Source organism: Cellulomonas cellasea, assembly GCF_030372105.1.
Classification (GTDB): domain Bacteria; phylum Actinomycetota; class Actinomycetes; order Actinomycetales; family Cellulomonadaceae; genus Cellulomonas_A; species Cellulomonas_A cellasea_A.
The window spans coordinates 114,456-228,499 of sequence record NZ_JAUDBQ010000002.1 but is presented as its reverse complement, the minus strand read 5'-3'; the positions used below and the strand labels follow the sequence as shown (position 1 = coordinate 228,499).

General features: G+C 74.3%; 96 protein-coding genes and 5 tRNA genes (2 of these 101 cut by a window edge). 66 read left to right on the top strand and 35 right to left on the bottom strand.

Going from position 1 to position 114,044, the window contains the following annotated elements:
* A protein-coding gene (locus QUV83_RS02960) for a dipeptide ABC transporter ATP-binding protein (RefSeq protein ID WP_289562495.1) crosses the window boundary here: on the top strand, positions 1-981 show its 3' portion. It extends 780 nt beyond the left edge of the window; the window shows 981 of its 1,761 coding nt (coding positions 781-1,761); its start codon lies off the left edge, out of view; its stop codon occupies positions 979-981.
* 12 nt (positions 982-993) lie between these two features.
* Here the strand turns inward: QUV83_RS02960 and QUV83_RS02955 are convergent, their stop codons facing one another.
* Complete coding sequence (locus QUV83_RS02955; RefSeq protein ID WP_289562493.1) at positions 994-1,755, bottom strand: metal-dependent hydrolase; 762 nt, start codon at positions 1,753-1,755, stop codon at positions 994-996.
* Positions 1,756-1,938: 183 nt separating this feature from the next.
* Between QUV83_RS02955 and QUV83_RS02950 the strand changes: the two genes are divergently transcribed.
* The 3 genes from QUV83_RS02950 (at position 1,939) to QUV83_RS02940 (ending at position 5,129) form a co-directional block, all read left to right on the top strand.
* Positions 1,939-3,498 (top strand): leucine-rich repeat domain-containing protein, encoded by a 1,560-nt coding sequence (locus tag QUV83_RS02950; RefSeq protein ID WP_289562490.1) that lies wholly within the window; start codon positions 1,939-1,941, stop codon positions 3,496-3,498.
* A gap of 96 nt (positions 3,499-3,594) precedes the next feature.
* Complete coding sequence (locus QUV83_RS02945; RefSeq protein ID WP_289562488.1) at positions 3,595-4,239, top strand: dihydrofolate reductase family protein; 645 nt, start codon at positions 3,595-3,597, stop codon at positions 4,237-4,239.
* A gap of 44 nt (positions 4,240-4,283) precedes the next feature.
* Positions 4,284-5,129, top strand: coding sequence for a PhzF family phenazine biosynthesis protein (locus tag QUV83_RS02940; protein WP_289562486.1), 846 nt, complete (start codon positions 4,284-4,286; stop codon positions 5,127-5,129).
* 13 nt (positions 5,130-5,142) lie between these two features.
* On the opposite strand, the gene QUV83_RS02935 is transcribed toward QUV83_RS02940, so the two are convergent.
* The 3 genes from QUV83_RS02935 to QUV83_RS02925 form a co-directional block, all read right to left on the bottom strand.
* On the bottom strand, positions 5,143-5,850 hold the full coding sequence (locus tag QUV83_RS02935) for a 5'-methylthioadenosine/adenosylhomocysteine nucleosidase (protein WP_289562484.1): 708 nt from the start codon (positions 5,848-5,850) through the stop codon (positions 5,143-5,145).
* Positions 5,847-6,299 carry an S-ribosylhomocysteine lyase gene (locus QUV83_RS02930; protein ID WP_289562767.1) on the bottom strand — a complete coding sequence of 151 codons (453 nt, stop codon included), beginning with the start codon at positions 6,297-6,299 and terminating at the stop codon, positions 5,847-5,849. The genes QUV83_RS02935 and QUV83_RS02930 overlap by 4 nt, the downstream gene beginning before the upstream one ends.
* A gap of 103 nt (positions 6,300-6,402) precedes the next feature.
* The gene (locus tag QUV83_RS02925; protein WP_289562483.1) at positions 6,403-6,783 is read right to left on the bottom strand and encodes an RNA-binding S4 domain-containing protein; all 381 of its coding nucleotides are present in this window, start codon (positions 6,781-6,783) and stop codon (positions 6,403-6,405) included.
* A 136-nt stretch (positions 6,784-6,919) separates the two neighbouring features.
* Between QUV83_RS02925 and QUV83_RS02920 the strand changes: the two genes are divergently transcribed.
* On the top strand, positions 6,920-7,432 hold the full coding sequence (locus QUV83_RS02920; RefSeq protein WP_289562481.1) for a hypothetical protein: 513 nt from the start codon (positions 6,920-6,922) through the stop codon (positions 7,430-7,432).
* A gap of 71 nt (positions 7,433-7,503) precedes the next feature.
* Here QUV83_RS02920 and QUV83_RS02915 read toward each other — a convergent pair whose 3' ends face one another.
* On the bottom strand, positions 7,504-7,707 hold the full coding sequence (locus QUV83_RS02915; protein WP_066582527.1) for a cold-shock protein: 204 nt from the start codon (positions 7,705-7,707) through the stop codon (positions 7,504-7,506).
* A 184-nt stretch (positions 7,708-7,891) separates the two neighbouring features.
* Complete coding sequence (locus tag QUV83_RS02910; RefSeq protein ID WP_289562478.1) at positions 7,892-8,326, bottom strand: DUF5994 family protein; 435 nt, start codon at positions 8,324-8,326, stop codon at positions 7,892-7,894.
* A 245-nt stretch (positions 8,327-8,571) separates the two neighbouring features.
* Here QUV83_RS02910 and QUV83_RS02905 point away from each other — a divergent pair, with 245 nt between their 5' ends.
* Together QUV83_RS02905 and QUV83_RS02900 are read left to right on the top strand one after the other, a co-directional pair.
* Positions 8,572-9,813, top strand: coding sequence for an amidohydrolase (locus QUV83_RS02905; protein WP_289562476.1), 1,242 nt, complete (start codon positions 8,572-8,574; stop codon positions 9,811-9,813).
* Positions 9,814-10,017: 204 nt separating this feature from the next.
* Complete coding sequence (locus QUV83_RS02900; protein ID WP_289562472.1) at positions 10,018-11,175, top strand: S1C family serine protease; 1,158 nt, start codon at positions 10,018-10,020, stop codon at positions 11,173-11,175.
* 34 nt (positions 11,176-11,209) lie between these two features.
* Here QUV83_RS02900 and pgi read toward each other — a convergent pair whose 3' ends face one another.
* Positions 11,210-12,892 (bottom strand): glucose-6-phosphate isomerase, encoded by a 1,683-nt coding sequence (pgi, locus tag QUV83_RS02895; RefSeq protein WP_289562470.1) that lies wholly within the window; start codon positions 12,890-12,892, stop codon positions 11,210-11,212.
* Between the two features lie 127 nt (positions 12,893-13,019).
* Between pgi and QUV83_RS02890 the strand changes: the two genes are divergently transcribed.
* The 3 genes from QUV83_RS02890 to QUV83_RS02880 all read left to right on the top strand — a co-directional run bounded on the left by QUV83_RS02890 (position 13,020) and on the right by QUV83_RS02880 (position 14,287).
* The gene (locus QUV83_RS02890; protein ID WP_289562468.1) at positions 13,020-13,421 is read left to right on the top strand and encodes a hypothetical protein; all 402 of its coding nucleotides are present in this window, start codon (positions 13,020-13,022) and stop codon (positions 13,419-13,421) included.
* Positions 13,418-13,636 carry a hypothetical protein gene (locus tag QUV83_RS02885; protein WP_234346472.1) on the top strand — a complete coding sequence of 73 codons (219 nt, stop codon included), beginning with the start codon at positions 13,418-13,420 and terminating at the stop codon, positions 13,634-13,636. Before QUV83_RS02890 ends, QUV83_RS02885 begins: the two co-directional genes overlap by 4 nt.
* Before the next feature lie 81 nt (positions 13,637-13,717).
* Positions 13,718-14,287 carry a hypothetical protein gene (locus QUV83_RS02880; RefSeq protein WP_289562465.1) on the top strand — a complete coding sequence of 190 codons (570 nt, stop codon included), beginning with the start codon at positions 13,718-13,720 and terminating at the stop codon, positions 14,285-14,287.
* 54 nt (positions 14,288-14,341) lie between these two features.
* Here QUV83_RS02880 and QUV83_RS02875 read toward each other — a convergent pair whose 3' ends face one another.
* A complete protein-coding gene (locus QUV83_RS02875) occupies positions 14,342-14,704 on the bottom strand; it encodes a GntR family transcriptional regulator (RefSeq protein WP_289562463.1) in 363 nt (120 codons plus the stop codon).
* 125 nt (positions 14,705-14,829) lie between these two features.
* On the opposite strand from QUV83_RS02875, the gene QUV83_RS02870 reads away from it, so the two are divergent.
* The 10 genes from QUV83_RS02870 to QUV83_RS02825 all read left to right on the top strand — a co-directional run bounded on the left by QUV83_RS02870 (position 14,830) and on the right by QUV83_RS02825 (position 24,919).
* Positions 14,830-15,801 (top strand): PfkB family carbohydrate kinase, encoded by a 972-nt coding sequence (locus QUV83_RS02870; RefSeq protein WP_289562461.1) that lies wholly within the window; start codon positions 14,830-14,832, stop codon positions 15,799-15,801.
* A gap of 101 nt (positions 15,802-15,902) precedes the next feature.
* On the top strand, positions 15,903-17,087 hold the full coding sequence (locus tag QUV83_RS02865; RefSeq protein ID WP_436231876.1) for an ROK family transcriptional regulator: 1,185 nt from the start codon (positions 15,903-15,905) through the stop codon (positions 17,085-17,087).
* A gap of 88 nt (positions 17,088-17,175) precedes the next feature.
* Positions 17,176-18,531: an extracellular solute-binding protein gene (locus QUV83_RS02860; RefSeq protein ID WP_289562457.1), complete on the top strand. Its 1,356-nt coding sequence runs from the start codon at positions 17,176-17,178 to the stop codon at positions 18,529-18,531.
* Positions 18,532-18,603: 72 nt separating this feature from the next.
* Entirely contained in the window at positions 18,604-19,542 is a 939-nt protein-coding gene (locus QUV83_RS02855) for a carbohydrate ABC transporter permease (RefSeq protein ID WP_436231869.1), read from the top strand.
* Complete coding sequence (locus tag QUV83_RS02850; protein ID WP_436231868.1) at positions 19,539-20,468, top strand: carbohydrate ABC transporter permease; 930 nt, start codon at positions 19,539-19,541, stop codon at positions 20,466-20,468. The genes QUV83_RS02855 and QUV83_RS02850 overlap by 4 nt, the downstream gene beginning before the upstream one ends.
* Position 20,469: 1 nt before the next feature.
* On the top strand, positions 20,470-21,459 hold the full coding sequence (locus QUV83_RS02845; protein WP_289562453.1) for an ROK family protein: 990 nt from the start codon (positions 20,470-20,472) through the stop codon (positions 21,457-21,459).
* Positions 21,447-22,241, top strand: coding sequence for a glucosamine-6-phosphate deaminase (gene nagB / locus QUV83_RS02840; RefSeq protein ID WP_289562451.1), 795 nt, complete (start codon positions 21,447-21,449; stop codon positions 22,239-22,241). The genes QUV83_RS02845 and nagB overlap by 13 nt, the downstream gene beginning before the upstream one ends.
* A 69-nt stretch (positions 22,242-22,310) precedes the next feature.
* The gene (locus QUV83_RS02835; protein WP_289562449.1) at positions 22,311-22,703 is read left to right on the top strand and encodes a DUF3039 domain-containing protein; all 393 of its coding nucleotides are present in this window, start codon (positions 22,311-22,313) and stop codon (positions 22,701-22,703) included.
* A 62-nt stretch (positions 22,704-22,765) separates the two neighbouring features.
* Positions 22,766-24,529: a DEAD/DEAH box helicase gene (locus QUV83_RS02830; RefSeq protein ID WP_436231875.1), complete on the top strand. Its 1,764-nt coding sequence runs from the start codon at positions 22,766-22,768 to the stop codon at positions 24,527-24,529.
* Positions 24,530-24,760: 231 nt separating this feature from the next.
* The gene (locus QUV83_RS02825; protein ID WP_187138353.1) at positions 24,761-24,919 is read left to right on the top strand and encodes a hypothetical protein; all 159 of its coding nucleotides are present in this window, start codon (positions 24,761-24,763) and stop codon (positions 24,917-24,919) included.
* A 44-nt stretch (positions 24,920-24,963) separates the two neighbouring features.
* Here the strand turns inward: QUV83_RS02825 and QUV83_RS02820 are convergent, their stop codons facing one another.
* On the bottom strand, positions 24,964-26,250 hold the full coding sequence (locus QUV83_RS02820) for a nicotinate phosphoribosyltransferase (RefSeq protein ID WP_436231874.1): 1,287 nt from the start codon (positions 26,248-26,250) through the stop codon (positions 24,964-24,966).
* Positions 26,251-26,398: 148 nt separating this feature from the next.
* On the opposite strand from QUV83_RS02820, the gene clpS reads away from it, so the two are divergent.
* The 23 genes from clpS (at position 26,399) to QUV83_RS02705 (ending at position 65,780) form a co-directional block, all read left to right on the top strand.
* Positions 26,399-26,692, top strand: a complete 294-nt coding sequence (clpS, locus tag QUV83_RS02815; RefSeq protein WP_436231867.1) for an ATP-dependent Clp protease adapter ClpS — start codon at positions 26,399-26,401, stop codon at positions 26,690-26,692.
* Positions 26,692-27,357: a DUF2017 domain-containing protein gene (locus QUV83_RS02810; RefSeq protein WP_289562442.1), complete on the top strand. Its 666-nt coding sequence runs from the start codon at positions 26,692-26,694 to the stop codon at positions 27,355-27,357. Before clpS ends, QUV83_RS02810 begins: the two co-directional genes overlap by 1 nt.
* 14 nt (positions 27,358-27,371) lie before the next feature.
* Positions 27,372-28,187: a glutamate racemase gene (gene murI / locus QUV83_RS02805; protein ID WP_289562438.1), complete on the top strand. Its 816-nt coding sequence runs from the start codon at positions 27,372-27,374 to the stop codon at positions 28,185-28,187.
* Positions 28,184-28,972, top strand: coding sequence for an MBL fold metallo-hydrolase (locus QUV83_RS02800; protein ID WP_289562436.1), 789 nt, complete (start codon positions 28,184-28,186; stop codon positions 28,970-28,972). Before murI ends, QUV83_RS02800 begins: the two co-directional genes overlap by 4 nt.
* A gap of 42 nt (positions 28,973-29,014) precedes the next feature.
* Entirely contained in the window at positions 29,015-29,827 is an 813-nt protein-coding gene (gene rph, locus QUV83_RS02795; protein ID WP_289562434.1) for a ribonuclease PH, read from the top strand.
* Positions 29,824-30,444 (top strand): RdgB/HAM1 family non-canonical purine NTP pyrophosphatase, encoded by a 621-nt coding sequence (gene rdgB / locus QUV83_RS02790; RefSeq protein WP_289562432.1) that lies wholly within the window; start codon positions 29,824-29,826, stop codon positions 30,442-30,444. The genes rph and rdgB overlap by 4 nt, the downstream gene beginning before the upstream one ends.
* Entirely contained in the window at positions 30,441-32,132 is a 1,692-nt protein-coding gene (locus QUV83_RS02785) for an ABC-F family ATP-binding cassette domain-containing protein (RefSeq protein ID WP_289562430.1), read from the top strand. The genes rdgB and QUV83_RS02785 overlap by 4 nt, the downstream gene beginning before the upstream one ends.
* Positions 32,133-32,319: 187 nt before the next feature.
* Positions 32,320-33,435, top strand: coding sequence for a FecCD family ABC transporter permease (locus QUV83_RS02780; protein ID WP_289562429.1), 1,116 nt, complete (start codon positions 32,320-32,322; stop codon positions 33,433-33,435).
* Complete coding sequence (locus QUV83_RS02775) at positions 33,432-34,505, top strand: FecCD family ABC transporter permease (protein WP_289562422.1); 1,074 nt, start codon at positions 33,432-33,434, stop codon at positions 34,503-34,505. Before QUV83_RS02780 ends, QUV83_RS02775 begins: the two co-directional genes overlap by 4 nt.
* The gene (locus QUV83_RS02770; RefSeq protein ID WP_289562420.1) at positions 34,502-35,344 is read left to right on the top strand and encodes an ABC transporter ATP-binding protein; all 843 of its coding nucleotides are present in this window, start codon (positions 34,502-34,504) and stop codon (positions 35,342-35,344) included. Before QUV83_RS02775 ends, QUV83_RS02770 begins: the two co-directional genes overlap by 4 nt.
* 54 nt (positions 35,345-35,398) lie before the next feature.
* The gene (locus tag QUV83_RS02765) at positions 35,399-36,403 is read left to right on the top strand and encodes an ABC transporter substrate-binding protein (RefSeq protein WP_289562419.1); all 1,005 of its coding nucleotides are present in this window, start codon (positions 35,399-35,401) and stop codon (positions 36,401-36,403) included.
* Position 36,404: 1 nt separating this feature from the next.
* Positions 36,405-37,076 carry an isochorismatase family protein gene (locus tag QUV83_RS02760; RefSeq protein ID WP_289562418.1) on the top strand — a complete coding sequence of 224 codons (672 nt, stop codon included), beginning with the start codon at positions 36,405-36,407 and terminating at the stop codon, positions 37,074-37,076.
* Positions 37,073-37,792 carry an SDR family oxidoreductase gene (locus tag QUV83_RS02755; protein ID WP_289562417.1) on the top strand — a complete coding sequence of 240 codons (720 nt, stop codon included), beginning with the start codon at positions 37,073-37,075 and terminating at the stop codon, positions 37,790-37,792. The genes QUV83_RS02760 and QUV83_RS02755 overlap by 4 nt, the downstream gene beginning before the upstream one ends.
* A gap of 69 nt (positions 37,793-37,861) precedes the next feature.
* Positions 37,862-38,995, top strand: coding sequence for an isochorismate synthase (locus QUV83_RS02750; protein WP_289562415.1), 1,134 nt, complete (start codon positions 37,862-37,864; stop codon positions 38,993-38,995).
* The gene (locus QUV83_RS02745) at positions 38,992-40,713 is read left to right on the top strand and encodes a (2,3-dihydroxybenzoyl)adenylate synthase (RefSeq protein ID WP_289562413.1); all 1,722 of its coding nucleotides are present in this window, start codon (positions 38,992-38,994) and stop codon (positions 40,711-40,713) included. Before QUV83_RS02750 ends, QUV83_RS02745 begins: the two co-directional genes overlap by 4 nt.
* Positions 40,710-42,071, top strand: a complete 1,362-nt coding sequence (locus tag QUV83_RS02740) for a lysine N(6)-hydroxylase/L-ornithine N(5)-oxygenase family protein (RefSeq protein ID WP_289562411.1) — start codon at positions 40,710-40,712, stop codon at positions 42,069-42,071. The genes QUV83_RS02745 and QUV83_RS02740 overlap by 4 nt, the downstream gene beginning before the upstream one ends.
* Positions 42,058-42,321, top strand: a complete 264-nt coding sequence (locus QUV83_RS02735; RefSeq protein WP_289562409.1) for a phosphopantetheine-binding protein — start codon at positions 42,058-42,060, stop codon at positions 42,319-42,321. The genes QUV83_RS02740 and QUV83_RS02735 overlap by 14 nt, the downstream gene beginning before the upstream one ends.
* On the top strand, positions 42,318-43,367 hold the full coding sequence (locus QUV83_RS02730) for an SIP domain-containing protein (RefSeq protein WP_289562407.1): 1,050 nt from the start codon (positions 42,318-42,320) through the stop codon (positions 43,365-43,367). Before QUV83_RS02735 ends, QUV83_RS02730 begins: the two co-directional genes overlap by 4 nt.
* A 54-nt stretch (positions 43,368-43,421) precedes the next feature.
* A complete protein-coding gene (locus QUV83_RS02725; protein WP_289562405.1) occupies positions 43,422-54,383 on the top strand; it encodes a non-ribosomal peptide synthetase in 10,962 nt (3,653 codons plus the stop codon).
* A complete protein-coding gene (locus tag QUV83_RS02720; RefSeq protein WP_289562403.1) occupies positions 54,380-61,579 on the top strand; it encodes an amino acid adenylation domain-containing protein in 7,200 nt (2,399 codons plus the stop codon). The genes QUV83_RS02725 and QUV83_RS02720 overlap by 4 nt, the downstream gene beginning before the upstream one ends.
* Complete coding sequence (locus QUV83_RS02715) at positions 61,576-63,246, top strand: ATP-binding cassette domain-containing protein (RefSeq protein WP_289562400.1); 1,671 nt, start codon at positions 61,576-61,578, stop codon at positions 63,244-63,246. Before QUV83_RS02720 ends, QUV83_RS02715 begins: the two co-directional genes overlap by 4 nt.
* Entirely contained in the window at positions 63,243-65,018 is a 1,776-nt protein-coding gene (locus QUV83_RS02710) for an ABC transporter ATP-binding protein (RefSeq protein ID WP_289562398.1), read from the top strand. The genes QUV83_RS02715 and QUV83_RS02710 overlap by 4 nt, the downstream gene beginning before the upstream one ends.
* Before the next feature lie 129 nt (positions 65,019-65,147).
* Positions 65,148-65,780 (top strand): 4'-phosphopantetheinyl transferase family protein, encoded by a 633-nt coding sequence (locus QUV83_RS02705; protein ID WP_289562396.1) that lies wholly within the window; start codon positions 65,148-65,150, stop codon positions 65,778-65,780.
* 24 nt (positions 65,781-65,804) lie between these two features.
* On the opposite strand, the gene QUV83_RS02700 is transcribed toward QUV83_RS02705, so the two are convergent.
* Positions 65,805-66,365 carry an NUDIX hydrolase family protein gene (locus tag QUV83_RS02700; protein WP_289562394.1) on the bottom strand — a complete coding sequence of 187 codons (561 nt, stop codon included), beginning with the start codon at positions 66,363-66,365 and terminating at the stop codon, positions 65,805-65,807.
* Positions 66,366-66,482: 117 nt separating this feature from the next.
* Between QUV83_RS02700 and trxA the strand changes: the two genes are divergently transcribed.
* Both trxA and QUV83_RS02690 read left to right on the top strand, forming a co-directional pair.
* Positions 66,483-66,857 (top strand): thioredoxin, encoded by a 375-nt coding sequence (gene trxA / locus QUV83_RS02695; protein WP_066582496.1) that lies wholly within the window; start codon positions 66,483-66,485, stop codon positions 66,855-66,857.
* Positions 66,858-67,116: 259 nt separating this feature from the next.
* The gene (locus QUV83_RS02690) at positions 67,117-70,848 is read left to right on the top strand and encodes a glycosyl hydrolase (RefSeq protein ID WP_289562391.1); all 3,732 of its coding nucleotides are present in this window, start codon (positions 67,117-67,119) and stop codon (positions 70,846-70,848) included.
* 28 nt (positions 70,849-70,876) lie between these two features.
* Here QUV83_RS02690 and QUV83_RS02685 read toward each other — a convergent pair.
* Positions 70,877-70,962, bottom strand: a tRNA-Leu gene (locus QUV83_RS02685).
* A gap of 58 nt (positions 70,963-71,020) precedes the next feature.
* Entirely contained in the window at positions 71,021-71,488 is a 468-nt protein-coding gene (gene bcp, locus QUV83_RS02680; protein ID WP_289562389.1) for a thioredoxin-dependent thiol peroxidase, read from the bottom strand.
* A 160-nt stretch (positions 71,489-71,648) separates the two neighbouring features.
* On the opposite strand from bcp, the gene QUV83_RS02675 reads away from it, so the two are divergent.
* From QUV83_RS02675 to QUV83_RS02655, 5 genes are all read left to right on the top strand, one after another.
* Complete coding sequence (locus QUV83_RS02675) at positions 71,649-71,945, top strand: GroES family chaperonin (protein WP_289562763.1); 297 nt, start codon at positions 71,649-71,651, stop codon at positions 71,943-71,945.
* Between the two features lie 124 nt (positions 71,946-72,069).
* Positions 72,070-72,333 (top strand): hypothetical protein, encoded by a 264-nt coding sequence (locus QUV83_RS02670; protein ID WP_289562387.1) that lies wholly within the window; start codon positions 72,070-72,072, stop codon positions 72,331-72,333.
* 61 nt (positions 72,334-72,394) lie between these two features.
* Positions 72,395-72,470: transfer RNA gene (locus QUV83_RS02665), tRNA-Lys, on the top strand.
* A gap of 155 nt (positions 72,471-72,625) precedes the next feature.
* Positions 72,626-72,701: transfer RNA gene (locus tag QUV83_RS02660), tRNA-Lys, on the top strand.
* A gap of 151 nt (positions 72,702-72,852) precedes the next feature.
* Positions 72,853-74,346, top strand: coding sequence for a dihydrolipoyl dehydrogenase family protein (locus tag QUV83_RS02655; protein WP_289562385.1), 1,494 nt, complete (start codon positions 72,853-72,855; stop codon positions 74,344-74,346).
* 28 nt (positions 74,347-74,374) lie between these two features.
* Here QUV83_RS02655 and QUV83_RS02650 read toward each other — a convergent pair whose 3' ends face one another.
* The 3 genes from QUV83_RS02650 to QUV83_RS02640 form a co-directional block, all read right to left on the bottom strand.
* A complete protein-coding gene (locus tag QUV83_RS02650; RefSeq protein ID WP_289562383.1) occupies positions 74,375-75,370 on the bottom strand; it encodes a glycine betaine ABC transporter substrate-binding protein in 996 nt (331 codons plus the stop codon).
* Positions 75,371-75,469: 99 nt separating this feature from the next.
* A complete protein-coding gene (locus tag QUV83_RS02645; protein WP_289562381.1) occupies positions 75,470-76,174 on the bottom strand; it encodes an ABC transporter permease in 705 nt (234 codons plus the stop codon).
* A 10-nt stretch (positions 76,175-76,184) separates the two neighbouring features.
* Complete coding sequence (locus tag QUV83_RS02640) at positions 76,185-76,868, bottom strand: ABC transporter permease (protein ID WP_289562379.1); 684 nt, start codon at positions 76,866-76,868, stop codon at positions 76,185-76,187.
* 68 nt (positions 76,869-76,936) lie between these two features.
* Here QUV83_RS02640 and QUV83_RS02635 point away from each other — a divergent pair, with 68 nt between their 5' ends.
* Together QUV83_RS02635 and QUV83_RS02630 are read left to right on the top strand one after the other, a co-directional pair.
* Complete coding sequence (locus tag QUV83_RS02635) at positions 76,937-77,914, top strand: ABC transporter ATP-binding protein (protein ID WP_289562377.1); 978 nt, start codon at positions 76,937-76,939, stop codon at positions 77,912-77,914.
* A 24-nt stretch (positions 77,915-77,938) separates the two neighbouring features.
* Positions 77,939-78,856 carry an ATP-grasp domain-containing protein gene (locus QUV83_RS02630; protein WP_289562375.1) on the top strand — a complete coding sequence of 306 codons (918 nt, stop codon included), beginning with the start codon at positions 77,939-77,941 and terminating at the stop codon, positions 78,854-78,856.
* A 28-nt stretch (positions 78,857-78,884) separates the two neighbouring features.
* On the opposite strand, the gene QUV83_RS02625 is transcribed toward QUV83_RS02630, so the two are convergent.
* The 5 genes from QUV83_RS02625 to QUV83_RS02605 form a co-directional block, all read right to left on the bottom strand.
* Positions 78,885-79,472 carry a CueP family metal-binding protein gene (locus QUV83_RS02625; protein ID WP_289562373.1) on the bottom strand — a complete coding sequence of 196 codons (588 nt, stop codon included), beginning with the start codon at positions 79,470-79,472 and terminating at the stop codon, positions 78,885-78,887.
* Positions 79,473-79,585: 113 nt separating this feature from the next.
* Positions 79,586-79,661: transfer RNA gene (locus QUV83_RS02620), tRNA-His, on the bottom strand.
* 92 nt (positions 79,662-79,753) lie between these two features.
* Positions 79,754-80,404 (bottom strand): oligoribonuclease, encoded by a 651-nt coding sequence (gene orn, locus QUV83_RS02615; protein WP_289562371.1) that lies wholly within the window; start codon positions 80,402-80,404, stop codon positions 79,754-79,756.
* Positions 80,405-80,429: 25 nt separating this feature from the next.
* A complete protein-coding gene (locus QUV83_RS02610) occupies positions 80,430-80,729 on the bottom strand; it encodes a hypothetical protein (protein ID WP_289562369.1) in 300 nt (99 codons plus the stop codon).
* A 99-nt stretch (positions 80,730-80,828) separates the two neighbouring features.
* Complete coding sequence (locus QUV83_RS02605) at positions 80,829-81,029, bottom strand: hypothetical protein (protein WP_289562367.1); 201 nt, start codon at positions 81,027-81,029, stop codon at positions 80,829-80,831.
* A gap of 195 nt (positions 81,030-81,224) precedes the next feature.
* Between QUV83_RS02605 and QUV83_RS02600 the strand changes: the two genes are divergently transcribed.
* The gene (locus QUV83_RS02600) at positions 81,225-81,986 is read left to right on the top strand and encodes a phosphatase PAP2 family protein (protein WP_289562365.1); all 762 of its coding nucleotides are present in this window, start codon (positions 81,225-81,227) and stop codon (positions 81,984-81,986) included.
* A 13-nt stretch (positions 81,987-81,999) separates the two neighbouring features.
* On the opposite strand, the gene QUV83_RS02595 is transcribed toward QUV83_RS02600, so the two are convergent.
* The gene (locus QUV83_RS02595; RefSeq protein ID WP_289562363.1) at positions 82,000-82,428 is read right to left on the bottom strand and encodes a methyltransferase domain-containing protein; all 429 of its coding nucleotides are present in this window, start codon (positions 82,426-82,428) and stop codon (positions 82,000-82,002) included.
* 47 nt (positions 82,429-82,475) lie between these two features.
* A tRNA-Arg gene (locus tag QUV83_RS02590) sits at positions 82,476-82,548 on the bottom strand.
* A gap of 114 nt (positions 82,549-82,662) precedes the next feature.
* On the opposite strand from QUV83_RS02590, the gene QUV83_RS02585 reads away from it, so the two are divergent.
* From QUV83_RS02585 to QUV83_RS02565, 5 genes are all read left to right on the top strand, one after another.
* On the top strand, positions 82,663-84,351 hold the full coding sequence (locus QUV83_RS02585) for a GTPase (protein ID WP_289562362.1): 1,689 nt from the start codon (positions 82,663-82,665) through the stop codon (positions 84,349-84,351).
* Complete coding sequence (locus QUV83_RS02580; protein WP_289562360.1) at positions 84,348-85,880, top strand: GTPase; 1,533 nt, start codon at positions 84,348-84,350, stop codon at positions 85,878-85,880. The genes QUV83_RS02585 and QUV83_RS02580 overlap by 4 nt, the downstream gene beginning before the upstream one ends.
* A 133-nt stretch (positions 85,881-86,013) precedes the next feature.
* On the top strand, positions 86,014-86,592 hold the full coding sequence (locus tag QUV83_RS02575; protein ID WP_289562357.1) for a single-stranded DNA-binding protein: 579 nt from the start codon (positions 86,014-86,016) through the stop codon (positions 86,590-86,592).
* 112 nt (positions 86,593-86,704) lie between these two features.
* On the top strand, positions 86,705-88,387 hold the full coding sequence (gene ettA, locus QUV83_RS02570) for an energy-dependent translational throttle protein EttA (protein WP_289562355.1): 1,683 nt from the start codon (positions 86,705-86,707) through the stop codon (positions 88,385-88,387).
* Positions 88,388-88,394: 7 nt separating this feature from the next.
* Positions 88,395-88,883 (top strand): acyl-CoA thioesterase, encoded by a 489-nt coding sequence (locus tag QUV83_RS02565; RefSeq protein ID WP_289562354.1) that lies wholly within the window; start codon positions 88,395-88,397, stop codon positions 88,881-88,883.
* Positions 88,884-88,905: 22 nt separating this feature from the next.
* Here QUV83_RS02565 and QUV83_RS02560 read toward each other — a convergent pair whose 3' ends face one another.
* The 4 genes from QUV83_RS02560 to ptsP form a co-directional block, all read right to left on the bottom strand.
* On the bottom strand, positions 88,906-90,522 hold the full coding sequence (locus QUV83_RS02560) for an SDR family oxidoreductase (protein WP_289562352.1): 1,617 nt from the start codon (positions 90,520-90,522) through the stop codon (positions 88,906-88,908).
* 58 nt (positions 90,523-90,580) lie between these two features.
* Positions 90,581-91,480, bottom strand: a complete 900-nt coding sequence (locus tag QUV83_RS02555; protein ID WP_289562350.1) for an acyl-CoA thioesterase — start codon at positions 91,478-91,480, stop codon at positions 90,581-90,583.
* A gap of 64 nt (positions 91,481-91,544) precedes the next feature.
* Positions 91,545-91,958, bottom strand: a complete 414-nt coding sequence (locus QUV83_RS02550; protein ID WP_289562348.1) for a globin — start codon at positions 91,956-91,958, stop codon at positions 91,545-91,547.
* 74 nt (positions 91,959-92,032) lie between these two features.
* Positions 92,033-93,724 (bottom strand): phosphoenolpyruvate--protein phosphotransferase, encoded by a 1,692-nt coding sequence (gene ptsP / locus QUV83_RS02545; protein ID WP_289562346.1) that lies wholly within the window; start codon positions 93,722-93,724, stop codon positions 92,033-92,035.
* A gap of 125 nt (positions 93,725-93,849) precedes the next feature.
* On the opposite strand from ptsP, the gene QUV83_RS02540 reads away from it, so the two are divergent.
* The gene (locus tag QUV83_RS02540) at positions 93,850-94,080 is read left to right on the top strand and encodes a glucose PTS transporter subunit EIIB (RefSeq protein ID WP_066581794.1); all 231 of its coding nucleotides are present in this window, start codon (positions 93,850-93,852) and stop codon (positions 94,078-94,080) included.
* Positions 94,081-94,135: 55 nt separating this feature from the next.
* Here QUV83_RS02540 and QUV83_RS02535 read toward each other — a convergent pair whose 3' ends face one another.
* The gene (locus QUV83_RS02535; RefSeq protein WP_289562343.1) at positions 94,136-95,194 is read right to left on the bottom strand and encodes a mechanosensitive ion channel family protein; all 1,059 of its coding nucleotides are present in this window, start codon (positions 95,192-95,194) and stop codon (positions 94,136-94,138) included.
* Positions 95,191-97,449: a prolyl oligopeptidase family serine peptidase gene (locus QUV83_RS02530; RefSeq protein WP_289562341.1), complete on the bottom strand. Its 2,259-nt coding sequence runs from the start codon at positions 97,447-97,449 to the stop codon at positions 95,191-95,193. The genes QUV83_RS02535 and QUV83_RS02530 overlap by 4 nt, the downstream gene beginning before the upstream one ends.
* 157 nt (positions 97,450-97,606) lie before the next feature.
* Here QUV83_RS02530 and malQ point away from each other — a divergent pair, with 157 nt between their 5' ends.
* Entirely contained in the window at positions 97,607-99,766 is a 2,160-nt protein-coding gene (gene malQ / locus QUV83_RS02525; RefSeq protein WP_289562338.1) for a 4-alpha-glucanotransferase, read from the top strand.
* An 85-nt stretch (positions 99,767-99,851) separates the two neighbouring features.
* Here malQ and pepN read toward each other — a convergent pair whose 3' ends face one another.
* Positions 99,852-102,473 (bottom strand): aminopeptidase N, encoded by a 2,622-nt coding sequence (gene pepN, locus QUV83_RS02520; RefSeq protein WP_289562337.1) that lies wholly within the window; start codon positions 102,471-102,473, stop codon positions 99,852-99,854.
* A gap of 225 nt (positions 102,474-102,698) precedes the next feature.
* Here pepN and QUV83_RS02515 point away from each other — a divergent pair, with 225 nt between their 5' ends.
* The 3 genes from QUV83_RS02515 to QUV83_RS02505 all read left to right on the top strand — a co-directional run bounded on the left by QUV83_RS02515 (position 102,699) and on the right by QUV83_RS02505 (position 104,964).
* Positions 102,699-103,568, top strand: coding sequence for an AraC family transcriptional regulator (locus tag QUV83_RS02515; protein ID WP_289562335.1), 870 nt, complete (start codon positions 102,699-102,701; stop codon positions 103,566-103,568).
* A 167-nt stretch (positions 103,569-103,735) separates the two neighbouring features.
* Positions 103,736-104,320, top strand: coding sequence for a mycothiol-dependent nitroreductase Rv2466c family protein (locus QUV83_RS02510; RefSeq protein WP_289562762.1), 585 nt, complete (start codon positions 103,736-103,738; stop codon positions 104,318-104,320).
* Between the two features lie 113 nt (positions 104,321-104,433).
* Positions 104,434-104,964, top strand: a complete 531-nt coding sequence (locus tag QUV83_RS02505; RefSeq protein WP_289562333.1) for a hypothetical protein — start codon at positions 104,434-104,436, stop codon at positions 104,962-104,964.
* 72 nt (positions 104,965-105,036) lie between these two features.
* On the opposite strand, the gene QUV83_RS02500 is transcribed toward QUV83_RS02505, so the two are convergent.
* On the bottom strand, positions 105,037-107,028 hold the full coding sequence (locus QUV83_RS02500; protein ID WP_289562332.1) for a M13 family metallopeptidase: 1,992 nt from the start codon (positions 107,026-107,028) through the stop codon (positions 105,037-105,039).
* A 42-nt stretch (positions 107,029-107,070) separates the two neighbouring features.
* Here QUV83_RS02500 and QUV83_RS02495 point away from each other — a divergent pair, with 42 nt between their 5' ends.
* Entirely contained in the window at positions 107,071-107,529 is a 459-nt protein-coding gene (locus tag QUV83_RS02495; protein ID WP_289562330.1) for a ribose-5-phosphate isomerase, read from the top strand.
* Positions 107,530-107,635: 106 nt separating this feature from the next.
* On the opposite strand, the gene QUV83_RS02490 is transcribed toward QUV83_RS02495, so the two are convergent.
* On the bottom strand, positions 107,636-108,910 hold the full coding sequence (locus QUV83_RS02490) for a GNAT family N-acetyltransferase (protein ID WP_289562328.1): 1,275 nt from the start codon (positions 108,908-108,910) through the stop codon (positions 107,636-107,638).
* 91 nt (positions 108,911-109,001) lie between these two features.
* Here QUV83_RS02490 and QUV83_RS02485 point away from each other — a divergent pair, with 91 nt between their 5' ends.
* Positions 109,002-110,099: a PP2C family protein-serine/threonine phosphatase gene (locus tag QUV83_RS02485; protein WP_289562326.1), complete on the top strand. Its 1,098-nt coding sequence runs from the start codon at positions 109,002-109,004 to the stop codon at positions 110,097-110,099.
* A 46-nt stretch (positions 110,100-110,145) separates the two neighbouring features.
* A complete protein-coding gene (locus QUV83_RS02480) occupies positions 110,146-110,481 on the top strand; it encodes an MGMT family protein (protein ID WP_289562324.1) in 336 nt (111 codons plus the stop codon).
* 12 nt (positions 110,482-110,493) lie between these two features.
* On the opposite strand, the gene QUV83_RS02475 is transcribed toward QUV83_RS02480, so the two are convergent.
* The 4 genes from QUV83_RS02475 to acs form a co-directional block, all read right to left on the bottom strand.
* Positions 110,494-110,982: a CoA-binding protein gene (locus tag QUV83_RS02475; RefSeq protein ID WP_289562322.1), complete on the bottom strand. Its 489-nt coding sequence runs from the start codon at positions 110,980-110,982 to the stop codon at positions 110,494-110,496.
* A complete protein-coding gene (locus tag QUV83_RS02470; protein ID WP_289562321.1) occupies positions 110,979-112,349 on the bottom strand; it encodes an O-acetylhomoserine aminocarboxypropyltransferase/cysteine synthase family protein in 1,371 nt (456 codons plus the stop codon). The genes QUV83_RS02475 and QUV83_RS02470 overlap by 4 nt, the downstream gene beginning before the upstream one ends.
* A complete protein-coding gene (sfnG, locus tag QUV83_RS02465; RefSeq protein WP_289562319.1) occupies positions 112,346-113,482 on the bottom strand; it encodes a dimethylsulfone monooxygenase SfnG in 1,137 nt (378 codons plus the stop codon). The genes QUV83_RS02470 and sfnG overlap by 4 nt, the downstream gene beginning before the upstream one ends.
* 66 nt (positions 113,483-113,548) lie before the next feature.
* On the bottom strand, positions 113,549-114,044 hold the end of the coding sequence (gene acs, locus QUV83_RS02460; RefSeq protein ID WP_436231866.1) for an acetate--CoA ligase. Its footprint extends 1,589 nt past the window's final position; 496 of the gene's 2,085 nt are visible here — the last part of the coding sequence; the start codon falls outside the window, past its right edge — the gene reads right to left on this strand; its stop codon occupies positions 113,549-113,551.

Genomic DNA, 114,044 nt, shown 5'->3' with positions numbered 1-114,044 from the left:
GACCCCAGCCACCCGTACACCCGACGGCTCGTCGCCTCGGCGCCGTCGCTCGCCTCGCGCCGCATCCAGAGCGCGAAGGAGCGGGGCGTCCGCTCGTCCGAGCTGCTCGCGCAGGCCGGCGCCGCCGACGGCCCGAGCCGCCGCGACGACATCGTCAGCGTGGAGAACCTCACCCGGGTGTTCCGGCTGCCCGGCGGCCGTCCCGGGGCCACCCGCGAGCTCACCGCCGTCGACGACGTCACCTTCGCCATTCCGCGGGGCACCACCACCGCGCTGGTGGGGGAGTCGGGCTCGGGGAAGTCCACGGTGGCGAAGATCGTGCTCAACCTGCTTGAGCCCACCAGCGGCCGGGTGCTCGTCGACGGCACGGACGTGAGCACCCTCGACCGCCGGCAGCTGTTCGACTTCCGGCGGCGCGTGCAGCCGATCTTCCAGAACCCGTACGGCTCGCTGGACCCCATGTACTCCATCTACCGCACCATCGAGGAGCCGCTGCGCATCCACGGCGTGGGCGACAAGCGCACGCGTGAGGCGCGGGTGCGCGAGCTGCTGGACCTGGTGGCGCTGCCGGCCTCGACGATGCGCCGGTTCCCCAACGAGCTGTCCGGCGGGCAGCGGCAGCGCATCGCCATCGCGCGAGCCCTGGCCCTGGAGCCCGAGATGATCGTGTGCGACGAGGCCGTCTCCGCCCTCGACGTGCTGGTGCAGGCCCAGGTGCTGACGCTGCTCAACGACCTGCAGACCGAGCTGGGGCTGACCTACCTGTTCATCACCCACGACCTGGCAGTGGTGCGGCAGATCGCCGACGAGGTGTGCGTCATGCAGGACGGCCGGATCGTCGAGTCGGCCACCACCGACGAGGTGTTCGACCACCCGCGCGAGGAGTACACCCGCGAGCTGCTGGACGCGATCCCCGGCGCGCGGCTGGCCGTGACACCCGACCGGGGGGACCCGGAGCCGACAGACGCGGCGGTGCTCTGAGGGAGGCTCCGGCTACTCCAGCATGCCCATCACCGCGGCCACGGCGCCGTAGCTGGCGTACAGCGACACCGGGATGGCGAACGTCCACTCGCGGGCCGAGCCCGTGCGCCCGAGGATCGGCAGGCCGAGGTTCCCGCCGCGCTGCCAGACCCGGTTGAGCCCCGGAGTCCGCGTCCACCAACGGGGTGGGCGCGGCTCCCACGGCCACAGCAGCGCGACGCCGCCCTTGGTGAGCATGTCGCCGACGATGTGCACGCTCACGCCCAGCCCCACGCACACCGGCAGCCACTCCCAGCGGCTCGACGAGAACAGCGTGACGGCCACGGAGATCGACACGGCGAGCACCCAGGACCGCAGCCAGGAGCCCTCCTTGGTCAGCCGGAACGCCTTGAGGGCATAGGCGACCAGCAGCACCGACAGCAGGCCCGCGCCGATCGCGATCCGGCCGAACGTCTCGCTGTGCACGCCGATCAGCCCCAGCAGCATCGCGCCCCCGGTGGCGACTGGCACCGCCAGCAGCGAGTGGGTGCCGTTGCGGTGGCCCCCCGAGACCGCCGAGACGCCGCGCGTCACCCACCGGGACAACGGCGGCAGGGACTGGCTGATCGTCCCGGAGTGGTGGTCGGCGTCGGGCAGCAACGCGGCCCCCGCGCACACCACCGAGCCGACGAGGAGCCCGGAGTCGGACACCGGGTACCAGCCCAGCGTGTACGGGATAGTGCCGGCGACGGCCACCCAGGCCGCCGCGCCGGTGGCGGCATGGTGTGCGCCCATCATGGAGCTGTCAGCCTCGCTCGTCACAGAAGCCGTGCGAACGCGCAGGGCTGAACCGGAAAATGCCTCGAACGGGGATCGATCGCCCGATCACCCGGAGGAAGGGTAGCCCGATCGGCGGAATGTGCGGCCCACTCGTTCGAGTGGGCGCCGATCGCCCGCCGGCGCCCCGATACTCGACGGATGCGTCGACGGCAGTGGGTCTGGTTCGCGATCGCGGCGATCGTGGGGGCGGCGGCCCTGCCGGTCTCGGCCCCCCTGCTGGGCTCCAGCGCGAGCCGCCCACTGGGGGTGCTCGTCCTGGTGCTCGGCCTGGCGCCCGTGCTGCTGCTCACAGCCTCCGAGGCCGACCGCCGTCGCCGTGGCGTCGCACTGGCCCTGGCGGGCTCCGCGCTCGCCGTCGCGGGCTTGGTGCTCGCGGCCGAGCTGCGGTTCCTCTCGCTGCGCCTGGCGACCATCCACTGGCGGATCTTCGTGGTGTCCGGCTACGGGCTGGCGCCGTGGGGCTGGGTGCTGGCCGGTGCGGGACTGGCACTGGCGGGGGTGGCGATGGCCCGCGCCCGCAGTGGGCGCCGCCGGGGCCTCGTCGTGGCCTCGGTGGTGCTGCTGGTCGTCACCTGCGCCTTCTTCGCGATGTCGTCGCTGCTCAACGCATGGCGCACCCTGCGGCTCGTGCCGTCGATGTCGCCGCTCGCCAGCACTGACCTGCTGCGCGGGATCGCCCTGCTCGCGGCTGGAGCCCTGCTTGCCGCCGTGGCGTTCCACCGCACGTGGCTGCAGTGGCCCACCGTGTCCGAGCCGGGCGCCGCGCCGGTCCGCCCCCGCCCGCGGTGGGTGGCGCGCACGGCGGCGGCCCTCCTCGGTGTGGCGCTGGCCGCGGGCGGCGCCGGCGGCTGGTACCAGTGGGGCCCGCGGATCGTCCTGGCCGAGGTCTTCCCGGACCCCCGGCTCGCCGCATGCGTGGCGCAGTCCACCGGCGCCGCTGGCGTGACGGCCAAGGTCTCGCGGGCCGCGCTGTCACAGGTGCGCAGCCTCGCCTGCGACGTGGACACGGCTGATTCACAGGAGCCCGGTGCGACGAGCCCCCGCGTGACAAGCCTCATAGGGATCGAGTCGCTGCGGAACCTCGCGACGCTGGACCTGTCCGAGCACGACGTGTCAGACCTCACGCCACTCAGCGACCTGAACTCGCTGAGCGTGCTCAAGCTCACCCACAACCAGGTGACCGACCTCGAGCCGTTGCGCGGGCTTCCCCTGCAAGACGTGGGCCTGTCCGACAACCAGATCCGGGACCTGGGGCCGCTCGCCTCCGCGCCGGGCATCCGGCACCTCGGGCTCGCCCGCAACGAGGTGGTCGACCTCGCGCCTCTGGCGGCGCTGACCAGGCTCGTCACGCTCGACGTGAGCGGGAACGCCATCGTGGACGTGTCGCCGCTCGCGGGGTTGAGCGAGCTCAACCGCCTGACCGTGTCGGCGAACCGCGTGGCCGACCCGGCGCCGCTGGGCGGGCTGCCCGCCCTGGTCATGCTCGACATCGCCGACAACCGCATCGACGACGCGGCGCGCTTCACCGGCTTCAGCGCCCTCGACGAGTTGTGGCTCGGCGGGAACCCGGTGCCCGACCTCACCCCACTCACCGAGCTGCCAGCCCTGTTGGGCGTGGACCTGGAGGGCGCCCACCCCTCGCCGGCTGGCGTCGAGCTGCTGCGGGCGCAGGGCGTCCACGTCGGAGGACTGGCCTGAGGGTTGTGGGCCGTGGGCTCGGCCCGCACGCTGGCCACGCGCCGTGTGAGGGCGCAAGATCAGTGCAGGGACGGGAACCCGACGGTGGGAGCGACGATGCCGAGACTGCGCGTGCACAACTTCTCGATGTCGCTCGACGGCTACGGCGCGGGACCTGGCCAGGACGAGTTGCATCCGCTGGGCGTGGGCGGCGAGCTGCTGCACGAGTGGGTGTTCGCCACCCGCCCTGGCCGCGCGATGCTCGACCGGGAGGGCGGCAGCGTCGGCGTCGACGCCGACTTCATCGTCCAGGGAGTCGAGGGGATCGGCGCGACGATCATCGGGCGCAACATGTTCGGCCCGGTGCGCGGCCCGTGGCCCGACGACAAGTGGACCGGCTGGTGGGGTGAGGACCCGCCGTACCACCACCCCGTCTTCGTGCTCACCCACTATCCGCGCGAGCCAGTCGTCATGGAGGGCGGCACGACCTTCTACTTCGTCGTGGACGGGATCGAGTCCGCGCTCGCGCAGGCGTTCGAGGCTGCTGACGGGCTGGACGTGCGGCTCGGCGGGGGAGCGAACACCATCCAGCAGTACCTGCGGGCCGGGCTCCTGGACGAGATCCACGTCGCGGTGGTGCCGTTGCTGCTGGGCTCCGGCGAGCGGCTGTTCGACGGGATCGACCCGGTGGCCCGTGACTACACCTGCACCGAGCTCGTCGCGTCCTCGGTCGCCCATATGCGGCTGACCCGTGCCGTCTAGGCGCGACTCACGCTGCCGCGCGAGCCTGTGGCACGGTACGTCCCATGGCCCTCGCCGCTGACCGCCCCTTCGCCCAAGTCGACGTCTTCACCGACGTCCCGTTCCACGGCAACCCGGTGGCCGTCGTCCTCGACGCCCGGGGAATCTCCGAGGACGACATGGCGGCCTTCGCCCGCTGGACCAACCTCTCGGAGACGACGTTCGTGCTGCCGCCGACGGATCCCGGCGCCGACTACCGGCTGCGGATCTTCACCCCGGGCGGAGAGCTGCCGTTCGCGGGGCACCCGACCCTCGGCTCCTGCCACGCGTGGCTCGCGGCGGGCGGCTGCTCGCAGCAGGACGGCGTCGTGGTGCAGGAGTGCGGGGCCGGCCTGGTGCGCATCCGCCGGACGGGCGCGCGCCTGGCCTTCGCCGCCCCGCCGCTGCTGCGCACCGGACCGCTCGACGAGGAGACGCTGCGGCGCGCCGTCACGGCCCTCGGTTTGGACGCCGGGCAGGTGCGCGGCCACCAGTGGGTGGACAACGGCCCCGGCTGGGCCGGCCTGCTGCTCGACTCCGCGGAGACGGTGCTCGCACTGGCCCCCGACCTGGCCGCGATGGGGGACACCCCGCTCGGGGTGATCGGGCCCCATCGCGGCGGGGCCGCTGCCGACTTCGAGGTGCGGGCGTTCATCCCCGACATGGGCGTCGTCGAGGACCCGGTCACGGGCAGCCTCAACGCCGCGTTCGGCCAGTGGCTGATCGGCGCGGGCCTCGCCCCGTCGTCCTATGTGGTGCGGCAGGGCACGGCGCTGCAGCGCGACGGACGCGTGCACGTGAGCAGTGACGGGCACGACGTGTGGGTCGGCGGCGAGTGCGTCGGCTGTGTCGAGGGTGTCGTCCGGATCTGACCGGCGCGTCGAGTCAGTACCGCGAGGTGATCTCCGACAACGAGCTGATGACCACGCGCGCCGAGCGCTCGGCGGCGTCGTCGACATGCTGCAGGAAGTCGGAGTCCGCAGCAGGCCCGCACAGGTCGGAGATGCCGCGCACGGACAGGAACGGCACCCCGTACAGGTGGGCGGTCTGCGCGAGGGCGGCCGACTCCATGTCGGTGGAAAGCGCGTCGGGGAAGGACGCCCGGATCGCGTCGACCATCGTCGCGTCGATGAACGTGTCGCCGGAGAGCATCGCCCCGGTCAGCACCCGTAGGTCGGGGACGTCGGCGTTGGCCGCGGTCTTGAGCAGCGCGTCGTCACCCTCGTACACGGCGGGCATGCCGGGCACCTGGCCCAGCGAGTAGCCGAAGGCCCGCGCGTCGGCGCCGGAGTACACGTACTCGGACCCGACCACCACGTCGCCCACCCGCACGGACGCCCCAATGCCGCCGGCGCTGCCCGCGCTGATCAGCACGTGCGCCTTCGTCCCGTTGAGCGCGACGGCGGCAGCGGTCGCGGCGTTCACCAGGCCGATGCCGCACTGCACGAGCAGCACGCCGCGACCGTCGAAAGACAGCGCGCGGTGCACGGCGTGCCCCACCTGCGTCGGCTGCCCCACGAAGTCGGCGCGCTCGACGAACGGCGCCGACTCGTCCGGCATCGCTGTGACGATGAGGGCGTCGATCGCGATCATGCGCTCACCTGCGCCCACTCGTCCCGCTTGGCCAGGAAGCCGCGAGCGACCTCCTGCGCGCCCGTGAGCGTGTGGCTCGCGGCCCAGCCGCACTGCACCTCGTTGGCAGCCGGCACCTCGGTGGCCGCGAGGACGTCCTCGAGCGTGGCCTGCAGCAGGTCCAGCACCGCGTCGTACTCCCACTCGCCCTGCAGGATCACGTAGAAGCCCGTCTGGCAGCCCATCGGGGAGATGTCGATGACCCGGTCGCTGTGGTTGCGCGAGTGCTCCGCCATGAGGTGCTCGAGCGAGTGCAGCGACGGCATCTCCAGGTGGTCGACGTTCGGCTGGCAGAACCGCACGTCGTACTTGGTGATGACGTCCCCGCCGGGGAGGACCTTCGTGTCGGCGAGCCGCACGTAGGGGGCGGCGACGGTGCGGTGGTCGAGGTTGAAGGACTCGACGTTCATGCGGGGCTGGTTCACAGTGGGCCTTCTGCTCGTCGGGCAAGGGACGGTGCTCGTGTCGTGATTCTCCGTCACGCCAATGATCTCGTGCCGGGCTGTCCGCGGGTCAACGCCCCCGGAGCTGCTCCAGCAGGCGGCGCTCGCGCTTGGTCGGGCGCCCGGCGCCGCGATCGCGCACCGGGACCCCCGGGGTCTCCTCAGGGGTCGGCGGCGGCGGGGTGTGGCCCACGTAGCATTCGGCGGCCACCCCGGCCCCGACCCGCTTGACCACGATCTGCGTGACGACGACGATCCGCTCCCGGCCCTCGCCTCGCACACGGATCTCATCGGAGACGCGCACTGTCGACGCGGCCTTGGCATGCGCGCCGTTGATGCGCACATGGCCTGACCGGCAGGCGGCCGCCGCGAGCGCGCGTGTGCGGAACAGGCGCGCGCACCACAGCCAGCGGTCGAGGCGGGTCGACTCCGCGCTCGGGGCGTTGCTCATGCCCCGACTGTAGGCGGCGTGGCCGGGGGTCGCGCCCACGGTGTCCAGCGGGTGTCGACCGGTTGCCGGTCGTCGCGCGGCGGTGTTCGGTGGAGCAGGGGCGGCTGTCCGCCGACGGGCGAGGGACGGGGGCGCGGTGGACCACGATGAGTCGGAGCCGGCGGAGACGATGGTGCCGGGGTGTGTCGCGCGCGTGCAGCTCGCGGGGCAGATCGAGGGGATGTCCTACGTGGTGGGCCCCGTCTGGGTGTGGAACGCCCAGGTGGAGTACCTGGTGATCGTGCTGGAGCCGCCAGGGTCGCTGATCCGCGCGGCGGACGTCCAGATGCTCACGGGGGAGCCCGGGGAGGTCGCGTCGGAGCACAGCGTGATTGTGCTGGCCCGGCAGCCGGGGCTGGCGCTGGCGACTCCGGTGCATGAGCCGCGCTCGGTGCGCGGGGTGTCGAGGACGTCGGCGCGCTCGTCGTGGTTGATGCGGCTCGCGCCGGCCTCGCCGGACCACGACCTGGTGGTCAGCATCCGTGGCGCCGGCGAGATCATCGAGGTGACGATCGACTCCGCGGACCTGCTGGAGGGGCAGCGTCGTCAGATCAAGCTGTGGGAGCAGCCCTCGCAGATGGCGTCGTCGCCCACCGGCTTGACCGGCTGAGGCCGTCAGCAGACGCAAGAACGCCCCGGCCGTTCCCGGCCGGGGCGTTCTTGTGAGTCAGGCGCGCTCGATCAGAGCGGCGTGATGTTCTCGGCCTGCGGGCCCTTGGGGCCCTGCGTGACGTCGAACTGCACCTTCTGGTTCTCGTCGAGCGAGCGGTAGCCGCTGCTCGCGATGGCCGAGTAGTGCGCGAAGACGTCGGCGCCGCCGTCGTCGGGGGCAATGAAGCCGAAGCCCTTTTCGGCGTTGAACCACTTCACGGTGCCAGTAGCCATGTTGTTCTCCTCAGGAGGTAAGACGGGACGACCCCGCAGAATTAACGGGACCAGGTGATTACGGTGTTCGTCGTCCGCCCCTTGTGGGAACGCGTGCCGTGTGACCGGCACGAATAATGACATCCAAGCACTGCAAATCCTTTGTCACAGTACACGACTCCAGCCGGAGGCGCCAGAGCCCTGGTCAGCGGGGCAGGATCTGCCCCGGCGTCAGCTGGTTGTGGGGGTCCGCGGCCTGGTGCATGGCCCGCAGCGCCGTGCGCCTGCCGGTGTCCGGCGGGACGACCAAGAGCACCAGCCTGCGGCCGTCGTACAGGCGCAGCGACACCTGATGCGGGTCCGTCAGGTCGAACCAACCGCACTTGACGTACCTGTCGCCCAGGGGCAGGCGGTGGGGGACCGACCCCCACGTCCGCCGGTCGTAGACCACATGCACCACGCTCGACCCGCAGGCGGCGCCCACAGCCGCCAGCAGCTCCGGCGCCTGGGCGGCGAGGTCGCGGCTCCACGGCCACCACGCTCCGCCCACAGGGCTCTCGGAGGGGCCGGTGGCCAGCTCCAGCCGCACGGAGGCCTCCGGCGCGAGGGGCGCCGAGCCGAACCACGAATCGGGATGCACACGCAGGGGCGACGCAGGAGCTCGGTGGGGCTGACGGACGCGGGCAGGCGAGCTGATGCTCATGAGTCACCAGACTCCGGGCGAACCCGGCTGTCGTTGGAGAGCGGAGCCTCGCGGCGACTGACCGCCGCGTTCCGAAGGGATCCGTGCCTGAAGAGTACGCCCGCGGCAGGCCATGCCCGCGCCCGCCGACGGTGTGACGTAGGCCTCGACGGCGGGCCTGGGGCGCGTCGTACGGTGGGCGGATGACGTCTGCACCGAACCCCTCGCACCCCGTCGTCGCCGTGACCGGCGGATACGTCGTCCCCGTCACCGCCCCGCCCATCGAGGGCGGCGTGGTGCTGATCGAGGGTGGGCGGATCACCGCCGTCGGCAAGGACGTGCCCATCCCGCCCGGCGCCGAGATCGTGGACGCGCGCGGCCGCTGGGTGCTCCCCGGCTTCGTCGAGGGGCACGGCCACGTGGGCATCTCCGAGGAGGGGGTCGGGGTCGAGGGCAACGACATCAACGAGCTCACCGGGCCCAACCAGGCGGCGGTGCGGGCCATCGACGCGATCGACATCGACGACGAGGGGTTCCGCGACGCGCTGACCGGCGGCGTGACGTCCATCGTCGTCAAGCCGGGATCGGGCAACCCCATCGGCGGGCAGAGCGTGGCGATCAAGTCATGGGGCGGGCGCACCATCGACGAGCAGGTGATCAGCGACGCGGTCAGCGTGAAGTCGGCGCTGGGCGAGAACCCCAAGCGGGTCTACGGGGACAAGAAGCAGCTCCCCTCGACGCGGCTCGGCGTCGCCCTGGTCATCCGGGAGGCGTTCACCCGGGCGCAGGACTATCGGGCCGCCCGGGCGGCCGCCGCCGTCAAGGACGAGCCGTTCTCCGTCGACCTCGGTCTCGAGGTGCTCACCCGGGTGCTCGACGGCGAGCTCGTCTGGGACCAGCACACCCACCGCCACGACGACATCGCCACCGCGCTGCGCCTCGCCGACGAGTTCGGCTACCGGCTCGTGGTCAACCACGGCACCGAGGCCCACAAGATCGCCGACGTGCTCGCCGAGCGGGACGTGCCGGTCATCTTCGGGCCGATGCTCACCAGCCGGTCCAAGGTCGAGCTGCGCGACCGCGCCATCTCGAACCTCGCCGCCATCGCCGCCGCGGGCGTGCGGGTGGCGATCACCACGGACCACCCCGTGGTGCCGATCAACTTCCTGGTCCACCAAGCCGCGTTGGCCGTCAGGGACGGGCTGCCCCGCCAGACGGCCCTCGAGGCGCTGACGGTGAACCCCGCGTCGTTCTTCGGCCTCGACGGCCGGATCGGGTCGCTGGCCCCCGGGCTGGACGGCGACGTGGTGGTCTGGTCCGGCGACCCGCTCGACCTGGCCTCCCGCGCCGAGCACGTGCTCATCTCCGGCGCCACCGTCTACCGCTGGGACGAGGCCTCCCGCACCGGTCACGTCGTGGAGCGCGCCGAGCGGTTCCGCGCCTGACACCGGCCCGCGCCGCCCAACCGCGTCACCCGCCCGCGTCACCCGCCCGCGTCACCCCGCCCGCGTCACGCAGCCGTCACACCGGCGCCGCCCCGACCTGCGCCAGCGTGATCCGGCGCCCGCAGCGCAGGCCGCATCCGCCCGCGTGAGTTCTCCTGGAGACAGGGGGAACCGCGTCCGGGGCGCGGGCGCGGGGGGTGTGCGATGGATGACGAGGTTGAGGCAGCCCGCATGCCGCGCGGGCGTCGGCCCGGACGCCGTCTGGCAGCGGGAGGCGTCGGCGCGGCACTGGCGGTCGCGGTCCTCGCCGGCGGCTCGGCGCTCGCGTCAGGGCCCGAGCCGTCCGGCGCCATGGCGCCCGCTCCCGCGCAGACGATCACCGTCGACCCGCGCGCCGCGACCCTCGACGAGCGGGCAGGGCTGGCGATCCTCGACACCGAGCTCGGCTACCAGCGGGCCGAGGCGGCCGGCACCGGCATCGTGCTCACCTCCGACGGCGTGGTGCTCACCAACACCCACGTGATCGCAGGCTCCACCGAGGTGACCGTCACCGTGGGCGTGCCGCCGGTCGCCTACTCCGCGACCGTCGTCGGCTCCGACGCCGAGAACGACGTGGCGGTGCTGCAACTCGACGACGCCGCCAACCTGGCCGTCGCCGCCATCGACCACGACGAGGACCTCGCGATCGGCGACGCCGTCACCGTGGTGGGCAACGCGCAAGGCGCCAGCGAGCTCATCGCGACCCCCGGCCTGGTCACGTCGATGGACCGGACCATCACCACGCGCACCGAGGGGAGCACCACCGGACGCGAGCTCGGCGGGCTCATCGAGGTCGACGCCGACGTCGTCTCCGGAGACTCCGGCGGCGCCGTGCTCGACGAGGACGGGGAAGTCGTCGCCATGACCACCGCCGCGTCCACCGGCAGGGAGGACATCCGCGGCTACGCCATCCCGGTGGGGGCCGTGCTCGACATCGCCGCGCAGATCCTCAGCGGCGAGGAGACCGAGACCGTCTCCATCGGCTACCCGGCGTTCCTCGGGGTGCAGCTCGTCATGTCCGACCAGCCCACCCGGCCCGGCGGCCTAGGAGTCGACGAGCCCACCGACCACCTGCTGCGGCGCCAGCGGGACGACACGGGCGCGCCCGTCGCTGGAGTCCTCTCCGGGACGCCCGCCGACGCAGCGGGGATCATCGCCGGCGACATCGTCACCATGCTCGACGGCGCGCCTGTCACCTCGGCGGCCGACCTGTCGGAGCGGCTCGCGGAGCATGAGCCCGGGGACACCGTGACGCTCGAGTGGACCCGCGGCGGGGCGTCGCACAGCGCAGACGTGACGCTCGTCGAGGGCCCGGCCGGCTGATCCGGCGGGCCCTCGACGAGCGCTCAGGCGGTGGTCAGCCGCGGTGGGTGCGGTAGTACTCGATGAGGCTGCGCGTGGACTGGTCCTGCGCGGCCAGGGCCTCGGCGTCGCCGGAGACGGCCGGGGCGATCTCCAGGGCGAGCTTCTTGCCGAGCTCGACGCCCCACTGGTCGAAGCTGTTGATGCCCCACACCACGCCCTGCACGAAGGTGATGTGCTCGTACAGCGCGATCAGCTGGCCGAGCACCGACGGCGTCAGGGCGGGCGCGAGGATCGACGTGGTGGGCCGGCTGCCGGTGAAGACGCGCGCGGGGACGATCTCCTCGGCGGTGCCCTCGGCGCGGACCTCGTCGGCGGTCTTGCCGAACGCGAGCGCCTTGGTCTGCGCGAAGAAGTTCGCGAGCAGCAGCTCGTGGACGTCGGTGTCGCCGTCCTTGAGCGGGTGCGCCGGGTTCGCCACGGCGATGAAGTCGGCCGGGACGAGGCGCGTGCCCTGGTGGATGAGCTGGTAGAAGGCGTGCTGCCCGTTGGTGCCGGGCTCGCCCCAGAACACCTCGCCGGTCTGCGTGGTGACGGGCGTGCCGTCCCAGCGGACCGACTTGCCGTTCGACTCCATCGTGAGCTGCTGCAGGTACGCCGGGAACCGGTGCAGGTGCTGCGCGTAGGGCAGCACGGCGTGCGTCGCGGCGTCGAGGAAGTTCACGTACCAGACGTTGAGCAGGCCCATCAGCACCGGCACGTTCTGCGCGAACGGGGTGGTGCGGAAGTGCTCGTCGACGGCGTGGAACCCGGACAGGAAGTCACGGAAGCCGTCCGGGCCGATCGCGATGGCCAGCGACGTGCCGATCGCGGAGTCCACCGAGTAGCGGCCGCCGACCCAGTCCCAGAACCCGAACGCGTTGGCCGGGTCGATGCCGAACGCGGCGACCTTGTCCAGCGCCGTCGACACGGCGACGAAGTGGCGGGCCACGGCCTGCGCGCGAGCCTCGTCGGTGTCCTCGATGGCGCCGGCCGCGGCGAGCTGCTCCCACAGCCACTCACGGGCCAGGCGCGCGTTGGTGAGCGTCTCGATGGTGCCGAACGTCTTCGAGGCGACGATGAACAGCGTGGTCGTCGGGTCCAGGCCCTGGACCGTCTCCGCGAGGTCCGTCGGGTCGATGTTGGAGACGAACCGCAGCTCGAGGCCGTCCTGCACGTACGGGGCGAGCGCCTCGTAGGCCATCACGGGGCCCAGGTCCGAGCCGCCGATGCCGATGTTCACCACAGTCGCCACCCGGGCGCCGGTGACGCCGGTCCAGGCGCCCGACCGGACCTTGTCCGCGAAGGCGAAGACCTTCTCGAGCTCGGCCTGGACGTCCGTGTCGACCTGCTGGCCGTCCACGACCAGTGCGGGGCTGGCCGACGCGGGCCGGCGCAGGGCGGTGTGCAGCACCGCGCGGTCCTCGGTGGAGTTGATGTGCTCGCCGGCGAACATCGCCGAGATGCGCTCGCCCAGGCGGACCTCGTCGGCCAGGCGCACCAACGTCTCCAGCGTCTGGTCGGTCACCAGGTTCTTCGACAGGTCGACGTGCAAGTCGCCGACCGTGCGTGTGAGCCGCTCGGTGCGCTCGGGGTCGGCGGCGAACCAGGCGCGCAGGTCGGGGCGGAGCGCGTCACGCTGCGCGGTGAGGTCGGTCCAGGCCGTCGTCGCGGTCGCGTCGATGGGTTCGGTCGTCACGGGGCTCCCTCTCGTCAGGTCAGTGGCACCACGGTATGTCCACCTGGGGGCGTCGCACGCGGGACTCCGCGCTGGTGGACGGCTGGCGGGCGGCTGCCAGACGCGGGCGGGCGCCTAGAGTGGTCCCGTGCCACGCCCTCCTCTCGCCACGCTCCCCACGGCGGTCGTCGCAGCCCTGACGCTCGTGGTCGGCTTCGCCGTCGGGCAGCTCACCGGGGTGCGGCCCCTCGCCGCAGTGGTGCTCATCGCAGGCGGCGCCTGGTGCGCGTGGCGTTCCGTGCCGGCCGCCGGATGGCTGCGGACGGCAGCGGTCGTCCTCGTGGCCGTGCTCGCGTTCGTCGGGTCGCACCTGGCCGCCCCGACGATCGGCGCGTGGCCCGCCGTGATCGCCGCCGCGCTGCTGCTCGGCGCCGCCGCGTGGATGCTGGTCGACCGGGCGGCGGGCCGTGCTGGCGCCGACCGCTCAGCGGACGGGCCGACAATGGGAGCAGAGGGCGCTGCTGTGGCGCCGGCAAGGAGAAGGCCATGACGGGCAAGGCCCCCCGAACCCCGCTGGGCATGCGCGTGACGGAGAAGCTCTTGACGATCTTCGGGCCGCCGCAGCTCGGCGACTCGACAGCCCCGCACCGCCCGGTCAGCGCCGAGGAGCGCGAGCGGGACCAGGACCTGCGCACCCAGCTCGAACGGGTTGTGGGGCCGGACGGCCACTCCTACCTGGTCGAGCGCCAGGTCCCGGCCGAATAGTTCCGATGCGCTGACACCCGGGCTGGTGAACTGGATCGTTCCTGTTCCTTGGTCGGGCCGCGGCCTCGGTACAGTCCGGCGATGACCAGCCGCCCGACTCGCCTGACAGGCGACGAGTTGTTCAGCGTGGGGACGACGGTTCGCGACTTCTGGGCCTACGCGCTCTCGGACTTCCAGCAGAACACGGCTCGCGGCGCCCTCGCCGAGTATCTCGTCGCCCGCGCTGTTGGCGCGGCAGGAGATCGGGTCGAGTGGGATGCCTACGACGTCCTCGCCCCGGATGGGACGACTATCGAGGTCAAGACGTCGGGACACTCCCAGGCGTGGGCTCGCTCAGGCCCGGCCGTCATCGCGTTCTCCGGTCTGCCTGGGCGCGCGGGGAAGACCTCGTGGGATGCGACGACCAACACGTACGGTCCCGCACACGTTGCGGACGTCTACGTCTTTGCCGTGCACACCACCAGCCAGGACGAGCCGTATGACGGCCTCGATATCGGCCGGTGGCTCTTCCATGTCGTTCCTGGCGCCGTGGTCGCCGCCACGGGCCAGGGTTCGATGCGGCTCACGACTGTCATCCGGTTGGGGGGAGTTCCGATCCTCTGGGAGCGACTTGCTGATGCGATCACAGCCGCAGCCGCGAGTTCACGGTAGCGATCACCCATCATCAGCAGGCGGGAAGGGGCCCGATCAGGCGGCTTCCGGACGTCAGGCGGGTTCGGCGAGTGCGGCGCGGACCCAGCCGAGCGCGGTCTCGTCGTCGAGGCCCAGCTCACGGGCGCGTCGGGCGAAGGCGAGCGCGGCCGCCATGGCCTCGCTGGCCCGCACCGCGTCGGCGGCGCGGACGAAGGTGCCGTTGCGGCCGCGCGTCTCGACGACTCCGCCGTGCTCGAGCTCGCGGTAGGCGCGGGCGACGGTGTTGGCGGCGAGTCCCAAGTCCTCGGCGAGGCGGCGCACGGTGGGCAGCCGGGTTCCGGGCGGCACGGCGCCTGAGCGGACCTGCTCGGTGATCTGCGTGCGCAGTTGCTCGTAGGGCGGCGAAGCCGAGTCGGCATCGATGAACAGGCGCATGGCGGGCCCTTCGGGACGTCGGCGTGGCGGGGTGCGCACAAACTATCGGTCGGCGGTTGGCCTGGGGGGCGCTCGGTACAGTCGGCGGGCCGCGTCGGGCGGCGCCGTCCCCGGAGGTGTGTGCGATGGAACCGCGTCGTCCCTGGCTGGTGTGCTGCGGCCTGGTCACCCTCGACGTGCTCCAGGTGGTCGATCACGTGCCCGCCGCGAATGAGAAGGTCGTCGCGCACGGCTTGCAGGTGACGTTCGGGGGCCCGGCGGCGAATGCCGCCGCGACGGCGGTGGCGCTCGGCGTGCCGACCCGGCTGGTGACGGCGATCGGCTCGGGGCCGGTGGCCGACTTGGTGCGGGCGGGCCTCGCGGAGGCCGGCGTCGAGGTGGTGGACCTGGTCGCGGGCGAGGCCGCGGCGCCGGCGGTGTCGACGGTGCTGGTGACACGGTCGACGGGGGAGCGCGCGGTGGCGTCGGTCAACGGCACGGGAGTGGGGGATCTGGGGGAGCGGGCGCGCGGCGTGCTGCCGGGGGTGCTCGACGACGCGCGGGCTGTGCTGCTCGACGGCCATCACCTCGCGGGGGCGTTGGCGCTGGCGTCCGCGGCGCGGGAGCGGGGGATCGTGGTGGCTCTCGACGGGGGGAGCTGGAAGGACGGGCTGGCGGAGTTGCTGGCCGTCGTGGACCACGCGGTGCTCTCGGCGGACTTCCGGCTGCCGGCGGCCGTTGCGGGCGCGGCCGAGCCGGGCAGCCTGGAGGATCTGGCGGCGGTGGCGGCCCTGGGCCCGGGCGTCGTCGCGCGCTCGGCTGGCGGCGGCCCGTTGCGCTGGATCGATGCGGCGGCGTTGTCGGCGGCGTCGGGGGAGGGGGCGGTCGTGCGCGTCGTCCAGCCGCCCGCGGTGCCTCCGGGCGCGGTGGTGGACACGCTGGGCGCCGGCGACGTGCTGCATGGGGCGTTCGCGGCCCGCCTCGCGTTGGGCGACGACGTGGGGGCGGCGCTCGCGGCGGGCGTCGAGGCCGCGACGCGATCGGTGCGGCACGCGGGGGCGCGGGGCTGGATCGCGGCGCGTGACGATGGGCGACAGGGCGCCGACGGGCCGCGCTGACCTGCGAACCCGGGCAGACCGCCACATCACAAAGTGATCACAGTCACAGAAGAGCCTTGACGCCGATTAGTAAGGCAGGTTCACTAACAAATGTGACAGCGATCACCGCGAACGGAGCCAACGGCGGCGCCGGCAGGGCACTGGGGGGCATCCTCCGACCCACTGCCAAGCTGCTCCCCGAGCACGCCCGAGCCCACCACCGTTCGATGGTGCTCCAGCACCTGTTCCACTCCGGCGCCACCTCGCGCGCCGACCTGGCCCGCAGCACAGGCCTCACCCGGGTCACCGTCTCCGACCTCGTCGCGTCGCTGCTGGCCGAAGGGATCGTGGAGGAGCTCGGCGTCCGCCAGGAGGGCAAGGTCGGCAAGCCCGCGATCCTCGTCGGGATGCGCACCGCCGAGTTCCAGGTGGTGGCCATCGACCTCGCCGACGACGAGAGCCTGCACGGCGCCGTCATGACGCTCGTCGGGGACGTGGTCGCCCGGCGCACCGCCCGGCTCGAGGGCCGCACCGGGACGCCCGCCGTCGACGTGTTGCGCGGCCTGTGCCGCGACCTCCTCGCCGCCGCCAGCCGGCCCGTGATCGGGGTGGGCATCAGCTCGCCCGGCGTCATCGCCGCCGACGGCGCCGTGGTCGAGGCCCCGAACCGGGGCTGGTACGACGTGCCGCTCGCCGCCGACCTCGCCCGTGAGCTCGGCGTCCCCGTGCACGTCGCGAACGACGCCAACACCCGCGCGCTGGGCGAGCTGACCTTCGGCGGCGCCACCGGCGACGGGCTCATGGTCGTGACCGTCGGCCAAGGCCTCGGCGCCGGCCTCGTCGTCGATGGCGCCCTCGTGCGCGGCCGACGCGACGCGGCCGGGGAGATCGGGCACGTCACAGTCGTCGACGAGCGCGAAGAGGCATTCGGGGGAGACCGCGCGCTGCCCTGCGCGTGCGGGCGCCGTGGATGCCTCGAGACCGTGCTGTCGGTCCCCGCCCTGCGGCGTCGCGTCGCCGGGCTCTCACCCCAGGACGCCGATGCGGCACTCGCATCGGCAGGGCGGCTGTTGGGCACCGCGCTGGCGCCCGTCATCAGCGCCCTGAACCTCGCCGAGGTCCTGCTCTCCGGTCCGCCGGAGCTGCTCGACGGACCCCTGCGGGAGGCGGCGCTGGACGCCGTCAGGCAGCGCACCATGCCCGTGATCGGGCATGACCTGCGGCTACGCACCACCTCACTAGGAGAGGACGCCGCGCTCTTCGGGGCCGCCGTCCTCGTCCTGTCCGGTCAGCTCGGGGTCTCGTGAGGACCCCGAGCCGACCACTTGCAGGTCGGACGCACCACCCTCGGCGACGCCAGACGGCGATCGCCTCGCACCTGGGAGGAACACCAACGTGAAGATCCTACGGACGGCGGCCGTCGGAGTGGCGGCAGCACTCGCACTCGCGGCCTGCGGAAGCGGCGACGGGCCCACCGGCGAGCCCGCCGGCGAGAGCACGAGCGATAACTCGATCACCCTGTGGCTGGCGGGCGGCGACACGCCCGACGAGCTGCGCGAGTACCTCACGACGACGTTCGAGGCCGAGAACCCCGGATCGAAGCTCGTCATCGAGCAGCAGGACTGGGGCGACCTGATCACCAAGCTCACCACGGCCCTGCCCGACGCGGCGAACACCCCCGACGTCGTCGAGCTCGGCAACTCGCAGTCCTCCACGTTCACCAACGTGGGCGCGTTCCTGGACATCAGCGACATGTACGAGGAGCTCGGCGGCGACAAGCTCCTGCCCGGCTTCGTGGAGGCGGGGGTCGTCGACGGCGCCAACTTCACGCTCCCGTACTACTTCGGCTCGCGGTACGTCTTCTACCGCAAGGACCTCTGGGCCGCGGCGGGCGTCGAGGTTCCCAAGACCCTCGCCGAGTTCAACGAGACGGTCGCCACCATCGCGTCCGCGCAGCCCAACGGCATCCCGAACCTCTCGGGCTTCTGGATCGGCGGCCAGGACTGGCGCAACGGCATCTCCTGGATCTTCGCCAACGGCGGCGAGCTCGCGGTCCAGAAGGACGGCCAGTGGACGTCCACGATGTCCGACCCGAAGTCGATCAAGGGCCTCGAGCAGCTCCAGGAGATCTGGACCAGCGCGTCGAAGGCGCCGCGTGACGCGAAGGACGACAACACCTACAACCACCTCAACGACTCCGACGCCGTCGAGGCCGCGGACGGCACCACGACGTCCTACTCGCTCGACGCGGCGACGGTCATGGCGCCGGGCTGGGCGCACTGGTCCGTCGGCGACCTGGTCACCAAGGACGGCAAGGAGGTCCGGGAGTGGAACGACGAGCGGTTCGGCGTCTTCACGCTCCCCAACGTCGACGGGACCGGCCCGGCGCCGGTGTTCGCCGGCGGCTCCAACATCGGGATCTCCGCGAAGTCGCAGAACCCGGAGCTGGCGAAGAGCCTGATGCGGATCATCTTCTCGGACAAGTACCAGCAGATGCTCGGTGAGAACGGCCTGGGCCCGGGCAACTCGGACCACGTCGGCTCCCTCGGGGACGACCAGTTCGCCACCGCGCTGATCGAGTCCGCGCTCGGCGCGAAGCTCACCCCGGCGGCGCCCGGCTGGGCGGCGCTGGAGAACAGCAAGAAGCTCGAGGAGTTCTTCGGGCAGATCGCCAGCGGGGCTGACGTCACTGCCACCGCGAAGGCGTTCGACGCCGCCGCCACGCCCATCCTCAACGGCGCGGCCGGCTGACCGGCGTCGCTCCGGGCCGGACGGCGCCTGCAAGCGCCGTCCGGCCCGGGGCGGCCTGCGCGGACGAAGGAGATGACCATGTCCCGCACCCTCGACACCCCTCCACGGGCTGACGCCCTCCGCAAGCGCCGCAAGCCGCGCGCGCCCTTCATCCTGCTCGCCCCCGCGGTCCTCCTGCTGCTCGCCGCGCTGGCCTACCCCGTGGGCTGGCAGATCGTCACGTCGATGCAGCGCTTCGGCCTGGCGCAGCAGTTCGGCGCGAGCGCCGAGTTCGTGGGGCTGGGCAACTACGCCCGCCTGGTCACCGACCCCGAGCTGTGGGGCGTCGTGCTCCGCTCGCTGGCCTTCTGCCTGGTCAACGCGTTGCTGACGATGGCCATCGGGGTTCTTCTGGCCCTGCTGATGAAGGCCGTGCCGCGCCCCGTCGCCCTGGTGCTCCAGGTGTCGCTGCTGCTCGCCTGGGCGATGCCCGTGGTGGCGGCCATGACGGTGTGGCGCTGGCTGTTCGACTACCAGCGCGGCGTCATCAACCACCTGCTGACCCAGCTCGGCTTCGACTTCGTGGGGCACTCCTGGCTCGAGCAGCCGCTGTCGTTCTTGTTCGTCGCCACCGTCGTGATCGTGTGGATGTCGGTGCCCTTCGTGGCGTTCTCGGTGTACGCCGGGCTCACCCAGGTGCCGGACGAGGTGCTCGAGGCGGCGCAGATCGACGGGGCGAACTCGCGCCAGCGGTTCACCGGGATCATCCTGCCGATGGTCCGCCCCGTGCTGGCCCTCGTCCTGCTGCTGCAGCTCATCTGGGACCTGCGGGTCTTCGCGCAGATCAAGCTGCTGCAGGACGCCGGGGGAGTGCCCAGCGAGACCAACCTGCTCGGCACGTACATCTACCAGGTGGGCGTCGGCTCCGGGGACTTCGGCGCCGCGTCAGCGGTGTCCATGTTCGTGCTGGCGCTGACGGTCACGCTGAGCTGGCCGTACGTGCGGACCCTGCTGCGAGAGGAGCAGCCATGACCGCCCTCCCCGGAGCCGCCACTCAGACGGCCCCCCAGGCCCCGCCGGCCACAGCGCCGCGCCGCGTGGCCCCCCGGCGCGGCGGACCCGCGCCCCGGACCCTCATGCGGGTGCTGCTGAGCGTCATCGCGCTCGTCATCGCCGCCCTGTGGGCGTTCCCCGTCTACTGGATGCTCATCTCCTCGCTGCTGCCGAACGTGCGCCTGACGTCGGGCGCCCCGATGTTCTGGCCGACCCGGCCGTCGCTCGACAACTTCGCCGCGGTGCTCGACGGCGGCACGTTCCTGCCCGCGCTGCGGATGAGCCTGGCGATCACCACCCTCACCGTGGCCGTCGCGATCGTGCTGGCGTTCCTCGCGGCGCTCGCGGTGAGCCGCTACCGGTTCACCGGCCGTCGCAGTTTCGTCCTGACCGTCCTCGTCGTGCAGATGCTGCCCGCCGAGGGGCTGTTCATCGCGCAATACAAGCTGCTGGGCTCGGCGCAGCTGCTCAACTCGGTGATCGGCATCTCGGTGCTGTACGCCGCTGCGGTGGTCCCGTTCACGATCTGGATGCTGCGCGGCTTCGTCGCCGGGGTACCCGTCGAGCTCGAGGAGGCCGCGATGGTCGACGGCCTGAGCCGCTGGCAGGCGTTCATGCGGATCACGCTGCCGTTGCTCGCCCCCGGCCTGATCGCCTCGGGGGTGTACGCGTTCCTGCAGGCCTGGAACGAGTTCACCCTCGCGCTGGTGGTGCTGCCGGCGGAGTCCGCCAAGACCCTGCCGGTGTGGCTGCGCGGGTTCGTGCAGGCGAGCGTGAGCCGCGAGGTCGACTGGGGCCAGGTGATGGCCGCGTCCACGCTCCTCGCGCTGCCGGTGATCGTGTTCTTCATGCTGGTGCAGCGCCGGATGACCTCCGGGCTGGTGTCGGGGGCGGTGAAGGGCTGACGTGAGCGAGAACCCGCTTGACCTGGCGGTCGGCACGACGACGACGGCGGCCAGCGGTGGGCCGGGCTGGACCGTGGGCCTGGACATCGGCGGCACCAAGGTGATGGGCGTCCTGCTCGACGACGACGGCGCCGTGCGGCGCCGGGTGCGCCTGCCCACCACCGCTGGCGCCCGGGGGGTCGTCGCGGCGGCCCAGGCGGCAGTGCTGGACCTCACGGGGTGGGCGGGCGTCGACCCGCGCGCGCTGCGGGGTGTGGGCGCCGGGGTGCCGGGCCTGGTGGACCCGGTGGCCGGCGCCGTGGAGCACGCCGTCAACCTGGGCATCGCCGAACGCCTCCCACTCGCCGAGCTGCTCGGCGACGCGCTCGGCGGCGTGCCCGTGCTGTTGGAGAACGACCTGAACGCCGCGGTGCTCGGCGCCGCGCATCTGGCGCCCGAGCCGGTGCGGGACCTCGCGTTCCTGGCGCTCGGCACCGGGGTGGCCGCGGGGCTGCTGCTCGACGGGACGCTGCGGCGTGGCGCCGCGCGCTCGGCGGGGGAGATCGGGCATGTGACGCTCGTCCCCGGCGGGCGGCCCTGCGAGTGCGGGCAACGCGGCTGCCTGGAGCGCTACGCCTCGGGCAGCGCGATCGCCGCGGTGTGGCCGAGCAGCGACTGCCCGCCCGCCGCCGCGCTCTTCGAGGCGGCCGCCGAGGGGGACCTCCGGGCCGTCGCGCTGCGCGACGAGTTCGCGTGGGCGGTGGGGTCGGCGGTGCGCCTGCTGGTCCTCACCTGCGACGTCGAGCGCATCGTGATCGGCGGCGGCGTGAGCGAGCTGGGCGCGCCACTGCTCGACGCCGTGGCAGGCTCTCTCGCGCGAGAGGCAGAGGCGTCGCCATTCCTGGCGTCGATGAAGCTCGAGGACAGGGTGCTCTTGGCGCCGATAGGTGTGCCAGTCGGAGCCGTGGGTGCTGCACTGGTGGGACGAGGGGAGGCCTCATGGAGGTGGTGATCGGTGACGGCGCGGAGATCGCGCGACTCGCCGCAGACGTGATCGAGGAGCGGGTGCGCGCGCGGGCCGCGATCGGCTCGCGGGCGGTGCTCGGCCTGGCGACGGGGTCCAGCCCTCTCGCGGTGTACGACGAGCTGGTGCGGCGGCACCACGAGGAGGGGCTGTCCTTCGCGGGCGTCGAGGCGTTCATGCTCGACGAGTACATCGGCCTGGAGGAGGACGACCCCCGCAGCTACCGCAACGTCATCGAGCAGGAACTCGTCTCCCGCGTCGACTTCACCCCCGGCGACGTGCACGGCCTGGACAGCCACGCCGAGGACATCCCGGCGGCGTGCACCGCGTACGAGATGGCGATCGTGGCCGCGGGCGGGGTGGATGTGCAGCTCCTGGGGATCGGGGCCGACGGGCACGTGGCGTTCAACGAGCCGGGCTCGTCGCTGGCCTCGCGGACCCGGCTCAAGACCCTCACGGCGGGGACCCGCGCCGACAACGCGCGGTTCTTCGACGGCGACGTCGACGCGGTGCCGCGGCACTGCCTGACGCAGGGCCTGGGCACGATCATGCAGGCCCGCCACCTGGTGCTGGTCGCGCTCGGCCGGGCCAAGTCGGAGGCCGTGCACCAGCTCGTGGAGGGGCCGGTGAGCGTGCTGTGGCCGGCGACGGTGCTGCAGCACCACCCGCACGTCACGGTGCTGGTGGACGAGGGCGCCGCCAGCAGGCTCCAGCTCGCGCCCTACTACCGGGAGGCCTTCGCCGAGAAGCCGTCATGGCAGGGACTGTGACGGAACTCGGCGACGCCACGTCCGTGGACGCGGGCCACCTCGTGGGTGGGCCGCCGTAGACTCGGTGGCATGAGTGAGCCCCAGCCTTTCCCTGTCGAACCGGACGACCCGTTCAGCTCGGACCCGGGCGCGGGCACCTCCACCAGCGTCCTCGAGCGCACGGAGACGACCGAGCAGGTCGAGCCCGGCGACCACGAGCGTTTCGCGCACTATGTGCGCAAGGAGAAGATCCTCGACTCCGCGATCAGCGGCAGCCCTGTGATCGCGCTGTGCGGCAAGGTGTGGGTGCCGGGTCGCGACCCGAACAAGTTCCCCGTGTGCCCGCAGTGCAAGGAGATCTACGAGGGCCTGCGCGAGCCGCAGGACGGCGGCTCCGGGGACTCCGGCGGTTCCGGCGGGGGTAGGCGCTGGGGCGGGTTCGGGCGCGGCAAGGGGTCGGGCGACTCCTCCGGCGGGAAGTGAGCGCGCTCCGCCAGCCAGCGTCCTCCGCCAGCAGTCACGCGTCGTCGTCGGCAGCCTCGAATCTGCCGCCGGCCTTCCCTGCCCGTGCCCCGTGGGGCACGGCGGGGAAGTTGCGTGCCTGGCAGGCTGAGGCGCTCGAGCTGTACCGCGTCCGCAACCCGCGCGACTTCCTGGCGGTGGCCACCCCGGGCGCCGGCAAGACGACGTTCGCGCTGCGCATCGCCACCGAGCTGCTCGAGGCCGGCGTGGTGCGGCGGGTCACCGTCGTGGCGCCCACCGAGCACCTCAAGCGGCAGTGGGCTGACGCCGCGGCCCGCGTCGGCATCAAGATCGACCCGAACTTCACCAACGCGCAGGGCCGGCACGGCCACGGCTTCGACGGCGTCGCGGTGACGTACGCGCAGGTCGCGTCGAAGCCCGCGCTGCACGCGGCGCGCACGTCAGCGGCGCCGACGCTCGTCATCCTCGACGAGATACACCACGGCGGCGACGCGCTGTCCTGGGGTGACGCGGTGCGCGAGGCGTTCGAGGGCGCCACCCGGCGCCTGGGCCTGACGGGCACGCCGTTCCGCTCTGACACCGCGGCGATCCCGTTCGTCACCTACGAGCGCGGCAGGGACGGCATCCGCCGCAGCGTCTCCGACTACTCCTACGGGTACGGCGACGCGCTGCGCGACCACGTCGTGCGGCCCGTGATCTTCCTCTCCTACAGCGGCTCGATGCGCTGGCGCACCAAGGCGGGCGACGAGGTCAGCGCGCGACTGGGGGAGCCGCTCACCAAGGACCTCACCGCGCAGGCGTGGCGCACGGCCCTGGACCCGAACGGCGAGTGGATCCCGTCGGTGCTCGCCGCGGCCGACCGCCGCCTCAGCGAGGTGCGGCGCTCGGTGCCCGACGCCGGGGCGATGGTCATCGCCACCGACCAGAACGACGCGCGGGCCTATGCGGGCCACCTGGCCCGGATCACCGGCAAGTCGCCCACCGTGGTGCTCTCGGACGACGACGGCGCGAGCGACCGGATCGACGAGTTCTCCGCGTCGGACTCCCGCTGGCTCGTGGCGGTCCGGATGGTGTCCGAGGGGGTGGACGTGCCGCGGCTCGCCGTCGGCGTCTACGCCACCAGCACCTCGACGCCGCTGTTCTTCGCGCAGGCCGTCGGCCGGTTCGTGCGCGCCCGGCGACGGGGGGAGACGGCCTCGGTGTTCCTGCCGAGCGTCCCGCAGCTCCTGGCGCTGGCGAACACGCTCGAGGAGGAGCGGGACCACGCGCTGGACCGCCCGCTCACCGCGGAGGAGCAGGGCGACGTGTTCTCGCCCGAGGACGCGCTGCTCGCCGAGGCGAACTCCGAGCGCAACGGCCCGGACGCGGTGGGCCCGGACGGCAAGCAGGGATCCTTCGAGGCGCTCGAGGCCCAGGCGTCCTTCGACCGCGTGCTCTTCGACGGCGGCGAGTTCGGCACGGGGGCTGATGTCGGCTCGGAGGAGGAGCTGGACTTCCTGGGCCTGCCGGGGCTGCTCGACGCGGACCAGGTGACCACGCTGCTCAAGCAGCGCCAGGCCGAGCAGCAGAGCGGCCGGCGCAGGAGCAGGTCGGCGCAGGAGCAGGCCGATCAGCTCGCGGAGATGGACCACCGCCGCCAGGCCGAGCTGCGCAAGGAGCTGGCCCAGCTCGTGGGGGCGTGGGCCCGTCGCAGCGGGCAGCCGCATGGCACGGTGCACACCGAGCTGCGGCGCCGGTGCGGCGGCCCAGAGGTCGCGCTCGCGGACCCGGACCAGCTCACGGCGCGCATCGAGCTGCTGCGGGCCTGGTTCGTCGGCAAGCGCTGAGGTCGTCCGCCCCGTCGGGAGCCCCGAAGTGTCTCACATCGTGGACAGGGTGTTGACTTGCGTTTCCGCAGGTCAGCGCCCTGGACACGTGCCCACTTAGCAAAAGTCGCCCGATTCGCAACTCTTGTTCTCCGGATGCCGAGGGCCCGTCCCGATGCCAGTCTTCTGGACGTGCCACCGACCCCGGATCCCCCGGGGGTCGGAACCGAGAACAGCGAAAGGGTGTGCATTATGCCGTCCTGGCTCCTCCTCATCATCGTCGGCGCCGTCCTGGTCATCCTGGGCGTCGCCACGAACATCGGGCAGTTCCTCATCTGGATCGGCGTCATCGTCCTCGTCGTCAGCCTGATCCTCGGGCTCGTGGGGCGTGGTCGCGGCGCACGGATCTAGCGGGGCGCTGCCCCTGAGGCGCTGAGCGCAGCCCCCTGCTCGTCTCAGCCGCCCAGGTGCAGCGTCACCGTCGGAACCGCGGCCTCGTCCGCGGACAGGCGCCGGGCCCCCCGAGGCAACTCGTCACGGGAGGCCCGGTGCCTTTCTGTCGCCCGCAGCAGTCCCTCCTTGCCGGTCCACGCGGGGTCGACGACGCCGTCGACCACCAGCGGCGCCTGCAGGGCCCGCAACGAGTCCTCCTGCGACACCCACGCGCAGACCTCGGCATCCGTGCCGGTCACCAGCACCTCCTCCACGGCCCGGCCATCGGGGCCCAGCCGACGGGCAGCGGCCTTGCGGCCCCCCGTGCCGGCCTTGGCCCGCGACGTCTTCGCCACCGGCTCCATCTCCCCGCTGCGCCCCTCGCGGGCCACGAGCTTGTAGACCATCCCGCACGTCGGCGCCCCCGAGCCGGTCACCACTGACGTCCCCACGCCATAGGAGTCGACGGGCGCGGCGGCCAGCGCCGCGATCGCGTACTCGTCCAGGTCGGACGTCACCACGATGCGCGTGCCCCGGGCCCCCAGGTCGTCGAGCTGCGCGCGCACCTCCTGCGCCAGCACCCCCAAGTCGCCCGAGTCGAGCCGCACCGCGCCGAGCCCCGTGCCGGCGGCGGCCACCGCGCGCTCCACCCCGGCGCGGACGTCATAGGTGTCCACCAGCAGCGTCGTCCCAGGGCCCGCGGCGGCGACCTGCGCGGCGAACGCCGCCTCCTCGTCGTCGTGCAGCAGCGTGAACGCGTGCGCGGCGGTGCCGATGGTCGGGATGCCGTACCGGCGCCCAGCCTCCAGGTTCGACGTCCCCGCGAACCCGGCCACCGCGGCAGCCCGCGCCGCCGCCACAGCCGCCTGCTCGTGGGCGCGGCGCGAGCCCATCTCCAGGCAGGGCCGGTTGACGGCCGCGCTGGTCATCCGCGAGGCCGCGGACGCGACGGCGGAGTCGTGGTTGAGGATCGACAGCGCGAGGGTCTCCAGCAGCACCGCCTCCGCGAACGTGCCCTCGACCACCAGCACGGGGGACTGCGGGAAGAAGGCCTCGCCCTCCGCGTAGCCCGTGATGGAGCCCGTGAACCGGTAGCCGGCGAGGAAGTCCAGCGTCGTGTCGTCCACCACGCCCTCGGCGGCCAGCCAGTCGAGCTCCGCGGGGCCGAACCGGAAGTCCTCCAGCGACTCCAGCAGCCTGCCCGTGCCCGCGAGCACTCCGTACCGGCGCCCGGCGGGCAAGCGGCGGGTGAACACCTCGAACACGCAGCGCCGGTTGGCCGTGCCATTGCCGAGGGCGGCCTCGAGCATCGTCAGCTCGTACTTGTCGGTGAGCAGCGCAGTGCTCGGACGGGGGATTCTGGACAGGGCGGGGGCGGACCCAGGCGCCGTGGCCTCCGGAGTGCTCATGCGCTCAACGTAGGACGACTTCCTCCGCGGGCGCACCTACAGTGGGCGGGTGTCAGTCCAGATCGCACCCGAGGAGACCGCTGAGTCCCAGGCGGGCCAGCGGCTCGGGGACGCGTGGGTCACCATCGTGTGGAACGACCCCGTGAACCTCATGAGCTACGTCACCTATGTCTTCCAGAGCTACTTCGGCTACCCCCGGGAGAAGGCCGAGAAGCTCATGCGGCAGGTCCATGAGGAGGGCCGATCGGCGGTCTCCACGGGCAACCGCGAGCAGATGGAGGTCGATGTGCAGGCCATGCACTCCTTCGGGCTCTGGGCCACCCTCCAGCGGGGAGGCGAGTGATGCGCGCGTTCCGCCGCGAGCGGGGCGCACTGGTCGCCGAGCTCGACGCCACCGAGCGGGGCGTCTTCGCCGCCGTCATCGCGGACGTCGCCGACCTGCTGGGCGCCGGGCGCCTCGAGGAGCGCGACCCGGACGAGCCCGCGACGGACCCCGCCGCGGGGATGATCGGCATGTCGCTGCGGACCCAGGAGATCGAGCCGCCCGAGGACGACGCCGTGCGGCGGCTGCTGCCCGACGCGTCGGTGGACGACGAGGAGGTCGCCGCCGAGTTCCGCCGGCTCACCGAGGACGACCTGCGCCGCGTCAAGGTGGAACGCCTGACCTGGCTGTGGGACGCGCTCACCTCCGGCCCCGGCGACGGCTGGCCCGCAGACGCCGTGGTGGTGCCGCTCGAGCGCGGCGGCGCGGTCGCCGCGACGCTCACCGACCTGCGGCTGGTCCTGGCCGACCGGCTCGAACTGCACGAGGACGAGGACGCCGAGTCGCTGTACGTGGAGCTCGACGTCGACCCCGCGGAGGATGAGGACGACCCGCAGGCCGAGGTCCGCAGGTACCTGGGCGCCGTCTACATCTCCCTGAGCTGGTTGCAGGAGACGCTCATGGCGGCGCTGCTCGACGACCTGGGCCGCGCTGGACGGGACGGCCAGAGCAGGCAGCGAGGATGACTAGGCTCGCGCCCGTGAACGACGCACCTATCGGGATCTTCGACTCCGGCGTCGGCGGGCTGACCGTCGCGCGGGCCATCCTCGACCAGCTCCCGCACGAGTCGACCCTGTACATCGGCGACACCCTCAACACCCCCTACGGCACCAAGCCGCTCGCGGCGGTGCGCGCCCATGCGCTCGAGGTCATGGACGACCTCGTCGACGCCGGGGTGAAGATGCTGGTCATCGCCTGCAACACCGCCTCCTCGGCGATGCTGCGCGACGCCCGCGAGCGGTACACCCAGCGCCGCGGCCTGCCCGTCGTCGAGGTGATCCTGCCCGCCGCCCGGCGCGCCGTGGCCGCCACCCGCACCGGGCGCATCGGCGTCATCGCGACCAGCTCGACGGTGCAGTCGCGCGCCTACGACGACGCGTTCGCGGTGGCCCCCGGTGTGGAGCTCATCACCCAGGCGTGCCCCCGGTTCGTGGAGTTCGTCGAGGCGGGGATCACCTCGGGCCCCGAGCTGCTGGCCGTCGCCGACGAGTACCTGGCGCCGGTGAAGGCCGCGGGCGTGGACACCCTGGTGCTGGGCTGCACGCACTACCCGCTGCTGACGGGCGTCATCTCCTACGTGATGGGCGACGAGGTGACGCTCGTGTCCTCCGCCGAGGAGACCGCGAAGGACGTCTACCGCACGCTCGTCGCGCATGACCTCGAGCGCTCGCCCGGCGCCGGGCCGGCCGAGCACCGGTTCCTCGCCACCGGCGACCCCGAGTCCTTCCACACCCTCGCCCGCCGGTTCCTCGGCCCCGAGGTCCTCGCCGTGGAGCCGCGAGGGGCGCTCCGGTGAGGCTCGTCGTCGTCGGTTGCGCGGGATCGTTCCCCAGCGCGGACTCCGCCGCGTCGGCGTACCTGGTGCAGGCGGAGGACGCCGACGGCCGGACCTGGACGGTGCTGCTCGACCTGGGCAGCGGCGCCCTGGGGCCCCTGCAGGCGCACACCGACCCCACCGCGCTGGACTTGGTGGGGATCTCCCACCTGCACGCCGACCACGTGGCCGACCTTGTGGTGTTCAACGTGCTGCGGCGGTACCGGCCCGAGGGGGCATGCGCGCCGGTGCGGCTGCACGGCCCGCCGGGCACGCTCGAGCGGCTCGCGCAGATCGCCGGCAAGGACCCGGCGACGGAGGTCACCGGCCAGTTCGACTTCGAGCCGTGGCAGGAGGGCGTCCCGGTGACGGTCGGCCCGCTGACCATCGAGCCGGTGGCCGTGCTGCACCCGCTGCCGGCGTTCGGGATGCGCGTCAGCGGCCCGTCCGACGTCGACCCGGCGGGCACCGTCACCCTGGCGTACACCGGCGACACCGACGAGTGCGCCGGGCTCACCACCCTCGCCGAGGGCGTCGACCTGCTGCTGGCCGAGGCCGCGTACATCGAGGGGCGCGACGACGCGCTCCGCGGCGTGCACCTCACCGGGCGCCGCGCGGGCGCCGCGGCGGAGGCGGGCAAGGCGGGCCGGCTCGTGCTCACGCACCTGGTCGCGTGGAACGACCCGCAGACGACGCTCGCCGAGGCGCAGGGGGAGTACGACGGGCCGATCGACCTGGCCCGGCCCGGCGCGGTCTACACGCTCTGAGCCTCGTCGGCGTCCCCCGCTCGCGCGGTTAGGCTCGTCGCCATGACTTCTGCCACCTCGAGCCCCCACCCGACGACCCCCGCCGAGCCCGCGGTGCGGGTGGACGGCCGTCGCGCCGACCAGCTCCGGCCGGTCACGCTCACCCGCCGCTACCTCGACAGCGGCGAGGGCAGCGTGCTCGTCGAGTTCGGCGGCACCAAGGTGCTGTGCGTCGCCTCGTTCACCGAGGGCGTGCCGCGCTGGCGCAAGGGCTCGGGCCAGGGCTGGGTGACCGCCGAGTACGCGATGCTGCCGCGCGCCACCAGCACCCGCTCCGACCGCGAGTCGGTGCGCGGCAAGGTGGGCGGCCGCACCCATGAGATCTCCCGGCTGATCGGCCGGTCCCTGCGCGCGATCATCGACGTCTCAGCGCTGGGCGAGAACACGATCGTGCTGGACTGCGACGTGCTGCAGGCCGACGGCGGCACCCGCACGGCGTCCATCACCGGCGCCTACGTGGCGCTGGCCGACGCCGTCGCCTGGGGTGTGGAGCGCGGCGCCATCAGCCGCAAGAAGACGGTGCTGCGCGACTCGGTGTCCGCCGTGAGCGTGGGGATCGTGGACGGCGTGCCCGTGCTCGACCTGCCGTACGTCGAGGACGTCCGCGCCGAGACGGACATGAACGTGGTGGTGACCGGCTCCGGCAAGTTCGTCGAGGTGCAGGGCACCGCGGAGCAGGCGCCGTTCGACCGCGCCGAGCTCGACGCGCTGCTGGACCTGGCGCTCGCGGGGACCAGCGAGCTGAGCGCGCTGCAGGCCGCCGCGCTGGCCGCCGGCGCCCCGTCCGCCGCGCCCATCCTCGGCGCCCGCGCATGAGCGCCGCGCCCCGCCTCGTCCTGGCCACGCACAACGCGCACAAGATCGGCGAGCTGCGGGCCATCCTGGCCCCGGCGCTGCCCGGGCTCGACCCGGCGACAGTGGTGGGAGCCCGTGACGTCGGCGCTCCCGAGCCCGTCGAGGACGGCGTGACCTTCGCGGAGAACGCGCTGATCAAGGCCCGGGCGCTCGCGGCGTTCACCGGCCTGCCGGCCGTCGCCGACGACTCCGGGCTGTCCGTCGACGTGCTCGGCGGCGCCCCCGGCATCTTCTCGGCGCGGTGGGCCGGACGGCACGGCGACGACCGCGCGAACCTCGACCTGCTGCTCGCCCAGCTCTCCGACATCGCCGCCGAGCACCGCGGCGCCCGCTTCACCTGCGCCGCGGCGCTGGTGACGCCCGACGGGTTCGAGCACGTCGAGATGGGCCACCTGGTGGGGACGCTGGCCACGGCGCCGCGCGGCGACGGCGGGTTCGGCTACGACCCGATCCTGGTCCCCGAGGGCGGCACGCGCTCCTGTGCCGAGCTCACCCCGCAGGAGAAGAACGCCATCAGCCACCGCGGGCAGGCGTTCCGTGCCCTCGTCCCGGTGATCGTCAGCGCCCTCGGACGATGACCTCCGCGGCCAGCCCGGTGCACCTGGTCGCCGACGCGGTGAGCGTCGGCTACCCGGGACGCGCCGTGCTGGACAAGGTGGACGTGGTCGCCTCGGCGGGGCAGCGCATCGGCGTGGTGGGGGAGAACGGCGCCGGCAAGACGACGCTGCTGCGCGTGCTCGCAGGCGACCTGCCCCCCTCCAGTGGCGAGGTGCGGCGGGCCGGGTCCCTCTCGGTGGTGGATCAGGAGTTGGAGTTCCCGCCGGGCGCCACCGTGGGGACGCTCGTGGCCGAGGCGCTGGGCCGCTCGCGCGCGGCAGCGGAGCGCCTGCAGGCCGAGATCGAGGGCTTCGACCACGAGCACGGCGACTTGGCGGCCCTCGCGGACGCCATCGCCCGGGTGGAGCACCTGGCCGCCTGGGACGCCGATCGCCGGGTCGACGAGGCGCTCAGCCGCTTCGGCGCGCCCCGCGACGTGGACCGCCCGCTGGACCGGCTCAGCGTCGGTGAGCGGTACCGGGTGCGGCTCGCCTGCCGCATCGCCGAGCGGGCCGACATCCTGCTGCTCGACGAGCCGACCAACCACCTCGACGCCAGCGGCATCGACTACCTCACCGCGCAGCTCCAGCAGTGGCCGGGCGTCGTGGTCATCGTCACGCATGACCGGCGCCTGCTCGACGACGTGATGACCGCGATCCTCGACCTCGACCCGTCGATGGACGGGCGGCCGGTGCTGTACGGGGCGACGTCGTATGCGGCGTACCGGTTCGCCAAGGATCAGGCGCTGCGCCGCTGGCGCGCCCGCTACCGGGCCGAGCGCAAACGGGCCGAACAGCTCGCTGAGCGCCTCGACGCCTCGTATGAGGGGCTCTCGGACGAGTGGCGCCCGTTGAAGGGGTCGCAGAAGAACCGCCGCGCCACGCGGGCGCGGATCCACGTCAAGGCCGCCGACCGACTGGTGCAGCGCCTGGAGGCCCAGGCCGTCGAGGTGCCGACGCCGCCCGTGGAGCTCGCGTTCCCGGACCTGCCCTCGCTGCCGCGCGACTACGGCGGCGGGCCGCTGCTCGAGGTGCGGGCGCCCCGGGTCGCAGGGGACTTCGGGCGGGCGCGGCTCGACCTGCCGGGCGTGCGGGTGGACTTGCCGCCGTGCGGCCGGCTGCTGGTGACCGGGCCCAACGGCTCCGGGAAGTCGACGCTCCTGGCCGCGCTGGCCGGGACGATCACGCTGGACCGCGGCACGCGGTCGCTCGCACCAGGCGCCCGGTTGGGGGTGCTCGGGCAGGAGGGCCAGCCGGGCACGCTCGCGTGGGCCGGCGAAGTTCCCGGCGGGGTCGAGGGGCCGCATGGGCCGCGGGGGAGCGGGTTCGAGGCGTACGCCCGCCGTGCTCTCGACCTGCTCGCGGCCGGCGCGCTCGACCCGGAGCAGCTCGTGCCGGTGGCCGCGCTGGGCCTGCTCAGCGAGGAGGACCTGGAGCGTCCCCTCAGCGAGTTGTCGGTGGGCCAGCGGCGCCGCTTCGACCTGGCGTGCGCGCTGCTCGCGGCGCCCCATGTGCTCATCCTCGACGAGCCGACGAACCACCTGTCGATCGGGTTGGTGGATGAGCTGACCGAGGCCCTGCGCGGCACGTCGGCGGCCGTGGTCGTCGCGACGCATGACCGGCGCATGCGCGCCGACCTGGCGGACTGGCCGGAGCTCGCGCTCGGCTGAGCCCGGCCCGCGACCCCGACCCCGAACCCGGCCCGCGGCCCTGCCCCGCCTGGGCCAACTGCGCATTTCTGGACGAACCCTTGCCTGCGTCGCACATCGATGCCTAAGGTGAGCCTTGCCTAATTGAGGTAAGCCTAAGTCGAGACTGCAGGGGTGCGTCGCTCGATCCGCGCCGGGACGGAGCACTGTGCGCGGGGGTGGATTGTCCACGAATGTGCTGCCCTTGGGCGGATCGGCGGCGCCAGTCGCACTCGGCACGGACGATCCCCGAGCCGTCCTCGGCGCCGTCTCGACGACCATGCGCCGCCGAGTCGCGGGCCTCGTCGCCCTGGTCCTCCTCCTCGGATTCGTCGCCCTGCTCTCACTCGCCCTGGGCGCCCGCGTGATCCCGCCCAGCGCCGTGGCGCGCGCGGTGGCGGACACGTTGGCCGGCGTGGCGCCCGAGGGCTACGACGCGACAGTCATCGCGACCGAGCGCGTCCCGCGCACCGTCCTCGGCCTCCTCGTCGGGCTCTGCCTCGGCGGGTCCGGGGCGATCATGCAGGCCCTCACGCGCAACCCGCTCGTCGACGGCGGCATCCTCGGCGTCGAGCTCGGCGCCGCGTGCGCCGTCGTCGCGGGCATCGTCGCCTTCGGCCTGACCGGCGTGGTGGCGACCTTCTGGCTCGCGTTCGCCGGCGCCGTGGCGACAGCCGTCGTGGTCCACGGGATCTCCCGCCTCACTCGCGCCGCCTCGACGGCCGTGAGCCTCGTGATCGCCGGGGCCGCCAGCGCGGCGATGCTCGGCGCGGTCATCAACCTGCTGATCATCCGTGACGAGTCCGCGTTCTCCCGGTACCGCTTCTGGTCGATCGGCCAGCTCGCGGGGCGCGGCGACACCATCGGCGAGCTGTGGCCCTTCGCGATCGCCGGCCTCGTGCTCGCGCTGCTGTGCGGGCCGACGCTCAACGCGCTCACCCTCGGGGAGTCCGTCGCAGCCGGCCTCGGCGTGCGCGTGCGTCGCGCCCAGCTCGCGACGGCGCTCGTCGCCGTGCTGCTCTGCGCCGCGGCGGTCTCCGCGGCCGGGCCCATCGGCTTCATCGGGCTCGTCGGGGCACACCTGGCGAGGCTCGTCGTCGGCGGGGACCAGCGGCTGCTGCTGCCGTTCAGCATGGTGGCCGGCGCGACGGTGCTGCTTGCCGCCGACGTGATCGGGCGGCTCGCCCCCGGCAACGGGGAGATCGCCGTCGGCATCATGACGGCCGTCGTCGGCACGCCCTTCTTCGTGGCGCTCGCCCGCACCCGCAGGCTGGTGGAGGCATGAGGGCGGCGGTCCAGGCCAGCGCCGCCGGCCGCGACGCCGAGGACGCTGTCGCCCACCTGGTCGCCGGGCTGCGGGCCGAGCGGCGCAGCGTGCGACGGCGGAACGCCGTGCGGCTCGCCGGTGTGGCAGTGGTCGTCCTCCTCGGGTTCTGCGCCGAGGTCCTCGTCGGCGGGACGGCTGACATCAGGCTCGCCGAGGTTCCCGGCGCCCTCGTCGGCCAAGGCTCCGGGCTCGCCGACTTCGTCATCTTCGAGACGCGCCTGCCGCGGGCGCTCACCGCGCTGCTGGTGGGCGCGCTGTTCGGCCTCTCCGGCGTCGTGTACCAACGGCTCGTCTCCAACGTCCTGGCCACGCCGGACATCATCGGCGTCTCCGCGGGCGCGAGCGCCGGGGCCGTCGCCGTGCTGGTCGGCGCGGGGGTGAGCGGCCTCGCCGTGCAGGCCGGGGCCGTGCTCGGCGCGGTGGCGGCGGCAGGCGTCATCTTCGGGCTGAGCAGGCGGGGCGGGGCCTCGACGTACCGGCTGGTGCTGATCGGCATCGGGGTGGGGGCCTGCTGCTCCGCGATCACCAGCTACCTGCTGACCTTCGCCGACTCCACCACGTCCACGCGCGCGATGCGCTGGATGATCGGCTCGCTCGCGGGAGCGCAGTGGAACGAGGTCGTGGTGCTGGCGGTCGTGCTGGGCGCCGCGACGGCAGCCGTGCGGCTGATCGGCCCCGACCTCGAGGCGCTCCGGCTCGGCGACCCGCTCGCCGCGGCCCTCGGCGCCCACGTGCAGGCGGTGCGCGTCGGCGCCCTCCTGCTCGGCGCGACGCTCGCCGCCATCGCGACGAGCGTCGCCGGGCCCATCGCCTTCATCGCCCTCGTCTCCGGGCCCATCGCCGCCCGCCTGCTGACACGCTCCGGCCCCTTCCCGGCGGCGCTCATCGGCGCGGCAGTGCTCGTGCTGGCGGACGTCGCGGCCCAGACGGCGCCGTACGTGAGCCCCGTGCCCACCGGGGTGCTGACCGGGCTGATCGGCGCCCCCCTCCTCATGCTCCTGCTCATCCACCGGAAGGCCGACGCATGACCGCGCTCCTCCGGGCGGCGTCGCCCTCGGCGCCGGCCGCCCGACCGCCCGCCCCAGCCGCCGGGCTCGTCGCGCAGCGGCTCACCGCCGACTATGGCGACCACGTCGTCCTCGACGGCCTCGACCTCGCGGTCGCCGAGGGCAAGATCACCGCGCTGATCGGCCCGAACGGCTGTGGCAAGTCCACGCTGCTCAGCACGCTCGCACGGCTGCTCCCCGCCACCGGCGGATCGGTGCTGCTCGACGGCGCCGACATCCACTCCCTGCCCACCCGGGAGGTGGCCCGGCGGCTCGGGGTGCTCCCGCAGGCCCCCGTCGCGCCGGAGGGCATCACCGTCGCGGAGCTCGTGCGCCGTGGACGGCACCCCCACCGGCGCTTCGGCGCGCGCACCGCGGACGACGACCGCGTCGTGGCGGGCGCCCTGCTGCGCACCGGGGTCGCCGACCTCGCCGCGCGGGCCGTCGACACCCTCTCCGGCGGGCAACGGCAGCGGGCGTGGATCGCCCTGGCGCTCGCGCAGGAGACGCCGCTGCTGCTCCTGGACGAGCCGACCAGCTACCTCGACATCGCCCACCAGGTGGAGGTGCTGGACCTGCTGGTCGACCTGAACACGGCCGGGACCACCATCGTCGTGGTGATGCACGACCTGAACCAGGCCGTGCGCTACGCGGACACGATCGTGGCGATGAAGGACGGCCAGATCGTGGCCGCCGGGCCTCCCGCCGACGTCGTCACCGCCGAGCTCGTCGCCGACGTGTTCGGCGTCCGGGCGCGGGTGATCCACGACCCGGACACCGCCGCCCCGCTAGTGCTGGCCCGCGGCCGGCACGACATGTGAGCCCGGCGAGACGCATCACCCCTATCGCCATCCCTTCCACCTGAGGAGTCACCCATGTCCCGTGCCCGTCGCGTGCTCGTCGCCGCAGCGGTCGTGTCCCTGGCCGCGGCGGCCATCGCCGGCTGCGCGCCCGCCGAGCAGGAGTCCGCGGAGGCGGCCGGCTCCGACGGCGGCTACCCGCTGACGCTCACGAGCCCCTTCGGCGAGACGGTGCTCGAGGAGCGGCCCGAGCGGGTCGCCGTCGTCTCGTCGGTCGACCTGGACATCGCCCTGGCGCTCGGCGTGGTCCCCGTCATCAGCCCGCAGTACGGCGACTCCGAGGTGGAGCCGTGGGCCGCGGACGCGCTCGACGCGCTCGGCGGGGCGGAGCTCGCCACCTACGACTCCACCGACGGAGTCGACTACGAGGCCATCGCGGCGGCCGATCCGGACGTCATCCTCGCGACGAGCGGCTGGACGCTCGACGAGGACTACGCCCACCTGTCGAAGATCGCCCCGGTGGTCTCGTACCAGGGCGAGGACGGGCTCAGCTCGATGACCTGGGCCGACCGCACCGAGGAGGCGGGCGCGGCGCTGGGCGTGCCCGACACCGCGCAGTCGGTCATCGACGGCGTCGCGCAGCAGTTCGACGCGGCGGCGGCCGAGCACCCGGAGTTCGCCGGCACGTCGTTCACCTACGCCGTGATCCACCCCGAGCAGGTCACCTACATCTCCTACGAGGGCAGCGACGTCACCTTCTTCACCCGGCTCGGCCTCACCCTCCCCGAGACGGCGTCGCAGTTCAGCGAGTCGAATGCCGCCGTCAGCCGCGAGAACCTCGACCTGCTCGACGCCGACGTGCTCCTCGTCGGGTACCCGTTCGGCGACGAGGGGCTGCTGAGCCAGTCCGCGCTCGAGGGCGACGCGCTGTTCCAGCAGGTCCCCGCGGTGGCAGGCAGCCACTACGCCGTCATCGACGACCTCGTCGCCTCGCCGCTGGCCTACCCGACGCCGCTCAGCGAGGGCTGGGTCCTGGAGCGGCTCGTGCCGGTGCTCGCCGACGCGATCACCGGGAGCTGACATGGGCCTGCCCCGGATCGCCTCCTACCGGCTGCCCACCCCCGACGAGTACGCGGGCGGGCGCGTGGCCTGGCCGCTCGACCCGCGCCGGGCCGTGGTCCTCGTGCACGACATGCAGCGCCACTTCATCGACGCGTACGCGGAGCCCGACCAGACGATCGCCGAGGTGGTGTCCACCATCGCGCGCGTGCTGGGCCACGCGCGCGAGCAGGGCGTGCCGGTCGTGTACACGGCGCAGCCTCCCGGGCAGGCGCCCGCCGACCGGGGCCTGCTGACCGACTTCTGGGGCGCCGGCCTGCAGGACGAGGCGGGGGCCCGCATCGTCGCCGGGCTGAGCCCGCAGCCCGGCGACGTCATCCTCACCAAGTGGCGCTACAACGCGTTCATCCGCACGCCCCTGCGCGAGCTGCTCGCCGAGAGCGGCCGGGACCAGCTCGTGGTCACGGGGGTGTACGCGCACATCGGGTGCCTGCTGACGGCCGCTGACGCGTTCATGAACGACGTCCAGCCGTTCCTGGTGGCCGACGCCGTGGCCGACTTCTCCCGCGAGGACCACCTGGCGGCGCTGCGCTACGCCGCGAGCCGGTGCGCACGGGTGTTGGCCGCCGACGACGTGATCGCCGAGCTCTCGCACGCCGAGCTCTCGCACGTGGCGCGGGAGGCCGTCCGGTGAGCGGCGGGGTCGCCCTCGTGGTCGGGGCCGCTGGCGGCATCGGCGCGGCGGCGCTCGAGCGGCTCGGACGCGCGGGCTGGACGGCAGTCGGGGCCGACCTGGCCGGGGCCCGGCGGCGGGTGGACGTCACCGACGCCGAGTCCGTGGACGCGCTGGTGGAGGCCGTCGAGTCGACGGACGGACCCATCGGCGTCCTGGTCAACGCGGCGGGGGTGCTGCGCGCCGGAGACGTGCTCGACACGGGCCTCAGCGACCTCGAGGCGCTGTTGGCGGTCAACACCGTCGGCGTCGCGCGCATGTCGCGGGCCGTGGCCGCCCGCATGACGACCCGGGGGAGCGGCGCCATCGTCACCGTCTCCTCGAACGCCGCGGGCGTGCCCCGCGCGGGGATGGCCGCGTACGCCGCCTCGAAGGCCGCCGTCACCGCCTACATGAAGTCGTTCGGGCTCGAGCTGGCGGGCAGGGGCATCCGCTGCAACGTGGTCGCGCCGGGAACCACCCGCACCACGATGCTCACGCGGCTGGGCGACAGCGTGGACGAAGCCGCCGAGCGCGCGATCGCCGGGGACTCCGCCCTGTTCAAACCGGGCATCCCCCTGCTCCGGGTCGCCGAGCCCGAGGACGTCGCCGAGGCCGTGGCCTTCCTCGCCTCAGACGCCGCACGCCACATCACGATGCAGGAGCTCTACGTCGACGGCGGGGCCTCGCTCCGCTGAGGCGGCCGACCGGATCGAGCCGGCCGCATCGACAGGACAGGCGCCACTCCCACGCTCAGAAGGACGCACATGACGACACCCTCGCGCGACGACCACGTCTTCCTCGGCCGACGGCGCCTGCGCGGCTCCGGCCGCCGGGCCGTGCTCGCCCCCGACTTGGCCTGCGGGCCCGCCGCCGCCGCCGCGGCGCTGGCGCTGCTCCGCGAGCTCGAGCAGGCCGACGGCGCCCCGCGCCTGGTGATGGGGTCCATCCCCTTCGACCCCGGCACGCCCGCGCGGCTCGTCGTGCCCGAGCGGGTGTCGCGGGAGCCGTGGCCGGACGGGCCCACCGGGCGCCCGGCGCGGGGGGCTGCCCCCGCCCCCGCGGACGACCCCGCGTACCGGGCGGCCGTCGAGCAGGCGCTCGACGCGATCGAGGCCGGCACGATCCGCAAAGTCGTGCTCGCGCGGGCCTTCGACGTGCGGGCCGCCGCCCCGATCGACACCGAGGCGCTCCTCGCCGCGTTCGCGGCCCGCACTCCCACGGCGTACGGGTTCCACATCCCGCTCGCCGACGGCTCCGTGATCGTCGGCGCGTCACCCGAGCTGGTCGCCGACGTCGAGGGCCTGGCCGTGCGCTCGCACCCGCTCGCCGGGACCGCGGCGCGCCGGGCCGACCCCGCGGAGGACCGCGCGGCCCGCGAGGCACTGCTGACGTCCGGCAAGGACCACGAGGAGCACGCGATCCTCGTCGCGGGGCTCGCCAGCGACGTCGCGCCGCTGGTCACCGACCTCCACATCCCCGCCACGCCGGCCATCGTGGAGGCGGGCCGGCTGTGGCACCTCGGGACCCGGGTCTCCGGGCGGCTGCGGCCCGGCGTCACCGCGCTGGATGTGGCGTATGCGGTGCATCCCACGGCCGCGGTGTGCGGCGTCCCCGCCCACGAGGCGGCGTCGCTGGTGCGCGCCCTCGAACCCGAGGAGCGCGGCGCCTACGCCGGCCTGGTCGGCTGGATGGACTCCTCCGGCGACGGCGAGTGGGCTCTGGCGCTGCGCTGCGCGACAGTCACCGGCGCCAGCGCGCGGGTGCACGCGGGCGCGGGCATCCTCGCCGGCTCCGACCCGGCGGCCGAGCACGCCGAGACGGCGGCCAAGCTCCGCACCGCCCTCGACGCGCTCGCGGACGTCACCGAGCTCAGCCCGGCGTGGCTGGTGGGCGCGTGAGCGGCGACGGCGGCGCGGGGCGCCCGATCCCCACCGGTCTGGCCGACGCGGTCGCGCCGCTGCCGATCGACGGGGTCGTGCCCTATCCACCCGAGGTCGCGGCCCACTACCGGGCCGCGGGGCACTGGACGGGAGCCACCCTCGACGGCCTGCTGCGCGAGGCGGCCGCGCAGGAGCCGCAGCAGGTCGCGGTCATCGACGGCGAGCGCGCGCTCTCCTACCGCGAGCTCGACGAGCTGGCCGGGCGCGCCGCGACGCTGCTCGCAGGCCGCCACGGCGTGGCCCGGGGCGAGCGCGTCCTGGTGCAGCTGCCCAACGTCGCCGAGTTCGTGCTGGTCGTCTTCGCGCTGGCCCGGCTCGGGGCGGTTCCCGTCCTCACCCTCCCCGCGCACCGGCGCAGCGACCTGCGGCACATCGCCCAGACCGCCGACGCGGTGCTGATCGTCACGCGCAGCGTGATCGCGGGCTTCGACCACGGGGCCCTCGCCCGCGAGGTCCAGGGGTGCGTGCCGAGCGTGCACGGCGTCCTGTTGGTGGACGACGTGGACGCCGACCACGCCGCCTCCGCCGGCGGGCGACGTGGCGCCGGGATCGTGGAGGTCGTCCGCCCGCTCCCGGAGGCGCCGACCGTCCCCGTCTCCCCGGCCGACGTCGCGCTCCTGCAGCTCTCCGGCGGCACCACCGGCACTCCGAAGCTCATCGCGCGCACGCATGACGACTACCTGTACTCGGTGCGCGAGAGCGCCCGCATCTGCGGCCTGGGCCGCCACAGCCGCCTGCTCGCGGCGATGCCCATCGCGCACAACTTCACGATGTCCTCGCCGGGCGTCCTGGGCGTGGTGCACGCGCGCGGCACGCTCGTCCTGACGCAGGACCCGAGCCCGGCGGGAGCCCTCGGGCTGGTGGAGCGCCACCGCGTCACCATCGTGCCGACCGTGCCGCCCCTGGTCATCGCCTGGCTGAACTCGGCCCAGGCCGCCACCGCCGACCTCACCAGCCTCGAGGTCGTCCAGGTCGGCGGCGCCAAGCTCAGCCGCAGCGTCGCGGAGCGGATCGAGCCCGCCTTCGGCTGCCGCCTGCAGCAGGTGTTCGGCATGGCGGAGGGGCTGGTCAACTACACGCGGCTCGACGACGACCGGGAGACGGTCCTGTCGACCCAGGGCCTGCGGATCAGCCCGGACGACGACGTCCTCGTCGTGGACGAGCGGGACCGCCCGGTGCCGCGGGGGACCGCCGGCGCCCTGCTGACCCGGGGCCCGTACACGATCCGCGGCTACTTCCGGGCGCCCGAGCACAACGCCCGGGCGTTCACCCCCGACGGGTTCTACCGCACCGGCGACCTCGTCGTGGAGCGCGAGGACGGCTACCTCACCGTGGTGGGCCGCTCGAAGGACCAGATCAACCGCGGCGGCGAGAAGATCGCGCCGGAGGAGGTCGAGAACGCGCTGCTCGCGCACCCCGACGTGCATGACGTGTCCGTGACGGGCGCGCCCGACGAGGTGCTCGGCGAGCGCGTCCGCGCCCACGTCGTGCTCCGCGACGGGGCGGCCCCGCCGCGCGCGGTCGAGCTGCGGCGCTTCCTCGCGGCGCACGGGCTGGCCACCTACAAGACGCCTGACGTGTTCGCGTTCGTCGAGGCGCTCCCGGCGACGGGCGTCGGCAAGGTCGACAGGCGGCGCCTCGCCTCGGCGCCCTCCACATCGCGGGGGCGGGCATGACCGGGCGCCCGCTGCCCGCCCGGGCCGACGTCGTCGGCGTCGGCTTCGGCCCGGCCAACCTGGCCCTGGCGATCGCCCTGCGGGAGCAGACGGATGCGCCCGACGCGGTCTTCTTCGAGGCGCAGCCGGCGCCGAGCTGGCATCCGGGCATGCTGCTCGAGGACGCGAGCATGCAGATCTCGTTCCTCAAAGACCTCGTCACCTTCCGCAACCCGACCTCGCGCTTCTCGTTCACCTCCTTCCTGCATGAGCAGGGCCGGCTCGCGGACTTCACCAACCGGGGCTCGATGGAGCCGCTGCGCATCGAGTTCGCCGCCTACCTGCGCTGGGCCGCCGCGTCCTTCGACGACGTGGCGCGCTACGGCTCGCGCGTCGAGCGGATCAACCCGGTGCGGGGCGCCGACGGCCGGGTCGACGAGTTCGACGTCGTCGTGGCGTCATCCGACGGCGTCGGCTCCGTGCGGGCGGGGGCGGTGGTGGTCGCGGCCGGGCTGCAGCCGCGCCTGCCCGCCGGCGTCGAGCCGGGGCCCCGCTGCTGGCACAGCTCCGACCACTTGCATCGCGTCGGGGAGCTGCGCGCGCCGCGGCGGCTCGTCGTCGTCGGCACCGGCCAGAGCGCCATGGAGGTCGCGCTGGACCTCTCCGACAGGTTCCCGGGCGCCGCCGTGCACCTCGTGTCCTCGCAGTTCGGCGTCGGGCCGTCCTACCAGGGGCCGCTCGTGAACGGCATCTTCGACCCCGAGACGGTCGACCTGCTGTATGCCGCGGAAGAGGATGTGCGGGCGCGCCTGGACCGGCTGCACCGCAACGCGAACAACGGCGTCGCGAGCGCCGAGGTGATCCAGGAGTTCTTCGACCGGGTCTACCGGGACCGGTGGCTGGGCCGTGAGCGGCTCGTGCTGCACCGGGCCAGCCGGGTGGCAGCCCTGGTCGAGGGGCCGCATGGCATCCGCGTCGTGGCGCGCTCCGACCTGGACGGCCGGGAGGCCGTGCTCGACGCCGACGCGGTGGTGCTCGGCACGGGGTACGACGCGCTCGACATGTCCGTGCTGCTCGGGGACGACGCCGACCTCGTGCGGCGGGACGCCTCCGGCAGGCCGGTCATCCGGCGCGACCACCGGGCAGAGTTGACGGCCCCCGGCGCGGCGAGCCTCATCCTCGTCGGCCAGAGCGACCACCTGCACGGGATGACCTCCCCGCTGCTGTCCACAGTCGCCGTCCGCGCCGGCGAGATCGCCGACCTGCTCACCGGCGCAGGCCGAGCCGAGCGCCACCCAGCCCCACGCCCACCCCAGCGCCCAGCCCTGCACTCAGCCCTGCACTCACCCCTGGAGGAAGAACGCCATGCCGCCGTCTGACCCCGCCCTCGCCCGTGCCCGCGGGCTCGTGGCCCAGATCGTGCCCGAGGACGTCGCCGACGCCGGTCCCGAGGAGGACCTGCGCGACTACGGGCTCGACTCGGTGCGCGTGATGGACCTCATCGCCCGCGTCGCCGAGCAGGGCGGGCAGATCGGGTACGCCGACCTCGTCGGCGGTCCCACCCTCGCCCTCATCGCGTCCGCCCTCGACGGGGCGGCGCCGACACCACAGATGGAAGGACACCGATGAGCACCAACCCCTTCGACGACGAGGACGGGGCGTTCCTCGTCCTGGTCAACGACGAGGAGCAGTTCTCCCTGTGGCCGAGCTTCGCGGAGGTCCCCTCCGGCTGGTCGGTCGCCTTGGGGGAGTCGACGCGCGCGGACTCCCTCGACTTCGTCGAGCGGACCTGGACCGACCTGCGCCCCCGGTCGCTGCGCGAGGCGATGGACGGCGTGGCCGCCGCCCAGGAGGCCGTCACGCCCGGGAGCCGCACGCCGGAGCCCGTCGCGTACGTCGACTTCCCGGTGCGCATCCGCGAGGTCGAGGTGGTGCGGCGCACCCGCCTGACGGACACCATGATCCGGTTGACGCTCGGCGGGCCCGGCGCCGAGGGCTTCGAGAGCGGCGTCTTCGACGAGCACGTCAAGCTCCTCTTCCCCGACCCCGACACGGGTGAGCTGCGCCTGCCCCAGCCGGACGGCGACGACCTCGTGTGGCCGCGTCCCCTCCCCACGGGCCGCGAGTACACGGTGCGCGCCCACCGGCCCGACGCGCGGGAGATCGACATCGACTTCGTCGTGCACGCCCGCGGCCTCGCCTCCGACTGGGCGCGGGACGTCCAGCCGGGCGGCACGGTGCACGTGGCGGGGCCCCCCGGCGGCTACCGGGTCAGCGACGACTACGACTTCTACGTGCTCGCCGCCGACGAGACGGCGCTGCCCGCTGTGGCCCGGTGGCTCGAGGAGAGCCCGCGAGACCGCAGGGGGGCCGTGCTGATCGAGGCGCCCGGGCCGGCGTCCGAGCAGCCGCTCGACGCCCCGCCGGGTGTGTCCGTCACGTGGCTGCACAACGGCGGGGCCGCGACGACGCTCCTCGAGGACGCCACGCGCGCCGTGGCGATCCCCGCAGGCGCGAGCGTCTTCGCCTGGCTCGCGGGGGAGTCGGGCTCCATCAAGCCGCTGCGGCGCTGGGTGCGCCACGACCTGGGGCTGACCAAGGACCACTCGTCGATCACGGGCTACTGGAAGCGAGGGGCCGCGGACACGCATGAGCACCTCGACGAGGACGACTGACGCCGTCGCCTGCGCCCGCACCATCCACCGACTCCCGTGAAGGGGCCCGCACCCGTGTCACCCACGCGCACCGCATCCGAGGACCTGGCAGCCGTGGCGGCCGCCACACGCCTGCCGCTCAGCGCCGCCCAGCGCAGCATCATCGACGCGCAGGCGCTCGACCCGGACTCCGACGTCTTCGTCGTCGCCGACCGCGTGGAGCTCACCGGCCACGTGTCGACGGCGCTCCTCGCCCGCGCCATCGAGGAGACGGTCGGGGAGGTCGACGCCCTCGCGTTCCGCGTCGAGCGCGACCCCGCGACGGGGGAGCCGTCCCGGGCCGCGGTCCGCGCCGAGGCAGTGGTGCGGGTGCACGACGTGTCAGGCGAGACGGACCCGGAACGCGCGGCACGGGCGCTCATCGACGCCGAGCTGGCCCGCGGCGCGGGAGGGCTCGACGCCGCAGAGCCCATCGGGCAGCTGGTCGTCCGCACGGGGCCGGAGCGGGTGGTGTGGCTGCAGCGGTACCACCACGTCGCCGTCGACGGCTACGCGATCTCGCTCATCGCGCGGCGCGTGGCGGAGCGGTACCGGGCGCTGGCGGGGGGCGGCGGCGTGGGGGAGGGCTTCGGCTCGCTCGAAGCCCTGGTCGAGGCGGAGGCGGCGGCACGGGAGGCCTGCTCCGGCGCGGGGATCGCGGCGCTGCTCGATGCCGGGCCCTCGCCCCTCGCCGCCGACGGCACCGTCCCGACGGTGTCCGGGCAGCGGGCCCCCGCGGTGCGCCGCGCGATCGGGGTCGACCTCGCGCTCCCCGAGGAGTCCCACGAGGCGGTGCTGCGGCTCACCGCGCGGGACAGGCGGATCACCTGGGCGGATGTGCACACTGCCGCCTACGCGGTGTTCGTGGCCCGGGCGTCCGGCTCGGGCGCCGTCGTGCTCGGCATCCCGTTCGCCGCCCGCACGACGCGCGAGGCGGCGCGCACCCCGTCGATGTCCGTCACCGTGCTGCCGCTGCCCGTGCGGGTCGACCCGGCGCAGTCGCTGGCCGGGCTCGCCCATCGCGTGGCCGAGGGCCTCGCGGTGCTGCGCCGCTCCCAGGCGCTGCGCGGCGAGGAGATCGCCGCCGCGCGGGGGATCCCCTCGCTGCTGCGAGGGCCCGGGGTCAACCTCAAGCCCTACACGCCAGTGCTGGACTTCGGCGGCGCCCGCGGCGAGCTGCGCACCGAGGCGGCGGGGCCGGTGGACGACCTCGACCTGTCCGTCACCGCGGACGAGCGGGGCGTCACGTTGCGCGTCGACGCGAACCCGGACACCTACACCGTGGCCGAGGTGGAGCGGGTGGCCGCGCGGTACGCGGGACTCCTCGAGCGGCTCCTGGCCGACCCCGACCGCCCGGTGGGGCGCGTGCCGGCGCTGCCCCGGGGCGAGGCGGGCGCGGACGGCTCCGAGCCCGCGCCCGAGGGCGGCCTCGACATCGTGGACGTGTCCCAGGCGCTCGCGCGGGCGGCGGCCGCCGAGCCGCAGGCGATCGCCGTGCGCTCGGGCGTCGACGCCGTCACGTTCGGCGGCCTGCACGCGCGGGTCCGCGCCCTCGCGGAGCGGCTCGTTGCCCTCGGCGCCGGGCCGGAGCGGGTCGTGGCCGTGGCCCTGCCCCGGGGCGTCGACCTGGTGGTGGCCCTCCTCGCGGTGCCCGAGGCGGGCGCGGCGCTCACGCCGGTGGACCTGGGCTACCCGGCGGAGCGCATCGCGTTCCTGCTAGAGGACTCCGCGCCGGTGGTGGTGCTGACCGTCGCGGGCTCGGCGGCCGCCAGGCATCCGCGGGCGCTCATCCTCGACGACACGGGCAGCCTCCCTGACGCAGTGGCCGCCCCCGACGCCCCCGAGGTGGCGCACGACCCGGCGAGCCTCGCCTACGTCGTCTACACGTCCGGCTCGACGGGCCGCCCCAAGGGCGTCGGCGTCAGCCGCGGAGCCCTCGCGTACTTCCTCGCACACCACGCGGCGACGTTGTTCGGCCCCACCGCGGCACGGGCCGGGCGGCGGCTGCGGGCCGCGCACACGGCGTCCTTCTCCTTCGACTCGTCGTGGGAGCAGCTCCTGTGGCTGCTGCTCGGCCATGAGCTCGTCGTCTTCGACGAGGACGACCGGCGCGACGCCCGCGCCATCGTCGAGGCGATCGACGCCGTCGGGATCGACACCCTGGACGTGACCCCGTCCTTCGCCTCGGCCCTCGTCGACGCCGGGCTGCTCGAGACGGCGCACACCCCCGAGCTGTTCCTCATCGGCGGCGAGGCCGCGCCCGCGGACCTGTGGCGCAGGCTGTCGGCGTCCGGCATGGCCTGCCACAACTTCTACGGCCCCACCGAGGCCACCGTCGACGCCCTCGGGGCGCCCGTCGTGGGGGAGCACCCCCGGATCGGCCGCGCGCTCGCGGGCGCCGACGCGCTCGTCCTCGACGCCGCCCTCCAGCCCGTGCCCGTCGGCGTCGTCGGGGAGCTGTACCTCGGCGGGCCGCACCTCGCGCGCGGCTACCAGGGGCGGTCCGCCCTCACCGCCACGCGGTTCATCGCCGACCCGCGCGGCGGCGGCCGGCGCCTCTACCGCACGGGCGACCTCGTGCGCGTCGAGGCGGACGGCGCCCTGACCTCGCATGGGCGCGGCGACGACCAGGTGAAGATCCGCGGGCACCGCGTCGAGCTCGGCGAGGTGCATGACGCGGTGGCGCGGCTCGACGGCGTGGGGCACGCGGCCGCCTGCGTCCGCGGCGCGGGCGGCTCCACGCGGCTGCTGGCCTACGTGGTCCCGGCGCCCGGGGCCGACCTCCACCCGGCGCGGCTGCTGGCGCGGCTGCGCGAGACGACGCCCGACCACCTCGTCCCGCATGCCGTGGTGCTGGTGGACAGGCTCCCGCTCACCGCACACGGCAAGCTCGACGTCGCGGCGCTCCCGGAGCCGGGCCCCGTGGGCGCCGGCGGCTCGGCGCCCGAGACGGACGCCGAGCGGCTGGTGTGCGCGGCCGTCGGCGAGGTGCTGGGCCTGGTGGACGTTCCGGTGGACGTCGACATCGTGACGCTCGGCGGTGACAGCATCACGGCGATCGCCATCGTGTCGGCGCTGCGCAGAGCCGGCTGGGTCGCACGCCCGCGCGACCTGTTCGCGGCCCGCACCGCGCGCGGGCTGGCGGCGCTGCTCCGCCCGCTCGCCGAGACGCGGGCCCGGGCCCGTCAGGCCGCCTGGGGCCCCGTGCCCCCCACCCCTGTCGTGCGCGCCCTGGAGCGGCTCGCCCCCGGGCTCGACGCGGTGCGCGCGTACGCGCAGAGCGTCGTGCTCCACGCGCCGGGAGCGGACGCGCCGCGGCTGCGAGCGGCCGTGGAGGCCCTTGCCCAGCGGCATCCGGTGCTGGGCCTCGTCGCCCGGCCCGGCCCGGCCGGGACGGCGCCGGGGTGGGCCCTGGAGATCCCGGCGCCCACCGCGCGCCAGCCGATCCAGGTCGTGGCGGTGGGCGGCGCGGACAACGCTGACGCCTCGTCCGGGGTGGAGGCGCTGCGCAGCCGCCTGGTCGGCTCGCTCGACCCGTCGTCGGGCCGGGTCGTCGCCGTCGGGCTCGTCGCCCACGACGAGGCCGTCGTCGTGGCGGCCCACCATCTCGTGGTGGACGGCGTCTCCTGGCGCGTGATCATCCGCGAGCTCGGCGTGCTGCTCGGCGGCGGGTCGCTCCCCACGGGCGAGGACGCGGCCTGGCGTGAGCGGGCCCTGGCCCTTGACGCGCTGCGGCCCACGCCCGCGGAGGAGGCGCACTGGCGCGCGCTCGCGGAGAGGGGGTGCTCCGTGCTCCCCGACCCCGTGCCCGTCTACGCGGCGAGCTCCGCGTCGCGGGTGGTGCGCGCCGCGGGCCCCGACGTGGCCGAGGCCGTGCTCACCCGGCTGCCGAGCCTGCTGGACGCCCGCCCCGACACCGTCCTGGCGGGGGCGTTGGCCGCTGCGCTCCGCGAGTGGCGGGGTGTCGCGGCCGGGGGCCGACTGCTCGTCGACTGGGAGACGCACGGCCGCGACCCGCTGCACGACGGCGAGGACCCCTCCGAGGGCATCGGGTGGTTCACCACCGAGTTCCCGGTGGCGATCGAGCTCCCCGCCGGGGCGCCCCGCGCTGACGACCCGGATCTCTTGGCGGAGGCCGTCCGCGCTGCCCGGCAGGCCCGGGCGGAGGCGCCGGGGGACGGCTTCGGCGCGGGCGTGGCAGCCGGCCAGGCCCGGCCCGCGGTGCTGCTCAACTACCTCGGCCGCTTCGACGGCGAGGCCCCCGCGGGCGCCGGAGTGGCGCTGCTGGGCGATCGGCCCTTCGACGTGCACCTGCCGGACGGCCTCGGCATCGGGCATGCCCTCGAGGTCGCCGTCTTCGTGCTGCCCGGGGACGCGGGCCTCGAGGTCGAGTGGACGATCGCCCCGGGGCTCGCCGACGAGGCCGAGGCGCTCCTCGCGGCCTGGGACCGGGCGCTGGCCGGCCTGGTGGTGCTCGGGGGGCGCCCGGACGCCGACGCGCCCGCCACCCTCATCCCCGCCGACGCCGCCCTGCCGGGGCTCGCCGCCGCGCAGATCCGCGCGATCGAGCGCGAGCACGGGCCGCTGCGCGACATCGCCCCGCTGTCGCCGATGCAGGAGGGGCTGCTGTTCCATGCCCTGCGCGACGGCGAGGACGACGTGTACACGACCGTCACCACCGTCCACCTGGAGTCCACGCCGCACGGCGACGGCCGCGTCGACCCGATCGACGCGCACGGGCTCGCGGCGGCGGTGGAGGCGGTGGTCCGCGCGCACCCGCAGCTCGGCGCCGCCTTCGTCGTCGACGCCGCCCACCGGCCCGTCCAACTCGTGCCGCGCCGGGCCGCGGCGGAGGTCACCGTGCATGAGCTCGGCGCCGACGCCCAGCGGATCGTGGCGGCGGAGATCGCCCGGCGCACAGACGTCGGGCGCCCACCGCTGCTGCGCGCTCACGTGGCGCCGACGGGGCCCACGTCGGCGACGCTCGTGCTCGCCGCCCACCACCTGCTGCTCGATGGCTGGTCCACCCCGATCCTCGTCGACCGGGTGCTCGACGCCGCGGCGGGCGGGCGCCCCGCAGACGGCTGGCCCGCGCTGCGCCGCGCCGTCCTCGCCCAGGTGGGGCCCCAGGTCGAGTCCCAGGTCGAGCCCCAGGTCGAGCAGGGCGGCGACGCGTCGCGCGAGGCGTGGCGCGCGCACCTCGACGGGTTGGCGCAGGCGTCGATCGTCGCGCCGGGGGCGTCGGGGCCGGTGCGCACCCGGTCCGTCGCCGTGCCGCTCAACCCGGACGCGGCCAGCAGGCTGCTCCGGACGGCCCGCGTGGCCGGGCTCACGGTCAGCACCGTCCTCACAGGGGCGTGGGCGTACGTCGTGGCAGGGGCGCTCGGCAGCGCCGACGTGGTGGTCGGGGTGACGACAGCCGGGCGCGGCGCCGCCGTCGAGGGCGTGGACGGGGTTGTCGGGCTGCTGTCGGCCACGGTCCCGGCGCGGTTCCGGATGCGGCCGGGGCGCCCGTTCGGCGCACAGCTCCGCGCGTTGCAGCGTGAGCGCGCCGACCTGCAGGACCACGAGTCGCTGCCGCTGGCGGACATCGAGGCGGTCGCCGGGGTCGGGACGCTCTTCGACACCCTCGTCGTCGTCGAGAACTACCCGCCCGGGAAGCCGGGGACGCCCGGCGGGCTCCAGGTCGCGGGCATGGCCGCCGCCGGGTCGACGCACTACGCCGTCGGCATCACGGCCCTCCCCGGCGAGGGGCTGCGGGTCGAGCTCGACCACGACGAGGCGCGGGTGCCGGCCGAGCGCGCGCAGCGGCTCGCGACGGGGCTCGCCGACGTGCTCGAGCGGCTCGCTGACGGGCTCGACCTGACACCGCTCGCGCTGCCCGCCCCCGACGGCGCAGTCGTCCTCGTGGGCCCCGAGCCGGAGCGGACCCCGCAGGACGGGTCCGGGACGTGCGCCGTCCTGCGGAGCCTGCTGCGGGCCGCGGCAGCCCAGCCGGACGCCGTCTCGGTGCGGTTCCGCGAGCGCGCCGTCACCACCGCGGAGCTCACCGCGATGGCCGGCGGCATCCAGGCCGCGCTCGAGCAGGCCGGAGCGGGCCCCGAGCACGTCGTCGCGCTCACGCTGCCGCGCGGGGTGGAGATCGTCGCGGCGATCATCGCGTGCCTCAGCGCCGGGGCCGCCTACCTCCCGCTCGACCCGGCACTCCCGCCAGCCCGAATGCGGGCGCTGCTCGACGACGCCGGGGTGGGGCTGGTCGTCGCGGCACGGGGGAGCGAGGCGGCGCGCCTCGCGGCCGAGGCCGGGCTCACCGTCGTCGACCCCGCAGACGCCCGGCCCGCGCGGCTCGCCCCCCGCGCCGTCCCCGGGGCGGCCGCGGCCTACGTCATCCACACCTCGGGCTCCACCGGTCGGCCGAAGGGCGTCGTCCTGACCCGCGACGCCCTCGACACCCACTTCGACGGGCTCCGCACGGGGCGGCACGCCGAGCTGGTGGAGCGCCTGCGCGCCCGTGAGGGCCGCTCGTGCGTGGTCGCCGTGCACAGCGCCTCGTTCTCCTTCGACACCTCGCTGATCCAACTGCACTGGGCGTTCGCCGGGCATGAGCTGGTGGTGCTCGACGAGGACGAGCGCCGCGACCCGGCGCTCTTCACCGCGCGGGCGCGGGCAGCCGACGTCATCGACGTCGCCCCCGTCCTCGCCGAGCAGCTCGTCGCGGCGGGGATCGCCGACGGCGTCCGGCCGCTGCCCGAGATCCTGCTCGGCGGCGAGGCCGTCGCGCCCGAGTTGTGGACAGCCCTGCGGGAGCGCGCGGACCGCACGCGCAGCCTCAACTTGTACGGCCCCACCGAGGCGACGGTGGACGCCCTGGGCGCCGTCGTCGCGGACTCCGAGGCCCCGCTCATCGGCGCCCCGGTGGCGGGCGTCACCGCGACGATCCTCGACCCGTGGCTGCGACCGGCGCCGCGCGGCGTCGCGGGCGAGCTCTACCTCAGCGGGGGGCAGCTCGCGCGGGGCTACCTCGGGCGGCCCGGGCTCACCGCGGCGAGCTTCGTCGCCGGCCCCGACGGGACGCGGCGATACCGGACGGGCGATCTCGTCCGGGCGGGCGCCGATGACCAGGTCGAGCACCTCGGGCGGCTCGACGACCAGGTGAAGATCGCCGGGCACCGCATCGAGCCCGGCGAAGTCGAGGCGGCGCTGCGGGAGATCCCCGGAGTCGCGCAGGCCGCGGCCTACGCCGACGTGCCGGGGCCCGTGGCCTCCCGGCTGCTCGCCGCCGTGACGGGCGCCGGGATCACGGCCGACGAGGTTCGGAGGGCCGTCGCGCAGCTGCTCCCGCAGCATCTGACCCCCTCACAGGTGCTCGTGCTCGACGCGCTCCCCGTGACGACGAGCGGCAAGGTCGACAGGCCCGCCCTCCGCGACCTCGCGGCCCAGCTCGGCGCCGTCGACGCCGGGCGGACGGTCATCGCGCCGGCCACCCCGCAGGAGGAGGCGGTCGTCAGCGCGGTGCGGGCTGCCCTGGGCGGGGGCCCGGTGTCCGTCGACGACGACTTCTTCGCGCTGGGCGGCCATTCGCTGACGGCGCTGCGCGTGATCGGCGCGCTGCGGGCCGCGGGCCTCACCCTCGGGGTGAAGGACGTGTTCGAGGCGCGGGTGATCGGGCGCATCGCCCAGCGGGCTGCCCCGGCGGCCGTGGCGGCTCCGGCGTTGGCCGGTGGCATCGTGGAGCCCGGCCTGGCAGCCGGAGCGCTCGATCAGGCAGCCCGGGCCACACCGCCGCCCGCCGGGCGCGTCCCGGTGTCGTCGGCGCAGCGCAGGCTCCTGTTCCTCGCGGAGCTCGAGGGCGTCAGCGCCACGTACACGGTTCCGGTGACCTTCGACGTGGATGGCGCAGTGAACGCTGAGGCGCTCGCCGCGGCATGGGAGGGCGTCGTCCGGCGCCACCCGGTGCTCCGCACCGTGTACGTCCGCGACGACGGCGGCGGCTTCGGCGCCGAGGCGCTCGCGGAGCCGCCGACGTCGTTCGCCGTCGTCGACCTCGGCCCGAGGGCCGCCGCCGTGGACGTCGACCACGTCGTCGCCGCCGAGGAGGCTCGCGCCTTCGACGTGTTCGGCGCGCCGCCCGTGCGCTGCACCCTGGTGGCCTCGGGCCAGCGGGCGGCGCTCGTGATCGCCGCGCACCACGTGGCCGTGGACGAGGCGTCGTTCGCGGTGATCCTGGAGGACCTGTCCGCGCTGCTGCACGGGCAGGAGCCCGCCCCCGCCGTGCCGTTCGCCGTCTTCGCGGCCGAGGAGGAGCGCGGCGACGCCGCGGCGGCAGCGCGCTGGCGTGAGCGGCTGGCCGGGATCCCGGCCGAGGTGGAGCTCCCCACCGACCGGCCGCGACCCGAGCGCGCCAGCCATCGGGCGCACACCGTGTCCGCCCCCGTGCCGGCGCCGCTCGCCGAGCGCATCGCCGCGGTGGCCGCCGCCGAGGGCGCCACACCCCTCATGGTGGTGCAGACGGCTGTCGCGACGCTGTGGCAGGCGCTCGGGGCGGGTGACGACATCGTGCTCGGCTCGCCCGTCTCCACCCGGCTCGACGAGCGGTTCGCGCGCACGGTCGGCTACCTGGTGAACACGCTGCCCGTGCGGTTGGACGTCTCGGGCGGCGAGCACCTGGCCGGGTTGCTCGGCCGGACCCGCCGCAGCGTGCTCGACGCGTGGGCGGACGCCCAGACGCCCTTCGAGGAGGTCGTCGACGCGGTCGCCCCGCCGCGCTCGCTGTCCCGGCATCCGCTGTTCCAGACGATGGTCACGGTCGAGCAGCCGGTCGGGGAGCGGCTGCGGCTGCCCGGGGCCCGCGCCGTCGAGCGGACGGCGGGCGCCGACTCCGCGCGCTTCGACCTGGCGGTGCGGCTCCGCATGGGCGGTGCGGGGGAGCCGGGCTCGCTCACCCTCGTCGCCGCGGCCGACCTCTACGACCCGGCGAGCGCGCGACGGCTGCTCGAGCGCCTGTTGGGCTGGACGGCCGCGTTGCTCGCCGACCCCCGGCGCCCGGTGCGGGCCATCGACGCCCGGCTGGAGGACGAGCGCCGCCGCCCAGCCGTCGACTCCCAGGTCGTGGCCGGGGACGCGACGCTCCTCGGGTCCCTCGCGGACGCCGTCGCCGCCTGGCCCGACCGCCTCGCGTTGGCGGCGGTCGACGAGCGCCTCGACTACGGGGCGCTCGCCACCCGGGTCCTCGCGCTGCGGGACGCGCTGCGCCGCGCGGGCATCGGCCCGGAGGATCGCGTCGCGGTGGCCACCGGGCGGGGCTCCGAGCTCGTCGTCGCGCTGCTCGGCGTCCTCGCCACGGGCGCGGCGTACGTGCCGCTCGACGTCGACTACCCGCAGGCCCGGCTCCAGATGATGCTGGACGACGCCGACCCGGCGCTCGTCCTCGTCGACGCCGGGACGCGGGGCGCGGGGCGGGGCCGCCCAGAACTGGTGCTCGGCGAGGCCGAGGCTCCGCCGGCCACCCCCGCGAGCCCGGTGAGCCCGTCCCATGCCGCCGACGAGTTGCGCCGCGCGGCCGCAGCGGCGCACGGCGCGGCCACGGCCTACGTGATCTACACCTCGGGCTCGACCGGGCGGCCCAAGGGCGTCGCTGTGCCGCGAGCGGCACTCGACGCGTTCCTCGCCCACGAGCGCGCCGTGCTCGGCCTCGGCGCGGACGACCGCCTCCTCGCCGTGACGACGGTGTCCTTCGACATCGCCGCCCTGGAGGTGTTCGTGCCGCTCATGAGCGGGGCCGCGATCGTCCTCGCGGATCGTGCGCAGGTGCGCGACCCCGACCAGTTGACGGCGCTGGCGGCGCGGGAGCGGTGCACGCTGCTCCAGGCGACCCCCTCGTTGTGGCGGCCGCTCGTGGAGGCCCACCCGGAGGCGTGGTCCCGGGTCGCGGCCCTCGTCGGAGGGGAGGCGCTCCCGGCGGACCTGGCCCAGGCGATGCGCCAACGGTGCCGGTCGGTGCGCAATGTGTACGGGCCCACGGAGGCCACGGTGTGGGCTACGAGCGCACAGGTCGACGCCGCGCCCGCGATGCCATCGGGCACAGCGATGCCGCCTGGCACAGCGATGCCGATCGGCGTGCCCTTCGCCGGCGTCGGCGCGCAGGTGCTGGACCCGGCGCTGCGACCCGTGCCGGACTCCGTGCAGGGCGAGCTCTACCTCTCGGGCACGCAGGTCGCGCGCGGCTACCTCGGCCGGGCCGGGCTCACGGCGTCCCGGTTCGTCGCCGACCCGTTCGGCGAGCCCGGCGGGCGGCTCTACCGCACGGGCGACGTGGTCCGCCGGGACGGCAGCGGCGTCCTGCACTTCCTGCGGCGCGCCGACGACCAGGTCAAGGTCGACGGACACCGAATCGAGCTGGGCGAGGTGGAGGCAGCGCTCCGCGAGCTCCCCGGCGTGCGGCAGGCGGCGGCGGTCGTCCGGCCCGGGCCGACGGGACGCGACCGGCTGCTCGGCTACGTCGTGCCGGAGCCCGGGATGCGGATCGACGGCCAGGCGGCGCGCGACGCGCTCGCCGCGGGGCTCCCCGCGGCGTATGTGCCCCGGGTCGTGACGGTGCTCGACGCCATCCCGCTGACGCTGAACGGCAAGGTCGCGCGCGGCTCGTTGCCGGAGCCCGCCACCGCCGAGCGGATGCTCCGGGAGCCGGGCACCGCGGCCGAGCGGGCAGTCGTCGAGGCCGTCGCCGAGACGCTGGGCCTGGCCGCCGTGTCACCGGACGACGGCTTCTTCGAGCTGGGCGGGGACAGCATCTCCTCGATCCGCCTCGTCGCCCTCGTCCGCGCGCGCGGCTTCGCCCTCACCCCCGGCCTCGTGTTCTCCCATGAGCGCCTCGCGTCGCTGGCAGCCGCCGCGACGCCCCTGGCGCCGGCGCCGCAGCGGCCCGCGCGCCGGACCCGGGCGCGGATCAGCGCGCGCGACCTCGGCAGCATCGAACGACTCCTGGAGGACCCCCGATGAGCACCACCACGTCGACGCCGTCGGTCACCGACCTCTGGCCGCTCACCCCGTTGCAGCGGGGCCTGCTGTTCCACTCGTTGTGGGAGCGGGACGCGGGGGAGCAGCCGACCTACCTACTGCAGTTCGCCGTCGAGCTCGAGGGCGAGGTGGCGGGCGAGGCGGTGCGCACGGCCCTGGCGGCGGTGCTGGACGCCCATGAGAACCTCCGTGCCGGGTTCTTCGCCGAGGGCGACTCCGCGCCCGTGCAGTTCGTGGCGGATGGGCTGGAGCCCGAGTGGGAGGCCCTCGACGCGCTGGCGGCCGCCGGGGCCGGCCCGGGCGAGGCGCCCACGCATCCGGCGGTGGCGGCGATCGCGGACGCGGAGTGGGCTCGGGGCTTCGATCCCCGTCGTCCGCCGCTGCTGCGGGGCCGGTGGGTGCGTGTCGGGCCGGGGCGCGCGGTGCTCCTGCTGACGGCGCACCACCTTGTGCTCGACGGGTGGTCAGTGCCGCTCCTGCTCGAGGAGATCCTCCTGCGGGCCACGGGCGGCGAGCCGGAGCCGGGTGAGGCGGGCTTCGTCGACCACCTCGACGCGGTGCTGCCGGACGACGACCCGTCGCGCGGGCAGCGGGCGACGGAGGCCGTGGCGGGCACGCTCGACGGGCTCGGCGCCCCGACGCTCGTGGCCCCGGCCGCGACCCCGGCGGGGGCCGTGACGACGCGACGGGCTGTTGTGGTCCCGCGCGCCGACGATCTCAGGGGCCGGGCGCGTGAGCTCGGCGCCACCCCCGCGGCGGTGCTGTCCGCGGTGTGGGGCCTGGTGCTGGGCCGGGTCGCCGATGACGCGGACGTCGTGTTCGGCCTCACTGTCTCCGGGCGCGGCGCCGAGGTCCCGGGCAGCGACCGGATCATCGGGCTGCTCGGCAACACGCTCCCGTTCCGCGTCCGGGCCCGTCCGGGCGACCGACTGGGCGACGTGGTGCGCGCCGCCCACCGGCTGCACGGCGTCGTCGCCGACGCGCAGGCGGCCGACCTGGGCGCCGTCCAGGGGCGCGTCGGGCTCGGCACGCTCTTCGACGCGCTCCTCGTGGTGGAGAACTACCCGGGCGACGTCGGCGGCTGGCGCAGCGCCGACGGCTCGGTTCGCGTGACGGGGACCTGGGCGCGTGACGCCGTGCACTACCCGCTGGCCCTCCTCGCCGAGATCGGCGACGAGCTGCGCCTTGAGCTCACCGTGCGGTCGGACGTCCCCGGCGGGATCGACGGCGTGGAGGCACTGCTGCGGCGCGCACTGGACGCCGTGCTCGACGACCCGTGGGCCCGGGTCGCGCAGATCGCCTTCGACGGCGGTGCGCCGGCGCCCGCGATCCTCGACGGCGGGCCCGCCCCCGAGGCCGACCTCGACACGCTCCTCGACGAGGTCCTGGCCCGGCACGGCCACGAGGTCGCCCTCGTCGATGGCACGACGAGGATCACCACCGCCGAGCTGCACCGGGCAGCGTCGGCCGTTGCCGCAGGGCTCGGGGCGGGTGGGGGCGCGATCGGCGTCCTCGCGCCCCGCTCCGCGGCCCTCGTGGTGGGGGTGCTCGCGGCGCTGCGCTCGGGGCGGCCCTTCCTGGCGCTCGACCCGGCGTTGCCGGCCGCGCGCTTGCGGGAGATGGCGGCGCAGGCCGACGTCACCGCGCTGATCGTCGCGCCGGGGGCCGGGGAGACGGCCACCGCGCTGGGGTTCGACGAGCCGGCGGGGAATCGCCTGCCCGACGACGTGGACGACGCAGGCGCAGGCGCAGGCGAGCCGACCGTGCGTCGCCGGGCCGGGGCCGCCGTGTCCTGGCCCCCGTCGACCGCCGGCTCGGCCCCCGCCTACGTGGTGTTCACCTCGGGGACCACCGGCCGCCCCAAGGGCTGCGTGAACACTCGGCGCGGCCTGGCGGTGCGCCTGGCCTGGATGCGCGAGCGCTACGGGATCGGCGGCGACGACGTGATCCTGCACAAGACGCCCGTGACCTTCGACGTCTCGGTGTGGGAGCTCGTGCTGCCGCTGATGACGGGCGCGCGCCTTGTGCTGGCGCCGCCGGGCGCGCAGGGCGATCCCGAGGAGCTCGACGGCCTCATCGCCCGCGAGGGCGTGACCACCGTGCACTTCGTGCCGTCGATGCTCGCGGCGTACCTCGACCTGGTGCCGGAGCCCTCGTGGGGGAGCGTCCGCCGCGTCGTGTGCAGCGGGGAGCAGCTCCCGGCGGCGCTCGCCGCAGCCGCCGCCCGCGCGGCGGGCGCGCCGGTGCACAACCTGTATGGGCCCGCCGAGGCGGCGATCGACGTGACCGCCGGGGACTGCGCGCATGAGGCCGCCGGCGCGTCGTCGCCGATCGGCGCGGCGACGCCGGGCACCGTGCTGCGCGTGCTCGACACGGCGCTGCGCCCTGTCGGGCTCGGCGGCGTCGGCGAGCTCTACCTCGCGGGCGACCAGCTCGCGCTGGGCTACACGGGGCGGGCCGCGATGACGGCGGAGCGCTTCGTCGCCGACGCCCACGGCTCAGGGGCGCGGCTGTACCGGACGGGGGACCTCGTCGAGGTCGCTCCCGAGGGGCTCGTGCACCGGGGGCGCCGCGACGACCAGGTGAAGATCCGCGGGATGCGTGTGGAGCCCGACGAGACGCGCTCCGCGCTCGAGGCCCTGCCCGGGGTGTCGCGGGCGGCAGTCCTCGTCGACGACGAGTCCGGGCCCGCGCTCGTCGCCCTCGTGCGCCTCGCGCCGGGAGAGGTCGCCACCCCCGCCACCCTCACGGCCGCCCTCGCCGACGTCCTCCCCGAGCCGCAACGGCCCGCGGCCGTCCTCGTCGTCGAGAGCCTCCCGACCACGACGAACGGCAAACTCGACCGGCGTGCCGCGCTCGACCTGGTGCACGGGGCCCGCGCACAGGGCGCTCGGCCCGCCAGCCCCGCGTCGGACAGCGACTCCCGTGCCGTGCGGCTCGCGGAGATCGCCCGCACGGTGATTGGCTCCGAGGCCGGCGTGGACGGCGACCTGTTCGCCGCCGGGCTGGACAGCATCTCCGCGATCCGCCTGGTCGCGCTGGCCCGGCGATCGGGGATCGACATCGGGCTCGGGACGGTCTTCGAGGCGCGGACCGCCTCGGCGATCGCCCAGGCGGCCTCCCCACAGCCCGGGGGCGCCGACGGCCATGCCGGGCCACAGTCCGAGTCCGGGCAGGACGCGGCCACCCGCGAGGTGCTGGACCGGCTGGCCCCCCACCGGGAGGCCGTGCTCAGCCTCGGCCCCCTGCAAGAGGGCCTGTACGTCCACGCGCAGCTCGGCGGGGACGACCTCGACGTGTACGTGGTGCAGCACAAGCTCACGCTCCGCTCCGAGGTGGACCCCGACGCGTTGCGGCGCGCGGGGGACGCGCTGCTGCGGCGGCATCCGAGCCTGCGCGCCGGGTTCGTCTCCGATGGGTTGGCGGCGCCGCTGTCCTTCGTCGCCCCGGCGGCGGCGATGCCGTTCGAGCGGGTCGACCTCGCCGCGCTCACACCGGCGGAGCAGGAGGCGGCGCTCGCACGGCTCACCGAGCGCCAGGTGGAGGAGGGCTTCGACCTGGCCGCGCCGCCGCTGATCCGGCTGGTGGCCGCCCGGCTCGGCCCGGAGCACTGGCTCGTGAGCATCGTGCACCACCACATCCTCACGGACGGCTGGTCGCAGACGATCCTGCTCGAGGACCTCTTCGAGCTCTACGACGAGGCGCTGCGCGCGCCCGGCCCGGTCCCCGACGCGGGCCTCGCGCCGGCGGCGGACTTCGGGGAGTACCTCGCCTGGGTGGCGCGGCAGGACCACGGCGCGGGCGTCGCGCTGTGGCGGGAGGCGCTCGCTGGCCTGCCGGGCCCCACGCTCGTCGAGCCGCGCTCGGTGGGCGCCCCGCCCGTGCTCTCCGAGTCCGCGACGCATCTGCTCGACGACGCGCTCACGGCGGCGCTCACCGGGCTCGCCCGGCGGGCCTCGGTGACCCTGTCCACGGTGCTCTCCTATGCGTGGGCGCATGTCCTGCGGGGCATCTGCGGGCAGGACGACGTGGTGTTCGGCACCACGGTCTCGGGCCGCCCAGCGGAGCTCGAGGGGGTCGACCGGATGGTCGGGCTGCTCATGAACACCATCCCGGTGCGGGTGCGCGTCCGTCCGGGGCAGACGGTGCTGGAGCAGTTGCGCGCGCATATGGCGGCCCAGGCCCAGACGATGCCCGCCCACCACGTCGGCCTCGGCCACGTGCAGCGCGCGGCGGGCAGGCCAGTGCTGTTCGACACCCTGTACGTGTTCCGCAACCTCCCCTCGGACGAGCAGGCGCAGTCGGCGACGTTCGCCCGCCATCGCATCGTGGAGGCGGAGGCCTACGACGGCACGCACTACAGCCTGGCGATGACGGTGAACCCAGGCGAGCGGCTCGAGTTGGCCCTCGCGCACCGGCCAGACGTGATCGACCCCGAGCGGGCCGAGCGGTACCTCGCCCGCTATGTGGCGACGCTGGCGGGGCTCGTGGCCGGGGCCGACCAGCCGGTGGCCCGGTTGCGCGCCGCCGTCCCCGCCGAGCAGGCGGCCGTCGAGCGCGTCAACGCGGAGGCGACGCGCGTCAGCCCCGCCGACCGGCACGACGCGGGCGGGACGCGCACCGTGGCCCACCTGCTGGCCCTCGCCGCGGAGCGCACACCGCATCGCACCGCGTTGGCAGGCCGCGACCTGGCCGGGGCGGACGCCGCCTGGACCTTCGAGGACGTCCGCCGCCGGGTGGACGACCTCGCCGCGCTCATCGTCGATCGCACGTCGGGGCCGGAGGCCGTCGTGGCGCTCGCGCTGCCGCGCACCGTCGAGCATGTGGTCGCGATCTTCGCGGTGCTGCGCGCGGGCCGGGCGTACCTGCCGCTGGACCTGGCGAACCCCGCCGAGCGGCTCAGCCGCCTGGCGCGCCTCGCGGGCGCCGAGCTCGTGCTGACGGCGCCAGGCGGGTCGGGGGTCGACGGCGTCCCTGTGCTCGACGTGACGGCCCGGCAGGCCGCTGGCGCGCCGTTCATCCCGCCCGCCGTCCTGCCGGACCAGCTCGCGTACACGATCTTCACCTCGGGCTCGACGGGGGAGCCCAAGGGGGTCGCGGTCCCGCACCGCGGGCTCGTCACGATGTACGACAACCATCTGGAGGCGATCTTCCGCCCGGCGATCCGCCGGGCCGGCCGCACCCCGCTGCGCGTCGCCCACACCGTGTCGTTCTCCTTCGACATGTCCTGGGAGGAGCTGTTCTGGCTGCTCGACGGGCATGAGGTCCATGTGATCGACGAGGAGGGCCGCCTCGACGTGCCGACCCTCGTCGATCGGTACGCACGCGTCGGCATCGACGTCGTCAACGTGACGCCCTCCTACGGCAGGGAGCTGATCCGGGCGGGGCTCCTCGACCGGCGCCCGCCCGCGCTGTTCCTGCTCGGCGGGGAGGCCGTCCCCGCCGAGCTGTGGGCTCGGCTGCGCGAGCGCGACGACCTCGTGGCCTACGACCTCTACGGGCCGACGGAGTTCACCATCAACGCCCTCGGCGTCGACCTCGCCTCCAGCGAGTCACCGTGCCTCGGGCGGCCGATCCTCGACGCCCGCGCCCACATCCTCGACTCCGCGCTGCGCGAGGTTCCTCCCGGCGGGACGGGGGAGGTGTACCTCGGCGGGGGCGGCCTGGCGCGCGGCTACCTCGGGCAGGCGGCGCTCACGGCGTCGCGCTTCGTGGCCGACCCGTTCGGGGCGCCCGGCGAGCGGCTCTACCGCACGGGGGACCTGGTGCGCCGGCGGTATGACGGCGGCATCGAGTACCGGGGCCGTGGGGACGACCAGGTGAAGGTGCGCGGCCACCGGATCGAGCTCGCGGAGGTGGAGGCCGCCGCCGAGGCGCATCCGCAGGTGGCGCAGGCCGCGGCCTCGGTGCGCCGCAGCGCCTCCGGCGCCGAGGCGCTGTGCCTCCACATCGTCCCCCGCGAGGTCCTCCGCGAGGCGGCCCCGCAGGCCGTCCCGCGGGCCGGCTCCCGAGACGAGGCCCTACTCGCGGACGTCAGGGCGTCGCTCGCCGCAACCCTGCCCGCGCACACCGTGCCGACCCTGCTCGCGGTGGTGCGCGCCATCCCGCTCACCGCCAACGGCAAGATCGACAGGGCCGCGCTCCCGGAGCCGCGGACCGGCACCGGGGGCGACGCGCCTGTCGGGCGGGTCGAGCGCGTGGTCGCGGCGGTGTTCGCGGAGGTGCTCGGCGTCGAGGTGGGGGGCCGGGACGACGGCTTCTTCGACCTCGGCGGGCACTCGCTGCTGGCCATGCGGGTGGTGGCGCGCCTCGCCGAGGAGCTCGGCGCCCGCGTCCCCGTCGGGACGGTCATGGCTTGCCCGACCGTCCGCACCCTGGCCGTGGCGCTCGCGGAGCCGGCCCGGGACGCCGGGCTCGCCTCCGTGCTGGCCCTGCGCGAGCCCGCGGACGAGGCGCCGGTGTTCTGCGTGCACCCGGCGGGCGGGTTCGCCTGGCAGTTCGCCCCGCTGGTGCGGCTGCTCCCGCCGGGGGTCGGCGTGATCGGGCTGCAGGCGCCGTCCCTCTCCGGCGGGGCGAGCGCCGCCGTCGACATCGACGGCCTCGCGGTGGAGTACCTCGAGCGGATCCGCGCCGTGCGGCCGCACGGGCCGTACCGCCTGCTCGGGTACTCGTTCGGCGGGAACATCGCCCACGCCCTCGCCGCGCTGCTCCGCCGCGAGGGCGAGGCCGTCGAGCTGCTCGTGCTGCTCGACCCGGCGCCTCTCGGCGGGCCCCGGGAGGGGGCGGGCGTCGAGGACCAGGTGGCGCTGCGGGCCGAGCAGCAGGAGTTCCTCGCCGCGCTCGCCGGTGAGGGCGACCTCGACGCCGACCTGCGCGAGGCCATCCGCGCGTCGCGGGGCGTGCTCGGCCTGGACGCCGAGGCGACGCTCGGCGCGATCGTGGAGAGCCACGCCTGGGCGTCCCGGCTGATGGCGGCCTCGCACTCCCCGACGACGGAGGCGCCGACGGTCCTGGTCGTGGCCGAGCGCGAGCAGCCGCAGCCGGCCGCCTGGGACGGGCTCCTCGGCGCCGACGTGGAGCGTGTCGGCCTCGACACCGACCACGCCGGCGTGGTGGCGCCCGCGTCGTGGGAGCGGATCGGGCGGCTCATCGCGGCCCGCCTGGCGGCGCGGGCATGATCCGCCGCACGGCCGGTCGGGGGGCCGGGCGCGCGCTCCCGGCGGAGGCCCGGCAGGTCCGGCGGCTCCTGCGCGGCACGGCCTGGCAGGTGCGCGGGCCGCTGCTCACCGCGGTGCTCGGCGCGGTGGCGCGGCAGGCCGGCTTCCTCGCCGCCCCGTACCTGCTGAGCGTCGCCGTCGACGACGGCGTGGTGGCGGGGGACGCGGGGGCCGTGGCGTTCTGGTGCGCGGCGCTCGCCGTGGCCGCGCTGCTGCAGTTCGCCGGGATGTGCGTGTGGGACCAGGGCGCGAACCTCGCGGACGCCCGCGCCGGGTCGGTGCTGCGCGCCCGGGTGCGGGAGGGGGCGATCCACGGCGCAGACGGGCTCGAGACGGGCGACCTGCTGGTCCGGGCCGGGCGGGACGTCGGGCTGGTGCGGGTGTGGGTGCATGGGCTGCCCACCTGGGCGGTGATCGCGGTCACCGCAGCGGTGCTCGTGCTCGGGCTCGCCGCCCTCGACGTGTGGCTGCTCCTCGTCGCGGGCGCCACCGCGCCGTGCCTCGCGGTGCTCTCTGTGGTCTACCCGCGACGGTTCGAGCGCGCCTCGCGGGCCGCGGCGGACGCGCACGGCTCGCGCGCGAACGTCGTCGACCAGATCGTGCGGGCGGCGCGGGGGCTGCGGGGAGTCGGTGCGGAGGACGCGATCATCCGCCGCCATGACGCCGCGTCAGCGGAGCTCGCCGAGCGCACGGTGCGGGCCAGTGGCGTGCTCGCCCGCTGGACCGCCCTCGGGGAGGGCGTGCCCGCCGTCGCCGCGTCCGTCGGCGTGCTGGTGGGCGCCGTGGCGGTGCTCGACGGGCGCTTGACCGTCGGAGGGCTGGTGGCGTTCACGGGGTGGATGGCGACGGTGGGGGTGGCGGTGCAGGTGGGCCTGATGCGGTGGACGCAGAGCGTCGACGCCCGTGTGGGCGCCGCCCGGCTGGCCCCGGTGATCGCGCGGGCCCCGGCACGCCCAGCCGGCGCCGCGACTCCCGCGCGCCGGGTGGCGCGGGTCGAGGCGCGGGCGCTCGTGCCCGTGCCCGGAGCCTCGGCCGTCGACGTGACGCTGACGCCGGGGCGCCTGGTCGTCGTGACCGGCGGGATCGCGAGTGGGAAGTCGATGCTCCTGCGCGTCCTCGCCGGACTCGTGGCGCCAGCGGGCGGCGCCCTGCTCGCCGACGGGTCGCCCGTGCGCGCGCCGCTCAGCGGGGCCCACCTCGTCCCGCAGCGGCCGGTGGTGCTCACGGGGACGGTGCGGGACAACCTCGCGCTGGGCGCCGCGTCAGGGGACGCCACCGCCGATGACGCGCGCTACCGGCAGGCGCTCGCCGGCGTCGGACTCGACGTGGACCTCGCCGGGCGGGCGCCCGACCTTCTCGACCTGGAGGTGGGCGAGGACGGCGGCGCCCTGTCCGGGGGGCAGCGCCAGCGGCTGGCGCTCGCCCGCGGCCTCGTCGCCGAGCCGGCGTTGCTGCTGCTCGACGACGTCACGTCGGCGGCCGACGGCCACACGGCGGCGCGCCTCGTGGCGGCGATGCGCCGGGCCGCGCGTGAGCGCATCGTCGTGGCCGCGGGGCATGACGACCTGCTCCTCGCGGCGGCCGACGAGGTCGTCGTGCTCCGCGACCGCGCCACGGTGCCCGCATGAGCGGGCTCGACGCGCGGACGCCGGGGCAGGCCGCCGCCGAGGGCCCTGACGACGGGCGCCTCCTCGTCGACTCTCCCGCACGACGCGGCGTCGGCCGCGCCGCGCTGCAGTTCGCGCGGCCGCACCGGCGCGCCCTGGTGGCGGCCGTGGCGCTCGGCGTCGTCGCGAGCCTCGCCACGACACTGGGGCCCGTCGTCGTCGGGCGACTCGTCGACGCGCTCCTGGACGGCGACCGCCAACGGGTGATCCTCCTCGGCGGAGCCGGCATCGCCCTGTCCGTCCTGCGCCTCGCGCTCTCGGCGGCGAGCCGCGCGCGGCTCGCCCGGGCCGGGGAGCACCTCGTGCGGGATGTGCGCGACGCGGTCGCGCGGCAGCTCGCAGCAGCGCCCCTGAGGTTCATCGAGCGCCACCGCGCGGGCGAGCTGCTGCAGCGCTCGACGGCCGAGGTCGCAGAGCTCTCCGCGTTCGTGCGCGAGTCGCTCACGGGCCTGCTCGTCACGGCGTCGACGGTGGTGCTCCTCGTCGCCGTGCTGGCCTCGCAGTCGTGGCTGCTCGCGCTCGTGCTGCTGGCCGTGTTCCTGCCGCCGTCGCTCTTCGTGCTGCACCGGTTCCGCCTGCGCGCCGCCGCGGCGTTCGGCGCGGAGGCACAGGCGGAGGCCGACGTCGCGGCGTCCATCGCCGAGGCCATCCGGGCGCGGGCGCTGTTGTCCACCGCCCCCGCGATCACCACCTCGCGCCTCGCGGACAGGCTCGGCCGCCTGAACGACGGCGCCGTGGCCGCGCAGATGCGCACAGTGGTGCTGAGCCGGTGGATCGGCGCCATGACCCTCATCGAGGGGGCCGCGCTGGCGGTGCTGCTCGCGGTGGGATCCTCGCTCGCGGCCTCCGGGACGATCACCGTCGGAGTCGTCGTCACGTTCCTGCTCGCGAGCGTGACGCTGTTCGCGAGCTTCTCCGACCTGGTCGCCCTGGTGGGCTCCGCCGAGGAGGCGCTCACGGGCGCCGCGCGTGTCCAGGACCTCCTGGGCGCCTCCACGCCGCGCGCGCGCCGCGTCGTTCACGCGGCTCCGGGTGTCGGCGGGGCGCCCCCCGCGATCGAGCTGGAGGACGTCTGGCTCGGCTACGGCGCCCAGCCGGTGCTCGCCGGCGTGTGGCTGCGCATCGAGGACGGCGAGCGCTGCGGCCTGGCCGGGCGCTCGGGCGCGGGGAAGTCGACGATCGCCATGCTCATGGCGGGGCTGGGCCACCCGGACCGGGGCACTGTGCGCTGTGCGGGCCGCGACCTGGCGGGCCTCGGACCCGAGGAGCGCGCCCGCCTGGTGTCATACGTCCCGCAGGAGATGGTGCTCGGCTCCGGGACCCTCGCCGACGAGCTGCGGCTCGTCGCCCCCGACGCGGACGACGCCGCGCTGCGCGGGGCGGTGGAGTCCCTGGGCCTCGGCCGGTGGCTCGACAGCCTGCCTGGCGGCCTCGACGCGCCGCTGGGCGCCGCCTCGGCGCTGACAGTCGGCGAGCGGCAGCTCGTCGCCCTGGCGCGGGTGGCGTTGCGCGGCAGCGCGGTCATCGTGCTGGACGAGGCCACGTCGGATGTGGACCCCGCCTGCGCGGAGCTCGTGGAGTCCGCACTCGACCGGCTCGCCGCGTCGCGGACGGTCGTGGTCGTCGCCCACCGGCCGTCGACGCTCGCCCGGCTCAACCGGGTGTTCGACGTGGCGGGCGGGCAGGTCACCGAGCGGGCGGTCGAGCAGGCCGCCGGGCCGGCGGCGCGGTGAATCGCCGGTGACGCGCCGGTGAGGGTGGAGTCGCGCACGGTGGCGCTTGCGGCCCCCGGCGCATCGCCCAGGGCGGGCGGAACCGGCACAGGCGGAGCCGGGCCGGGCGGAGGCGCCGTCGATGTCCGCGTGGCCGTGGCGCGAGGCCTGGCGCCCGCCGAGCCGCCGCCGTGGCTGCTGTTGGCCGACGACGACCGGGCCAGGCTGCGGGCGTTCCGCCGGGAGGCCGACGCGCGCCGGTTCCTCACCGGCCGCGTGCTCGTCGCCGAGCACGCCCGCGAGGTGCTGGGCGACAGCGCGGGCCGCCTCCGCTTCACCCGCCGACTCGTCCCCGCGGGTGAGGAGAAGCCCCGCTACTCGCCGGCGCCGGGGGGGCGGTGGGCGTCGCCCCTGCCGGATGTGTCGATCTCGCACAGCGGCGACGTGGTGGTCGTCGCGTTCTGCGCGGACGCGGACATCGGCGTGGACGTCGAGCACCACGCCGCGTTCGAAGGGCTGGACGAGACGGCGCTGCGAGTCGTCCTGACAGCCGCCGAGCGCCAGGCCGCGCGCACGCGTGCCGACCTGGCCGCGGCCTTCACCGCGAAGGAGGCGGTGCTCAAGGCGGTCGGCTGGGGGCTGGCCGTCGACCCGCTGCGGGTGGAGGTGCGAGACGGCCGCGTCACGCGGTTCGACGCCCCACAGGCGAGGCTAGTGACGCTGAGCCGGCTCGACGTGCCGGGGGAGGCGTCGGCAGCCCTCGCGGCGGCGGCCCGCGTGTGACGAGGGGCCGCCGCCGGGCGATCGTCAGGGCAAGCGGCCCACATGCGCCATCGCCTGGCGCAGCAGCAGGTCCTGGCCGCCGTTCATCGCCATCTGCACCTGCCCGGACGTGGCCTCCTCGGGGGTGAGCCACGCGAGGTCGAGTGCGTCCTGCTGCGGGCGGCAGTCCCCGGCGACGGGCACCACGTAGGCGAGCGACACGGCGTGCTGGCGGGGGTCGTGGTACGGCGTGACCCCCGGCGTCGGGAAGTACTCGGCCACGGTGAACGGCTGCGGGGAGGCCGGGATCTGCGGCAGCGCCACCGGGCCCAGGTCCTTCTCGATGTGCCGCAGCAGCGCGTCGCGCACCCGCTCGTGGTACATGACCCGCCCGGAGACCAACGCGCGGGACATCACGCCCTCCCGGGTCACCCGGAGCAGCAGTCCCACCGCCACCACGTCGCCCGACTCGTCCACGCGGACGGGGATGGCGTCCACGTACAGGATCGGCAGGAGGGTGCGCACGTGGCGGATCTCGTCGTGGTCCATCCAGCCCGCGGGGCGCTGGGGCTCGGGGTCATGCGGGAAGTCAGCGGTGTCGGTCACGGTCCTGTTCTACCTTCCCGACCGTCCTCGGGCAGGCCGACGCGCATCGGCGAGGGAATACTCGAGAGGGCGGGCGTGCTCTAGGGTGCGCAGACTCACGACGAGGGAGGAGCGGCCATGGCTACCACTGAGCTGACCGCAGACACGATCCAGCAGACCATCACCGACAACGACATCGTGCTCGTCGACTTCTGGGCGGAGTGGTGCGGACCGTGCAAGCGGTTCGGGCCGATCTTCGAGGCGTCCTCGCAGGCGCACCCTGACGTCGTGTTCGCGAAGGTCGACACCGAGGCCGAGCCGCAGCTCTCCATGGAGCTGAGCATCACGTCGATCCCGACGCTGATGGCGTTCCGGCAGGGAATCCTGGTGTTCAACCAGGCGGGCGCGCTGCCCGCGCCGGCGCTCGAGCAGGTCATCAGCGCCGTGAAGGCGCTCGACATGGACGACGTCCGCGCCCAGATCGCCGCGCAGGAGACCGCCTCCCAGAACTGAGCGCCCGCCCCGAGGGGCGGCCTCGCACGACGGCCACCGCCTGGCCTCAGCGTCGGGTGGTGGCCGTTCGCGCGTTCAGGTCCACCCGGTTGACACGTGTTCGTGTCGGTTTGCGACGGGCTGTTCCCGCGCCTACGGTGCGAGGTGACCGATCTCACGGCGGCGTCAGCGGGTGACGGGCCGAGAGAGGCCGGTCGCCGGGGGGCTGCTCATGCTGTCGATGACGACGAATGACGCGGGAAGGTCGCGGACTGCCCGCGTGAGGCCCCGAGGGCCCGCTCGATGGGCAGCCTCGCTGGCGGCGGTGGCGCTCGCGGTGACCGGGATCGGCGTGATCGCCGGGTCGGCGCAGGCGGAGCCGGTCCCTGTCGGCTCGGGCGGCTACACCACGGACCGGGTGGGCCCCTCGCCTGAGGGCTGCCCACCGCTCGCGTCCGATCCGCGCGCCTATCTGACCGACGACGCGCCGACGGGCGCCATCCCCACCAACGACTGGTGGTCGTCGCTCGTCTTCAAGCGGTGGAACTGCGTGGGCAGCGAGCCGCTGCACGCCCACCCCGTCTCGTACCAGCCCACGGCGGCGGGCCTGGGCCTGTCGAGCACCCGCGACCCGGTGCTCTCCGGCACGCCCGGCGGGGTGGGGGAGTTCCACTACCCGTACACGCAGGACGTGCTGGTCGGCGTCGCGGGCCTCGCGGCGCCGACGGTCGAGGTGGCCGACTGGTCGGACTGGACTGTGACGCCCTCGTGGGAGGACGGCGCCCGCACGATGCGCGCCACCATCGGACACGGGCTGCCGTTCAGCTGGTACCACCTGACCGGCGGCCAGGCCCAGCTCACCGTCACGGGGACGCCGCGGGTGTGGCAGCAGGACGGCGGGACGATCGGCTTCACGGCCGGCGGCCACGACTACGCGGCCTTCGCGCCCAGCGGCTCGTCCTGGACGGTGTCCGGGTCGAGCCTGGTGAGCGACCTGGCCGGGCTCGGATACCTGAGCGTCGCGGCGCTGCCCACCAGCCCCGCTTCCGACGACGCGGCCCGGCAGGCGGCCCTGGCGCAGTACCAGCCGTACGCGTTCGCCGAGGTCACCGGCACACAGGCCGACTACGCGTACGACGAGGCGGCGGGCAGCGTCTCGACGACGTACGCGGTGCAGACGACTCCGCTGGAGGGCTCCGCGCAGGGCACGGTCCTGGCGCTGTACCCGCACCAGCAGCAGAACCTGGCGTCGGTGGCCGGCCCCGCCGAGCCGGCCCCCGCTGACTACCCGTCGCCGCGCGGCGATATGACCGCGTACGTGGGAGCCACGTCATTCACCACGCAGACCCCGTTCACGGGAATCCTCCCCGAGTTGCCGGCGGTCGCGACCGGCTCCGGCGACGCCGCGGCCCGCCTGGACGCGCTCCTCACCGAGGCCGCAGCCGACCCGATGCAGCAGGTCTCCCCGGACACCTACTGGACGGGCAAGGGGCTCGGCCGCGCGGCCCGCATCGCGGAGATCGCCGACCTGGTGGGGCGCACGGACGTCCGGGACGCCGCCCTCGGGCAGATCCGCTCCACCCTGACGAACTGGTTCACGGCGACGCCCGGCAAGACGGAGCAGGTCTTCGCGTACGACGACAGGTGGGGCACGCTCATCGGCTACCCGGCGTCCTACGGCTCCGACAAGGAGCTCAACGACCACCACTTCCACTACGGCTACTTCATCGCGGCGGCGGCCACGCTGGCCAAGTTCGACCCCGCCTGGGCGGCGGACGACGCCTACGGCGGGATGGTGGACCTGCTAGTGCGTGACGCCAACGGCCCCGACCGCTCCGACCCGCTGTTCCCGTACCTGCGGGACTTCGACGTGTACGCGGGCCACGACTGGGCGTCCGGGCACGGGGCGTTCGCCGCGGGCAACAACCAGGAGTCGAGCTCGGAGGGGATGAACTTCGCCGGGGCGCTCGTCCAGTGGGGCGAGGCCACCGGGGACACCGCCATGCGCGACCTGGGCGCGTACCTGTACGCGACCCAGGCCGCCGCCATCCAGGCGTACTGGTTCGACGGCGCCGAGGCGATCCCGGACGGCTTCGGCCACAGCACCGTCGGCATGATCTGGGGCGACGGCGGGGCGTACGCGACGTGGTTCAGCGCCGAGCCCGAGATGATCCAGGGCATCAACACCCTGCCCATCACCGGCAGCCACCTGTACCTGGGCCAGCGGCCCGACGACGTGCGCCAGAACTACGCCGAGATGACCGCCGTCAACGGCGGCCCGCCCACGGTGTGGCAGGACATCTGGTGGGAGTACCTGGCCCTCGGGGACGGGCCCGCCGCGCTCGCGGCGCTGAACGCCCAGCCGGGCTACCTGCCCGAGGAGGGTGAGAGCCGCGCGCACACGTTCCACTGGGTCTCGAGCCTGGCGGCCCTCGGTCCGCCTGACGCGACAGTGCGGGCCGACCATCCGCTGGCGGCGGTCTTCGCCAAGAACGGCGCGCGCACCTACGTCGCCGCGAACGTCACGTCAGCGCCGATCACCGTGGCGTTCTCCGACGGCACGAGGTTGGACGTGCCCGCGGGGCGCACCGTGGCGAGCGGGGCGCTGACCTGGTCCGGCGGCTCCGGCTCGGGCGGTGGCCCGGAACCGACGGCGAGCCCGACGGCCAGCCCGACGGCCACCCCGACGGCCACCCCGACGGCCACCCCAACCCCGACATCGACGCCGACACCGACGGTGAGCCCCACGCCGACGCCCACCCCGACCACCGGCCCCGCCGGCCCGCTCACGCTCTACCCGCAGCAGGGCGGCGGCCTGGCTAGCGCGGCAGGCCCCGCCACCCAGGTGACACTGCCCGCAGCCCAGGGCGTCGACGGGGTGACGGCGCCACCCGGCGCGGTGACGTTCAACGCCACCGGGCTCACGGGCACGGCCTCCGGTGGCGCGACGGCCTTCGAGTTGGCGGTGGACGCGGGCTTGTCGGTGGGCAACGGCACGCGCGCGTCGGTGTCTTATGACCTCACGGGCGACGGCACGTGGGACCGCGTCGAGACGTACCGGTACTTCGCCACCGACCCCGTGCCGGGCGCGGAGTCGTACACGCAGGCTGTGGGCCTCGAGTCGGCCACCGGGGCGCTAGGCGACCTCGACGGCGGCTCGGTGCGGCTCGCGGTGTGGAACTCGATCGGCTCGACGTCGAGCACGCTCGTTCTGGGCCCCGGCTCGGTGCTGCGGCTGCCGTTCGAGGCGGCGGACAACGCCGGTCCCACCCCGCCCTCCACGGGTTCCGGGCCCGGCCCGTCGGTGACCCCGCCGCGCGCTGGCAGCCCGCAGGCGGTGGCTCGCCCGCAGGCCAGCACGCCGCGGCGCCCCAGTGCGGGCGTGTCCCGGCCGAGCGGCCCCTGGAGGAGCGCCGCCGGGTCCAGCGGCGCCCGCGGCGCCCAGCTCCCCGACAGCGCCGATGCCGGCGCGGACGAGGCGGCCGGGCCCGCGCAGGCAGGCGCTCCCTCGACGCGCGCCGGATCCGCGCAACGCACAGCGCCGTCGCCGTCCGCCGCAGAGCCCGCGGCGCCCGCTGCCCACCCGCTCCTGGCGCTGTCGCCCGTGTCCTCGGCCGTCGACCGGGCGGGCGAGCGGCGCCTGCTTGCGGACGGCTCCGAGCCCGCTGACGCGCTGGTCTTCGTCGCGCGGGACCTCACCGGGACGTACCTGAGCACCAGCACCGAGTTCGAGCTGTCGGCGGGCCCGCGCGTCTTGGTGGGCAACGGCACCCGGGTCTCGGTGTCCTACGACCTGACGGGCGACGGCTCATGGGACCGGGTCGAGACGTTCCGGTACTCGGCGACGGAGGCGGGCGCCGTCGAACGGCATGCCGTGGGCCTGGAGGAGGCGGACGGCGCCACGGGCCCGCTGGACGGCGGGGTGGTGCGGATCGCGGTGTGGAACGGCCTGGGCCTGGAGCCCGGCTCGCTCGCGGGCGGTGGGGCGCATGTCCGGATGCCGCTGCGCTGAACGCCGGCCCACCGGGCCCGGAGGCACATGGTGCGGGAGACGGGACTCGAACCCGCACGCCCTCTCAGGCACCAGGACCTAAACCTGGCGTGGCTACCGTTTCACCACTCCCGCGCGGGCGACTATGCCACACCGCGCGCGTGGTGGGCGCGCGGTGCGGCGACGGCCGGCGTCAGGCGATCCCGAGGTCCCGGCGCAGCTTGGCCACGTGCCCGGTGGCCTTGACGTTGTACTGCGCGAGCTCGACGCGGCCCTCGGGGTCCACGACCACGGTGGAGCGGATCACGCCGGTGACGGTCTTGCCGTAGAGCGACTTCTCGCCATAGGCGCCCCACGCCTCGAGCACCGTGCGCTCGGGGTCGGAGGCCAGCGGGAAAGTCAGCGCGTCCTGCTCGGCGAACTTCGCGAGCTTGTCGACGGAGTCGGGGGAGACGCCCACCACCGCGTACCCGGCGCCCTGCAGGGACGCGAGCGAGTCGCGGAAGTCGCAGGCCTGCTTGGTGCAGCCCGGGGTCATCGCGGCCGGGTAGAAGTACACGACCACATGCTGCCCGCGCAGGTCGGAGAGGGTCACGGTTCCGCCGTCGGCGGTGGGCAGGGTGAAGTCGGGCGCGAGGTCTCCGACGGCGAGGCGGGGCATGGCTCTCCAGGGGGTGGGGCGCGCGGCCTCGTGGGGGCGCGCGGGCGCGGCGGGAACTGCTCGAGGACTGGTCGCCAGCCTACGTCGGGGTAGCGTCTGGACTGTGAGTGATCCTCGTCCCACGGCCCCCGAGTCGCGGCCGTCCACACTGCCCATCCGGATGCTCAACGACCGGCTGCTCGTCCAGCTCGACGAGGACGCCGCCGAGCGCCGCTCGAATGGCGGGATTGTGATCCCAGCCACCGCCGTGGTCGGCAAGCGGCTCACGTGGGGCCGGGTCGTCGCCGCGGGCCAGCAGGTGCGGCAGGTGGAGGTGGGGGACCGGGTCCTGTTCGACCCGGACGAGCGCGCGGAGGTCGAGCTCGAGGCCACGACGTACCTGCTACTCCGGGAGAAGGATGTGCACGCCGTCGCCCAGCCCCGCCCCGGGGCGCCGGGAACCGGTCTCTACCTCTAGTCCCCGCAGGAACCGCGTCTTCGCGCGGCCGGTCGCGCGGGCAGTCAGGCTTCGTCCAGGGGTTGCACAGCGGCATCCCCGATGGTCCGATGTGCCTTCGACACCCATGTGACCAGGAGGCCTGATGACGGAGCACAGCGAGCGCCCCATGAGCAAGGCGCCCGGCGAGGATCTCCTCGACCTCCTCGGGTCCCCGGGGGCGGCAGCGACAACGCTGCCCGACGGTGGCGCGCCCGCCGCCGTGATGGGCTTGCTGGCCGAGCACGTGCCCCTCGCGCTGCTCGCGGACCTGGCGGCCGTGGACGGCCCGGTCTCGCAGGCGATCCTCGAGTCGGAGGGCCTGCCCGCCGACGAGTGGTGGGTCGATCCCGGCTCCGCCACCGCCTGAGGGGCCCCTTCGGCAGCCGGTTCGCACCTCGAGCCGAGCCGGTGGTAACGTTTCGCCCCGCGCGCCATTAGCTCAATTGGCAGAGCAGCTGACTCTTAATCAGCGGGTTCGGGGTTCGAGTCCCTGATGGCGCACCAGAGGTTGGCCCCGGACGGCGGAGACGCGGTCAGGGGCCTTCATCGTGGGAGGTTCCCCGCATGCGCCACCGCGCGCGGGAGGCCCGCCCTGTCATGTGCGTCACGTTCGGCTGGTTCGCAGGGCCCGGTCAGCCGATGGTAATGTTTGGCCTCGCGCGCCATTAGCTCAATTGGCAGAGCAGCTGACTCTTAATCAGCGGGTTCGGGGTTCGAGTCCCTGATGGCGCACCACCCACAAAGCCCCCTCATCTGCGGACACGCAGGCGAGGGGGCTTTGTCGTCGGCACACCCCGCGCCCCCTCGGCGGGACCCCTCCGGCTGCCAGATCCGCGACGTGGCACCACGATGGGTGGGGACCATGCCGATGGGGACAGGAGCTCAGATGAACGCGGGGCAGCAGGTGCTCGAGTACGACGTCGTCGTCGTGGGGGCTGGCGCGGTGGGGGAGAACGCCGCAGACCGGGCCGGGCGCGCGGGGCTGAGCGTCGCGATCGTCGAGGATGAGCTCGTGGGCGGGGAGTGCTCCTACTGGGCCTGCATGCCGTCGAAGGCGCTGCTGCGCCCCGGGGCGGTGCTGGCGGCCGCGCGGGCCGTGCCGGGAGCCTCGGAGGCCGTCACCGGCGGCCTCGACGTCGCGGCGGTGCTCGCGCGCCGTGACAAGTTCACGACCGACTGGGATGACGCGGGCCAGGTGAGGTGGCTGGAGAAGTCCGGCATCGCGTTGGTGCGCGGGCGGGTCCGCTTCACCGGCCCGCGCGAGCTGGTGCTCGTGCCCGATCCGGCGTCGCCCGAGGCCGAGCCAGTGGGGACCGTGCTGCGCGCGCGGCGGGCCGTCGTGGTCGCCACCGGCAGCGAGCCGGTGATCCCGCCGGTGCCGGGCCTCATCGAGTCCGAGCCGTGGACCAGCCGCGAGGCCACCTCGGCGGAGAGCGTGCCCGGCTCGCTGGCCATCATCGGCGGCGGGGTCGTCGCCTGTGAGCTGGCCGTCGCCTACACCGACCTCGGATCCGCGGTCACCGTGCTCGTGCGGGGCGACCGGTTGCTGGACCGCATGGAGCCGTTCGCGGCGCAGGAGGTCGAGGAGTCGCTCGTCGAGCTCGGCGTCGACGTCCGGTTCGGGGTGGAGGCGACCAGGGCCGCGCGCGAGGACGGCCGCACCACCGTGGAGCTGTCCACCGGCGGGACGCTCGTGGCCGACCAGGTCCTGGTCGCCACCGGCCGGCGCCCCCGCACCTCGGAGCTCGGCCTGGAGGCGCTCGGGCTCGAGCCGGGGGCCGCTCTCACTGTCGACGACGCGATGGAGGTCGTGGGCGTGGACGGCGGATGGCTGTTCGCCGCGGGCGACGTCACCGGGCGCACCGCCACCACGCATCAGGGGAAGTACGACGCGCGCGTGGCGGGCGATGTCGTGGCCGCCCGCTTCTCGCAGGCCGCGGGGGCTCCCGACGCGGGCTCAGGGGCCGCGGAGGCGGAGCGCGCCGCCGGCCCCTGGAGCCGCTACCGGGCCACTGCCGATCACGCCGCCGTGCCGCAGGTGGCGTTCACCCGGCCCGAGGTGTCCACGGTGGGGCTGACCGAGCAGGCCGCCCGGGACGCCGGCCTGCGGGTGCGAACCGTCCGCCACGCCATCGGCTCCGTCTCGGGCGCCGCCGTGGCGGCGGACGGCTACCGGGGGACGGCGCAACTCGTCCTGGACGACGCGCGCGGCGTCGTTGTCGGCGCCACGTTCACGGGCCCGGACGCCGCGGAGCTGCTGCACGCGGCCACCATCGCCGTGGTGGCCGAGGCGCCGCTGGACCGGCTGTGGCATGCGGTGCCGTCCTACCCGACGGTCAGCGAGGTGTGGCTGCGACTGCTGGAGGCCGCCGGGCTGTGAGCCCGCCGGCCTCCGGCCAGCCAGTCGGTCAGCTCGCCAGCGAGCCGTCGCTCGACAGCACCAGCCCGATCGACGCCTTGCCCTGGCGGACGGCGTCGCCGATCAGCCCGAAGTCGTAGGACTGGAACTCGGCGATGTCGAGCCCGTACGTCTCCTCCAGGCCCGGCTGGCAGAAGGGGCGCTCCGGGCACTCGGGCGGGCCGGCCAGGATCAGCCCGCCGCAGGTGTCGGCGAGCTCGCTGAGCGTGGACACGTCGTGCTCGTCGGCGAACTCCTGCGTGACGGCGAACGCGTTCTGGTCCTGCGCGTCGGAGACCGCCCCGAACGTGATCCCCGAGTCGTCGCCCAGGGTGGTCAGCGCCTCCACGGTGGCCGTCGGGTCGGCGCTCGCGACCGGCGCGGCGTCCGGCCCGTTGACCTTCGTGTTGAGGAACTCGGCGAGGGTGGCGGCGTACTCGGGCGTGAGGGTGATCTCGCCGGACTGCAGCGCGGGGAGGTACGTCTCGCGGTTGCCGATGGTCTGCACCTGCACGGTGTACCCGGCGGAGCGGAGCACCTCGGCGTACAGCTCGGCGAGCGTCGAGCTCTCGGAGAAGTTCGCGGCGCCGATGGTCACCTGCTTGCCGGCGCCGATGCTGGAGTCGTCGGCGGCGAGCCCCTCGTCTGCGACGTAGGCCTTCGCGGCCTCGCTGGCGGTCTCGCGGTCGATGTCCACCGCCTTGTTGAGCGCGATGAGCTTGTCGGTGTCGAGCGACTCGGACACCGAGTCCAGCAGCGGGATGAGGGCGGGGTCGGCGGCCGCGGCCTGCGCGTTCACCGCGGGGATGACGTTGTCGGCGTTCTGCAGCCCCTTGTCGTCCTCCAGCACCACGAGCTGCTCGCCGGCGACGGGGTCGCAGGTCGCCAGGTCGGAGGAGCCCGTGGGCGCGTCGCTCTCGCCCCCGCCGGATCCGGGCGACCCGCAGGCTGCGAGCAGGAGGACCCCCGCTGCTGCGAGGGCCACGGAGGTCCGGGTTGTGCGCATGAGAGCTCCCTGGTCGGCGGGTGACGTCGTGAGCCATTCGACAGTCCCACCACGCCGATGGCAACCGGAACAGGCGAGAACCCGCAGCCCAGGCGGCTGCTAGGGGAGGTCGGACGCGGGGACGGCGCGGGCCCGTCGCCGGGGCGGGCGCATCGGGGTCGGCGTGAGCGCGTGCTGCGCCCAGGCCAGCCCCGCCTCGACGAGCAGGCACAGCGCGGCGACGAGCACCGCGCCCGCCACCACCTGCCCGTACCGCTGCACGGCCAAGCCCGAGACGATGATCGTGCCCAGGCTCTGCCCGCCGACCAGCGCCGCCAACGGCACGGTGGCCACCACCTGCACCGCCGCGGTCCGCAGGCCGGCGCCGATGAGCGGGAGCGCCAGTGGCAGCTCCACGGAGAACAGCGAGCGCGGGCCCGACATGCCGACGCCCCGCGCGGCGTCCCGCACGTCGGCGTCGACGTCCCGCATCCCCACATACGCGTTGGTGAGGATGGGCGGCACCGCGAAGATCGCCACCGCGAGGGTCGTCGCGGTGGCGCCGAACAGCCCGGTGGAGGCGAAGATCGTCAGCAGCGCGAACGTCGGCAGCGCGCGCGAGGTGTTCGCGAGCACCACCGTCAGGGCTCCGCCGCGGCGACGGTGGCCCAGCCACACGCCCACCGGCAGCGCCACGACCATCGCCAGCAGCACGGCCAGCGCCGAGATCGTCACGTGCTCGCGGGTGAGCGCGAGCACGCCCTGCGGCCCGGTCCAGTTGAGCGGGTCGTTGAGCCACCTGAAGGCTTCCTCGATCACGTCCATGGCGCGCCCCTCACGCGTTCCTTGTGGCGCGTGCCCACGGGGTCAGCGCCTTGCCGATCAGGAACAGCGCGAGGTCGAAGGCCAGCGCGAGCAGCAGGCACAGGATCGTCGCGGTCATGATCTCGGCGTGGTACCGGCTGCGGAAGCCCCGGAACATGAGCTGCCCGAGGCCTCCGTACCCGACCACGACACCGACGGTGACGAGCGCCACAGTGGTCACCGTCGCGAGCCGCACCCCCGCGACGATCGACGGCAGGGCGTTCGGCAGCTCCACGGTGAGCAGCATGCGCGCGCGCCCGTACCCGAGCCCGCGCGCCGCGTCCCGCACGTCCTCGTCGACCCCTTGCAGGCCCACCAGGATGTTGCGCACCAGCACCAGCAGCGCGTACGTCACCAGGCCAATGAGCACGGTGGTGCGCCCGATGCCGGTGTACGGCGCGAGCAGGCCGAACAGCGCCAGCGACGGGATCGTGTACAGCACGCCCGTCGTGCCCACCAGCGGCCCGGCCAGGCGCGGGCGCAGATGCGCCGCGGCGGCCAGCGGCAGCGCGATCACCAGGGCGATCGCCACCGCCTGCAGCGTCAGGCTCGAGTGCTGCTCGAGCGCCGTCGTCAGGTCGCCCCAGTTCCGCTGGACGTAGTCCCAGGAGAACCAGGGGTTCGCCGGGGGGTCCGTCGTCGCGTGGGGCTGCACGTCAGCGAACGTACCCGGCGGCGCCCACGCCCGCGACGTCGCGCGGATGAACGGGTAGCGTCCGGCAGATGGCTGCCGCGATCGTCTTCGACCACGTGCTCAAGGAGTATCCCGACGGCACAGTCGCCGTCGACGACCTCTCCTTCGAGGTGCGCGAGCACGAGCTGCTCGCCCTGGTGGGCCCGTCGGGCTGCGGGAAGTCCACGACCCTGCGGATGGCCAACCGGCTCGTCGAGCTGACGTCGGGGCGCATCCTCATCAACGGCGAGGACATCACCCAGGTCGACACCGTCGCGCTGCGCCGGCGCATCGGCTACGTCATCCAGCACGTCGGGCTGTTCCCGCACCGCACCGTCACCCAGAACGTGGCCACCGTGCCCCAGCTCCTCGGCTGGGACCGGGCGCGCACCCGGGCGCGCGTCGGGGAACTGCTGGAGCTCGTGGGCCTGGACCCGGACCACTACGGGCGCAGGTACCCGCATGAGCTCTCGGGCGGCGAGCGGCAACGGGTGGGCGTCGCGCGGGCGCTCGCGGTGGACCCGCCGGTGCTGCTCATGGACGAGCCCTTCGGCGCCGTCGACCCCGTCGGCCGCCGCCGGCTGCAGGCCGAGTTCCGGCGCATCCACCGCGAGCTGGGCACCACTGTGGTGCTCGTCACGCATGACGTGGACGAGGCGGTGCGGCTCGCGGACCGGGTGGCGGTGCTCAGCCGCGGCGGCCGGCTCGAACAGCTCGCCCCGCCGGTGAGCGTGCTCTCCGCGCCGGCCAGCCCCGCGGTGGCGGACCTGGTGGGATCCGGCGCCGCGGTGCGGCTGCTCTCCCTCGGCCGGCTGGAGCGCGCGGACCTGGCGGCGGACGCGGGGACCGCGGACCTGGCGATCGGCCCGCACCTGGAGCTGGGGGCCGCGCTCGACGACGTGTTCGCGGCCATCGCCCAGGCGCCCGACGGCCGCGTGCCGGTGCGCGAGGGCGGCGCTGTGGTGGGCGTGGCGGACGCGGACACCGTGGTCACCGCCTTGCACCGGGTCACGGCCGCGGCGTCCTGACCCGCTGGTCGGTACTCTGCCCGAGTGACTTCAGCCCGCATCGCCCTGGCCACCTGCTCGTCGCTGCCCGACCTCGAGCCGGATGACGCGCCGCTCATCCCCGCGCTCGCCGCCCGTGGCGTCACCGCCGACGTCGTGGTGTGGGACGCGCCCGACGTCGACTGGTCGGTGTACGACGCCGTCGTCATCCGCTCGACGTGGGACTACACCGACCGCCCCGCGGAGTTCCTCGACTGGACGCGCCGCGTCGAGGCCGTGTCCCGGCTGTTCAACCCGGCGTCCGTCGTCGCCTGGAACGTCGACAAGGCCTACCAGCGCCAGATGCAGGACGCGGGCCTGCCGATCGTCCCGACCATCTGGCTCGACCCCGAGAGCAACTTCAACTCCCGGCGCATCCACTCCCGGTTCCCCGCCTTCGGCGACTTCGTCATCAAGCCGACCATCAGCGCGGGCTCACGCGACACCGGCCGCTACGCCGCGGGGGAGACTCCCTCGCGGATGCTGGCCATCGCGCACGCCAGGGACCTGTTGGGCGCGGGCCGCCACGTCATGATCCAGCGGTACCTGCGCCAGGTGGACAGCGCGGGGGAGTCGGCGCTGGTGTTCTTCGACGGGAAGTTCAGCCACTCGCTGCGCAAGGCGGCGCTGCTCGACGGCCCCTTCCGGAGCACGGACAACGCCGTCCTCTACCACGAGGAGGTCATGACGGCCCGTGAGGCGAGCCCCGCCGAGCTCGAGGTCGCGCAGCGCGTCGTCGCGGCCCTCCCCGAGCTGGCGCCCGGCATCGACGGCCCACTGCTGTACACGCGGGTGGACCTCATCCCCGACGACGAGGGCAACCCCGTCGTGCTCGAGGTCGAGCTGATCGAGCCGTCGTTCTTCTTCGCGCTCGCGCCCGAGGCCGTCGACAGGTTCGCGGACGCGTTGGTCGCCCGGCTCTGAGCCAGGCCGCCTCGCGAGGCCGCGCGGCTCACATGAGTCGCGCGGTGGTGACGCAGGTCGGGTCGTCGTCGCCCGTCGAGACGGGGGTGGCGACGGCGCGACCGTCGTGCTCGATGGTGAGCGTGGCGTCGACGCCCCGCGGGAGCCACAGGCCGACGAAGCCGTTGTCGGCGGTGCGGACCTCCTCGTCGACCAGCACGGCTCCGCTGGCGTCCACGACCTGGACGGAGACGTCCTGGTCGCGCAGCTCGCCGAGGCACGTCGTGAGGCTGTGGAAGAAGCACTCGTGGGTCTGCGTGATGTAGGGCGCGACCGAGACGTAGAACTCGTCCTCGGGCAGGTCGAGCGTCGTGGTGTTGCCGTCGACGTCGGAGAGCTCGACGGAGTCGGGCTTGATCGAGGCGATGAGGTTCGTGGGCCGCTCCGCGACGGGCATGGCCTCGAGGTGGTCGACGACCTCGCGGCCGCTCATCCCGTCGAGGCCGTGATCGCTGAGCCACGCCGCGGAGGCGCCGCCCGTGGCCGGGGGCGCGTCGGCCGGCGAGCATGCGGCGACCAGCAGGAGCGCCCCGAGCGCCGCCGCGAGGATGGAGGGCTGCCTGGCGGTGGTGCGCATGATCGTCGCTCCTTCGAGTGGCGCCCGGATGCGGGCCGAAGACGCGCCCACGGTGCTGTGGGCGACCACAAACAGAATGAGGCCCGAGCCAGCGGCTCGGACCTCATTCCACATGGGGTGAGTAACGGGACTTGAACCCGCGACCCCCTGGACCACAACCAGGTGCTCTACCAGCTGAGCTATACCCACCATGCCGTGCACCCCGCGGACGGGGCGAGTAGAAGCATACCGGGTCCGAGAGGGTGCTCGTACGCACACCCCTCATGCGGGGTCTGGAGGCGCTACTTCTGCTCCAGCGCGCGCGCCGCGCCCGAGGCGACGACCTCCGCGGCGATCGCCTTCGCGGTCGCGGAGTCGGGGCCCGGCTGGGGGACGAGCAGCGCGGCGCGGTAGTAGCGGAGCTCGTCGATGCTCTCCAGGATGTCGGCGAGCGCGCGGTGGCCGCCGTTCTTCTCGGGGGAGGCGAAGTACACCCGGGGGTACCAGCGCCGGGCCAGCTCCTTGATGGAGGAGACGTCGATCACCCGGTAGTGCAGGTGCGCCATGAGCGCGGGCATGTCCCGGTCGAGGAACGCCTTGTCCGTGCCGACGGAGTTGCCCGCCAGCGGGGCCTTGCCCGGCTCGGGGATCCACTCGCGCAGGTACTCCAGCACCCGCTCCTCGGCGTCGCCGAGGCCGACCCCGCTGGGCAGGTCCTCGAGCAGCCCCGAGGTCGTGTGCATGTTGCGCACGAAGTCGTTCATCTGCGCCAGCGCCTCGGCGGGCGGCGCGATGACCACGTCGATGCCCTCGCCCAAGACGTTGAGCTCGGAGTCGGTCACTACCACGGCGATCTCGACGAGGGCGTCGGCCGCGAGGTCGAGTCCCGTCATCTCGCAGTCGATCCACACGATCCGGTCCGCGCTGGTGTTGCCGTTCGTCGTCAAAGTCACGACGTCAGCCTACGGTCCCGCGCCGTCAGGACTGGCGCTGTTCGCCCGGCCGGGTGTGCTCCGGGCCATGCGGCGGGCTCGACGGGCCGGGGAGGCGGCTCGATGGCGGCCCCGGCTCGGGGACCGTTGACGACACCCAGGACGCGACCATCACCACGACGGCCGCCGCGGCCCCGGCCAGCCGGGCGGTGGGCCAGGCCAGCCCGCCCCACAGCAGCACGAGCGCGGTGGCGACACCCGCCACGGCGGCCAGCGCGAGGCGCTCGGCGAGCGTGCGCAGCGCGTGCTGGAGCCGTGGGCCGCGTCGTGAGCCCCGGATGTCCATGGCCGCATGGTTCCACGTCCCACGACGCGCGCGATGCTGCCCGGCGTCAGACACGACGATGCGGGCCGCCACAGGGGCGGCCCGCATCGTGTGGCCCGGTCAGCGCAGCCCGGCGCAGATCATCAACGGCGCCGTGGTCGGCAGCGCCAGGCGCAGGGGCGCCGGGCGGCCGCGTTCAGGTGGATGGGACTCGTCCTCGTCGCCGGATGGGCGGCTGCGGCGCATCCGCTCGAGGCGGGCGTCGGCGAGCCGCTGGCGGTGCTCGAGCAGGACGAGGTCGGTGGTCAAAGACGGGTGCATGGGTGCGCTCCAGAGGTCGGGCTGGGATCGGGCCTGGCCGGGCCCGTGGAGGTCACCGCGGTGAGTCGAGCCAACCATCCGGCCTCACCCGGGTCACCTTCTTTTTCCGGCATCCGGGACACGGCCCGTGCCGCCGACCCGCACGGCGCACGCCTGCGCAGGCCAGGGCGGCGGCTCGCCGGTAGCGTCGGCGCAATGTCGTCCGGCTCCGCACTCCCAGACCGGGTGAGCGCATGGCTGCGCGCCCACCCCGTGGCGCGTGTGGCAGGCCCCGGCCTCGTCCTGATCGGTTTCGGGCTCGCTGTCTTCTTCGGCCTGCTGGACGCGGTCCGAGAACGCGACGACCTGTCAGCCGCCGACCTGCCCGTCCTCGAGTGGCTCGTCGAGCGGCGCGGCCCGGTGGCCACCCGGGTGCTGGAGACGATCACGTTCATCTCCGGGCCGATCGTGCTGCCGATCCTCGTGGCCGTCGCCTGCGGAGCCTGGGCGATCATCCGGCGCGAGTGGTGGCGTCCACTGCTGCTGGTCGGCGCGATGATCGGCTCGACGCTGATCTCCCTCGCGGTCAAGGGCCTCGTGAACCGGCCCCGCCCGCCCGAGGAGACGATGCACATCCCCGGATCCGAGTCGACGGCATCGTTCCCATCGGGCCACACCATCGGCGCCGCGACACTGCTCCTCGTCGCCGCCTACCTCACGACGAGCCGGCGCCACAGCAAGGGCAGGGTGGTCGGCTGGGCGGTGGGGACCTTCGTCGGCGTCGTCCTGGTGGCCCTCAGCCGCCTGTACCTCGGGTACCACTTCCTCACCGACGTGCTGGCGGCGATGGCGCTCGCGGTGGCGATCCTCGGCGCCGTGACGATCGTGGACCGCACGCACCTGTGGCGTCACCCGGAGTCCGGCGCGCCACCGGGTCAGCCCGCCACCTCAGAGCGGGGCGTGCCGGGGCCGGGGTGACGTGTGGGGCGGCTCAGCGGGGCAGCTCGAGCTCCTGCAGCGGGTCGCCGCCGTCGATGAGGAGCCGCCCGGCAGGCGTGAGCGCGGCGGCGATGCGTCGTCGTGCGGCGATGCCCGCCTCGGGATGCCGACCGTCGAGCGCCCCGACCCGGACCGCGAACGCCAGGTCGAACGGCTCCTCCGACGGCAGCAGCTCGAAGTCCTCCGCGGCGACGTGCCGCACGCTCAGCCGGCCGGTGGCGATGTCCTCGGCGGCGTTGCGCTCGATCTGCGCGACGCCCTTCGCGGACCGGTCGATGACGAGGATGTGCCCGCCTTCGATGCGTGCCGCGACAGCGGCTGCGGCGGCTCCTGGAGCCCCGCCGATCTCCAGCACCCGCATCCCCGGGCGCAGCGGCAGGGCGTCGACGATCGCGGCCAGCCGCGGGGACAGCGCGCTCATGTGAGCCTCCTCGCACCGCGGGGGTCGCCGAGACGGCGAACGCCGGGCGCCCCCAGCAGGACTCGAACCTGCAACCTACGGATTAGAAGGCCGTTGCTCTATCCATTGAGCTATGGGGGCAGGCCCACCAGCCTAGTGGGGCGCTGGCGGGACCTGTCGGGTGTGAGCCATCCGGCCACGCGCGGGCGGCGCGTGCGTTTGGACTGCACAGGTCCGCGGGTGAGGATATGGCCTGTGACAGCACCAGCGGGAACTGAGATCGCCGAGGCGGTGCTGCCTCGTCCACTCGCTGCGCCGTCGCTGCTGGACGCTGTCCGAGACTTGCGCCGGGATGTCGAGCGCACGGGCTTCCCGTTGGAGATCCCCGGCGTCGACGCCGCGCGGGCCTCGCGCCGGCGGCTCGTGGACCAGCTCGGCGAGCACCTGGTGCCCCGCCTGGAGGAGCTGTCCGCCCCCGCGATCGTGGTGGTGGCCGGCTCGACCGGCGCCGGCAAGTCGACGCTGGTGAACTCGCTGCTCGGCGACGAGGTGACTGCCGCGGGGGTGCTGCGTCCCACGACGCGTCGCCCGGTGCTGGCCCATCACCCCGCCGACGCCGACCTGCTCTCGCGCCACCCGGTGCTCGACACGGTGGAGGTCGTCCCCAACGAGCAGGTGCCGCGCGGCATCGCCTTGCTCGACGCTCCGGACCTGGACTCGGTGCTGGAGTCCAACCGCGACTCCGCGCACCAGCTCCTCGAGGCCGCCGACCTGTGGCTGTTCGTCACGACTGCGGCCCGGTACGGCGACGCCCTGCCGTGGCAGGTGCTCGAGGGCGCCGTCAACCGCGGGGCCTCGATCGCGATGGTGCTCAACCGGGTGTCCCCGGCGTCGTTGCCCACGGTGCGCGGCGACCTGCTGGACCGGTTGCGCCGTCATGGCCTGGAGGGCGCCCCGTTGTTCGTGGTGCCGGACGTGGGACCGCATGAGGGGCCGCTGGCGGCTCCCGTCGTCGCCCCGATCATGCGGTGGCTGACGATGCTCGCCGGGCCGGACCGCGCGCGCACGGTGATCGCCCGGACGCTGCGCGGCTCGCTGACGGCGTTGCGCCCGTGGGTCGACGAGCTGGCGGACGCGGTGCAGGCGCAGGCCGACGCCGCGGCTGCCCTGGCGGCGGAGCTGGACTTGGCGGTGCGGGCGCCTGAGCAGCAGGCGCGCGCGGCGGTGCACGGCGGCGCGGTGGCGGACGGCGCGGCGCGGGCGCGGTGGACCGAGGTCACCGTGGCCGGGGCCCCGCTCGAGAAGCTGGTGCGGCCCTCGGGCCGGGTCAGCGGCTCGCGGCGCACTGGCCGGGCGCGCAGCGAGGCGCTGGTCCCGTTGACCCGTGACGTGACGCGCTCGGCGGCGGCGAACCTCGCCGCCGCGGGAGCGCAGGCCGAGCGGATCCTCCGCACCCACCTCACACATGCCGGCGCGCCTGCGGGCGGCCCCACGATCGAGGCGGCCTGGCCAGCGGAGGGGCGCGTCGAAGCGCGCGCGGCCTCCGCCGAGTTGTCGGCGGCGCAGTGGGCGGCAGGCAGCGCCGACGTTATCCGCGTGGCGCTCGCCGAGGCGGTCACGCCCGCCAGCGCGGCCCGTGCCGACGCCCGCGCCGCACGCCGCGCCCAGCGGGCAGCCCGTGCGCTCGGGGAGGACGGCCTGGCCGCTGTCGCCCTCGCGGGGGCGGCGGGCGTCGAGGCGGCGCGCGCGCTGCTGATCGACCTGCTGGGCGAGCCTGGGTCGCGGGCCTGCGACGCGCTGCGTGACGACCTCGCCGATCGCGCGGCAGCGCAGGTGGAGCAGGAGGGCTGGTCCGCCGCGCAAGGGCTGGCCGACCCCGACTTGGCCGCCGACGCGTCGTCGTTGCTGCGGCTGCGGCTCGCCGTGCTCAAGGGCCTGACATGAGCGGGACGGAGGCGGAGATGGGCTCGATGCCGTCGCACAGCGACATGCGCGACGACCTGCACGGGGAGCAGACCCGCGCGCTGACCCACCGCGTCACCAGCCTTGACGAGGCCCGGGAGATCGGTGGCGACCGGCTGGACCCGGCGGTGGCCGAACGTGTCGAGCTCGTGGTCGACCGGGTGCGCGAGCGGCTCGCGCTGGGTGTCGACCACACGATTGTCGCGCTGCTCGGCGGCACGGGATCGGGCAAGTCGTCGCTGTTCAACGCCGTGTGCGGGCTCGACTTCGCGGATGTGGGCGTCAAGCGGCCCACCACGTCGAAGGTCACCGCCTGCGTGTGGGGCTCGGGCGGCGAGGGGCTGCTCGACTGGCTCGGCGTGGCCTCCGACCGCCGGATCGAGCGGGAGAGCCTGCTCGATGGGGACACCGAGGCGCCCTTGCGCGGCCTGGTGCTGCTGGACCTGCCCGACCATGACTCCATCGAGCCCGCGCACCGCGAGGTGGTGGACCGCCTGCTCCCGATGGCGGACCTCTTGGTGTGGGTGGTCGACCCGCAGAAGTACGCCGACGACGCGCTGCACTCCGGCTACCTGCGCCACCTCGTGGGCCATGAGGGAGCGATGGCCGTGGTGCTCAACCAGATCGACACAGTTCCCGAGGAGATGCGCGACGAGCTCCTCGCCGACGTCTCCCGTCTGCTCGTCGAGGACGGGCTGCAGGGCGTCCCGGTGCGCGCGGCGTCGGCCCGCACCGGTGAGGGTGTGCCGGAGGTGCGCGACCGGCTGGCCGCTGTGGTGAGCCGCAGGAGCGTGGCCGCCGAGCGCGCCGGCGCCGAGGTCAGCGATGCCGCGACGCTCCTCGCCGGCCAGGTCGCCGAGCGGGAGCCCGGCGCCGAGCAGCTCGACGTCTCGGGTGTGGTGGACGTCCTCGCGGAGGCCGCGGGGCTGCCAGCGATCGCCGACGCCGTGGGCGCGGTGGTCCGTGGCGGCGCGGCGCAGGTCCCGACCTTCGGCGCGGTGCAGGCCGACACTGTCGAGCTCGCGCGCTCGGCCTGGTGGGCGCAGGTCGCCCGCGCGGTGCCGGGCCGCTGGCAGGTCGCCCTCCGGGATGCTGTGGCCTCGACCGAGGAGTTGCGGGAGGACGCCGACGACGCGCTGGCCTCGGTGACGGTTGTCGCGCGCCGGTCGCGCCTGGCCTCGTGGGCGCTGGTGGCCTCCGTGGTGCTCGGTGTCGCGGCTGTGCTTGCGGGGTCGATCGCGGCGGGCGTGAACCTGGTCGGCTTGGGCGGGGACGCGAACGGCTGGGCGCTGCCCACCGCTGTCGTGACGGGCGTGCTCGCCGTGTTGCTCGCGGTCGGGACGGTGACGACCCGGCGAGTGCTGGCGACCCGCCGTTCCGAGCGGGTGCTGCAGGACGGCAGGGCCGCGTTGGAGCGGGTCGCGTCGGCGGGGCTGGCCGAGCCGGCCGCCGTGGTGCTCGCCGAGCATCGTCGAGTCCGCGAACTGGTCCGCGAGGCGGCCGGCGCCTGACGTCGGCCCACCCCCAAGCCCGCGCGGGGGAGCCCCGTCCCCGGCGCGGGCCGGTGCACGGGCTCTGCTAGCGACGCCTTGGCGACGCTCTCCTCACGCGCCGGCCTCCTGCCGGCCACGACGAGGAGGACCCATGAGCACCAACGAGCTCACCCTGACGCTGGTCGGCTGGCTGGGCGCCGAGCCCAAGCACTACCCCGGAGTCGGCGGCGCCACCCCGTTCACGTCGTTCCGGATGGCCAGCACCCGACGCGTCTTCGACCGCGAGCGGGGAGTGTGGACCGACGGGCGCACCGAGTGGTTCACCGTCAAGTGCTGGCGCGCCGCCGCCCGCAACGTCGCGGAGTCCCTGCGCAAGGGCGACCCGGTGGTGGTGCACGGGCGCCTCTCCACTGACGAGTGGGTCGCGCCCGAGGGCACCCGCACCACGCTCGTGCTGGACGCGATCGCCATCGGGCCCGATCTCTCCTACGGCACCGCGCGCTTCGCCCGCACCGTGCACCCGGACGGCGCCGCAGGCGTCGAGCCGGGGGAGGGAGCTGACGGCGAGCCGGGCGACGGTGGGCTCGGGTCCGACGTGCCCGGCTCCGATGTGCTGGGCGACGATCTGCTCGGTGAGGTGGACGAGCGGGGCAGCCGGGCGGCGCTGGCGCTGCTCGCCGAGCCAGATCCGCGGAGCGCGGACGCTGGGGCGCTCGCGTCCGTCGGGTGATCGCCTAGGCTGGGGCGCGGACATCACCGGCCTGGTCCGCCGCCGATCCGCGGAGCACGCGGCCCGGCGGGCCAGGCGCACACCCCCGAGCACCGAGGCGGACGAAGAGCCAGTGGCTGAGTTCATCTACTCCATGTACAAGGCGCGCAAGGCGCATGGTGACAAGGTCATCCTCGACGACGTCACCCTGAACTTCCTGCCGGGCGCGAAGATCGGCGTCGTCGGCCCGAACGGCGCGGGCAAGTCGACGATCCTCAAGATCATGGCGGGGCTCGAGCAGCCGTCGAACGGCGAGGCGCGGCTGAGCCCGGGGTACACCGTCGGGATCCTCATGCAGGAGCCGTCGCTCAACGAGGAGAAGACGGTCCTCGGCAACGTCGAGGAGGGCGTCGCCGAGATCAAGGGCAAGCTCGACCGCTTCAACGAGATCTCCGCGCTGATGGCCGAGCCCGACGCGGACTTCGACAAGCTGCTCGCCGAGATGGGCCAGCTCCAGGAGGAGATCGACGCGGCCGACGCGTGGGACCTCGACGCCCAGCTCGAGCAGGCCATGGACGCGCTGCGTTGCCCGCCGGCCGACGCCGACGTGTCGGTGCTCTCCGGCGGCGAGCGCCGCCGCGTGGCGCTGTGCAAGCTGCTCCTGGAGAAGCCCGACCTGCTGCTGCTCGACGAGCCCACCAACCACCTCGACGCTGAGAGCGTGGTCTGGCTCGAGCAGCACCTGTCGCAGTACCCCGGCGCCATCCTCGCCGTCACCCACGACCGGTACTTCCTCGACCACGTCGCCGAGTGGATCTGCGAGGTCGACCGCGGCCGCCTGTACCCCTACGAGGGCAACTACTCGACGTACCTCGAGAAGAAGCAGGCGCGCCTGGAGATCCAGGGCAAGAAGGACCAGAAGCTCGCGAAGCGCCTGCAGGAAGAGCTCGCGTGGGTGCGCTCGAACGCCAAGGGCCGCCAGACCAAGTCCAAGTCGCGCCTCGCGCGCTACGAGGAGATGGCTGCTGAGGCGGACCGCACCCGCAAGCTCGACTTCGAGGAGATCCAGATTCCGCCGGGCCCGCGCCTGGGGAACATCGTCCTCGAGGCCAAGGACCTCAACAAGGGCTTCGACGGCCGCACGCTCATCGACGGGCTCAGTTTCTCGCTGCCGCGCAACGGCATCGTGGGCGTCATCGGCCCGAACGGCGTCGGCAAGACGACCCTGTTCAAGACGATCGTCGGGCTGGAGCCGCTCGACGGCGGCGAGCTGAAGATCGGCGAGACGGTCAAGGTCTCCTACGTGGACCAGTCCCGCGGGGGCATCGACCCCAAGAAGACGCTTTTCGAGGTCGTCTCCGGCGGGCTGGACTACATCAAGGTCGGCAACGTGGAGATGCCGTCGCGGGCCTACGTCGCGGCGTTCGGGTTCAAGGGCCCGGACCAGCAGAAGCCCGCTGGCGTGCTCTCGGGCGGTGAGCGCAACCGCCTGAACCTGGCGCTCACGCTCAAGGAGGGCGGCAACCTGCTGCTCCTCGACGAGCCAACCAACGACCTCGACGTGGAGACCCTCGGCTCGCTCGAGAACGCCCTGCTCGAGTTCCCCGGCTGCGCCGTCGTGGTCTCCCACGACCGGTGGTTCCTCGACCGAGTGGTCACGCACATCCTGGCCTACGAGGGCACCGAGGAGAACCCGGCGAACTGGTACTGGTTCGAGGGGAACTTCGCCTCCTATGAGGAGAACAAGGTCGAGCGCCTGGGCGCCGACGCGGCGCGCCCGCACCGCGTCACGTACCGCAAGCTCACGCGCGACTGACCCGTCGATGACCCGCCTCGACGTCCCGGTCTCGCTGCGCTGGTCGGATCTGGACGCGTACGGGCATGTGAACAACGTCGCGATGCTGACCCTCCTCGAGGAGGCGCGCATCGAGGTGTTCTGGCGGCACCCCGCCACAGCCGACGACTCGGCTGTGGCGGGGTGGCCGACAGCAGTGATCGACGCGGGCCCCGGCGCGCAGACGTCCACGCTCGTCGCCGGCCAGCAGGTCGAGTATCTGCGGCCGTTGGCCTACCGGCGGCACCCGGTGGCCGTCGTCATGTGGATCGGGCACCTGGGCGGCGCGAGCCTGGACATCTGCTACGAGGTGCGCGACGCGCCGGCGGGCGTCGAGGGGGAGACGTACGCGCGGGCGATCACCACGCTCGTGCTCGTCGACTCCGCCACGGGGGCGCCGCGGCGGATCGGCCAGGCCGAGCGCGCCGCGTGGGAGCCCTACGTCGAGGCGCCGCTGGAGTTGCGCCGCCGGCGCTGACCCCAGGAGCCCGCCGATGGCCTCAGGCGCCCGCCGCGGGCCGAGGGCGGTCTGTGCGGGCGCGCTCGGCTGTCTCGGCGGCGCGGGCGATGTTGTGCTGCATCCCCCCGAAGACGATGCCGTGGAACGGGTACACCGCCCACCAGTAGACCTGCCCTGCGAGGCCGTGCGGGTGGAACAGCGCCCGCTGGGCGAACACCGTCGGCGGCTCGTCGGGGCCAGCGCCCGCAGGCTCCACCCGCAGCTCGAGCCAGGCCAGGCCGGGCAGCCGCATCTCGGCGCGCAGCCGCAGCAGCTCGCCCGGGACCACCTCCTCCACCCGCCAGAAGTCGACGGCGTCGTCGACTCGCAGGCGGCGCGGGTCCCGTCGGCCGCGGCGCAGCCCTGGCCCGCCGATCAGGCGGTCGGCGAGCCCCCGCACACGCCAGGCCAGCGGCCACGAGTACCAGCCGCGCTCACCGCCCACCGCCTCGATGACGCGCCACAGCGCCGCGGGGGAGGCGTCCACCTCGACCCGGCGCTCGTCCACGTACAGGGAGCCGCCCGCCCAGTCTGGGTCGCTGGGCAGCGGGTCGCTCGGCGCCCCCGGAACGGAGGCTGAGGTCCACCGGGTGACGACGTCGGCCGCCTGGACGCGTTGCAGGGCCAGGCGCACGGCCCGGTCGAAGCCGATCAGCCCACCCGGCGGGTCGGGGACCCAGCGGGCGATGTCGTGCTCGTCGCAGACCACCTCGTGCACCAGCGACTCGACGAGCGGGCGGGCCAGCCCGCTTGGCACTGGGGTGACGAGGGAGACCCAGAGGCTGGAGAGCCGGGGGGTGAGCACCCCGACGCCCACGATCACCCGGCGCGGCAGCCCGGCGACGGCGGCGTAACGCTGCATCATCTCGCGGTACGTCAGCACGTCGGGGCCGCCGATGTCGAAGCCGCGGCTCACCTCGGGCGGCATGGCCGCGGATCCCACCAGGTAGCGCAGCACGTCCCGGATGGCGATGGGCTGGATGCGGTTGTCGACCCAGCGCGGCACGGTCATGGCCGGCAGCCGCTCGGTGAGGTAGCGCATCATCTCGAAGGACGCCGAGCCGGACCCGAGGATCACGGCCGCGCGCAGCACAGTGGTGGGGACTCCCGAGGCGAGCAGGATCTCCCCGACCTCGGTGCGGGAGGCCAGGTGCGGCGACAGCTCCTGGCCCTCCGGGTAGAGGCCGCCCAGGTAGACGATGCGCCGCACGGCGGCCTCGCGGGCGGACTGCGCGAACACGAGCGCGGTGTGCCGGTCCCGCTGCTCGAACCTGCGGCCTGTGCCGAGCGAGTGGATCAGGTAGTAGGCGACGTCCACGCCCCGCAGCGCCACGCGGAGCTGGTCCGGGTCAGAGGCGTCGGCGGTGACGACCTCCACGTCGTCGAACCAGGGGCGCCCGCGCAGCCGCTCGGGGTGTCTGGCCACGGCCCGCACCCGGTACCCGGCCGCCAGCAACTCGGGCACGAGCCGGCCGCCCACGTACCCGGTGACGCCGGTGACGGCGGCCAGCGGGGCGTCCGGCCGCGGGCGCCCGTCGGGGCCGACACCCGGGACCAGGCCGGGCAGCGTGTCCGCGACTGGGGTCGGCGGGCGGTCAGCGGGCGCGGTCTCGGGCATACGGCAGTCTCAGCCGCCCGAGCCGGCAGCGCACCTCGGCCATGCGGTCAGCGGCGGCTCAGTGGTCGCCGGGGACGCGCACCATGCCCTCCTGGGCGATCGACGCGACGAGCGTGCCGTCCTGGGCGTAGATCCGGGCCGCGCCCAGCCCTCGGCCGCCCTGGCCGCTCGGGCTCGACTGGGCGTAGAGCAGCCACTCGTCGACGTGGACATCGCGGTGCCACCACATGGCGTGGTCCAGGCTCGCGATGGACAGGCCGCGCGACGCCCAGCTCTCGCCGGCGCGGCGCAGCACGGGCTCGAGCATCACCTGGTCGCAGCCGTAGGCGAGCAGGGCCCGGTGCAGGAGCTGGTCGTCGGGCACGGGCCCCCGGGCGCGCATCCACACGAGCTGGTCGCCGCGGCCGGACTGGTCGGGGCGCAGGTAGATGGACTGCTCGACGTGCCGCACGTCGAACGGCGTCTCGCTGGCCCAGAACTCGGCGAGCGGGTGGTTGACCTCGCGGAGAGCCTCGCCCGCGGAGGCGAGGCTCTCCGGGTCGGGCGCGTCGGGCATCGGGTCGGCGTAGGAGAAGCCCGGCTGGGACTCCTGGAAGGAGGCGATCATCGACAGGATGGGCGCCCCGCCCTGCAGCGCGTGGGTGCGCCGGGCCGTGAAGGACCGGCCGTCGCGCAGCCGCTCGACGGTGAAGTCGATGTCCTGGTCCACGGCGCCGGCGCGCAGGAAGTACCCGTGCATCGAGTGCGGGAGCCGGCCGTCGGGCACGGTGCGGCCCGCCGCGAGGAGCGACTGCGCGAGGACCTGCCCACCGAAGACGCGCCCGTTGGGGTGCGGCACGCTCTGGCCGTGGAAGAGGTCCTGGTCGTCGGCGGAGGCCGTGACGTCGAGGATCTCCAGGACGTGGCGGACGGCGTCCTGGCCGTTGGCGCCGTCGGCGTGGGCGGTGGGGGAGGTCATCGGTGGCGCACCTGCTGGGGTCTCGGGGGTGGGTGTGGGGGCGGCGTCGCCGCGGCCGTGCGGCTCAGTCATCGAACGTGTTCAGCATGGAGTGCGCCGCCCGCTCGAGGTAGTCCCAGAGCTGGGCGTGGTGCAGCGGAGCCAGGCCGAGGGAGTCGACGGCGACGCGCATGTGCCGCAGCCACCGGTCCCGTGCGTCGGGGTTCACCTTGTACGGGGCGTGCCGCATGCGCAGGCGGGGATGGCCGCGAGTCTCGGAGTACGTCGTGGGGCCGCCCCAGTACTGCTCGAGGAAGAGCCGGAGCCGATCGGCGGCCGGGCCCAGGTCCTCCTCCGGGTACATCTCCGTCAGGACGGGGTCCTGCGCGACACCGCGGTAGAACTCCCGGACGAGCCGTTCGAAGGTGTCGTGGCCACCGATGACGTCGTAGAACGAGTCGGCGCGGTGGGCAGCGGAGTCGGGCACGCTGGAGGTCACCCGCACAGTCTCGCACCGCCCCGCGCCAGGAGTCCCAGCGCGGGTGGTGGTGTGGGCCACAGCGGCCCGCGTCGTCAGAGCGCCAGCTCCTCGAGCACCGGCAGCTCGGCGCGCACCCGCTCGCGGGCCGCCGCCGCCGTCGGCGCGCTGAGGGCGAGCTGGGCGAGCCGCCGGCACTCGTCGTGCGTCACCGTCGCCAGCACCGCCGCCACGTCGGCGATCGCGCGAGGCGTCATCGACAGCGAGCTCACGCCCAGCCCGACGAGCACCACGGCCAGGGCGGGCGACGCGGCGGCCTCCCCGCAGACGCCCACGGGCCGATCCTGCTGGGCGCCGCCCGCGCAGGTCGAGGCCACGAGCTGCAGCACGGCGGGCTGCCAGGGGTCGGAGAGCTCGGCGACCGCCCCGAGCAGCCGGTCGGCGGCCATCGTGTACTGGGTGAGGTCGTTGGTGCCGATGCTGGCGAACTTCGCGCTGGCGAGGATCGGCCCGGAGAGCAGCGCCGCGGACGGCACCTCGACCATGACCCCGGCGACGTCGAGGCCGTGGCGCTGGCAGCGCGCCACGAACGACTCGGCCTCGTCGACGGTCGCCACCATGGGCGCCATCACCCACACGCGCGCCGACTCCGCGGCGGCGGCCTCGGCGATGGCCGTGAGCTGGTCCTCGAGCACCTCGGGGTGCTCCTGGGCGGTGCGCAGGCCGCGGACGCCGAGCGCCGGGTTGGCCTCGGCGTCGCTCGTCAGGAAGGGCATGGGCTTGTCGGCCCCGGCGTCGAGGGTGCGGATGACGACCTTGCGGCCGGGGAACGCGGCCAGCACCTGGCGGTAGGCGGCGACCTGCTCGGCCACCGAGGGCGCCTCGGCGCGGTCGAGGAAGCCGAACTCGGTGCGCAGCAGCCCGACGCCCTCGGCTCCGGCCTCTGCGGCCGCGGCGGCGTCGCGGGGGTCGCCCACATTGGCGAGCAGCTCGACGCGGCGCCCGTCGGCGGTGCGCCCCTCGCCGTCGAACGCGCGGGTCTGCGCGGCGGCGGCGAGCGCGGCGGCGACCTGCGCCTCGTCGGGGTGGACGGTGGCCGTGCCGTGGCCCCCGTCGACCAGCACGAGATCGCCGTCGGCCACGTGGTCGGTGATGCCGCGGGCGGCCACGACGGCGGGAATGCCGAGGGCCCGGGCGAGGATCGCGGTGTGCGACGTGGGGCCGCCCGCTCCGGTGACGATGCCGACGACCCGGGTGGGGTCGAGCGTGGCGGTCAGGGCCGGCGCGAGGTCGGAGGCCACGAGCACGAACGGCGCGTCATGCTCGGGGACCCCTGGGGCGGGGCGCCCGGTGAGCTCGGCGACGAGCCGGTCGCGCACGTCCGCGATGTCGCGGGTGCGCTCGGCGAAGTAGCCGCCCAGCTCCTCGAACTGCGCGGACACGGCGCCGGCCGCCTCCCACACGGCGCGCTCGGGCACCAGGTGGTCGCTGAGCACCCGGTGCTCGGCGTCGGCCACGAGCGTGGGGTCGGCGGCGATCGTGGCGGTGGCGCGCAGCACCTCCTGGCTCTCGCCCTGCGCGCGGTCGGCGGCGGCCTCGAGTGCGGCCTGCACCTGCCGCGCCGCCACGGAGATCCGGGCCGCGGCGGCCGCGGGGTCCTCGCCCGGCGCGAGGCGGCGCCCCGAGGGGGGCTCGCCCACCGGCTCGGGGAGCAGGACGCACGGCCCCACCGTGCGCCCGGGGCTCACTGCGATGCCGTGCACCACGACGGGACTGGCTGTGCTCACTGCGACTACCTCCTCGTTCACTGCCGAGTTTTCACCTGGAGAGAGCGTCTGCGCCACTCGGCGCCACTCGGTCTACCCTGGTCGATGGTGCGCCTGCGCCCTCGCGGCGACCGAGAAGGAGTTCGATGAGCAAGGCAGAGCAGATCCTCGCGGCCCTCGGCGGCGGGGCCAATGTGGTGGACCTTGAGCCCTGCATCACGCGGCTGCGTGTCGAGGTGACCGACCCGCAGCACGTGGACGAGGCGGCGCTCAAGGCGTCCGGCGCGTTCGGCGTGGTCCGATCGGGCCGCGTCATCCAGGTGATCGTCGGCCCCGAGGCCGACAACCTCGCCGCGGAGCTCGACGGCCTGCGCTAGGGCCGCCGGAGCCCCATGGCCCCAGCCAGTCCGCATCGGGCGGCGGATCAGTGTCCTATGCGGCAGGGCTATCAGGAGGAGTCGGCGACGCGCTCGCCGACTCCTCCTGGTGTCGGGCGAGGAGGTCGCGCTGGCCGCCCAGCGGGATCCCCGCGTCCTCGAGCCTGCGGCGCACCTCCTGGCGCAGGTGGCGTGCCACCTCCCACTGCATGGCCGGGCTCGTCTTGACGGAGACCTGCAGCGTCACAGCCTCCGCGCTGAGGTCCTCCAGCCCGGTCACCTCCGCCTGGTCGCGCAGGTAGGTCCCGACCACCGGGTCGGCGGCGACCTGGGCCGCTGCCGCCTGGAGCAGGCCGCGCACCTGGTCGACGTCGGCGAAGTAGTCCACCTTCACCTCGACGACCGCGCGTGACCATTCCTGCGTGTGGTTGCCCACTCGCGTGAGCGTGCCGTTGGGCACGTACCAGAGCGTGCCGTCCGCGTCCCGCAGCTTGGTGACCCGCAGCGCCACCGCTTCGATAGTGCCGGTGGCGGGCCCCAGGTCGACGACGTCCCCGACGCCGTACTGGTCCTCGAGCAGGATGAAGATCCCGGCGAGGAAGTCCTTCACGACGCTCTGCGCGCCGATGCCGAGCGCGACGCCGACGACGCCGATCGACGCGAGGAACGGGCCGAGGTCGACGCCCATCTGGCCGAGGACCAGCAGCAGCATGAGCGATCCGACGACGATGGTGGCCGCCGAGTGCAGCACGGACCCGATGGTGCGGGCGCGCTGGGCGCGGCGGGCCTTCGCGAGCGGGTTCGCCCGGGCGAGCACGGCGCCCATCTCGCTCTCGCCGAGGGGGCGCAGCACACCGCGCTGGTAGAACGGCGTGCCCTCGGCGAGGTGCTCGGTCACCGACCGGATGAACCGCCGGAGCAGCATCAGCGTGATGGCGCCGACGACCAGGATGATGGCGATGCGCAGCGGGGCGCCGAGGAGCCACTTGGCGAAGTCGCTCAGGCCCTCGCCGATCTGCTCTCCCGCCTCGGACAGCGGGGACGCGCTCGGATCGGCAGAGGGCGTCGCGAGCAGGTGGGAGCGCTGCAGGGCAGCCAGGGTGGCCGACGTCATGCGGCCCCCCGGTCCCCGGCGCCCCCGCGCGCCGTCAGCCCGGTGCGGTCGGCGACGAACTGGAGCTGCTCGACGGTGAGCGCCACGGTGCGCGACAGCGCGCGGCCGCCGTGGCCCACGCCGGTCTCGCGCCGCACCAGCACCGGGCGGGACTCCGGGTCCCCGCTGGTGGCGGCCTGCAGCGCCGCCGCGAGCTTGCGGGCGTGCAGCGGGTCGACGCGGGTGTCGCCGTCGAAGACGGTGAACAGCGTCGCGGGGTACTCCGTGCCCTCCACGACACGGTGGTACGGCGAGTACCCGAGCAGCCAGTCCAGCTCATGCGGCACGTCGGCGTCGCCGTACTCGTCGGTCCAGGAGACGCCGAGCCCGTGGAGCTGGTAGCGCACCATGTCCAGCAGCGGCGCGGAGCACACCACGGCGGCGAACAGGTCCGGGCGCTGGGTGAGCGCGGCGCCCACCAGCAGGCCGCCGTTGGACCCGCCCCAGCACGCGAGCTGCTGAGGGGTGGTCCAGCCGTCCGCGACGAGCTGCTCGGCGATCGCGTGGAAGTCGTCGAACACGTTCTGCTTCGCGCCCCGGCGGCCACCGCGGTGCCACTCCTCGCCCTCCTCGCCGCCGCCACGGAGCTGGGCCACGACGTAGACGCCGCCGGCCTCCACCCAGGCGAGCGTCGAGGTGGAGTACGCGGGGTCCAGGGAGATCTGGAACCCGCCGTAGCCGTAGAGGATTGTCGGGCTCTCGGCCAGGGGCCGGCCGTCGGCGTCGAGGGCGTCGGCGCGGGCCACCACTATCGCGCGGACTGTCGTGCCGTCCTTGCTGGTGGCCTCGAGCTGCTGGACCCGCACCTCGGGGACGTCCGCCAGGGCGCCCGGGGGCGCGGCCCACACGGTCAGGTCGCCGGTGGCCGCGTCGAGGCGGTGGACGGTGGAGACGGTGGTGTGGTCGGTGTAGGAGAACCACACGTCCCGGCCGCCCTCGGGGCGGGTGACCAGGCCGCTCACCGATCCCATGCCGGGCAGCGCGACGTGGCCCGCCGGGCCCTCGAGCTGCTCGCCGGTGTGCGGGTCGTGCACGGTGATCTCGCTGACCGTGTGCCGGCGGCGGCTGACCAGCAGCTGCTCGGGGCGGGTCCCCTCGGGGCCGGCGGCGTCGCCCGCGTCGACGAACGCGACGCCCTCGAGCACCGCGACCGCGTCCTCGGGGACGAGGGTGCGCCAATGCGGCACGCCCGGGTCGCTGGGGTCGGCCACCGCGAGGCGCCCGCGCGGCGCGTCGAGGTCGGTGTGCAGGTACAGCCGGCCGTCGCGGCCCACCCAGGCGTGGGTGTCCGCGTCCAGGCCCACGGCCACGTCGACCAGGCGCGGCGACGCGAGGGCCTCCGGGCTGCGCGGGTCGAGGCCGCCTGCCGTGAGGTCCGCGATCCACACGTCGGTGCGCGGCGCGGTGCCCGCCGACGCCGAGATGATCAGCCAGCGCCCGTCGCGGGTGAGCGAGACGCCGTAGTAGTTGGTCATGTCCAGCCCGGCGCCGAAGACCTCCACGTCCTCGCTGGCGTCGGTCCCCACCCGGTGCAGCCACACCCGGCGGTGGTACTGGCGCTCATCCTCCGGGAGCTGCTCCGGCGGCAGGCGCCGCACGTAGAAGAAGTGCTCGCCGCCCGGGACCCAGGCCACGGGGGAGTAGCGCGCGCGGTCGATAGGCCCGTCGACGAGCTCGCCCGTCGCGACGTCGAGGATGTGCAGCACGCTCTCCTCGGTGCCGCCCGACGAGACCTGGTAGGCGACGAGGTCGCCCTCCTTGCTGGGCTGCCACGCGTCGAGGGTGGTGGTCCCGGCCGGGTCGAGGGCCACGGGGTCGATGAGCACGCGCTCGCGCTCCTGGCCGGGCGACTGCGGGTCGGGCTCGGCGACCATCACGACGGCGTGCTCCTGGGCGCCCTCGCGGCGCATGAAGAAGCGCCGCTCCCCGCGCCATGCGGGGGCACCGACGAAGCCGGCGCCCAGCAGCTCCTGCAGGCGGGCGGTGAGCGCCTCGGAGGACCACCCGTCAGCCCCGGCCGCCAGTCGCTCGCGGTAGGCGGCGTACAGGTCGTCCTGCGCGGCGGACCACGCGGTGGTCTCGTCGGAGTCGGCGTCCTCGAGCCAGCGGTACGGGTCCGCGACCCGGCGTCCGTGCAGGTCGTCGACGCGGTCCTCGCGGCGGGCTGGCGGGTAGGTCAGGCTCGGGGCTGCGGGGGGCGCGTGCTCGGGCTTCATGGACCGGAGCCTACGACTCGGCGCTGAGGGATCCGGGGCCCTGGCGGACGCGTCGCGGCGGCCGCGCGGCCCGGTGGGGCGCTTTCGCCCATGATCACGCGGCGGTGTCTCCGCCCTGCTCACGCGCGAAATCGCCATGCTCTGGCAGGATCGACGCGTGAGCGATGAGACCGAGGCGCCAGACGAGTCGCTGCTGCGCCTCGGCGCGGCCCACGGCATCCTCCCCGACTACTGGGGGCACGACGGGACGCTGCACCAGGTCTCCGCCGCGACGCTCGTCGACGTGCTGGCCGCCATGGGCGTCGACGCGTCCTCCCCGGAGCGCATCGAGCTCGCGATCGCCCACGTCGAGGACATGCCGTGGCGCAGGACGCTCCCTCCCGTGATCGTGCTCCGACAGGGCCGCCACGCGCACGTCCCGGTGCACGTCAAACACGGGGACCCGGTGCAGGCCTGGCTCGAGCTGGACCCCGAGTCCGGCGGCGGGCGGCGCGAGGTCACCCAGGCCGACGTCGTCATCGACCCCCGCACCGTCGACGGGCGGCTGATCGGGCGCGCCACCTTCACGCTGCCCACCGACCTCCCGCTCGGCTGGCATGAGCTGCACGCGAGCGGCCCCAGCGCCGACGCGCGGTGCGCCGTGGTCGTCACCCCGGAACGGCTCGAGCTGCCTGAGCCGCTGCGCGAGGGCCGGGCCTGGGGGTTCATGACGCAGCTCTACTCGGTGCGCTCACGCGCCTCCTGGGGCATCGGCGACCTGGCCGACCTCGCCGAGATCGCGTGGCTGTCGGCGCGCACCTGCGGCGCGGACTTCCTGCTGGTCAACCCGCTGCACGCCGCCGAGCCCGTCGACCCGATGACGCCCTCGCCGTACCTGCCCACCAGCCGCAGGTTCGTGAACCCCCTGTACATCCGCGTCGAGGACGTGCGCGAGACGGCCTACCTCTCCGCCGCCGACCGCGCGCTCGTCGAGTGGTCGGCGGAGCCCGCGATCGCCCTGGACACCGACACGGGGCCCATCGACCGGGACACCGCGTGGAACGCCAAGCGGGCCGCGCTCGAGGTGGTCCACGCGGCGCCGCGATCCGCAGCCCGGCAGGCCGAGCTCGACGAGTACCGCGAGCTGGAGGGGCAGGGGCTCGAGGACTTCGGGTTGTGGTGCGCCCTCGCCGAGCGGTACGCGGGCCGCGACTGGCCGGCCGCCGCGCGCGACGCCTCCTCCGAGCTCGTGGCCCGGGCCCGCGTCGAGCTGCGCGACCGCATCGACTTCTACACCTGGCTGCAGTGGGTCGCCGACCAGCAGCTCGGCGCCGCGCACCGGTCCGCGCTCGAGGGCGGCATGACGATCGGGATCATGCACGACCTGGCCGTCGGCGTGCACCCCGAGGGCGCCGACGTGTGGGCGCTCGCGGACGTGCTCGCGCGGGGGGCGACTGTCGGGGCGCCTCCGGACATGTACAACCAGCGCGGGCAGAACTGGTCGCAGCCGCCGTGGCTGCCCGACGAGCTGGCCCGCGCCGCCTACAAGCCCTACCGGGACATGCTCCGCTCCGTGCTGCGGCATGCGGGGGCCCTGCGCGTGGACCACATCATCGGCCTGTTCCGGCTGTGGTGGATCCCCGCCGGCGCCGAGCCGTCCCAGGGCGCCTACGTCCGCTATGACCATGAGGCGCTGATCGGCATTCTCGCGCTCGAGGCGCACCGCGCCGGGGCGGTGGTGATCGGCGAGGACCTGGGCGTGTTCGAGCCGTGGGTGCGCGACTACCTGACCGAGCGCGGCATCCTCGGCACGTCGATCCTGTGGTTCGAGAAGGACCATGACGGGAAGCCGCTGGCCCCGGAGCTCTACCGGCGCCTGGCGCTCGCCACCGTGACCACGCACGACCTGCCGCCGACGGCCGGGTACCTCGCCGACGAGCACGTCCTGCTGCGGGACCGGCTCGGGCTGCTCGACGAGCCCGTCGAAGTGGTGCGCCAGGCCGCGCGCGCCGAGCGGGAGGCGATGCTCGTGGTGCTGCGCGAGCGCGGGCTCGTGGGCGCCGACCCCTCGGAGCGCGAGGTCGTCGAGGCGCTGCACCGGCTCATCGTGCAGACGCCCGCGGTGCTCCTCGGGGTGTCCCTGGCCGACGCGGTGGGGGAGCGGCGCACCCAGAACCAGCCGGGCACGGACCGCGAGTACCCGAACTGGAAGGTCCCGCTGGCCGACGGCGCCGGGCAGCTCGTGCTCGTCGAGGACCTCTTCCACCACGCCCGGCTGCGCTCGCTCGTCGCGGCGCTCGACGTGAGCCTGCGGCCGCAACAGCCCGACCAGGCCTGATCCCAGGGTGAGCCTGATCCCCGTGTGAGCAGCACTGAGCCCGGCGCCGTTCTCCACGGCGCCGGGCTCGGTCACTGCTGGCCGGTCACGCCCGGCTGCGGTCCGCCTCCTGCGCGACGACCGCCCGGCGCACGCCGTCCCGCGCCTCGACCACGAGCCGGCGCAGGGCCGCGGGGGCGTCCAGGTGCTCCTCCAGCCACACGTCCGTGGTGGCCAGCACGTCGACGCGCGGGTCCCCGGCCAGGTCGGTGGGGTAGAGCCCGACGACGACGTTCTGCGCCATCTCGCTGGTGCGCGACTCCCAGACGCCCTCGATCGCCGCGAAGTACGGCTTGACGTAGGGGAGCAGCAGCCCGAGGTTGTGCACGCGCCCGAATCCGCTGATGGTGGCGGTCTGCACGGCGTTCGGCAGCTCGTCGCCCTCGACCACGGCAGCCCACGCGGCGGCCTTGGCCTCGGGGGTGGGGATCGCGGCACGGGCGGCCGCGGCGGCCCGCTGCCCGGTGGCCGTGGGGTCGGCGGCGAGCTGCGCGTCGATCTGCGCGCCGCCCGCGCGGCCGCCGGCGACCAGCGAGGTCAACAGTTCCCAGCGCAGGTCGGTGTCGATGCTCAGGCCCGCCAGGCTCCGCGACCCGTCCAGCAGCGCGGCGACAGCGTCGAGCTGCGCGGCGGTGCTGGCACGGCCGGCGAAGGCCTTGACGAGCTGGAGCTGGGTGTCGGAGCCCGCCGGCGCCGCCTCGGCGAGCTCGAGCAGGCGGTCCCCAACGGCCACATCGGTGGCCTCGCGGTGCTCCGGCGCCACGTACAGGTCGACGGCGGTGCTGAGCTGGCGCAGCAGCACCTGCACCACCGAGGAGTCCGACTCGTGCGCGATGTTGCTCAGCACCAGGTCCACGAAGTCGCGGGCCGGGGTCTCGCCGTCGCGGGTCGCGTCCCATGCCGCCGTCCACACCAGCGTGCGGGGCAGCGAGTCCGTGAAGCCGCTCAGGTGGGCGACAGCCGTGGCGAAGGACTGGTCGTCGAGCCGGACCTTGGCGTACGCGAGGTCGTCGTCGTTGACCAGCACCAGGTCGGGGCGCCGGACGCCGACGAGCGCGGGCACCTCGGTGCGCGGGCCGTCGACGTCGAGCACGACATGCTGGGTCCGCACGAGACGCGAGGACCCGTCGGCGTCGGTCACGACGTCATAGCCGCCGATGCCCAGGCGGTGCGGGCGCTGCACCGGGTGCTCGGCGGGGACCTCCTGGAGCACGGCGAACGAGGTGATCGTCTCCGTGCCGTCAGGCGCGGTCTCGGTGGCGATCTCGGGGCGCAGCAGCGTCACGCCGGACTGCTCGAGCCACAGCGTGGACCAGGCGCTCAGGTCGCGGCCGCTGGTGGCCTCCAACTCGGTGAGTAGGTCGCTGAGCTCGGTGTTGCCCCACGAGTGCTTCGCGAAGTAGGCGCGCACGCCGGCGAAGAACTCCTCGCGGCCCACCCAGGCGACGAGCTGCTTGAGCACGCTCGCGCCCTTGGCGTAGGTGATGCCGTCGAAGTTCACCTCGACGTCGGCCAGGTCCCGCATGTCGGCGACGATCGGGTGCGTCGAGGGGAGCTGGTCCTGGCGGTACGCCCAGTTCTTCTCCAGCGAGGAGAACGTCGTCCACGAGCTGGTCCACTGGGTCGCCTCGGCGGCGGCCAGCGTGGACGCGAACTCGGCGAACGACTCGTTGAGCCAGAGGTCGTCCCACCAGCGCATCGTCACGAGGTCGCCGAACCACATGTGCGCGAGCTCGTGCAGGATCGTCACCGCGCGGCGCTCGACGGTCGCCTCAGGCACCTTGGAGCGGAAGACGTAGTTCTCCAGGAACGTGACGGCCCCGGCGTTCTCCATGGCGCCCGCGTTGAACTCGGGCACGAAGAGCTGGTCGTACTTCGCGAACGGGTACGGCACGTCGAACGCCTGCTCGTAGAACGCGAAGCCCGCGCGCGTGATGTCGAGGATGTTCTCGGTGTCCAGGTGCGGCGCGAGCGAGGAGCGGCAGTACACGCCGAGCGGGATGACGCGGCCGTCGCTGCTGGTCAGCTCGCCGTGCTCGGAGTAGTACGGGCCGGCGACGACAGCCGTGATGTAGCTGGAGATCCGCGGCGTCGTCTCGAAGGTCCACGTCGCCGTGCCCTGGTCGCGGCCGCCGTTGAGGTTCCGCCCGCCCTCGACGGGCACGGGCTCGCCCACGGCGGGGGAGTTCGACACCACGACCCAGTGCGCCGGGGCCGTCACCCGGAAGGTGAACGCGGCCTTCAGGTCGGGCTGCTCGAACACGGCGAACACCCGCCGGGAGTCCGCGACCTCGAACTGGGAGTACAGGTAGACCTCGTCGTCCACCGGGTCGACGAAGCGGTGCAGCCCCTCGCCGGTGTTCATGTACGCGGCGTCCGCGACGACCACCAGCTCGTTCTGGTCGGCGAGGCCGTCGAGCTGGATCCGGGAGTCGGCGAAGACCTCCGCCGGGTCCAGGCTCTGCCCGTTCAACACGACCTCGCGCACGCGGGGCGCGATCAGGTCGACGAACGTGCTGGCGCCCGGGGTCGCGATGAACCGGATCGCGGTGCGTGAGGCGAAGGTGTCGGGTCCGGTCGTGAGGTCGAGGTCGACGTCATACGACTCGACGGACACGACGGCCGCGCGGGCGCGTGCCTCGTCGCGGGTCAGGTTCTCAGCGGGCACGCGGGGTCTCCTTCGACGGGGGTGGGTCGGGCTCGTGGCCGAGCCGATCATTTCACGACGCTCGAACCGATGACCCCTCCCGTGGGCGCCACGCTGCCGCACAGTCACTCGTATCGGGCCCGGGCCTTCGGTGAGCCGCAGTGACGCCGCCCTGATCGCAACGGACCGCGATGATCGGGTTCTGCCGCATGCGGGACGCCAGAGTCGTCAGCGGAAGGGAGCACCGTGATCGCCTGGCTCAACCGGCTCGTGGACCTCGTGGAGGAGAGCCTCACCGAGGACCTCGACGTCGTCCGTCTCGCCGCCAAGCTCGGCACCACCGAGCACCATCTGCGTCGCATGTTCTCCGCACTGGCCGGGATGCCGCTGTCGGAGTACGTGCGTCGCAGGCGGATGACTGTCGCCGCGGCCGAGGTCGTCACCGGGTCCGGAGACCTGCTGCGCATCGCCGTGCGTTACGGCTACGGCTCGGCAGAGGCCTTCGGCCGGGCGTTCGAGTCCGTGCACGGCCTCAGCCCAGGCCGGGCCCGGCGTGACGGTGGCCCCTTCCGCGCCCAGCCACGCCTCAGGTTCCGCCTCACCGTCGAAGGAGCATGTCCGATGGGCGTCCGCATCGTCTCCCGCCCCGCCTTCCGCCTCGCAGGGCACGCCACACGCGTCCCGCTCGTGCACCACGGCGCCAACCCCGCCATCCAGCAGCACGTCACGTCTTTGGCCCCGCAGGAGCATGTGCGCCTGAAGGGCCTGGGGGACGCCGAGTCGCGTGGGCTGCTCGCCGTGAGCGCCGACATCGACCCGGACCGCCGGGAGGGCACGGAGTTGACGTACCTGCACGGCGTGGCCGTCACGGACGGGGCACAGGTTCCCGACGACCTTGATGTCCTCCCCGTGGCGGCTGGCTCGTGGGCAGTCTTCCGCGCGGCAGGCCCCTACCCGGACGCGCTGCAGGACGTGTGGGCTGCCACCGCGACCGAGTGGTTCCCGTCGAACCCGTGGCGGTTGCGCCCCGGTCCCGAGCTGGTCGCGGTGATCGACCGCGCCGACGACTTCAGCACCGCCACCGTCGAGCTCTGGCTGCCGGTGGAGGGCAGTTGAGGCCGATCTAGGCCCCCAGTGGAATGCGCACAGGCCGGCCAGGGTTGGGGCCAGTGACCCACGACGACGAGGAGACACCTGTGCCTGAGCTGCCGCAGACGCCACCATCGGCCATCCCCACCGGCTCTTCCCCCACCGCCCCGGGACAGAGCCGCGGGCGTATCGACATGTGGTTCGACCCGGCGTGCCCGTGGGCGTGGATGACCTCCCGCTGGGTCGAGGAGGTGGAGAAGGTCCGGGACGTGGACGTCCGCTGGCATGTGATGAGCCTGGCCGTGCTCAACGAGGGCCGCGACCTGCCCGAGGAGTACCGGCGGATGCTGGACGAGGCGTGGGGCCCGGCGCGGGTCATCACGGCCGCCGCCCATCTGCACGGCGAGAAGCACATCAAGGCGCTGTACGACGCGATGGGCGCACGTCGGCACCCCGGCGGGCGCAGCGACACCGCCGCGATCATCGCGGAGTCGCTGGCCGAGGTCGGGCTCCCGCCGGAGCTCGCCGACGTGGCCGGCTCGGACGAGTGGGACGCCCAGCTGCGCGCGTCCCACGAGCAGGCCATCGCGCTGGTCGGCGACGAGGTGGGCACCCCGGTGGTGGCGTTCAACGGCACGGCGTTCTTCGGCCCCGTCCTGACGCCCATCCCGCGCGGCGAGGACGCCGGGCGGCTGTTCGACGGGCTCGCGCTGATCACGAGCGTGCCCGGGTTCTACGAGCTCAAGCGCAGCCGCACCGAGGGCCCACGCTTCGACTGACGCCCGGCGGCTCAGAGGCGCGCGGAACGGCTGGTCGCGCCCCCGCCGCTGTGTGATGCTGTCTGCCGCGCAGGCGCCGGACGGCGCCGCGGGACGTGAGGGGTGTGCATCACATGGCCGACACCGGCATGAGGCTGAGCACGGGGATGAAGGTCTTCCTCGGCATCGACGTGATCCTCGTGGCGACGTTCCTCGTCTTGCTGGTGGTCGGGCTCGGGGGCTCCGATGACGAGAAGCCGCAGGCCAACGAGTCGGCGAGCTCTGTGGGACAGGTGGCGCCGGAGCCGAGCGCGGACGCCGTCGAGGCGGACCCGGTGTCGTTCACGCTGCCGAGCGGCAACATCGCCTGCGACATGACTGTCGACGGCGTGACCTGCTCGATCGCCAGCGCCGGCTTCGCGCCGACGGCGGAGTGCTCCGACGCGCAGGAGCAGGTCTTCGTGGTGGACGCGACCGGGGTCAGCGAGCCGTGCGCCGAGTCGCCCGACAGGTCCGCGGCGAACGCCGGCGCCGAGTTGGAGTACGGCAGCGTGGAGATGGTCGGCGCGTACACGTGCACCAGCGCCACCGACGGTGTGACGTGCGTCGGCGAGTCCGGCGAGGGTTTCCGCCTGGCCCGGTCGGCCTTCGTCAAGGTCCCCTGACCGCAGGCGGCACCAGATGAGTAGAGGGCCCCAGCCAAGCGGCGGGGCCCTCTACTCATCTCGTGCGCGCGGTCACCAGATCCGCACGCGCTCCTCGGGCGCCAGGTACAGCGCGTCCTCGGGCTGGACGTCGAACGCCTCGTAGAACTCGTCCACGTTGCGCACCACGCCGTTGGTGCGGAACTCGTCGGGGGAGTGCGGGTCCGTCGCGAGGCGGCGGATGAGCTCCTCGTCGCGGTACTTGCCCTGCCAGGTCTGCGCGAAGCTGAGCATGACCCGCTGCACGCCCGTGAGCCCGTCGATCACGGGCGCCTCGTCGAGCGGGCGGCCCAGCGCGATGCGGTAGGCCTTCAGCGCGATCGACAGGCCGCCCAGGTCGCCGATGTTCTCGCCGATGGTCAGCTCGCCGTTCACGTGGTGCGACCCGTCGAGCTGCCGGGGGGAGTACGCCGAGTACTGGTCGACCAACGCCTTGGTGCGCTTGTCGAACTCCGCGCGGTCCTCCTCGGTCCACCAGTCCTCGAGCCGGCCGTCGCCGTCGTACTTCGAGCCCTGGTCGTCGAAGCCGTGGCCGATCTCGTGGCCGATCACGGCGCCGATGCCGCCGTAGTTCACGGCGTCGTCGGCCTCCGCGTCGAAGAACGGGGGCTGCAGGATCGCCGCGGGGAAGACGATCTCGTTCATCCCGGGGTTGTAGTAGGCGTTGACCGTCTGCGGGGTCATGAACCACTCGTCGCGGTCGATCGGCTTGCCGATCTTGTTCAGCTCGCGGTCCTGCTCGAAGGCCGACGCGCGGCGCACGTTGCCGACCAGGTCGTCGGGCCGCACCTCCAGCGCCGAGTAGTCGCGCCACTTCACCGGGTAGCCGATCTTCGGGGTGAAGGAGTCGAGCTTGGCCAGCGCCTTGGCCCGCGTCTCCTCGCTCATCCAGTCGAGGGCGCTGATGGACTCGCGGTACGCCTCGACGAGGTGCGCGACGAGCTCGTTCATCCGCTCCTTGTGGGACGGCGGGAAGTGCCGCTCGACGTACACCTCGCCGACGGCCTCGCCGAGCACGCCCTGCACCAGGCTGACTCCGCGCTTCCACCGGTCCCGCAGCTCCTGGGCGCCGGTGAGGGTGCGGCCGTAGAAGTCGAAGTTCGCCTGCACGATCTCGCGGGTGAGGTACGGCGCCCGCGAGCTGACCGCGTGGTACGCCATCCACGCCTTCCAGTCCTCGATCGGCAGCTCGGACCACAGCGTCGCGAAGGCCTGCGCGTACGACGGCTCCTGCATGACCAGGTCGTCCAGCGAGGCCTCGGGGGCGCCGAGCGCCCGGGCCCACGCGGCCCAGTCGAAGCCGGGCGCCTGCTCGGCGAGCTGGGCGAGCGTCATCGGGTTGTACGTGAGCTCGGCGTCGCGGTCGCGTACCACATCCCAGTGCCCCTGCGCGAGGCGCGTCTCGAGGGACACCACGCGCCCGGCGAGCTCGTCCGCCTGCTCCTGGTCGGCCGCGACGCCGCCGAGCAGCAGCATGCGCGCGACATGCGGGCGGTAAGCGGTGAGCACCGTCGCGTACTGCGCGTCGCGGTAGTACGACTCGTCGGGCAGCCCCAAGCCGGACTGGGCGAGGTACACGATGTAGCGCGTCGGGTCCTTGGCGTCGTTGTCGACCCAGAAGCCCACGGCGCCCGCGGCGCCCGTGCGCTGCAGCACGCCGAGCGCCTCGGTGAGCGCGGCCTGGTCGCCGGCCTGCTCGATGAGCTCGAGGTCGGGGCGCAGCGGCTGCGTGCCGGCGGCCTCCACCGCGTCCTCGTCCATGAAGCTGGCGTACAGCGCGCCGATCTTGGACTGGATGTCCTCGGGCGCCTGCGCCCCGTCGGCGGCCTGCTGCGCGGCGTCGGTGATGATGTCCCGCACCTGCTCCTCGGCGCGGTCGTGCAGCGCGCGGAACGCGCCGTCCGAGGCCCGGTCGGCGGGGATCTGGTGTGAGGCGAGCCACCGCCCGTTGACGTGTCCGAAGAGGTCGTCCTGCGGCCGGGCCGCAGGGTCGAGGGCGGTGAGGTCGATTCCGCTGTGGGTCATAGGTGCAGGCTAGAACACCTCGAACTGAGGCAGGATGTTCATATGCGCATTCACGTTGCCACAGACCACGCCGGCTACGAGCTCAAGGCCGCGCTCGTCGACCACCTCCAGGCCGCAGGACACGACGTCGTGGACCACGGCGCCTTCGAGTACGACGCGCTGGACGCCTACCCGCCGTTCTGCTTCGCCGCGGGCGAGGCCGTCGCCGCCGAGCCGGGGAGCCTGGGCATCGTGCTGGGCGGCTCGGGCAACGGCGAGCAGATCGCCGCGAACAAGGTGCCGGGCATCCGCGCGGCGCTCGCGTGGAAGCCGGAGATCGCCCAGCTCGCCCGCGCGCACAACGACGCGAACGTCGTGGCGCTCGGCGCGCGGCAGCACACCATCGACGAGGCGCTGGCCATCGTCGACGCCTTCATCGCCGAGCCGTTCAGCGGCGACGTCCGCCACTCGCGGCGCATCGAGATGATCTCCGCCTACGTGGAGGCGCACAGCCGCGGCTGACGCGTCCCAGGTCCGGACACGCCACGGGGCGCCCCAGGGGTCGGTCGACCACCCGGGGCGCCCCGTGGCGCGTCGCGGCTGAAACGCTGCGGCGAGAACGCGGCGGCTAGAACATCCAGGAGCACACCGGCGCCAGCGGCCACGCGAACGCGGTGCTGGTCGCGTGCAGGCTCCCCGCGCGGCGCTCCTCGACAAGCCCGGCATGGCCGGCAGCCGCCAGCGAGCGCCCGCCCAGGTAGGCCGCGCCGAGCTCCCGGACGTCCAGCGCCACATCGGCGTCGTCCTCGGTGCGCGTCACCCGCACGTCATAGGCGGCGTCCGCGCCGACCGGGCCGGTGGCCAGCCGCCAACGCCCGGCGTTCGCGGGCAGCCGCGCGTCGGTGACCTCCAGCACCACGTCGAGCGGCCCGGAGTAGCGGCGCGCGGTGAGCGCGGCGGGGAGGTCGACCAGCCGCACCCACACGTTGTCGGTGATCTTCGCGGTGGCGAGGCGCGGGTCGACGAGGATCTCCCGGATGCGGTCGTCGACCGGCAGCGGGCCGCTCTGCACCGACGCGGTGAGGTCCATGTCGAGGAGGAACGACCACAGCCGATGCGCCGCGGCGGCGTCGACGGCCGCCGACTCCCGCACCAGCACCTTCGTCTTGGCGACGTTGTCGGCCCATTCCTCCTTGCGGCGCAGCAGCGCATACGCGCGGGGCTCGCCGTCGGGGCCGTGCACGGTCGCGATCCTCAGCGGCTCACCGCCCTGCCGCCACGCCGGCGGGTCGGCCAGCGCGCTGGCCCGCAGCGCGTCGGTGCTCCGGCCGATCCATCCCGGGCGACCCACGCCGGCCGCGGCATGGACCTGCTCGACGAGCCCGCCATGCGCCGCGGCGTCGAGCTTCGCGAAGCGCAGCGTCAGGTCGGATGAGCCGGGCACGTCACGCAGCGCGACACCGCGCGGGATCGTCACTCGAAGGTCGTCGGCCGCCGAGCCGTAGCCGAAGCGCCCGTAGATGGCGGACTCCGCCGCGTACAGCGCCGAGACGGGCTCGCCGCGCTCCTCGCAGTGCGCGAAGTGGTCCGCGATCATCGCCGAGAGCAGGCCCTGGCGCCGCTGGTCCGGGCGGGTGCCGACCCAGGTCAGCCCCGCGCATTCGACGGGCTGGGCGCCGGGCACCGGCAGCGTGAAGGCGTAGGACGCGTGGACGGCCGCCAGGCTGCCGTCGGGGGCCTCGACGGCGGAGGTGCGATCCCACTCCAGGTAGTCGGGGACTTGCGCGACGGTCTCGGGGTCGGGCTCGTAGCCGAATGCGAGGTGGTCGACCTCACGGAATTCGACGCTGCGGCTGTGAGGGACACGGATCAGGCGGTAACCGTCGGGAAGCGCGGGGGTCATCCCGCCATAGTGTCGCGTCTCACGTTGCCGAGCCAACAGTTTTCGCTGGTCAGCGCGGCGTCGTCTCAGGCGGGGCAGTTACTCTCGGCGCGTGGGCACAGGCAGGTTCGAGGAGTTGCGCGCGCGCGTGCCGTCGCCCGCCGGGTGGCTCCGCCGCGGCCTGCCGATGTCGCAGAAGGCGCTGACGTGGGGGCTCGTGCTCCTGACGGTGGTGGCCTCCGCCGCGATCGTCGCGCCCTGGGACTGGGCGCCGGTGTCGGTGCTCATCTTGGTGCAGCTCCTCGGGGCGTTCCTGCTGCGGCTGCGCGGCATGGTGGTGCTCTGCGCCGTCATCGTCGTCGAGACCCTGGCCATGGCGATCGGCCGGAACGGGTCGTTCAGCCCCGGCGAGATGCTCGTGCAGGGCATCTCCGTGGTCGCGCTGCTGGCCTTCGCCTTCCAGCGTGAGCGCCTGGGCCTGCAGGGCGCGCCGGGCGGGCTGATGCTCGTCGACCTGCGCGACAGGCTCGCCGCGCATGGGCGCATCCCACGGCTGCCGCACTCCTGGCGGGTGGACAGCGCGCTGCGGGCCGCCAACGCCGAGGCGTTCTCCGGCGACTTCATCGTGGCCAGCACCGCCAAAGACGAGACGCTGCTCGAGATCGCCGTGGTGGACGTGTCCGGCAAGGGCCAGGCCGCCGGCGTGCGGTCGCTGCTGCTCTCCGGGGCCTTCGGCGGCCTGCTGGGCGCCATGCCACCCGAGGAGTTCCTGCCCGCCGCGAACGACTACCTGCTCGCGCAGGACTGGGACGAGGGGTTCGCCACGGCGATCCACCTCACCGTCGACCTGCGCACCGGCGAGTTCTGGGTCGCCTCCGCCGGGCACCCGCCAGCCGTCCAGCTCCATGCGGGCTCCGGTCGGCTCGAGATCGTCAACAGCATCGGGGCGCCGGCGCTCGGCATCGTGCGCGACCTCCGCTGTGCGCCCGTGACGGGCAGGCTCGCGCCCGGCGACGCGCTCATGCTGTACACCGACGGCCTGATCGAGGCGCCAGGGCATGACGTGTCGATGGGGATCGACCGTCTGATGGGCGCCGCCGAGCGGCTCGTCGCCACGAGGCGCGGCGGCGCCGAGGCGGTGCTCGACGGGGTGCGCACCGGCGAGGGGGACGACCGGGCCCTCGTGCTGGTGCACCGCGACCCACTCTGATGTGCTCAACCCACCTGACCTGACCCGCCCAGCGAGGGAGGCCCGCATGGACGAGGAGTACACCGAGGCGGTGCTCGACCTGGTCGAGCTCATCCCCCCGGGCAGGGTCATGACGTACGGCACGGTGGCTGAGGCCGTGTCCGAGCTCTTCGTCTCCGAGGGCGGCACACCGCGCGGCGGACCCCGCCAGGTCGGCACAGTGCTGGCCCGCGCCGGTGGGGACGTGCCCTGGTGGCGGGTGGTCAACGCGAGCGGACGCCCGCACTCGCCGGGGCGCGCCCTGCCCCGGTACGCGCAAGAGGAGACGCCGCTCACCGCCGATGGCGAGCGCGTCGCGCTGCGGCGGGCCGTCTGGTTCCCCGACGACCCGCCGAGCGCGTAGATCGCGCCAGGCTCAGCCGAGCGAGCGCCGCGAGCTGATCACACCGGTGTCGAAGCCGGCGAGGTGCAGCCCGCCGTGGAACCGCGCGTGCTCGATCTTGAGGCAGCGGTCCATGACGACCCGCAGTCCGGCCTCCTCGCCGTCGCGGGCGACCTCCTCGTGCCAGGACCCGAGCTGCAGCCACAGCGCCTTCGCGCCCACGGCGACAGTCTCCTCGAGGACCGTGGGCAGGTCGTCGTGGCGGCGGAAGACGTCCACCAGGTCCGGGACGACGGGCAGTGCCGCGAGCGACGGGTACACCGGCCGGCCGAGGATCTCGGTGGCGCGCGGGTTGACGAAGTACACCTCGAACGGCGAGCTCGAGAGCAGGTACGTCGCCACGAAGTAGCTCGCGCGGGACGGGTTGTTCGAGGCCCCGACAATGGCCACCGATCGCGTCCCGCGCAGCAGCGAGAGGCGCTCGGGGGCGCTGGGGCCGGTCCAGGTGCGGTCGGCGGTCATCGGGCCACCTCCACGACATCCCCGGAGGCGGACTCGGCTGCTGGCACGGGCGCGGGCTCGGCGACGGGCTCGATCGCGGCCGCCAGGGCCTGGTCCAGGTCCCAGAGGATGTCCTCGACGTCCTCCAGTCCGACGCTGATCCGCACCAGGTCCTCGGGGACGCCCGCGGTGAGCAGCTGCTCGGGGCTGAGCTGCTGGTGCGTCGTGGACGCCGGGTGGATCACCAGGGTGCGCGAGTCGCCGACGTTCGCGAGGTGGCTCGCGAGCTGGAGCGACTCGATGAACCTGCGTCCCACGTCGCGTCCGGTGCGGTCGGCCGTGGCCGCCAGGCGGAACGCGAACACCGCGCCCGGGCCGGCGGGCAGGTAGCGCAGGGCCCGCTCATAGTGCGGGTGGCTGGGCAGCCCGGCCCATGCGACGGAGGCGACACGGTCGTCCGCCTCGAGCCACTCGGCCACAGCGCGCGCGTTCGCCAGGTGGGCGTCGAGGCGCTGGGGGAGCGTCTCCACGCCCTGCAGCAGCTGGAATGCCGACTGCGGGGACAGCGCCGGGCCGATGTCCCGGAGCTGCTCGCTGCGCAGCTTGGTGAGGAACCCGTACTCGCCGAAGTTCTCCCACCAGCTCACGCCGCCGTAGGACGGCACAGGCTCGGTCATCTGCGGGAACTTGCCGTTGCCCCAGTTGAACCGGCCCGACTCGACGACCACGCCGCCCAGGGTGGTGCCGTGGCCGCCCAGGAACTTGGTGGCGGAGTGGATGACGATGTCCGCGCCGTGCTCGATGGGCCGGATCAGGTACGGCGTCGACAGCGTGGCGTCCACCACCAGCGGGACGCCGGCGGCATGCGCCACCTCGGCGAGCCCTTCCAGGTCGGCGACCTCCCCGGACGGGTTGGCGACGACCTCGGTGTAGACGACCTTCGTCTCGGGGCGGATCGCCGCGGCGTAGTCCGCCGGGTCGGTGCCCGCGACGAACGTCGTCTCCACGCCGAACCGGCGCAGCGTCACGTCGAGCTGGGTGACGGTGCCGCCGTAGAGCTGCGCGGACGCGACCACATGGTCGCCGGCGCCCACGAGCGCGGCGAACGTGATGAACTCCGCCGCCATGCCCGAGGCGGTGGCCACCGCGCCGATGCCGCCCTCGAGCGACGCGATCCGCTCCTCGAGGGCCGCGACGGTGGGGTTGCCGATGCGGGAGTAGATGTTCCCGTACTTCTGCAGCGCGAACAGGTTCGCGGCGTCGTCCGTGTCCTGGAAGACGAACGAGGTCGTCTGATAGATGGGGACGGCGCGCGCGCCAGTGGCGGCGTCGGGGATCCCCCCTGCGTGCAGGGCCCGCGTGCGGAATCCCCAGCGTCGGTCGGTCATGCGACTCGTGCCTCCTCGGCTTCGATCTCTCGGACGAGCGGCAGCACGGCACGGCCGAACTGCTCGATCTCCTCCTGGAAGTGCAGGTAGCCCAGCAGGAACAGGTCCACGCCGCGCCTCTTGTACTCGACCATGCGCTCCGCGACCTGCTCCGGCGTGCCGATGAGCTGAGTGCGGAAACCGTCGTTGTACTGGATCAGGTCCTCGAACGTCGAGTCGGCCCACATGCCCTTGCCGTCGCGCGTGGCCTTCCCGGCCTGCGTCACGGCGTCGCGGAAGCCCTCGACGGCCGGCTTGTTGGCCTTCGCGACGATCTCCCGGAGGACCTCGCGGGCCTCCTTCTCGGAGTCGCGCACGATCATGAAGCCGTTCAGCCCGAACCGCACGTCGCGCCCGGCGGCCTCGGCATGCGCCGAGACCTCGTGGTGCTGCTCGGCGAAGCCGTCGAAGTCCTTGCCATTCGAGAAGTACCAGTCGGCGTGCCGCCCGGCGGTGGCGCGCGCGGCGGTGGAGTTGCCGCCGAAGAAGATCTCCGGGTGCGGGCGGCCCGGGACGTCGACGGGCGCGGGCTGCAGCGTGAAGTCGTGGATGCGGTAGAAGTCGCCGAGCAGCTCGAAGTCCTGCTCGGTCCACAGCCCGCGGAGCACCTGGATGAACTCGGCGGTGCGGCGGTACCGCTCGTCGTGGTCGAGCCACGGCTCGCCGAAGTTCGTGAACTCCTGCTTGAGCCACCCGGACACCACATTGACGGCGGCCCGCCCGCCCGAGAGGTGGTCGGCGGTGATGATGAACTTCGCCAGCACGCCCGGGTGCCACAGGCCGGGGTGCACGGCGGCGATGACCTTGAGCCGCTCGGTGGCCAGCAGCAGCGCGAGGGAGAAGCTCGTCGACTCATGCTGCTGCGCCGCGCCGTAGCTGGCCGCGTAGCGCACCTGCGAGAGCGCGTACTCGAAGCCGTTCGCCTCGGCCGTGCGCGCCAGGTCGCGGTTGTACTGGTAGCCCCAGTCGGTGCGCTGCTCGATGTCGCTGACCACCAGGCCGCCCGAGACGTTCGGGACCCAGTACGCGAACTTCAGGTCGTCGGGAGCGCTGTCGGCCGTGGTCGCGTGGGCGGTGCGTGCGTCGGTGCTCATCGGGTCCCCCTGCTGTTGATGGCGCGGTGTGGCGGGCGGTGGTGGTGGTGCGTTGGCGTGGTGGGCTCAGGCGCGTGATCCTGGGCGGGTCGCGAGCAGCTCGGCGATGTCGTCGACGGCCCAGGGGTTCTGCAGCGACGTCACGTCGCCGAGCGGGTCCCCGTCGAGGAGCTGGGCCAGCAGGCGGCGCATGATCTTGCCCGAACGGGTCTTGGGCAGGTCGGGGACGAGTAGCACGTCGCGGGGCTTGGTCACCGGCCCGATGGCCCGCCCGACATGGGCGCGCAGGTCCTCGCGCAGCGCGGCCGTGGCGGCGTGCCAAGCGGCCGTGTCCACCGTGCCGTCCGCATGGCGCGCGGGCGCCTGCGTCGGGATGACGAAGGCCGCGACGGCCTGGCCGGTCACCGCGTCGCGGACACCGGCGACGCCCGCCTCGCCCACCGCTGGGTGCGCGACGAGGGCCGACTCGATCTCGATGGTGGACAGCCGGTGGCCGGAGACGTTGACCACGTCGTCGATGCGGCCGAGCAGCCAGATGTCGCCGTCCGCGTCCCACGACGCG

What these genes read in the sequence shown, in the direction of transcription:
- QUV83_RS02580 (WP_289562360.1), top strand. Translation starts at nt 84,348, where the DNA reads ATGAGCGGGACGGAGGCGGAGATGGGCTCGATGCCGTCGCACAGCGAC.
- QUV83_RS02495 (WP_289562330.1), top strand. Translation starts at nt 107,071, where the DNA reads ATGCGCATTCACGTTGCCACAGACCACGCCGGCTACGAGCTCAAGGCC.
- QUV83_RS02565 (WP_289562354.1), top strand. Translation starts at nt 88,395, where the DNA reads ATGACCCGCCTCGACGTCCCGGTCTCGCTGCGCTGGTCGGATCTGGAC.
- QUV83_RS02560 (WP_289562352.1), bottom strand. Translation starts at nt 90,522, where the DNA reads ATGCCCGAGACCGCGCCCGCTGACCGCCCGCCGACCCCAGTCGCGGAC.
- QUV83_RS02470 (WP_289562321.1), bottom strand. Translation starts at nt 112,349, where the DNA reads ATGACCGACCGACGCTGGGGATTCCGCACGCGGGCCCTGCACGCAGGG.
- QUV83_RS02490 (WP_289562328.1), bottom strand. Translation starts at nt 108,910, where the DNA reads ATGACCCCCGCGCTTCCCGACGGTTACCGCCTGATCCGTGTCCCTCAC.
- QUV83_RS02945 (WP_289562488.1), top strand. Translation starts at nt 3,595, where the DNA reads ATGCCGAGACTGCGCGTGCACAACTTCTCGATGTCGCTCGACGGCTAC.
- QUV83_RS02650 (WP_289562383.1), bottom strand. Translation starts at nt 75,370, where the DNA reads ATGCGCACAACCCGGACCTCCGTGGCCCTCGCAGCAGCGGGGGTCCTC.
- QUV83_RS02765 (WP_289562419.1), top strand. Translation starts at nt 35,399, where the DNA reads ATGTCCCGTGCCCGTCGCGTGCTCGTCGCCGCAGCGGTCGTGTCCCTG.
- QUV83_RS02575 (WP_289562357.1), top strand. Translation starts at nt 86,014, where the DNA reads ATGAGCACCAACGAGCTCACCCTGACGCTGGTCGGCTGGCTGGGCGCC.
- QUV83_RS02555 (WP_289562350.1), bottom strand. Translation starts at nt 91,480, where the DNA reads ATGACCTCCCCCACCGCCCACGCCGACGGCGCCAACGGCCAGGACGCC.
- QUV83_RS02710 (WP_289562398.1), top strand. Translation starts at nt 63,243, where the DNA reads ATGAGCGGGCTCGACGCGCGGACGCCGGGGCAGGCCGCCGCCGAGGGC.
- QUV83_RS02820 (WP_436231874.1), bottom strand. Translation starts at nt 26,250, where the DNA reads ATGCTCGAGGCCGCCCTCGGCAATGGCACGGCCAACCGGCGCTGCGTG.
- QUV83_RS02715 (WP_289562400.1), top strand. Translation starts at nt 61,576, where the DNA reads ATGATCCGCCGCACGGCCGGTCGGGGGGCCGGGCGCGCGCTCCCGGCG.
- QUV83_RS02875 (WP_289562463.1), bottom strand. Translation starts at nt 14,704, where the DNA reads ATGCGCCTGTTCATCGATGCCGACTCGGCTTCGCCGCCCTACGAGCAA.
- QUV83_RS02760 (WP_289562418.1), top strand. Translation starts at nt 36,405, where the DNA reads ATGGGCCTGCCCCGGATCGCCTCCTACCGGCTGCCCACCCCCGACGAG.
- QUV83_RS02510 (WP_289562762.1), top strand. Translation starts at nt 103,736, where the DNA reads ATGTGGTTCGACCCGGCGTGCCCGTGGGCGTGGATGACCTCCCGCTGG.
- sfnG (WP_289562319.1), bottom strand. Translation starts at nt 113,482, where the DNA reads ATGAGCACCGACGCACGCACCGCCCACGCGACCACGGCCGACAGCGCT.
- QUV83_RS02950 (WP_289562490.1), top strand. Translation starts at nt 1,939, where the DNA reads ATGCGTCGACGGCAGTGGGTCTGGTTCGCGATCGCGGCGATCGTGGGG.
- QUV83_RS02885 (WP_234346472.1), top strand. Translation starts at nt 13,418, where the DNA reads ATGACGGGCAAGGCCCCCCGAACCCCGCTGGGCATGCGCGTGACGGAG.
- QUV83_RS02600 (WP_289562365.1), top strand. Translation starts at nt 81,225, where the DNA reads ATGTCGTCCGGCTCCGCACTCCCAGACCGGGTGAGCGCATGGCTGCGC.
- QUV83_RS02740 (WP_289562411.1), top strand. Translation starts at nt 40,710, where the DNA reads ATGACCGGGCGCCCGCTGCCCGCCCGGGCCGACGTCGTCGGCGTCGGC.
- QUV83_RS02735 (WP_289562409.1), top strand. Translation starts at nt 42,058, where the DNA reads ATGCCGCCGTCTGACCCCGCCCTCGCCCGTGCCCGCGGGCTCGTGGCC.
- QUV83_RS02675 (WP_289562763.1), top strand. Translation starts at nt 71,649, where the DNA reads ATGCTCAACGACCGGCTGCTCGTCCAGCTCGACGAGGACGCCGCCGAG.
- QUV83_RS02850 (WP_436231868.1), top strand. Translation starts at nt 19,539, where the DNA reads ATGACCGCCCTCCCCGGAGCCGCCACTCAGACGGCCCCCCAGGCCCCG.
- QUV83_RS02770 (WP_289562420.1), top strand. Translation starts at nt 34,502, where the DNA reads ATGACCGCGCTCCTCCGGGCGGCGTCGCCCTCGGCGCCGGCCGCCCGA.
- QUV83_RS02750 (WP_289562415.1), top strand. Translation starts at nt 37,862, where the DNA reads ATGACGACACCCTCGCGCGACGACCACGTCTTCCTCGGCCGACGGCGC.
- QUV83_RS02540 (WP_066581794.1), top strand. Translation starts at nt 93,850, where the DNA reads ATGAGCAAGGCAGAGCAGATCCTCGCGGCCCTCGGCGGCGGGGCCAAT.
- rph (WP_289562434.1), top strand. Translation starts at nt 29,015, where the DNA reads ATGACTTCTGCCACCTCGAGCCCCCACCCGACGACCCCCGCCGAGCCC.
- QUV83_RS02955 (WP_289562493.1), bottom strand. Translation starts at nt 1,755, where the DNA reads ATGGGCGCACACCATGCCGCCACCGGCGCGGCGGCCTGGGTGGCCGTC.
- QUV83_RS02915 (WP_066582527.1), bottom strand. Translation starts at nt 7,707, where the DNA reads ATGGCTACTGGCACCGTGAAGTGGTTCAACGCCGAAAAGGGCTTCGGC.
- QUV83_RS02635 (WP_289562377.1), top strand. Translation starts at nt 76,937, where the DNA reads ATGGCTGCCGCGATCGTCTTCGACCACGTGCTCAAGGAGTATCCCGAC.
- QUV83_RS02530 (WP_289562341.1), bottom strand. Translation starts at nt 97,449, where the DNA reads ATGAAGCCCGAGCACGCGCCCCCCGCAGCCCCGAGCCTGACCTACCCG.
- QUV83_RS02730 (WP_289562407.1), top strand. Translation starts at nt 42,318, where the DNA reads ATGAGCACCAACCCCTTCGACGACGAGGACGGGGCGTTCCTCGTCCTG.
- QUV83_RS02480 (WP_289562324.1), top strand. Translation starts at nt 110,146, where the DNA reads ATGGACGAGGAGTACACCGAGGCGGTGCTCGACCTGGTCGAGCTCATC.
- QUV83_RS02610 (WP_289562369.1), bottom strand. Translation starts at nt 80,729, where the DNA reads ATGGACATCCGGGGCTCACGACGCGGCCCACGGCTCCAGCACGCGCTG.
- QUV83_RS02655 (WP_289562385.1), top strand. Translation starts at nt 72,853, where the DNA reads ATGAACGCGGGGCAGCAGGTGCTCGAGTACGACGTCGTCGTCGTGGGG.
- QUV83_RS02475 (WP_289562322.1), bottom strand. Translation starts at nt 110,982, where the DNA reads ATGACCGCCGACCGCACCTGGACCGGCCCCAGCGCCCCCGAGCGCCTC.
- QUV83_RS02880 (WP_289562465.1), top strand. Translation starts at nt 13,718, where the DNA reads ATGACCAGCCGCCCGACTCGCCTGACAGGCGACGAGTTGTTCAGCGTG.
- QUV83_RS02940 (WP_289562486.1), top strand. Translation starts at nt 4,284, where the DNA reads ATGGCCCTCGCCGCTGACCGCCCCTTCGCCCAAGTCGACGTCTTCACC.
- QUV83_RS02935 (WP_289562484.1), bottom strand. Translation starts at nt 5,850, where the DNA reads ATGATCGCGATCGACGCCCTCATCGTCACAGCGATGCCGGACGAGTCG.
- bcp (WP_289562389.1), bottom strand. Translation starts at nt 71,488, where the DNA reads ATGCCCCGCCTCGCCGTCGGAGACCTCGCGCCCGACTTCACCCTGCCC.
- QUV83_RS02625 (WP_289562373.1), bottom strand. Translation starts at nt 79,472, where the DNA reads ATGCGCACCACCGCCAGGCAGCCCTCCATCCTCGCGGCGGCGCTCGGG.
- QUV83_RS02775 (WP_289562422.1), top strand. Translation starts at nt 33,432, where the DNA reads ATGAGGGCGGCGGTCCAGGCCAGCGCCGCCGGCCGCGACGCCGAGGAC.
- QUV83_RS02900 (WP_289562472.1), top strand. Translation starts at nt 10,018, where the DNA reads ATGGATGACGAGGTTGAGGCAGCCCGCATGCCGCGCGGGCGTCGGCCC.
- QUV83_RS02835 (WP_289562449.1), top strand. Translation starts at nt 22,311, where the DNA reads ATGAGTGAGCCCCAGCCTTTCCCTGTCGAACCGGACGACCCGTTCAGC.
- QUV83_RS02605 (WP_289562367.1), bottom strand. Translation starts at nt 81,029, where the DNA reads ATGCACCCGTCTTTGACCACCGACCTCGTCCTGCTCGAGCACCGCCAG.
- QUV83_RS02855 (WP_436231869.1), top strand. Translation starts at nt 18,604, where the DNA reads ATGACCATGTCCCGCACCCTCGACACCCCTCCACGGGCTGACGCCCTC.
- trxA (WP_066582496.1), top strand. Translation starts at nt 66,483, where the DNA reads ATGGCTACCACTGAGCTGACCGCAGACACGATCCAGCAGACCATCACC.
- QUV83_RS02930 (WP_289562767.1), bottom strand. Translation starts at nt 6,299, where the DNA reads ATGAACGTCGAGTCCTTCAACCTCGACCACCGCACCGTCGCCGCCCCC.
- QUV83_RS02595 (WP_289562363.1), bottom strand. Translation starts at nt 82,428, where the DNA reads ATGAGCGCGCTGTCCCCGCGGCTGGCCGCGATCGTCGACGCCCTGCCG.
- QUV83_RS02535 (WP_289562343.1), bottom strand. Translation starts at nt 95,194, where the DNA reads ATGACGTCGGCCACCCTGGCTGCCCTGCAGCGCTCCCACCTGCTCGCG.
- QUV83_RS02870 (WP_289562461.1), top strand. Translation starts at nt 14,830, where the DNA reads ATGGAACCGCGTCGTCCCTGGCTGGTGTGCTGCGGCCTGGTCACCCTC.
- QUV83_RS02505 (WP_289562333.1), top strand. Translation starts at nt 104,434, where the DNA reads ATGGCCGACACCGGCATGAGGCTGAGCACGGGGATGAAGGTCTTCCTC.
- QUV83_RS02720 (WP_289562403.1), top strand. Translation starts at nt 54,380, where the DNA reads ATGAGCACCACCACGTCGACGCCGTCGGTCACCGACCTCTGGCCGCTC.
- QUV83_RS02905 (WP_289562476.1), top strand. Translation starts at nt 8,572, where the DNA reads ATGACGTCTGCACCGAACCCCTCGCACCCCGTCGTCGCCGTGACCGGC.
- QUV83_RS02925 (WP_289562483.1), bottom strand. Translation starts at nt 6,783, where the DNA reads ATGAGCAACGCCCCGAGCGCGGAGTCGACCCGCCTCGACCGCTGGCTG.
- nagB (WP_289562451.1), top strand. Translation starts at nt 21,447, where the DNA reads ATGGAGGTGGTGATCGGTGACGGCGCGGAGATCGCGCGACTCGCCGCA.
- QUV83_RS02785 (WP_289562430.1), top strand. Translation starts at nt 30,441, where the DNA reads ATGACCTCCGCGGCCAGCCCGGTGCACCTGGTCGCCGACGCGGTGAGC.
- QUV83_RS02810 (WP_289562442.1), top strand. Translation starts at nt 26,692, where the DNA reads ATGCGCGCGTTCCGCCGCGAGCGGGGCGCACTGGTCGCCGAGCTCGAC.
- QUV83_RS02500 (WP_289562332.1), bottom strand. Translation starts at nt 107,028, where the DNA reads ATGACCCACAGCGGAATCGACCTCACCGCCCTCGACCCTGCGGCCCGG.
- rdgB (WP_289562432.1), top strand. Translation starts at nt 29,824, where the DNA reads ATGAGCGCCGCGCCCCGCCTCGTCCTGGCCACGCACAACGCGCACAAG.
- QUV83_RS02645 (WP_289562381.1), bottom strand. Translation starts at nt 76,174, where the DNA reads ATGGACGTGATCGAGGAAGCCTTCAGGTGGCTCAACGACCCGCTCAAC.
- QUV83_RS02825 (WP_187138353.1), top strand. Translation starts at nt 24,761, where the DNA reads ATGCCGTCCTGGCTCCTCCTCATCATCGTCGGCGCCGTCCTGGTCATC.
- QUV83_RS02670 (WP_289562387.1), top strand. Translation starts at nt 72,070, where the DNA reads ATGACGGAGCACAGCGAGCGCCCCATGAGCAAGGCGCCCGGCGAGGAT.